Below are 115,343 nucleotides of genomic sequence, written 5' to 3'. Positions count from 1 at the left end.
TTTCGGCAACACGCGCTTCGATTTGGGCAGCGTCGCCGAAGCCGTCGATAATGGTGGTGTTTTCTTTACCGATTTCGATGCGTTTGGCTTGACCCAAGTCTTCCAAAGTTGCTTTTTCCAAAGACAGGCCGACTTCTTCGGAAATCACCACGCCGCCGGTCAGGATGGCGATGTCTTGCAACATGGCTTTGCGGCGGTCGCCGAAGCCTGGAGCTTTAACGGCAACGGTTTTCAGAATACCGCGGATGTTGTTCACCACCAAAGTCGCCAAGGCTTCGCCTTCTACGTCTTCAGCGATAATCAAGAGCGGACGGCTGGCTTTGGCCACTTGTTCCAAAACAGGCAACAAGTCGCGGATGTTGCTGATTTTTTTGTCGAACAACAATACAAACGGATTGTCCAAAGCAGCGATTTGTTTTTCAGCATCGTTGATAAAGTAAGGGGACAGGTAGCCGCGGTCGAACTGCATACCTTCAACGACATCCAATTCGTTTTCCAAAGATTTGCCGTCTTCAACGGTAATCACGCCTTCTTTGCCGACTTTTTCCATCGCTTCGGCAATAATCGCACCGACTTGTTCGTCAGAGTTGGCTGAAATAGAGCCGACTTGGGCGATTTCTTTAGAAGTATCGCAAGGTTTAGCAATATTTTTTAGCTCGTCAACCAAAGCCGCAACGGCTTTGTCGATACCGCGTTTCAGGTCGGTCGGATTCATGCCGGCGGTCACATATTTCATGCCTTCGGCAACGATGGATTGTGCCAATACGGTTGCAGTAGTGGTACCGTCGCCGGCTACGTCGTTGGTTTTGGACGCAACTTCTTTCACCATTTGCGCGCCCATGTTTTCGAATTTGTCTTTCAATTCGATTTCTTTTGCAACAGACACACCGTCTTTAGTGATGTGCGGGCCGCCGAAAGCGCGGTCGAGTACCACGTTGCGGCCTTTAGGGCCCAAAGTTACGCGTACGGCGTTTGCCAATACATTGACGCCGTTTACCATTTTTTGGCGAACTTCATTGCCGAATTGTACGTCTTTTGCTGCCATTTAAATTCTCCAAATCAATATTAAAAATCTGTTCGAGGCCGTCTGAAAACTTCATGTTTGATTCAGACGGCCTTTTGGTTCTGAAACTTAATTCAACAATTATTCAACGATACCGAAGATGTCTTCTTCACGCATTACCAACAGCTCTTCGCCGTCGGCTTTTACAGTTTGGCCGCTGTATTTGCCGAAGATCACTTTGTCGCCGACTTTGACATCCAGCGGACGGCGCTCACCGTCTTTACCGATTTTGCCCGCACCCACGGCGATTACTTCGCCCATGTCGGGTTTTTCAGCAGCCGCACCCGGCAAAACGATGCCGGAGGCAGTTTTTTCTTCAGCTTCTAAGCGTTTGACGACTACGCGGTCGTGTAAAGGGCGGATGGTCATGTCTTAATGCTCCGATAAATAAATAGATTGAAAACAATTGTCTGTCGGACATGACAGACACGGTTTGCTTGAAAATAGCGGCACACTTAGTAGAAAGCCTGCCGTAATAGCGGGTAGATTTGGGTTGTTTGCGACAAATTCAAGGGAAAAAGTAAAAATTTCTATGCAGTCTTTCCAAATATTTTCATACGCAAAAATGTTCGAGTACATATTTTTCAGACGGCCTGATATACCAACTGCAAAGTTCGTTTAAAAACAACCCACTTCCTTAACAAATTCAATACAACTCTTTACAACTGTTTCTTTTATATGCATTATTATAAATGATGATTATTCTTAATTGCATATTTTAAAGATAATTTCTCTTTATTTGCTTTTATTTTTTTATTACTGTCATTTTATTAAGGACATTTCTCAATGAATACGCCCCTGTTTCGACTGAGCCTGCTGTCACTGACACTGGCAGCCGGTTTTGCCCATGCAGAAAATGAAGCCAAAGACAATGTTGTGCTTGATACCGTTACCGTCAAAGGTCAGGCCACAAGCGCCACACATCGCGTAACGACAAAACGTATGGAAGAAACGACTTCCACTGATTTAAAAGACGTATTGTTCAACGAGCCTTCTATCAGTTTCGGCGGCGGCAACGGTCAGTCGCAATGGGTAACCATCCGAGGCATGGGACAAGACCAAATAGACTATAAAGTTGACGATACTTACACTGACAGCCAGATTTTCCACCACAACGGCCGCTTTATGCTTGACCCCGCATTGGTAAAAGTCGTTGCCGTGCAAAAAGGTACGGGTTCGGCCTCCGCAGGCATCGGCGCAACCAGCGGCGCGATTGTTGCCGAAACGGTTGAAGCCAAAGATTTGCTGAGAGAGGGTCAAAACGTCGGTTTCAAAGTCAATGCCGGTATCAGCAGCAATAAAGGCTATTCACGCGGTGCAAGCGTTTATGGTCAGGCAGGTGGTTTTGACGCTTTGGTTTCAGGTAATTTCGTACGCGACAAAGAATACACAGCAGGCAAAGGCTACCGTAATCTGCTCGGAAGCGATAAGGTTTTAAACAGTGGATTGGGTTCACGCGGCTTGTTGGGCAAAATCGGCTATCGTTTTAACGAAGACAACCGCATTGAATTAAGCCACCGCCAAGAAAAACAATATGGAGAACGCGCCCTGCGCGAAGAGTTCGATTTCTCACAAGTCTTCCAAACCGACCGCCGCACGGGTCAATACGTTTTGGATGCCAACGGCAACCGCATTCCGAATACCGCCAACAACGCGCCGCGTTACCGCACGCTGACCCAAGACACCACCAACTTGGAATTCAAAGGCGGAAACTTGGGCTTTATCGACAAAATCAAAGCCAATGTTTACCGTTTGAATACCAAACGTGACGAAGCCCCCAATCCAAATTTTGAATTGGACGGCGAAGTACGGACATACGGAGCCAATCTGAATCTCGACAGCCGTCTATTTGACCGCCATACCTTGAAATACGGAGTAAACTGGCGCACTCAAAAAAGCAGCTCAAAAGGAGAAAACAGCGAGAAGAAAAGCGATGCCGGCGTATATGTAGAAGGTATTTGGGATTTCTCTCCAGTTACACTGACCACAGGTTTGCGCTATGACCGTTGGAAAATGAAAACCAGCAGTAATACAGAAAATTCAGACGGCAACCTCAATCCAAGCATTGGTTTAGTTTATGACATTACCCCTGATTTTTCCATCAACACCAGCCTGAACTATGCAACCCGCAGCCCCCGCCTGTACGAAGCAGCTTTAGCAAACAACAGGCCGATTGTTTCATCGCCTGATTTGAAAGCAGAACGCTCGCGAAATGCAGAAATCGGCTTTAACTACCACTGGAATTCTGCCCTGACGCTCTCCGGCAGCTATTTCCATCAGCAAATCAAAGATGTACAGGCCATCCGTCAAGAAGGGCGAAACTACGTCTGGTATAACGGCGGCAAGCTGAAAAACAGAGGTTACGAACTGAACGCCGCCTACCGTTGGAAAGGTCTGACTGCACGTGCAGGCGTAGCTTACAGCAGACCGAAGCTGAACGGCGATACCGCCGACATCGTGACAACCGCCATCCCGATGGGACGTACATGGACGACAGGTCTGTCTTACCAATTCGACAATCCGAACCTGGAAATCGGCTGGCGCGGACGTTATGTCCAAAATGCAGGCTATGCGCCGACCTCGCGCGGCTCTGACGTGGCTCTGAATGTCGTCCGTGCAGGCTACGGTGTCAACGATATCTTCGCCAACTGGAAACCGACAGGCAAAGACGACTTAAACGTCAACTTCTCCGTCAACAATGTCTTTGATAAAAACTACAAGCCGCACAGCCAGCGCGCAGGTGCCAATTCTCTGCCTGAACCAGGCCGCGATGTCCGCTTGAGCGTAAACTACCGCTTCTAAGCAATCAGCTTGAAAAAGCCGTCTGAAAACAAAAGTTTTCAGACGGCATCTGGCTTTATAGTCCGATACAAGTTATCATTTCGATTTACTTTATTCCCGACCACGGAGAAACCCTATGTTACGTTTGACCGCTTTAGCCGTATGCTGCACCCTTGCTTTGGGTGCGTGTTCACCGAAAGATTCTGCTTCCAACCAAGCCCAAACTGCTTCCGCTTCTGCCGCCCAAACCGAAGGCGCAAGCCTGACCGTCAAAACGGCGCGCGGCGATGCGAAAGTGCCGCAAAATCCTGAACGCATCGCTGTTTACGATTTGGGCATGCTCGATACTTTAAACAAATTGGGGGTGAAAACCGGTTTGTCCATCGACAAAAACCTGCTGCCTTATTTGGACGAATATTTCAAAACGACCAAACCCGCTGGTACGCTGTTTGAGCCGGATTACGAAGCACTCAACGCTTACAAGCCGCAGCTCATCATCATCGGCAGCCGTGCAGCCAAGGCGTTTGACAAGTTGAACGAGATTGCGCCGACCATCGAAATGACCGCCGAAACCGCCAATCTGAAAGAAAGTTCCAAAGAGCGCATCGACGCGTTGGCGCAAATCTTCGGCAAACAGGCCGAAGCGGACAAGCTGAAAGCGGAAATCGACGCTTCGTTTGACGCGGCGAAAACCGCGGCACAAGGCAAAGGCAAGGGTTTGGTGGTATTGGTCAACGGCGGCAAGATGTCGGCTTTCGGCCCTTCTTCACGTTTGGGCGGTTGGCTGCACAAAGACATCGGCGTTCCCGCTGTCGATGAATCGATTAAAGAAGGCAGCCACGGCCAGCCTATCAGCTTTGAATACTTGAAAGAGAAAAATCCTGATTGGTTGTTCGTCCTTGACCGCGGCGCGGCCATCGGCGAAGAAGGCCAGGCGGCAAAAGATGTGTTGAACAATCCGCTGGTTGCCGAAACGACCGCCTGGAAAAAAGGACAGGTGGTTTACCTTGTTCCTGAAACTTATTTGGCGGCCGGCGGCGCGCAAGAATTGCTGAACGCTTCCAAACAGGTTGCCGACGCATTCAACGCGGCGAAATAGTTGTTCCGGCGGGCGGCAACGCTCACCCTTCCGTTTCACGGCATCCGGACGGCCTTTGCCCAAGCTGTATTTTGGTCATCAGGCCGTCTGAAACGGGCATTCTTGCCCGTTTGCTTCGTTATCTTTGAAAACGATACAACTATAAAATAATGCCTTTGTTTCTTTTACGACCTTATCGTTTATGTTTCACAAGCCCTTTTATTTGAACCTTATCAACGGCATCGCGCTTCTGATATTGTTTGCCGTCAGCCTGTCGGTCGGGGTCGCCCAATTCGACTGGTCCGCCCTGTTTTCGCTCTCCGACAGCCAACAGGTTATGTTCATCAGCCGCCTGCCGCGCACGTTTGCGATTGTGCTGACGGGCGCATCGATGGCCGTGGCCGGCATGATTATGCAGATTTTGATGCGCAACCGTTTTGTCGAGCCGTCGATGGTGGGCGCAAGCCAAAGCGCGGCTTTGGGTTTGCTGTTGATGTCCTTGCTGTTGCCGGCTGCGCCGCTGCTGGCAAAAATGTCGGTTGCTGCCGTTGCCGCGTTGATCGGGATGTTGGTCTTTATGCTGCTGATCCGCCGCCTGCCGCCGACCGCACAACTGATGGTGCCTTTGGTCGGGATTATTTTCGGCGGCGTGATTGAGGCGGTGGCCACCTTTATCGCGTATCAAAACGAAATGCTGCAAATGCTGGGCGTGTGGCAGCAGGGCGATTTTTCCGGCGTGTTGCTCGGGCGGTATGAGCTGTTGTGGGCAACGGGGGTTTTGGCTTTGTTTGCCTATTTAATTGCCGACCAGCTGACGATTTTGGGTTTGGGCGAAACGGTGAGCGTGAACTTGGGGCTGAACCGGACGGCGATTCTGTGGTCGGGGCTGATTATTGTGGCGCTGATTACGTCTTTGGTGGTCGTAACGGTCGGCAATATTCCGTTTATCGGCTTGGTCGTGCCGAACATCATCAGCCGCCTGATGGGCGACAAGCTGCGCCAAAGCCTGCCGGCGGTGGCCTTGCTGGGCGCGTCTTTAGTGTTGCTGTGCGACATTGTCGGACGCGTGATTGTGTTTCCGTTTGAAATTCCTGTATCGACTGTTTTCGGAGTCATGGGTACAGTGTTGTTTTTGTGGCTTTTATTAAGGAAACCTGCTCATGCCGTCTGAAAAAAATATCGATTTTATGGCAGGAAGCAGCCGTCCGTTGTGGGTGGCTTTTGCGCTGTTGCTGGTTTCCTGCGCCCTGTTTATGACGCTCAATGTCAAAGGCGATTGGGACTTTGTTTTAAACCTGCGCCTGACCAAACTTGCCGCGCTGCTGATGGTCGCCTATGCGGTCGGTGTGTCTACGCAACTCTTCCAAACGCTGACCAACAACCCGATTCTGACCCCTTCGATTTTGGGTTTCGATTCGCTGTATGTGTTTTTGCAGACCTTGCTGGTGTTTACGCTCGGCGGCGTGGGCTATTCTTCCCTGCCGTTGACGGGCAAATTCGGCTTTGAGCTGGTCATCATGATGGGCGGCTCGTTGCTGCTGTTTTACACGCTCATCAAACAGGGCGGACGCGATTTGTCGCGCATGATTTTAATCGGCGTGATTTTCGGGATTTTGTTCCGCAGCCTGTCGTCTCTGCTTTCGCGCATGATTGACCCCGAAGAATTTACCGCCGCGCAGGCGAATATGTTTGCCACCTTCAATACCGTCCACTCGGAATTGTTGGGCATCGGCGCAGTCGTGTTGCTCATCAGCGCCGCCGTAATCTGGCGCGAACGCCACCGCCTCGACGTTTACTTGCTCGGCCGCAATCAGGCCATCAATTTGGGCATCAACTACTCGCGCAATACCTTATGGTTGCTGCTCTGGATCGCCGCGCTGGTTGCGACTGCCACCGCCGTTGTCGGCCCGGTGAGCTTTTTCGGCCTGCTGGTTGCCGCGCTGGCCAACCATTTTTCCCCATCGGTGAAACATTCCGTCCGTCTGCCCATGACTTTTTGTGTCGGCGGCATCCTGTTGGTCGGCGGGCAAACCATCTTCGAACACTTCCTCGGCATGCAGGCCGTATTGAGCGTGGTCGTCGAATTTGCAGGTGGCTTGGTATTTTTATATTTAGTGTTGAAAAAGAAATAAATTAAACGTGCCCAAACAGCTTCAGGCCGTCTGAAACCCGTGTTAAAAAATATTTAACCATTGAAATGAAACTAAATTTCTGACACGTACTCATAGTAAACATCACTAAATTTACTAAAATTACAAAAAATGAGTACGACATTAAAATACCGTCCCGACTTAGACGGCATCCGGGCTTTGGCCGTCTTGGCCGTTATTATTTTCCACATCGACGCCGCTTGGCTGCCCGGCGGCTTTCTCGGCGTGGATATGTTTTTCGTTTTGTCCGGCTATCTGATTACCACCATCATCAGCCGCGAAATGCAAAACGGCAGTTTTTCGTTTTTAGAATTCTACAAACGCCGCGCCAAGCGTATTTTGCCCGTTTTCGCCTGCGTATTGCTGTGTACGAGTTTGGCCGCCGCAATCTTTTTCTTGTCGTTTGACCTGCACCAATACGTCAAATCGGCAGTGTTTGCGTTGCTGTTTTCGGCCAACCTGTTTTTTGCACGGCGCGGCGGCTATTTTGATGCCGACGCGGCGGAAAAACCTTTGCAACACATTTGGTCTTTATCGCTGGAAGAGCAGTTTTACTTTGTTTTTCCGGTTTTGCTGATTGCCTTTTTCCGCTTCAGCAAAGGACGCAGCATCCGCCAATTCATTCTTTTACTGATTGTATTGAGCCTGCTGTCCGTCTTTTTGCCCACCTTCGGCATGGACCCTTATTTCCTGCCTTATGTGCGCGCATACGAGCTGCTGATCGGCGCACTTTTCGCCTTTATTTCGCCCTCGCAAAACAACGACCGCTTCAGCACGCCTTTGGTCGGCTGGGCGATGATGGCGGTGATTGCCGCCATGCTACTGCTTCCTTACGGCGTGTTGCCCGGTGAAGGCAATATCGAACGATTGCTGTGCTGTACGGCGGTCGGCGGCTTGATTTACTCGGGCAAAACCCTGCAGACGCAAAACGGCTTCAATACCGCCAAACTGTTGAGCCTCAAGCCTGTTGTGTTTATCGGTTTGATTTCCTATTCGCTGTATTTGTGGCATTGGGTGGTCTTGGCTGTTATGCGCTATGTTTACATGGACAATGCTTTACCGATGTCCGCGATTGTATTGGCCGTCGTACTGATGTCCGGCTTGTCCATTTTGTCCTATTACTTCGTCGAAACACCGGCGCGACGGATAAAGAATTTCACCACCCAAAAATTCATCGGGGTAATCGCCGCCTATTTCGCCCTGCTGATTCCTGCCGCCGGCTACCTGCTGACGGCCAAACCGGCCGCATACGAGGCAAACCTATATACGGTTGACGAAAGTAAAATCTGCGCGGATACCTTGACCAAAACCGACTGCGCCGTCGGCGCGGAAAACCAAAGCAGTAAAGTCCTGCTGATGGGCGACTCCCACGCCGCCCACCTGACGCCCTTTATCGATATGGTGGGCAAACAGGAAGGCTTTGCCGCCGACGTCATCTCGTCCAACAGCTGCGGCGTTGCCTTCGGCTTTATGTTGCCGCAAAGCGACCGCCGTGCCGACCGTTGCAACTCTTACAACCGCTTTATCGCACAAAAGATCGAAAACTATCCGGTGGTCTTTATCTCGCAACGTTGGTTCCTGCATACCGCCAAGCCCGGTTTTACGGAGCATTTCGGCAAAATGCTCGACACCCTGATTCAACAGGGCAAGCAGGTTTACGTCTTTGCCGACACGCCGATGAACGCGCAACTGCCCCTGCGCCATTATTACCTGAAACAACGCCTCGGCCTCGACATGCAATACGTTTCCGAGCATAAAAAAGCCGAAATCGCTCGCTCCGCCGAAGCCGACAAAACCATAGAAAACATTGTCAAACAGCGGCCTGCCGTGCATTGGGTCAACATCATGGGTCCGATTCCGGCAGATAAAACCATAGACGGCCTGCCGATATATTTCGACACCAACCACCTCAACACCCACGGTGCGACAAAACTGGCCGAAAAATTTATACAGGACAAACAAATACTCTTAAAATAACATCCATGCACAAGGCCGTCTGAATATTTCAGACGGCCCGGGCAAACCCGCAAAGGACAACCCTCATGACACAAGAACATTTCCCATCATTCTTCAACCAAGCCCCGACCATCACCGTCCAAGACGCATTGGCCAACTTCCTCGGTGCAGCCGAAAACGGCATCCTCACTTACCACTACGCCGATGCCGTACGCCTGTGCGGCCACTCCTGCCCGACCGTCGCCGGTGCCTACCTGATGGTCATCAAAGGCCTGAAAGCCCTTTACGGCGAAGAGCTGCCGCAACGTGGCGACATCGAAGCCTTCATGCAGGGCGAGCGTGACGAAGGCACAACCGGCGTTACCGCTTCCGTCGTCCAACTCCTTACCGGCGCGGCACCCGAAACCGGCTTTGGCGGCGTAGGTCCTGCCGGACGCTTTGCCCGCCGCCATTTATTGTTCTTTGGTGCAGGCGAAATCAACGGCACACTCGCACTCCGCCGCCGCGATACCGGCAAAACCGTTGCCGTCAGCCTCAACGCCGCACTCCAACCCTTCGCACCGCAAATGCGCGACATCATGCCCAAAGCCGTCAGCGGCAGCGCAAGTGCCGACGAACTCAAACAATTCGGCGAGCTTTGGCAAGAACGCGTCCGCGCCTTCCTGATCGATCAAGCCGATAATCCCGAATTTGTGACCGTCAGCGAAATCTAACCACTCCATACAGAAATAAAATTCAGACGGCCTCACGCTGAAAGGCCGTCTGAAACCCCAAGTTTTCCATACTCGAATCCGCCTATGATTACCATCCGCAACGTCAGCCACACCATCGGCAGCAACCCCATCCTCAACGACGTCAGCCTCGACATCCCCGAAGGCGGCATCACCGCGCTAATCGGCCCGAACGGCGCAGGCAAGTCCACCCTCCTCTCCTTTATGGCGCGCCTACAGCCCTTGGTACACGGCGACATCAGCTACGCAGGCAAAGACATCAAAACCACGCCCACCGCCGAACTCGCCCGCACGCTCTCCATCCTCACCCAAGAAAACAGCATCATGAGCCGCATTACCGTGCGCGACCTGCTCATGTTCGGCCGCTATCCCTACCACCAAGGCAGGCCGTCTGAAACGGATAAAACCATCGTCGAAGAAGCACTCGCCGAGTTCCACCTGCAAGGCTTTGCCGACCGCTACCTGACCGAGCTTTCCGGCGGCCAACGCCAACGCGCCATGATTGCCATGGTGTTCTGCCAGCGCACCGACTACGTTTTACTGGACGAGCCACTGAACAACCTCGACATGTATCATGCCCGCTCCCTCATGCAAATCCTGCGCCGGCTGACCGACGAACACAAACGCACCACCGTCGTCGTCCTACACGACATCAACCAGGCCGCCGCCTACGCCGACCACGTTGTCGCCATGAAAAACGGCCAAGTCGCCATGCAGGGTGCGCCCAACGACATTTTCACCGCCGAAAACATCAAATCCCTATTCGATATGGACGTCAACGTCCTCGATTACGAAGGCAAAAAACTGGTTATCCACCACGTTTGAATCCAATAAAAAAGGCCGTCTGAAACCCGATTCTCCACGTTTCAGACGGCCTTTGCCTATTCAAAAAATTTATTTTTTATCGTACAAACCGCGCACCACGCGACCGATCGCGGCAATGCCTTTTTCCAGCGTTTCCGCGTCCTGCGCAATACTCATGCGGATGCACTCGTGCGCGTGCGGATAATCTTGCGTATCGATGCCGACAAAGAAATGCTCGCCCGGAATAATCAGCGTACCTTCAGCCTTGAGCATTTCGTACAAGGTTTGCGACGAAACCGGCAGGTTTTCAAACCAAAGCCACAAGAAAATCGCACCTTCGGGCTTATGGATTTTCAATGGATACGCACCCAATTCGCGTTTGAGCAGGGAAACCGCCGTTTGCGCCTGCCGACGGTAAAACGGCTGAATCACTTGGTCGGCCAACTGTTTCAGACGGCCGTCGTTTAACAGCGGCGCCGCAATCGCCGCGCCGAAACGGGTTGGCGACAGGTTCACAATCGCATTCAAACTGCTGACGGCTTTGACCACTTCCGGCGCGGCGACAATAATGCCGGTACGCACGCCGGGCAGGCCGATTTTAGAAAGGCTGAAGCAGAGGATGATGTTTTCGTGCCAGTTGAGCGTCACATCGCTGTAAATAATATTCGGGAACGGCATTCCATAAGCGTTGTCGATAATCAGCGGAATCCCGTGTTCCTGCGCCAAAGCGTCCAGCCGCGCCATTTCGCCGTCGGTCAGCACGTTGCCGGTCGGGTTGGTCGGGCGAGAACAGCAAATTGCGCCGACTTTGCCTTCTTTCAGTTCGTGCAGGCTTTCCAGCGCGTCAAAGTCCACGCGGTATTTGAAAAAGCCCGCTTCGCCTTCGTGTTCGACATTTTCGATTTTCGGTTTTACCGAAATAAAATGCTGCCCCTCGACATGCACGTCGGCATAACCTATATATTCAGGCGCAAGCGGCAACAAAATGGCTTTTTCAGCCGTTTGACCGTCTGAAAGATTGAATTTGCCGCCGAACAGGTTGAACAAATAGAAAAACGCGTTTTGCGAACCATTGGTCAACGCGATATTGTCCGCCGTCAGGTTCCAGCCGTATTCACGGTTGAGAAACTCAGTCAAAGCCGCAATCAGCGCCGCATCTCCCTGCGGATTGGAATAATTGCCGATATTCTCAACAGCGTGTTCCGCTGCCAGTTTAGAAAACACATCGGCGAACACCGCATTGACTTCAGCAATCTTCGCCGGATTGCCGCCGCCAAGCATATTGACGGGCTTGTCACTTTTGAGCGCGTCGCCCAAATCGTCCATCAACTGCAAAATACCGCTGTGTTGTGTGAATTTTTCGCCGAATGCTGAAAACTGCATGGAAACTCCGTTGCTGGGTGTGTAAAAACAATAAACCGCTATTATAAGAACAAAGACCGCCTGAAAACCAGTTATCCTGATTTTTCAGACGGCCTATTTGACGGAATAGTGGCTTGATACAACCTTATTGGTCTACAGGTATTATTTCTTCCTGCCAAAAATCAGTGATATCACCGACAAGATCAAGAAACCAGCAAATAAAATTTTGGCTATGCCTGCCGCACTACCTGCAATACCACCGAAACCTAATACAGCTGCAATAATAGCGATTATAAAGAAAACGATCGAATAATGAAGCATGATTTTTTCCTTTCGGTTTAACATAAAAACGGTCGAGGGGGATACGACCGTTTATTATGAAATTCAACGGTCTTAGCTGTTCAACCAATCATCAATTTCTTTTTCAGCTTCATCTTTAGTGCGACCGTAACGCTCTTGGAGCTTACCAGCCAACTGATCGCGCTTGCCTTCGATAATGTCCAAATCGTCGTTTGTCAATTCGCCCCATTTTTCTTTGGCTTTACCTTTAAGTTGCTCCCATTTTCCTTTGATAATATCTTCATTCATGGTTATACCATCCTATCTTATTGATTAATATTTAACTCACGGATAAAACCGCTTGCATTTAACCTTACTTGATAATTTATTAATTTTCAAGCAAAGATAATACTGATTTTTTAATCAATCAACCAATATCTTATTAATCTCTCAATTAATCAATAAGTTATACAAAACCGTTAAATTTTGAAAATATTAAGATATTATTGATTACCGCCTTTTAAGTGTATTCTTTAAATCAATCAACCTCACTATAAAAAACAGGCCGTCTGAAAACCAGTTATCCTGATTTTTCAGACGGCCTTTTACTATTCAATCTTTCCTTAACGGCCAAAATTATCTCGACGTTCGCGCCAGTCTTGGCGGATGGATCCGCTTTTACCGACCGGAGTATCTTGTTCGACTTCCCAAATAAAATTCGTTCCGCCGCCAATCGGATGTGAGCCGCGCAAACCGATGTGGCTGCCTTGGTCAGCAACGGCGGTTCGGCTGTATGTTTGACCACCGAAACGGGTTTGCGAGGTTTCGATGCCGCTTTTGATGCTGCCGTAAAGCTGTACGTCGGCATGTGCGGCGAGCGCGGCGGTGGAAAGTGCGGCAGTGAGGAGAAGTTTCAAGTTCATGGTTTATCCTTTTTTGGAGAGGAATTGTGTGACGATTGTATCGGCCTTGTGCGTAAACAAGTTACAATTCTTGCAAAATCTGACAGGAGTTTTGATGATGCGCTCTTTACGCGCCGCCGCTGTGCAAATGGTGTCGTCCACCAACCCCGAAACCAATATTGCCACCATGAAGCGCCTTGTCCGCGAGGCGGCCGAACAAGAGGCGGATTGGGTGTTGCTGCCCGAATATTGGCCGCTGATGGGCAAAAATGATACGGACAAGCTGGCATTTGCCGAGCCTTTGGACGATGGAAGCGTTGGCGAAACCTGCCACACCCGTTTTCAGACGGCCTTAAGCGAAACGGCAAGGGAATGCGGCGTGGTGTTGTTTGGCGGCACGGTTCCATTGCAAAGCCCAAACGCTGGCAAGGTGATGAACACGATGCTGGTGTATGACCGCGACGGCAGCCGAATCGGGCTTTACCACAAAATGCACCTTTTCGGCTTTTCCGGTTTGGGCGAACGCTACGCTGAAGCCGATACGATACTGGCGGGAAGCGATGTGCCGAATTTAAGCGTGGACGATGTTCCGCTGGCGGCCGGCGTCTGCTACGATTTGCGCTTTCCTGAGTTTTTCCGCGCCCAGCAGCCGTTTGATGTTTTGCTGTTGCCTGCCGCGTTTACCTACACGACCGGCAAGGCGCATTGGGAATTGCTGCTGCGCGCCCGTGCGGTGGAAAACCAATGCTACGTCATCGCGTCGGCACAAGGCGGACTACATGAAAGCGGCCGCCGCACATTCGGCCACAGTATGATTATCGATCCTTGGGGCGATGTGTTGGCGACGTTGCCGGAAGGCGAAGGCGTGATTTGTGCCGATTTGGATACCGCGCGACTGCAAAGCGTGCGCACGCGCCTGCCTGCCCTGAAACACCGATTACTTTAAACACGCACTATGTCCCAGTTCCAACCCACACGCATTCTCGGCATCGACCCCGGCAGCCGCGTGACCGGCTTCGGCGTGATTGATGTCCACGGCCGCGAGCATCATTATGTTGCTTCCGGCTGTATCAAAACGCCGACCGGCGCGTCGCTTTCCGAACGCATCGCCGTGATTGTCCGCCATATCGATGAAATCATCCGCCACTATCAGCCGCATCAGGCGGCCATCGAGCAAGTGTTCGTCAACGTCAACCCGGCCGCGACTTTGATGCTCGGTCAGGTGCGCGGTGCCGCGATTGCCGCTTTGGTCATGCACGATTTGCCCGTGTTTGAATACACCGCGCTTCAGGTCAAGCAGGCGGTGGTTGGCAAGGGTAAGGCCGCCAAAGAGCAGGTGCAGCATATGGTGGTCCAAATGCTTGCACTTTCAGGTACGCCGCAAGCCGATGCCGCCGACGGACTCGCCGTCGCCCTCACCCACGCCCTGCGCAATCACGGATTGGCTTCGCAACTCAACCCCGACGGCTTGCAGGTCAAGCGCGGCCGTTTTCAATGGTAGGCCGACATTCAGGCCGTCTGAAATATGTTCCAGCCCGTTTTCAGACGGCCTTTCGGTTATAATAGCCCTTTGCCCACATACAGCGAGCCTTCATGAAAGCCGCCTTCCTTTTTCTCTACCTCATCCGCCTGCTGCCTTTTTGCGTGTTGCACAAGATTGCCGACGCGATCGGTATTCTCGCCTATTACGCAGTCAAACCGCGCCGCAAAGTCGGCGAGGTCAACCTCAAAAAATGCTTTCCCGAGCTGAACGACAGCCAGCGCACCGCCCTGCTCAAACGCCATTTCCAACACATGGCCAAGCTGATGCTCGAATACGGCCTCTACTGGTACGCGCCTGCGGACAAGCTGCGCTCGTTGGTACGCTATCAAGACAAACACCATCTCGACGAAGCCCTCGCCGCCGGCGAAAAAGTCATCATCCTCTATCCGCACTTTACCGCATTTGAAATGGCGGTTTACACGCTCAATCAGGATGTGCCACTGACCAGCATGTATTCGCACCAAAAAAGCAAAGCCCTAGACGAGCAGATCCTGAAAGGCCGCCACCGCTACAACAATGTTTTCCTGATCGGCCGCACAGAAGGCCTGCGCGCCATCATCAAACACCTGCGCAAAAGCGATGCACCCTTTCTTTATCTGCCCGACCAAGACTTCGGCCGCAACGATTCCATTTTCGTCAATTTCTTCGGCATTCAGACGGCCACGATTACCGGCCTCAGCCGTATCGCCGGCATGACCAAAGCCAAAATCATTCCCGCCATTCCCACGCGCGAAGCCGACAATACCGTAACCCTGCGCTTCTATCCGGCTTGGGACAATTTCCCGACCGAAGATGTCGAAGCCGATACCCAGCGCATGAACGACTTCATCGAAGAGCGGGTACGCGAGCATCCCGAACAATATTTCTGGCTGCACAAACGCTTCAAAACCCGTCCCGAAGGCGAAAGCAGCTTTTATTGACTACATTGAATTACAATTTGAATATGCAAAAAGCGGCAAAATCCTTCTTTCGCCGCTTTTTCATTTTAATTGAATCAAACCGAAACTTATGTTTTATTTTAAATAATCAAATAATATTCCGCTTTAAATGCTTTAAAAACAACTTTTTTCATCGTGATTGAAACTTTCAAACAACCCTATATTTTTTCTCAAATGAAAAACATCAGGCCCAATACACTTTTTTCATTTACATATTAAATTTAATTTCTTTTAAAAACAATATATTGCAAAATAGTTCATCTAAAAAAATACATTTTAATCATTCAAAATATGAAATAAAATTAAATTAAAATTTAAAAAAAATAAAATAAATATCTAACTTTTGAACAATTATGAAATATAATTGCAAAAATATGACAAGACCTGAAATTTATACCAAAACAAGCCTTCAGAAAAAAATACTTGGCAAACTGTAAAAATTCGCGTAAATTTCACTACATCAAATTACAAAACATTCAGACGGCCTCGCCGGTTTTAGATACTTTTGTAAGCAATTTTCTGATATTGCAAGAAATTGCGGTATTTTAGAGGATTTCGGTGCAATGCCCGAAATCAAAGTTTACCGATGCAGAGTTGAGCTGCATCTGTAAAGCCGCAGGTGAAAGCCTGTATTGTTTGTGAAGCGTAAATCTCTGATTTGAGGTATTGGGGCAATCCTGTGGGGGATTGCCTCTTTTTTTATCTGCGCCGTCATGCCACAATGACATCATTCCTTATCCAACCCGATCACGCCATGACTCCGATACTCGCCTTCGACATTGAAACCATTCCCGACGTAAACGGCATCCGCCAGCTTTACGATTTGCCTGCCGATTTGCCCGACAACGAAGTCGTCCTGTTTGCCCAACAGCAACGCCGCGCCAAAACCGGCAGCGACTTTATGCAACACCATCTGCACCAAGTCGTCGCCATCTCCTGCTGTATGCGCTGGGGGCAAGACAAAATCCGCGTCAGCACCATCGGAGATCCCGAAGACAGCGAAGAAGTCATGATTGCCAAGTTCTTCGAGGTCATCGAAAACTATACGCCGCAACTCGTCAGCTGGAACGGCGGCGGTTTCGACCTGCCCGTCCTCCACTACCGCGCCCTGATACACGGCATCAGCGCCGCCCGCTATTGGGACATGGGTGACGGCGATTTTGGCGACAGCCGCGACTTTAAGTGGAACAACTACATCAGCCGCTACCACACCCGCCATTGCGACCTGATGGATTTGCTCGCCCTCTACCAACCGCGTGCCAGCGTGCCTTTGGACGATATGGCCAAACTCTGCGGCTTCCCCGGCAAACTGGGCATGGACGGCAGCAAGGTTTGGGACGCTTATCATGCAGGCCGTCTGAAAGACATCCGCGACTATTGCGAAACCGATGCCGCCAATACCTACCTGATGTATATGCGCTTTCGCATGATGAGCGGCGCGCTCGATGCCGACGAATACGAAGTCGAAATCAAACGCATCAAACATTATCTGGCTGCACAAGCCGAAGAAAAACAACACTGGGCGGAGTTCGTCGCTGCTTGGCGTTAAACCAGGCCGTCTGAACAGATAAACCAGAAAACCAAAAGGGCGTGATTGACACGCCCTTTTTTAATTCCGACAAACCATGCCCACTAAGCAGGCAAACGCCCCAGCGTGACCCTGTCCAATCCAGCCAAATCCTGTTCGGTTGCCACTTCGGCAAAACCGTTCTCCAGCATAATATTCCGCACCGCTTCGCCTTGGTCATAGCCGTGTTCAAACAGCAGCCAGCCGTTGGCTTTCAGGTATTTTGGGGCTTCTTGGGTAATATGGCGGATATGGCTGAGGCCGTCTGAAAAGTCGGTCAACGCGTTTTGCGGTTCAAACCTCAAATCGCCTTGCGACAAATGTTCATCGCCGTCCTCGATGTACGGCGGATTGGAAACAATCACATCGTATCGGCCTTCAGACGGCCTGTCGGTATCAAACCACGAACCCTGCGCAAACTCGACTTTTGCGCCCAATTCGGCCGCATTTTGACGGGCAGTATCCAAAGCACCAACGCTGATGTCGGATGCGCGAACATCGGCATCAACGCGTTCAAGTGCGACGGTCACGGCAATGGCGCCGCTGCCCGTCCCCAAGTCCCACACACGGCCTTGCGGCGGCAAGTGTTTGAGTACGGCTTCCACCAAATGCTCGGTTTCAGGACGGGGAATCAGCACATGGGGATTGACGGCAAAGCATCGTCCGTAAAACTCGCGTTCGCCCAACAGATAGGCCATCGGCTCGCCTTTCAGACGGCGTTGTGCCAAAGCCTCCAAGGTTTGCAGGGCGGATTCTGCCAAATCGTCCGTACCGCGTGTCACCAGCTGCGCACGCGTATAACCCAGCGCATATTGCAACAACATCCGCGCTTCATTTTTGGGCAGTGCCGATTGGCGCAACCATTCATCAAGCGTCATTTTTCGTCCCATCTGCCATCATTGTGGCTTTTCTTTCCTTATTCTTTCCGACAAACGTGCCGATGGTGGCAACCGCAAATGCGGCATACCACAAATAAAATCCGGCGCCGTAGCGCACGATATCCGATGTATTCCCTGCTTCATCGACGTGTACGGCTTTCACACTGAAGGCCACCAGCGCCAAGCCCCAAAGTGCCGCATGGACAGGCACGACCTTCTTCCGCAACGCCAGCAAAACAATGGCCCCCAACCAAACATAATTGGCATAGGCCGCACAATATCTTATATCCAAAGAAGCAAATATCGATCCCAAAATCAAAACGGTCAAACCCTTCATGCTTTCATGATTGCCCAAATAAAATGCAACATTGGACAAAGACGCTATCCACAGGGCAACCGACACCAGCAACATCACTATGGGAAAACTTGATTTCCGATTCTGTTCCTGCATGGTTTCATCCTAATGTAAAAGGCCGTCTGAAAACCTTTCAGACGGCCTGCCGTTCAAATTTCACTACCGCCGACGGTCAGTCCGGCATCAATCCTCAGGGTCGGTTGTCCTACGCCGACAGGAACGCTCTGCCCTTCTTTGCCGCAGACGCCGATGCCGCTGTCGAGCGTGGAGTCATTGCCTATCATGGAAACGTGTTTCAACACTTCGGGGCCGTTGCCGATGATGGTCGCGCCTTTGACAGGATATTGCAGCTTGCCGCCTTCCACCCACCACGCTTCGGATGCGCTGAACACGAATTTGCCGCTGGTAATGTCCACTTGTCCGCCGCCAAAGTTGACGGCGTAAATGCCCTTGTCAATGGACGCGATGATTTCTTCCGGCTCATAGCCGCCGTTTTCCATAAAGGTATTGGTCATGCGCGGCATAGGCGCAGAAGCGTAACTTTCGCGGCGGCCGTTGCCGGTCGATTGCGTACCCATCAGGCGGGCGTTGGTTTCGTCCTGCATATAGCCGACCAAAATCCCGTCTTCGATCAATACAGTGCGGCGAGTTTCGTTGCCTTCGTCGTCGATATTGAGCGAACCGCGTCTGTCGGCAATATCTCCTTGGTCAACGACAGTAACGCCTTTGGCGGCCACACGCTCGCCGATTCTGCCGGAGAAAACGCTGGTTTCTTTGCGGTTGAAATCGCCTTCCAAACCATGTCCAACCGCTTCGTGCAACAACACGCCCGGCCAGCCGTTGCCCAAAACGACGGTCATCTCGCCGGCAGGCGCAGGACGGGACTCAAGATTGGTCAGGGCTTGTTTGACGGCGGCATCGACAAACCGACAAACCAAGTTTTCATCGAAATACGCCAAATCATAACGCCCGCCGCCGCCCGCGCTGCCCTGCTCGCGACGCTCGCCCTGCTTGGCAATGACGGTAACGTTCATGCGCACCATCGGGCGGATATCGGCAGCGTGTTTGCCGTCCAGACGGGCGATGTACACCATGTCGTATTCGCAGGTCAAACCGGCCATCACTTGCACGATACGCGGATCGGCGGCTTTGGCCAGCGTTTCAACTTTGTTCAACAGCGCAACTTTGGCAGCGGAATCAAGGCTAGAAATAGGGTCAATCGCCATGTGGACAGGCTTGCCGTAGGCAGGTGTCGGTACTTTGACGCTGGCTTCGCCGCCGGCCGCACCAATCACGCGAACTGCTTTGGCAGAGCGGTTGATCGAATCGATACACAGGCTGTCGGCGTAGGCAAAAGCAGTTTTATCGCCCGAAACGGCACGCACGCCCACGCCCTGATCGATTTGGAAGCTGCCCGATTTGACGATGCCTTCTTCCAAATGCCAGCTTTCATAGGCAGTGCGCTGACAATAGATGTCGGCATAATCGACATGGTTAGCACCGATAATGCTCAGGCTTTGGGCAAGCAAATCGGGGGAAAGATGGTTGGCTTCGAGCAAATCTCGCTGTACGGCGGCGTAGGTTTGTTGCATAATTTTTCAGACGGCCCGACAAGCAGGCAAAGTTAATTTGGCCTTGATTATACGGTATTTTATATGGCTTTGGATATGTTGATTGCTTGGGTTTATGAGTGATTGAAACAAATCAAAAGGCCGTCTGAAATATAGGAATATAGGGTTGAAATGTTTGCCTTACCCTATTTCAACCAGCCTGTTTGTTTGACGTTCAGACGGCCTTTTCAATCATGGCAAAGCCAATACCGCAATTTAATTTCCATAAAAAACAAAATATTACAGCAAAACCCCTTATTTTTTCAATTTTGCTATTGATAATAGTTATTATTAGCGTATAATCAAACTCACTCGGAAGACGTCCTAATCCGAGCCATTAAACGACAGATTTTATCCCCCTCTTCCCCATTATCTCTTGATACTCGGAGTGCGCATATACGAAACATACCTGTTCCCCTTTATATCAGATACTCAAAACCGAAAAACATGAAACCCACTGCCGATACAGTGGGTTTCGTGTTTTGTGTCGCTTGGTTTATCAGGCTTGGGACTACTGGTCAGGCCGTCTGAAACCGAATAGGCTTAATTATCGGCAGGTTTTCATGTTCAACTTGCCATAACGGCCGACAATGTTTCTGATGTCTTGGGCATCGCGCTCGTCGACCGCCATAAAGACCACGGTCATGCGTGCTACGCTCAAACCGGTATCGGGTGCGCTTCTGTCTTCCTGTTCGACAATACGCGCGCCGCCGAAACCTGCGCTGGACAAGCGTGAAATCAAAACTTGGGCGGAAGAACGGCTGCGTGTTACGTCAACGCTGATTTCGCCGTTGTGAATGCTGCCGCTAAAACCGCGGCTGCCCAAGGCATCAAGCTGGGCGGAAGTGTCGCCGTCGGCAGGCAAGACTACGCGGAAGGTTTTGGAAGAAGTTTCGCCACCGGATGCGCCGTTGCGTTTTTCGATACTGCGGCTGGCCGCATGAGGCCATTTGCCCAACAGGCCTTTGATGCGGTGGTAATCGTCTTCATCCATCACCACGGTGGCGCTGCTGGTACACAAGCGTTCCACTCCGGCCGCGCCCATCTCTTCTTCAGCGGCACGGCGCTCTTGCGCTTCTTTCTCGCGGCGCATTTTTTCTTTTTTCTCTTTCAACTGCTGCGCTTCTTGCTTTTTACGCAAGGCTTCCGCTTCTTCGGATTCAGGTTCTGCCATAATCAGGCCGTCTGATTCGACCACCACCCAATCGGGTTGCGATGCCTGCTGCGGCTCGGCTTTAGGCGCGTCCAAAGAAGATGGGCGCAATAATTCGTGAGTACCGCCTTCCAAGGCAGATTCGGGTTTGGCGGTTTTATGTTGTGTCCGATAGGCAACCATGCTGCCAAAAACAATGATGTTGAGTGCGACCAAGACCGCAAACAGCCATTTCATGATGCGTTTTCCTTTTTATTGTCCGTTGCGATGGGCAATCCAATGCAAGAGCCCGTGAATCACGAGATTATCGACGATTTTCACTTGATTGTCATGAACGAATGACTCCGGCAGCGCCTGCACGACTCTGGCCGCGCCGCCGCCTGTGATAATAATATCGACCGATTTGCCCTCGCCCGTTTTGTCTTTCAGACGGCCATGCATCATCATCAACGCGCCGCAAACGGCATCCATCATGCCGCTGGCAATGGCGTTCGGCGTTGTGGTTGGGAACGGATATACCTTGCCGATGGGACGGTTAAGGTTGGCGGTTTTGAGCGCCATCGCCTCTTTCATCAAGTGAAAACCGGGCATGATGGTGCCGCCGAGATAATGATTGTCTTCCGTCAGCGCGTCGGTGGTTACGGCTGTGCCGCAGCTGACGACGATGCAGGCGTTTTGCGTAAAGCGGCGGCTGCCCAGCGCATTAAACCAACGGTCGGAGCCATGTTCTTCAGGGCGGCGGTAATGGTTGCGGATACCCAAAGCCTGCGGCATGGAGGACAGCCATTCGACCGGACGGGTTAATTGTTCTTCCACCATCGCTTTTTTGACCGAACCGCACACGGCGCAACCGACAATCTTCACATCATCATCGGCAAATTGCAGCCATTCTTCGCCCAGCTGGGCCAAATCACGATACGGCGCGCGGCCGACTTCGGAAAATGTGCCGTTCTCTACCCACGCCCATTTCAACTGACTGTTGCCGCCGTCCAGCAGCAAAAAGCGTTCCGGCTTGGCGACGGCAGGTTGCGCCGGACGGTTATCCGGACGCAAGCTGATCTCGCCGCTGACAATGGTTTTCTCGCCATTGTCGGTCAACAAACGCAACGCGCCTTGCGCATCCACGCCTTTGACTACGCCTTCATGAACAATGCGCCCTTCTTGAAGCAGCAATACCGGCCTGCCTGTGTCGCGGTTAGCGGCATCGTATTCGCCGATACATGACGCAAATCCGTTTTGCGCGTATTCGTTCAACAGCGCATCGAGTTGCGCCAATACCGCATTCAATAAGGTTTTGACACTTACACCCTGCTTAGAGGCCGTCTGAAACAAGGCCTGCACGGAAGTGGCGTTTTCAACTTCTTTCGGCAATACAAAATTGATGCCGATGCCGATGACGGCGACAGTCTTATTCTCTACCCGCGCCGTTTCAATCAAAATACCGGCCAATTTATCGTTGGCCACGACCAAATCGTTCGGCCACTTGATATTTACGTCCAAACCGATATCGGCAAGCGCACGGCGGCAGGCCAATGCCACCACCAATGCCAGCGAACCCAGCTCATACTGCGGCTTGTCAAATGCCCAGCCCAAGCTGAACATCAGACATTCGCCCTGTCGGTTGACCCAACTCCGCCCTTGCCGTCCGCGTCCTTTGGTTTGGAAATGCGCCACGCACAAGGCCTTATGCGCCAAATCTGCCGACTGGCGCGCCAATGCCATAATTTCGTCGTTACTGGACGAACATTCGTGTTTCAACTGCACACGAAAACCCTGTTGTCCGGCTATTTGTTGCAGAGATTCTTCGGCAAACACAGCCAAAGGGCGCACCAAACGCCATTGCCCGTCATGCTGGCGCAGCAAACCGCGGATATGGCCCGGCATCTGCTGCCAGAATCCGTTTAATTGTTGCGGCTTCATCCCAACCACACGCGCCAACTGAGAAACGTGTTGCGGCAGGCCGTCTGAAAGCGCGGCGAGCAAGGCCCAATGGCGGCTGTTTAAATCCGTCATTCGCCTCCTCCGGCTTCGCGGATTTTCGCCAAAGTCTTGGTGGTCGAAGTCTGGTGTAAAAACGGAATCGAAAATACTTTGCCGCCACGCGCAAACGTCTCGGCCGCACCGACAATCTTATCCACAGGCCAGTCGCCGCCTTTAATCAACACATCGGGTTTGACCATTTCAATCAGCGCGGCCGGCGTATCGTCATCAAACCATGTGACCAAATCCACGCTCGTCAATGCCGCTGTCACTGCCGCGCGGTTTTCCAAAGGATTAATCGGACGGTCGTCCCCTTTGCCCTGACGGCGCACCGAAGCATCGGTATTCAACGCCAGCACCAAAGCCGCACCGGCCGATCGCGCCTGCGCCAGATACGTTACATGGCCCCTATGGAGAATATCGAAACAGCCGTTGGTAAACACCAGCGGACGGGGCAATGCCGCCAAACGCTCCGCCAGCTTTTCGGGCGGACAAATTTTGGATTCAAATTCTGGAGCTGGCCATTCGGACATGATGCGGTTCCTTTGGAAATAAAACAGAAAATAATCGGGGTATTATAAAGGATAACGGCGAAACCCTATAAAAAGATACCGAACGGTACAATATTCGGGCTTGACTGCGTATTCATTGATATTTGATAACACAGCAAATGCCATTTTTGCCGATGCCATGATGAAACGGTTTGATAAATACTTTTTTGAAACCCAATTAAATCTGAAGTAAAATTCGGGTATAAACGGAAAAAAGCCTGCATACAATATGCAGGCTTTCATCTGGGGTGGCTGATGGGGCTCGAACCCACGACAACTGGAATCACAATCCAGGGCTCTACCAACTGAGCTACAGCCACCGTAAAAATTGGCACGCCCGACAGGAATCGAACCTGTAACCCCCGACTTAGAAGGTCGGTGCTCTATCCGGTTGAGCTACGGGCGCTCATGCCGATTCGTGCTAAGAATTTTGTGGTCGGGGCGGTGGGATTCGAACTCACGACCCTCTGCTCCCAAAGCAGATGCGCTAACCGGGCTGCGCTACGCCCCGACTGAAGACCTGAACTATACAGACCCTTTTCAGCTCGGTCAACATCCACTCTGCTTTATTTTTTCATTTTTTTGTTATCTTATTATTTTTAATCGTTATTTATTTTTATGTTTCGCAATCAGGGCCACTCTTTTGTGTCAGGCCGTCTGAAAAATGCGATAATTTAAACGCAATATTTATCCCTATTGAGGAGGAAAAATCATGGCTGCACAACTTATAGACGGAAAAAAAATCTCCCAGCAACGCATCGAGGCGGTCGCGCAGGCGGTAAAAGCGCGTCAGGAAAAAGGTTTACACACGCCTTGCTTGGCGGTGGTATTGGTTGGCGACGACCCTGCCAGCGCGGTTTATGTACGCAATAAAAAACTGACCTGCCAAAAAAGCGGCATCGAATCGCGCTCTTACGAGCTGCCGTCTGAAACCACGCAAGACGATTTGCTGAAACTGGTGGACGAATTGAACGGCGATCCTGCCGTCGACGGTATTTTGGTGCAACTACCGCTGCCGGCACACATCGACAGCCAAGCGGTTTTGGAGCGTATCGAGCCGCATAAAGATGTGGACGGCTTCCACCCTTACAACGTCGGTCGCCTGGTCGTCAAAATGCCGCTGATGCGCCCTTGCACACCCAAAGGCGTGATGACTTTGTTGGAAGCCTACGGCATCGACCCGAAAGGCAAAAAAGCGGTCGTCGTCGGCGCGTCCAATATTGTCGGCCGCCCGCAGGCGTTGGAATTGCTGCTATCCCGCGCGACGGTAACCATCTGCCACAGCGCTACGCAAAACCTTGCCGATGAAGTTGCCACCGCAGATATTTTGGTAGTCGGCGTAGGCATTCCGAATTTCGTTAAAGGCGAATGGGTCAAACCCGGAGCTGTCGTTATCGATGTGGGCATCAACCGCTTGGACGACGGCAGCCTGTGCGGCGACGTGGAGTTTGATGTCGCCAAAGAACGCGCATCCATGATTACGCCCGTTCCCGGCGGTGTCGGCCCGATGACGATTGCTACTTTGTTGGAAAACACGGTACACGCGGCCTCATTGCACGATTAATCGCTGTCATTAAGTTAGGCCGTCTGAACATGATTTTTCAGACGGTCTGACCTACTTTTTTGCTTTTTACCTTATTGGCTTCACATGTCCTTACTCTCTTCCCACTCCGACAACCCGACTTTCCGCAACGCTTCCTATATCCTGATGGGCTTGGCCTTGCTGATTGTCTTGCACTACCATTTTCTGCCGCTGCTGCTGTCGGTTATCCTGACCTATATCTTTATTACGCGTACCAACGGCGTCATCCTCAAACTCCGCCGCCGTGTTTTACCGCGCAACACGCGGCTGCATAAATCGCTCAATGCGCACAATATCAACCTGATTTCCACCACGCTGACGCTGGCCATCGTATTCAGCATCATCACGATGATGTCTTTGGGCATTTACCACCTGATACACGGCGGCCATGTCGGCTTTATGCTGGCCAAGCTGGCGGCGATTTTAGAAGACACCAAAAACAGCCAAGACCTGCCTGCGGCCATTCTCAATATGCTGCCCAACAATATGGCCGAAATCAAAGCCTCGGCAATCAAGCTGATTGAAGAATACCGTGCCGCGCTGACCCGTATCAGTAAAAACAGCATCACGTCCTTCGTGTACATCCTCATCGGCATCATCATCGGCGCCATGCTCAGTTTCCACCGCCTGGAAATGCGCAAAAACCGCCATAAAATGCCGCTGTTTAAAGCCGAATTGATGCGGCGCATCGTCAATTTTGAAACCAGCTTTGAACGCGTATTCCTCGCCCAAGTCAAAATCTCACTGATCGACACCTTCCTGACCGGCCTCTACCTTTACTTGGTTTTACCGCTGTTCGGCGTTGAGCTGCCGTTTAAAATGACCGTCCTGATCGTCGCCTTTATCGTCGGCCTGATTCCGGTGGCGGGCAACCTGATTTCCAACACCATCATCATTATTTTGAGCCTCGGCGCATCGCTTTACGTCGCACTCGCCTCGCTGGTTTTCCTTGTTATCATCCATAAGCTCGAATATTTCCTCAACGCCAAAATCATCGGCTCGGAAATCGAATCCAGCGCGTGGGAATTGCTGGTGGCGATGGTCGTCTTTGAACGCATTTTCGGCATCGGCGGCATCATCGTCGCGCCGGTTTATTACGCCTACCTGAAAAACGAATTGAAACTGCGAAAATTGATTTAATCAGTTGCATTTATACACATCAAAGGCCGTCTGAAAACGACAATCGGGTTTTCAGACGGCCTTTGCTTTACCTTTTCTTACACTTTACGGCATAATGGCAGCCACGCATTTCTAGAAGAAAGATAAACAATGTCAACCAAAACCCCTTCCCTATTCGGCGGCGCGATGATTATCGCCGGTACGATTATCGGCGCAGGCATGCTTGCCAACCCGACCGCCACGTCCGGCGTATGGTTTGCCGGCTCGCTGGTCGTGTTGCTGTACACCTGGTTTTCCATGCTCTCCAGCGGTCTGATGATTTTGGAAGTCAACACCCATTATCCGCACGGAGCCAGCTTCGACACCATGGTCAAAGACCTGCTCGGCCCGGCTTGGAACGTCATCAACGGCGTTGCCGTCGCTTTCGTTTTATACCTGCTCACTTACGCCTACATCTTCGTCGGCGGCGACCTGACCGCCAAAGGCATCAGCAGCGCGGTAGGCGGCGAAATCTCGCTCACCGTCGGCCAACTCGTCTTCTTCGGCATTCTCGCCTTTTGCGTTTGGGCATCCGCTCGCTTGGTTGACCGTTTCACCAGCATCCTCATCGGCGGCATGGTATTGACCTTTATTTGGGCAACCGGCGGCCTGATTGCCGATGCCAAAATGCCTGTTTTATTTGACACCCAAGCCCCTGCCGGCACCAGCTACTGGATTTATGTCGCTACCGCCCTGCCCGTTTGCCTTGCCTCATTCGGTTTCCACGGCAACGTTTCCAGCCTGCTCAAATACTTTAAAGGCGACGCGCCCAAAGTGGCCAAATCCCTATGGGCAGGAACGCTGATTGCGCTTGTGATTTACATCCTCTGGCAAATCGCCATCCAAGGCAACCTGCCGCGCAGCGAGTTCGCACCGGTTATCGCCGCAGAAGGACAAGTTTCCGTCCTGATCGAAACGCTGTCCAAGTTCGCCCAAACCGGCAATATGGACAAAGTGTTGACCCTGTTCTCCTACATGGCGATTGCAACATCCTTCCTCGGCGTAACGCTCGGCCTGTTCGACTACATCGCCGACATCTTCAAATGGAACGACAGCATCTCCGGCCGTACCAAAACCGCCGCGCTGACCTTCCTGCCGCCTTTGATTTCCTGCCTGCTCTTCCCTACCGGCTTCGTTACCGCCATCGGCTACGTCGGCCTGGCCGCAACCATCTGGACAGGCATCATCCCCGCCATGCTGCTCTACCGCTCACGCCATAAATTCGGCGTCGGTAAAAACTACAAAGTTTACGGCGGATTCTGGCTGATGGTTTGGGTCTTCCTCTTCGGCATCATTAATATTGCCGCCCAAATACTGAGCCAAATGGAACTCGTTCCCGTATTTAAAGGTTAAATTCCCTTAAGGCCGTCTGAAACACCCTCTTTCAGACGGCCTAATTCATTATTTTCCGCTACAATACCCCCTTTCCCCCAACGAACACCGTCCATGTACGACAATATCCGTTTCCATCTCGACGAAGACTACCCCGACCAGCTCCCGCCCGAAAACGCCGCCACCCACATCGGCATGTACTGGCAGTGGGCGGCGCAGGCAGGCCTCGTCAACCCCGTCTGGCAAACCGCCCCCGAAACCGCAGCCGACTTCGCCGCCATGACCTCGGGCAAAATCAGCGGACGGCACTTCCTGCTCAAACACATGGACGGCGCATTGACGGCGGACGACTTTACCGAACTCGGCCAACGGTTTACCGAGTTCTACTACACCGACGAAGAAGACGGCTACGGCGCATTTATGGAAGACTACGTCCTCGCCCTCGACACTCCCTCGCTCGGCGGCTTCTACCACGTCAAAAACACCCCGGAAACCTTCGTCAAACTGACACCCGTTTTTCAGACGGCCTTTGAAAAATGGAAAAGCAGTTTGAAAGCAGAAAAATAAGAGCCCACACCATGAAACTCATCATCCTCGACCGCGACGGCGTCATCAACCAAGACCGCGACGATTTCGTCAAATCCGTTGACGAATGGATTCCCATCGAAGGCAGCATGGATGCCATCGCCTTTTTAACGCAGGCAGGCTACACCATCGCCGTGGCCACCAACCAATCCGGTATCGGCCGCAAATACTTTACCGTGCAAGACCTAACCGAAATGCACGCGAAAATGCACCGCCTTGCCGTTCAAGCAGGCGGTACCATCGACGGCATTTGGTTTTGCCCGCACACTGCCGCCGACAACTGCGAATGCCGCAAACCCAAGCCCGGCATGATTATCGACATCATCGAACGCTTCAAGGCCAATGCCGCCGAAACCTGGCTGGTCGGCGACAGCCTGCGCGACCTGCAAGCCATTGATGCTGCAGGCGGCAAATCCGCGCTTGTCCTGACCGGCAAAGGCAAAAAAACGCTGGCCAAACACGAGCAAGAACTGCCTGAACACACCCAAGTCTTCGACAACCTGCTCGCTTTCTCGCAATACATCATGCGTGAAAACACACAAATCGAAGAAGCCGCGCAAGCCATCCTATAAACGACAAGGCCGTCTGAAAACTGCCGACAACGGCGTTCAGACGGCTTTCAAACGACAGACTTTTCCCCGATATGCTGATTATCCGCAACCTGATTTACTGGTTCATCCTTTCCTCCAGCATTATTTTGCTGTTCCCCTTTATGCTGCTTGCCCTGCCCTTCCAAGGCGGCGCACACAAAATGGCGCAAATTTGGGTGCGCATCCTCAACTGGTCGCTCAAGCACATCATCGGTTTGAACTACACCTTAAGCGGCGCGGAAAACATTCCCGACCACCCAGCCATCATCTGCGCCAAACACCAAAGCGGCTGGGAAACCCTCGCCCTGCAAGAGATTTTTCCACCGCAAGTGTATGTTGCCAAACGTGAACTTTTCAAAATCCCTTTCTTCGGCTGGGGCTTGAAGCTGGTTAAAACCATCGGCATCGACCGCAGCAACAGCCGCGAAGCCAACAAACAACTCTTAGAACAAGGCCTTGCGCGTAAAAACGAAGGCTATTGGATTACCATTTTCCCCGAAGGCACACGCCTGCCGCCCGGTGAAAAAGGCCGCTACAAGCTCGGCGGCGCGCGCATGGCAAAAATGTTTGAGATGGACATCGTCCCCGTCGCGCTCAACAGCGGCGAGTTTTGGCCGCGAAATTCCTTCCTCAAATACCCCGGCACGGTCAGCGTTATCATCGGCAAACCCATTGCCTACGGCAGTGGCAACGAAGCCGAACTCATGACCCAATGCGAGCAATGGATCGAAAGCCAACAGCCCCTGATTACCGGACAAGGTCCGTTCGCGCCACAAACCAAATAAATTATTCCATCGGGTGGGCCGCTATGCCCGCCCCTTTCCCTCAAACACCATGCCCCGCCTCCATACCCACACCCTTTCAGACGGCCTGACCATTCATATCCAGCTCAAACGCAGTGCCAAGAAAAACCTCATCTTGCGCCCTGTTTCCGCCGATACCGTCAGCATCAATATCCCGCCGTTTGTTACCCAACGCAACTTTACCCAATGGCTGAACGACAACGAGGCCATCCTGCGCCGCACCCTAAACAAAACACCGGCCCGACAAACACCTACCGACACACTTCCCAAATGGATTTGGTATCAAGGCGTTCAGACGGCCTTGTCCGTCCACACTGCAAACCACATCCAAATCAGGCCGTCTGAAATCCTATTGCCCGAAAAAGAAACCGCCACCCAACTTACCCATTTGCGCCACTTCCTGCACGAGCGTGCGCGCGAGTATCTGCTGCCGCGCCTCGAAGGCCATATCCGAACCACCCACCTGACCCCGAGCGCCATTTCCCTTTCCAACGCCAAAACCTTCTGGGGCGTTTGCCGCCACACCACCGGCATCCGCCTCAACTGGCGGCTCATCGGCGCACCCGAATATGTCGCCGACTACGTCTGCCTGCATGAACTCGCCCACCTGCGCCATCCCAACCACAGCCCTGCGTTTTGGGCTCTGACCCACTCGCTCACGCCGCATGTCGACCAAGCCGAACAATGGCTGAAGGCGCACGGCAGCGAATTGTTCAGCCTCGGTTAAGTCTTATCCGGCAGCATTTTTTTGCAAGCAAACACCAGCCCAAAGCAAAGAATCAACGCCCTCCAAACAAATCATGTAGCCGCGCGTAAAATCAAGTTTATCCGCTTGCCTCCCCTCATACCTGCCGATAAGATGATGTCGTTCTCAAAACCCTTTTCAGAAAGGAAAACCGATGACCAAAGCAAAATCGTTACTGGCCACCGGCATTTTGGCTCTTTTCTCCGCCACGGCATTCGCCTCCCCGTTGCCTTCCGAAATCTACCGTCCGGATGGCGCGCACACCATCAAAGCCGATCATCAAGGCGACGGCGAATTTGAATACGAAGCCGAACTTTCCGGCCAACGCAATTCCATTCCTTCCTTGGCCAAAAAAGTGATCGCCCACGCGCGCAGCAAAGGTTTCCATGTGGTTGAGTCTGAAATCAAACACGACGATGCCGATCTGAAATTCAAACGCGGCAAACAAGAGCTGGACGTTTCCATCGAAGACAAAGGCCAAGGCCGTATCGAATACAAAGCCGATTTGGACTTGGATAAAAACTAAATCCGACTCGCAAACAAAGGCCGTCTGAAATCCCATCGGGTTTCAGACGGCCTTTTGTCGTCTTTATCAGATAAAATGGCACTCGGTTTGCAAAATTTCCGACTCAAAACATTGTACAATCTGCCCACTTATACCGATAACATCCCAAACATTGCCATGAAAAAACGTCTGCTCCTCCTCGCCATCCTTCCCCTTTCCCTTCACGCCGCCGATGTACCGCCTGATGTGAAACCCGAGCTTCAAGTCAACACTGCCGAACCCCAACAACCCGAAGCGCACAACATCACTGCCGAGCAGACAAACAGGCCGTCTGAAAAAATCATCAACGTTGATGCCGATACCCTGCTTGCCAATACCGAATTACTGGCACGCGCCATGTATTCCGCCGTCGTCGCCCACAATATCCCTGGCATCAAAGCCGTTTTACCCATTTACGAACAATGGCCAGAACACGACCGCGCCATGGCGCGCTATGCCAAAGGTTTGCTTGCCCAATCCGAAGGGCGCGCCGCCGAAGCCGTCGGCCATTACCGCCGCTTTATCGCCGAGCAGCCCGATGCCTCCGCCGTCCGCTGGCAGCTTGCAACCGCTTTGTTTGAAGACAAACAAAACGAAGCTGCGGCTGACCAATTCGACAAACTACAAACCGAATCCCTCCCTCCTGCCTTGCAAGAACGCATCGAAACCTACCGCAAAGCCCTGCGCGAACGCGACTCATGGCAATTCAACGCCGGCTTGAACATCACACGCGAACAAAACATCAACCAAGCCCCCGGCCAACGCCGCCTAGGCAACCACCTGAGCGATGAACAATGCCGCGCCGTGCGCCTTGCCTATCCCGACGACGACTGCTTCCGAGGCTGGACATTCCCCGAACCCATCGATGCCACCGCCATCCATTACCAAATCGGTGCAGAAAAAAAATGGTCGCTGCCACGCGGCTTCTATGCCACGGCAGGCGCAGACCATTACGGCAAAATCTACCCCAAACACACCAACTACAACGACCTCACCACACGCTTCTCGGCAGGCCTCGGCTATGCCGACCAGCGCAGTGATATCGGCATTACCCCGTTCCACGAACGCCGCTTCTACGGCAATGACCCCTACACCTACACCAACGGCGCACGCCTCCACTACAACCATTGGTGGCAACCCAAGCTGCAAACCCTCAGCGCATTTGAAGCAGGCCGTCTGAAAAACAGCCGCCGCGAGCATTCCAACAATACCAGCCAGCTGCTCAGCAATTCCATCGTGTACTACCGCAACGCGCGCCAATACTGGGTGGCCGGTATCGACCTCTACCGCGAACACAACCGCGACGACAAAGGCGACAGCTTCAACCGCTACGCCCTGCGCACCACATGGGGACAAGAATGGCCCAAAGGCCTCTCCACCGTCCTACGCCTCAGCGCCGCCCAACGCCGTTACCAAGCCCCCGGCTTCTTCAGCAACGAACAAAACCGCCGCGACAAAGAAGCCTCCGCCTCCCTAAGCGTATGGCACCGCGCCCTCCATTTCAAAGGCATCACCCCGCGCCTGACCATTGCCCACAACAAAACATGGAGCAACGACAAGTTCTACGAATACGGCAAAACCAAAATGTTTGTCGAATTGAGCAAAACGTTCTGACAAGTAGAATCAATCTGTAAATAAAGCAAAAATGCCTGTCCTGCATACTGATTTACAAGGCAGATTCAAACTTTTACAGATACCGGATAAATAGATTTTTTAAGGCATAATGCCTCATTAAATTCATATTTATCAAATAGATGAAATTTAAGCCGATATTACTTTACAACGTAACGTACAACACTACATAACGCTACAAAAAAATCAGGCCGTCTGAAACCCGACTTGGCGTTTCAGACGGCCTGAGTATTCGTTATCATATCCGCTTACCTCTTCAGAAAGTATGATGATGAACGCCCTAAACAAAACCCTCTTATCCGTTTCTGTCGCGCTGGGATTGAGCGCCTGCGCTTCCGTCAAAACCGCAGACACCTACGACCTAGACTTCTCCAAACAAAAATACACCGAACAAAGCATCGAAGTGAACGGTCAGGCCATCAAATTCCGCGCTTACGAAGGCGTGGTTTACGTCCGCAATCCTGTCGATACCCGTTACGAAATCATCAATATTTATGTACCCGAAGCCTATTACAACGGCGGCGAGATAGACGGTTTCAACGCCGAAACCGCACCGATTTTCCTGCCCAACCAAATCGGCGGCTATATGCCGGCCGAACCGGGCAAACCTGCTTTAGAAGGCAAACGCGGCGAGCCTGAAGACGGCCAAAAATCGCCTAACGCCGCCCTGGTTGCCCTCTCCAAAGGCTACGTCGTCGCATCCCCTGGCGCACGCGGCCGAACAGAGCCCACCGGTAAAGCACCTGCCGCCATTGTCGATTTGAAAGCCGCCGTCCGTTACCTGAAAGCCAACGACAAAGTCATGCCCGGCGATGCCGAAAAAATCATTTCCAACGGCACAAGCGCAGGCGGCGCGATGTCCGCCCTCTTAGGCGCAACAGCCGACCAAAAAGATTACGAAAACCACCTCAAAGCCTTAGGTGCGGCAGACAGCAGCGACAAAGTTTTCTCCGTATCCGCATACTGCCCGATTACCGATTTGGACCATGCCGATATGGCTTACGAATGGCAGTTCAACGGTATCAACGACTACAAAAAAATGAACATTTCCATGCTCGACTACCGCGTCAAACGCGAGCTGGTCGCAGGCACACTGACCGATGACGAGAAAAAACTGTCCAACCTCCTCAAACCCCTATACCCTGCATACCTCAACAGCCTGAACCTGAAATCCCCCGAAGGCAAACCCCTGACGTTGGACGCCCAAGGTAACGGCAGCTTTAAAAACCATATTGCCGGTTTACTTGCCAAATCCGCACAAGCCCAGCTTGATGCAGGCAAAGACCTGAGCGACCGCACTTGGCTGACCGTCCGCAAAGGCAAAGTTGTCTCCGTCGATTTCGATGCCTACGCCAAAGCCGCCGGCCGCCAAAAAACACCGCCGGCCTTTGACGGCGTAGATTTAAGCACAGGCGAAAACCAACTCTTCGGCACCAATACCGTCGATAAACGCCACTTTACCGCGTTCTCCATGCAACACAACACCGCCGCCAACGCCGAAATCGCGGACGAAGAAACCGTCAAAATCATGAACCCGCTCAACTACATCGGCAAACCGGGCGTGAACCTGCCGCAAAACTGGCGCATCCGCGTCGGCACCATCGACCGCGACACCTCACTGGCAGTCTCCACCGTCTTGGCCGCCAAACTGCAAAATAACGGCCAAACCGTCGACTACGCCCTGCCTTGGGATGTCGGCCACGGCGGCGATTATGACTTAGACGAACTGTTTGCCTGGATGAAACAGGTCAGCAATTCTGCAAAATAATTGTTCGCAACATAGATTGAGATGAGATTTTGTATCCCGTTTTAATTGGAAAAATGGCGGATTTGACACTATTGAAACACCTGTTTGTGCCAGAAAAGGGACACTAATACCTAATTATTAGGCATCTGGGATGCCTGAGGAGAAGAAGAGGGGGGATTTAAAGCTAAAACAGCCGAAACCCTATGTTTGAGTTTCAGCCATCGTGAAAATAGTAAAGAAAACTATTTTAAAAATGTCTAAGGCTGTCTGAAATCTAACTTAAGGTTTCAGACAGCCTGTTATTATAAAGACAATGTTTCTAGATACACATCGGCCAACAAGAGCGACATCCTGTTAATACTATTGCTATAGCACCATATAATAAGCCAACCTTAAATATATTTTTTCTACGATATTTATGGTTCATTTTTGTCTCTTTCATAAGCTTTAAAGCTAATAAATTTGGTAAGTTTCTATTCATTAAAATCTGATCAAATTCGTTTTTTCAATGTTGGCAATATTGCATCCCAAGCCGTTAAAGCCTCCTTTTCACTTAATGGGGAACCGGCAGAATTGTTATCACTGGTACCGAAAGTCATCTTAAATCTCACACTGCCATCATCTTTTTCCCAAATAAATAGATATCGTTTCCCCTGCAACTTAACAAGTTTCTCACTACCAGACATGCCATTGATGTTCCGGCTTCCCTGGCGAATCGTGCTATATTTTGCCCATGACATAAGTCTGCCCATCACACTATTTTTCTTAACAAGATCTCGTTTCAATAAAGGTTTATCATCTTCATCCAAGAATCCACCTGTTGTCAGTTCGGCATAAACATCTTTATAGTCTTTAATTTTGATTCCCGCACTCCCAAAAAACGGCTCAGTTCCCTTATCAGCAATAAATCCCTCTTTTAAACAAACACCCTGTTGTAGCGGAATTTCACTTTCATTACGATCTCTCAATTTATCAAAAAAATCATTTCGTATATGCCTAATAGCTTCGTCAACTTTACTTTTTTCCAACTGCTTAAGATTTGAGGGTGCTTTACCATTAACAGGCATAATGCGCACAAAAGCTCTAATAGAATAGGCATCGTTCTTACCTAGCTTGAAACTAAAATCAACATTATAAAGCATTCCATTTACCTGAGTTAATAATGGGCTATCCCATGAAGCAGAAGCCTGTGTCACAGAAACTATTGCTTTGTTGGGAATAATAGTGCGGTACTCTATAAAACGATCACTTCCATTATATCCTTTTTCTTTAACCTCTAATGCGGATTCTACTTCCAGATTCCAATAATCTGGTCGCACTCTTATCTGCCAACCATTGTATTTAAGCCAGCCAGTCCCACTTATACGGTTAGATGGTAAGTCAATTTGGTAACGCCCACTGCAAAATGGCTGCGCGGTCCAATATGCAGATGTATTTTTAGCAAAATCCATAGCTATTTTTCCTTTTGTTGAATAACTTTGAGACGGTTGGCTACATGAAGATAATGTAACACTAATAAAAGCAATACCTATGAGTCTGAGAACTTTAGCCTTCGCCATTACTATCCCTTCCTTGCTGTAAATTCAAGGATACTAAATAAAGCGGAACTTCTGCTAGCACTTTTCTTCTCTCCATATGAGCCTTGATGGTCGTAACCATTTTCTATAAAGATTCGCCCATCCACTTTACCTTCTGGAGCACAACCTGAATCAGTAGGAACCGTTCCATCGCCGTTATCTTCAGCCTTACTCAACTGGAAAGATAATTGCCGTCCACTCGGCAACTCTACTGTAATTTTACCGGTATACATATCCTCAGTTTTTAAAAGCTTGGCCTGCCTCAAATCTTCCTCTCTAACATCATGTAACGAACTATCGCACAGCCAACTGATGCTGCCCCAAGCCTTATACTTTTCATCGTTGCCATATGCGATATTGGTTTTCCCAGGCAAATAAAAGCCCATATGTTTTTTTTGGAAGTTTGCAACCGATCCCATTATCCTTTTAAATCGCTCGGCATCACTCATTTCTTGTAATTCCATAATTGGTGACACTATCCCCCCTGGATTGATACGTGGATCTGCCTCTTCCCATTGGTTTTTTTTATCATTCAGTTTAGCTTTTTGATACTGTAACTGACCATTATGATACAACTTTGGTAATAGACTATACCATGCATCTGAATTCTGCATTAAATCCTCCGTACTGAAACTAAACTTTATTGTTTTAGGGGTAGCCTTTTCAGCAACTTTTAGCCATTGATTGGTATTATCCGATAACACTTTATAGTCTATCCATGGCATTAATTCCAATGCCCCAATTGAATTTAATAAGACTGGTGTAACACGTTCAGCTGAGTATCCAAAAATAGGAGAAGCGATAGTCGTCACTATATTTTCCCCACCAAATCCGGCTTTTAAGCGCTTATAAAATGCGGGAGCACCCGTAGCAGGCATAACATTATGATAAATACCAGATAGCGAACTACCACCTTGCTCCTTTGCATAAGCCCGCCCAACCAACCCCCCCATAGAGTGAGTAAGAACAATCACTTCATTACATTTAGAATCTGTTTGTTGACATTCTTTTAAGATTTTTTTAATACGGCTATTTAAATCACTGAAACCATACTTTTTATTTATCCCTTTTTCACTTTTCGCTTCAAAATATTCAATACTATCATTAGAATAACCGTTTCCTGATTGTTGATTATCTCTTAACCAGTTGTAACCACAAGCATAAACACGGAATTCACAATCTGCCGCATTCTGCAACCATCGTGCTAATTGTTCAGTATTTTCTAATGAGCCATTCTCATCACCTTTTGCAACTATAGACTGCCTACTTCCACTTTGAAACAAAGGTAATAATTTTTTCCATACCTCATTCTTCTCTATAACTTGTTTATATTCTTCTAATGTTTTACAAGCAGGAATATCATTTAGTGTATCCTCAAGAAAGACCAAAAAAGGAACATAACTGCCTTGATAAACTGTCCCCCAGCCACGCATTCTCGCTTCTTGGGCAATTTTTTGAGCCTCTGTCAATGACTCTCCCTCTTGAAATGGCTCTTTCGCAGAATTTTTCTCCTGAGCAACATCTCCTTCATGATCGTTATCAGGACTGGACATAGCAATTTTTCGATCGGTATAAACCATTCTTTTAGGTAATGGCCTGATTTTATTTGATTCCCAATCAACAAATGCAACATCAGGATTGATCTCTCTTCTACGTTCTTCTTTAGTACGAAAAAGACCAAAAATTAAAGCTGATAGTATTTCTAAGGCTGATGAAGGTGGTTGCCATGAGTCATCTACCTCGGCGTTCGCCAACTCTTTTTCATCAGACAACAAAACTGGAGTCTCTTGACCACTCCAAACATCACGGTATTTTAAATTACTGCCCATGATTCCTGGAACAAATAAGATAGGGACAACTCTATCTTTGATTCTGACTTCACAGCGCTGTGTATCCGAACTTTCTGTTAAATACGTATGAGTTATAGGTCTCCCTTGTTTATCTAATTGTATTTTTAATTGCTTTGCAGGCTCATTATTCATTAGAATTTTTCTCCGGTAAAATTGTTAATGTAATCTTTTCCACTCTAGCATCATTACGCTGAATACCAGTACTACCATTCGCATCAGTTATTCCTTGAATTTTAGTACCATCTGAACGTGTCAGAATAAAACGGCGGTTAGCTATTGGTTTTCCTGAAGGCGTTTTAATCAGAATTTCTTGATCAAATTTTGATTTAGGCATTTCATTAAACATTTGACTTAAGCTTTGTGGTCCATTCACCACCATCGGCGCCCTCACCCGCACCACCTTCGGACTCCCGATCTCGACTTCCCCGTTGCTCAGTTTGATATACGCCCCTTTGCAGGTAATCAGAATCTCCTCCTTCGCCGCAATAGTAATTTTTCCTGCACTGCTGGTTAACGTTGCGTCCTTTAAGGCATTCAGCTGCAATTCGTCATTCTGTGCCTGCACTTCCACTTTGCCCTGATTGGCCTGCATCTTGATGCCGCTGCTTTGCGCAAACAGGTTAACGCTCTCTGCCGCATGGGCGGTCAGGCTTTGGCCGGCGGTAATGTCGGTATGGTTGCCGCTGACCAGGTGGATGTTTTCATTGGCGGTGTGAAGTTGGCTTTGTTCTGTTGCGGTGGCAATGCCGGCGGGAGCGGTTTGGATTAAACCGGCCTCTTTCAGGTCTTTAAGGGCGTCTTTCAGACGGCCTCTTTGGGTTTCTTCATCGGTGTTGTGGTTGTTGGCGGTTTGGGCGGCTTTGTTCAGGCTTTTGGCCAGGGAGAGTGCCTGTTCGAGTTGGGAGATGGCATCGTCCATATCCAGCACTTTGCCGTTGGCATCCTGGTTTTGTGCGCTGACGAGTATGCCCTTGCCGGCCCGTACCGCGCCCCAACCGTCGGTTCTGAGTTCGAAGCCTTCGCCATTCTCTCCGCGTTTGTTGCGGTTTGAGTCGACGATGTGGCCGAGGTTGAGTTGGGATTTCTGATAGTCGGTGGCGAGTTTGATGTGTTCCTGTCCCTGCAGGTCTTCCATCCTGAGTTTGTTGTTCGCCCAGGTACGGATGACGTTTCTTGTGTTCCAGTCTGCAGGAATGTGGTCGGTATGGGCACTGTCGTGCATGACGCCGGAGATATACGGACGGTCGGGATTACCCTGTACGAAGGACAGCATCACTTCGGTGCCTTCGTGTAAGGGGAAGTGGATGCCGTATTCGGGACCGGCATAGGGTTTGGCCAGTCGGACGGGACGGCTTTCCCCGCCCGGACTCCATTCGTCCAAATCAAACGGTAATTTGACGCGGTAACGGCCCATATCGTCTATATAGGCGTAGGTGCAGTTCTCAGCCGCGGTTACCCGTGCCGGTAAGGTACCGTCGATATGCGGACGCGGGGTGATGCGTTCGGGACGGTAGGCGAGTTGGGCGGGGATGGTGGTAAAGGTATGGCTGTAGGCGGTATCTCGGCTGCCGCTGTGTTCCATGGAAAGTACCAGCCAGCCGTCGGGTGCTTCTGGGAAGGAGACATCGGTTTGGAACACCTTCATCGGCGTCATAGAGACGACGTTGCCGCTACCGTTGGCGATGGTTTGGCGGCAGAGGTTGGCTTCGTTCAACAGGGTCGTCTGAACTTGGGCTTCGTCGGTTGTTTTGGGATGAAGGCCCCAGTGTTGCTGTTTGCCCAATAAGACGGTATTGTCGGCAGATTCTTCGGACTGTTTGTTGTCGGTTTCGGCAAAGAGGTCGGTATCGGCGGTACGGTAGTTATAGTCGGCCGTGCGTATGCCTTCGACGATGGGGTTGTGGCGGATGCTTAAGTTAAAGAGTGCTTCGGTACCGACACTCTCCAATCCGGCATGGGGTCGGTAGGAAACGGGTAAGCCTTGACTGCGCAAGTAGTGTTCGGGACTGTCGCCGAAGACGACTACGTCACCATGTTGTTCATGCTGTTCGAAGGCATACCAGATGCCTTCTTCTTCACACAGACGGTTGATAAAGTCGAAGTCGCTTTCGAGATATTGGGTGACATACTCGCGTACGGTGTAGTTGCGGCTCTTTTGGAAACGGTAGTCGACACCGGAGAAGCCGTGATGTTTGAAGACGGCGGCAACGATGTCGGGGACGGTTTGGTATTGGAACAGCCGGGAAGTCTGGAAATGTTTTAAAGCCGCGAAGCGCGGCTCTAAAACAAAGCGGTAAACGGTTTCATCCTTGGATACGGACAGTTTTTCGCATGAGGTGATGATGCCCTGCCATTGCTTCGCCGGCGGGTCGTCTGAAGCAGACCCGAATGCCCCGGCCACTTCTGACAGTAAACCTTCCTGCGGACGAATCTCAAATGCTGCGCGTTGGTTGAGGTAGGAAGACAGAGGCAGCGAGGAGTCGGTGGAGGTAGCGGTGATTTCAACACTGTAAGCGGTATTGACTGCTTCGGATGCGACGAAAGAACGAACAGAGAGGGATGGGGAGAAACGGGCGAAGGTGAGGTGGTAGGATTGGCGGGCGGTCATGACGAGACAATTTTAGAATGACAATGAATTTGATATATTAACTTGGATTATGCTGATGGTAAAGCGAATGGGATAAATGGAAAAAAGGCCGTCTGAAAGGCACCCGACCCATCGGCTCCCCTCCAAACGGCCTTTAATCCGCCTTATTCAAACAAAACGTCTATGCCCTCTTCCCCAACTTCCAAGCTCGCTCGCTCCGGCATATGACCCGCCGTCTGCTGCCATTGTAAAAAACTTTGGGCTATCGCCGGCATCACCTGACGGTTCAGCAGGTGGTCGATGTTGCGCGCACCGCTGTCGCCGGTCGTACAGGAATCGGCCAGCAGCGCTGCAAAGTCCTCACTGTAACTGAGACGTGTTTGATGGGCTTCATACAGCCGGTCTGCAATTTTATCCAACTTCAATCTGACGATTTGGGCCAATGCTTCTTTTTCCAACGGACGGTAAGGAACGACCTGCATACGCGCCAACAATGCGGCTTGGAAGTGGTCTGTCAGTATCGGACGGATGGCTTCCACCAGTTCTTCCAAGCTGTATTCTGGTGCTTCTTCGGCTTCGGCAGGGCTGTCTGAAACTTCAGTGTGCTCAGACGGGGTTTCCGGCATTTGTGCAGAAAGTTCTACTTCGGTATCGGCGATCTGTTCTTGTCCGTTTGCTTCTTGGTTTTCTTCTGTTGCGGCTTCTTCTGCCTCTTCTGGCTCTTGCGGTTTCAGCAACTGGGTCAGTTCGTTTGCGCCCAAGTTCGAAGTCATCAGGATAACGGTGTTTTTGAAGTCGATTTCCCGGCCTTCGCCGTCACGCATCATGCCTTTGTCGAAGACTTGGTAGAAGAGGTTGAGGATGTCTTTATGGGCTTTTTCGACTTCGTCCAGCAATACGACGCTGTATGGTTTTTGACGTACGGCTTCGGTCAATACACCGCCTTCACCGTAGCCGACATAACCCGGAGGCGAGCCTTTAAGTTGGGAAACGGTGTGTGCCTCGCGGTATTCGGACAGGTTGATGGTAATCAGTGATTTTTCGCCGCCAAAGAGTGCGTCTGCCAATGCCAGGGCGGTTTCTGTTTTGCCGACACCGGATGGGCCGCTCAACAGGAATACGCCCAACGGGGAGTCGTTGGTTTTCAGGCCGGCTTTGGCAGCCCTTAAACTTTGCGCAATCGCATGGATGGCTTCGCTTTGTCCGACTACGCGTTGCTCAAGCAGGCTTTCGAGCTGCAGCAGGTTGGCCAGTTCGTCTTTGAGTACGCTGCCTGCGGGCACGCCTGTCCAGTCGGCGATAATGTCGGCAATCACGGTTTCATCGACGCTGGTAAAAATCAGCGGTTTGCCTGTGACGACGGCATCCAGCTGTTGCTGTTTCTCGGTCAGGCTTTGTTGTGCGGCTTCCCGCTCTTCGGAAGTCAATTCTGTATTTTTGGCGGCTTCCATTAAGGATTGTATTTCGTCCGCCAATTGTTTTTCTTCCTGATAGCGGCGGTTCATTTCTTCGCGCTGTTCGTTCAGTTGGGCAATTTCCTGCTCGACTTGTCGGATGTTTTCTTCTTGCGATGCGTTCAGACGGCCCAGTTGTTTGTCGGCATCCAATGCTTCCAATTCCCGTTGCAGCGAGGAGGCCTGTGCCTCCATCAAGCCGAAGATATGGGGAACGGTATCCAAGCTCATGCGGACGCGGGCGGCGGCCGTATCCAACAAGTCTACGGCTTTGTCGGGCAGTTGGCGGCCGGTAATGTATTTTCTGGAGAGTTGCACGGCTGCGATGACTGCGGAATCCTGAATATGGACTTTATGGTAGGCGGCATAACGCTGTTTCAAGCCGCGCAGCATGGTGAAGGCGGATTCGTCATCGGGCTCTTCTACTTTGACCATTTGGAAACGGCGCTCCAATGCGGCATCTTTTTCAAAATATTGTTTGTATTCGCTCCAGGTTGTGGCGGCAATGGTGCGCAATTCGCCTCGTGCCAAGGCCGGTTTTAAGAGGTTGGCGGCATCTGCGCCACCGGCGCTGTTGCCGGCGCCGATTAAGGTATGCGCTTCGTCAATGAACAATAAGATGGGTTCTTCGGAATTTTGAACGGCTTCAATTACGTTACGCAGGCGTTGTTCGAATTCGCCTTTAACGCCCGCACCTGCCTGCAGCAGGCCTAAATCCAGGACCAATACCTGTGTGTTTTCTAATATTTTAGGCACTTCGCCTGAGGCGATTTTCAAGGCTAGGCCCTCTACCAGTGCGGTTTTACCGACGCCCGGCTCGCCGACCAAAATCGGATTGTTTTTACGGCGGCGCGATAAAATATCCATCATTTGGCGGATTTCTGTTTCGCGGCCAAATACGGGGTCGATGCCGCCTTGGGCTGCTTTTTCAGTCAGGTTGACGGTAAAGCGCGCCAATGCATCGTTTTGTCCGGTTGCTTTAACCGGTTGTGGTTTGGATTCAGCCTGAGTGCCTTCCTGGCCTTCTTCGGCAGAAGTTTGGGCAAACGTATTGTTGGTGCCTTCGATTGAGACTTCATCCAACCATGTTTTCAGACGGCCTATTTGGGTTTCCGTCAGACTCAACAGCGGCCATGCATCCTGCGTCATCAGACGGTAAGGGGATTTCAACAATGCCTGATACAGATAAGCGGAACGGATTTCCGATGCGCCTTCGTCACTTGCCAGCAGCCATGCGTCTGACAATAGGCTGACCAGTGATTTGGACAGTGAAGGATTACCGCGGACATTGCGCGGCAGTTTATCCATCGTGTCCAGCAAAGGGTTCCAGATGTTTTCCGAATCAATTTCGTAACGTCTCAATAAGGCGCCGACATCGCCATCCCCTAATTCCAATAGTTTGATAAACAAATGGTCAACCGTAATTTCGGCATGACCCCGTGTTTGACATAAACCGGCGGCGGCTTCCATTGCCTGTTGGCAATGCGTATTCAGACGACGTAATAATAAGGCTTGATCATGTGCAGACATTTGATATCCCTGATGTAAAAATGTGTTATAAAAAAGTGCTACCTTTATCAGGCAGCACTTTATGTGGATGATTAAGCGCGGCTTTCGTTCCAGCTGTCGGAATGAATGATGTTGCCGTCTTTATAAGTCCAAGTGATTTTTTCGTAGCGCAATTCAACGCGTTCCAAGTGGTTGTAACGCTCGCGTGCAGGGTCTTTGATGTTGTGCATTACAGGACCTACTGCGACAACTTTAACGTTGTCCAGTTTGGTATTGAAGTACTCTTTCTCTTGACCGGATGCATCAATTTGATACCACTTGATTTCTACTTCTTTTAAAGTTTGGCCAGTGGTTACGGCTTTGTACAAGTATGGAGAAGACGCATCGTATTCTTTGTACAATACGATAGGTTCATGAACGCGGGTACCTGTCAGTTTGCCGGTATTGGCATCTGTAGGAATGCGGACATTGTGTTGGAACTCAACGATCTCAACACTGTCTTCACGGCCGTTAACGTCAACGGAACCTTTAATAGCGGAACCGCCATCGTCTTTCAGCCACATATAAGCAGGAATTGCCATATTTTTACTCCTTAGTTTTATTAAAAACGCTTTAAGTTTTAAGGCTTAAAGCAACTTGTGCTGCATTGAATTACTGTGTTGCCGAGGGAATAAGGATAATCTCAACCCTGCGGTTCTTGGCCTTACCGTCTTCTGTCTGATTGTCTGCAATCGGTTTGGTATCACCCAAACCTTTGACCTCAAACCGACCCTCCGGAACATTAGAAGAAATCACCAACCAGTCTTTGACGGATTGGGCCCGTTTTTCTGACAACTGCTGATTGGAAACAGGATTTCCGACATTATCGGTATGGCCTTCAACTAAAATGCGGGTATCAGGATGTGATTCGATTGCCTTCAATACGCCAATCAATGCTTTATTGGCATTATTTTTTAATTCAAACTGGCCGGTTTCAAAGAGTGCCAAACTATCCAGGGTAAGAACCACCGGCTCCGGCTTTTTGACAGGCCCGGGCGCTTTAGGAACTTCGGCAGGGATTAAGGCTTTTAATTTGGGGATATAGGCCTGCGCACGATACAGTCCCAAGCCCAAATATGCAGGAACACCGTAATCACGGTATCCTTCAAGCAATTTCAAGTCCTGCTTCAACAGCCCTATTTTTTTAGCCTGTTCGGCTTTATCCGTTTCCATACGGAAGTCCGCTATATGCGTGCCGATTTGTTCCAACAAACGGCTGTTATTGACAGTTGAAAACGACGCGGCCAGAAAAAAACCGGCAACACCAATGAATAATACCTTAAAAATCATATCTGAAATATGATTTCTATGATAAACGGCATATTTATCCAGATATTCGGATAGGATGTATCTTACCGAACCATGTTGAACGCTTTTTGCCGTCGGAATAAGACCATCTGTATTTTTTACCAGATAAGCTGCCCATTCAGATGTATTTTGAAAATTTCCACAATCGGCAAGGCTTAAACTGCATATGTCCACATACTCCCATCCGCTATCTGTATTTTTTAAGAATTTTTCTTCTAAAAAATTCAGCGCCTCCATCAGATAAACATATTGATGGCTATACTGGGCATTGCTGTCATGCAGAAATTTAAGGGACAGGGCGTTTTTCAGGTTCTTTAAGAATTCGTTTATCTGCAGACGGTTGTGTTCTTTCTTATTGATGATAGAAAAAACGGAATGACTGTTTTTTCTATCAAACAAAAAAGACACCGGCGTTTGAATCAACCAGTGCACCGGGATAGTCAAACCTGTGCTCTTCTGCAGAAAAAGTATATTACGCAACCATGTGCGCAAAGTGGTCGCAATATCGGTATTTTCCGCCGGGGAAAGCCACAGCTCCAGACTCACAGAAACATACTTATGGGCTGTATTTTCAAGCAAATTGGAAACGACCGGATGCAGATTTTCCGAACCCGACATATTGATATAGACGGTTTCATTTACCCTCTCTACCAACTTTCTCGGCACAGAAGAGTCATGCAGACGAATGGTATAGCAACCCAAATCTCCGTTGGAATCCAATTCTTCTGTGATTTTCTTCCAAAAATCCGTATTGATTTGTTCGCGTTTTTTCTTTAGATAAAAACGCCAATAATAAAAGGCCACCCCAACGGACAATGCCCAAGCACAGCCTTTGATTATCCAACCTGCCTGCCAATATACTGCGAACACATACAGTAAAACGAGCTCAAAAACAGCCAGGGTCGCCAGAACCGAAATTTTCCGATAAGTCATTATATAAACACTTGAAATTACAATGCTTGTATTTGTTCAACCAAACCATCTAGATAATATCTAAATGCAAAGTATGCAACCGCCGCTACAACAATGCTTCCCACAAGCAGCCAGGCAGGACGGAGGCTGAATGCTTTTTTCAGCGGCGTTCCCTTTTGATCTATATAAAACAACTTACCGTCTTCCGATACGGCATTGCTTGGGAAGGCAGGTGTGATTTTTTTCAACTGTTCCTGTGCGGTGTGCAATGCATCTTCATCCAAAACATATCGGCCCCTGAACCCCAAATTAATCACACTCAGATAGGTTTCCGCCACCAAGGGGCTGGCATCCTTGTGGTTTTTACACAAAGATTCGATTCGGTCACACAGGATATCCCCTGCATTATATGATTGGAAAAAACAAACCTGCATAGGGTTTCTTTCCCATACTTCCCTGTCGTTACCTTTCAGCGTGCGCAGTGCAACTTCATCCAAAAGGGCGCATTGTGCATATGAAACTTCTTCAATATCCGCTTCTTTCCATCCAAGCTCGGCTAATTTTGCCTTTAAATCTTGAATCAGATTTTTGCAATGAGCATACCATGATTCGGAATGGTCAGGTGTAAAGCCGGCAGATAATGCGGATACCGCCAAAGCAGTATCTCTCAAAACGGTTCTAATCAAGGGTTGGTTATTCATATTAAATACTCACTACTGCAAATAGGCTTAAATGTAAATCAGAAATAGAGGCCGGAACATAAATGCTGCATACTTGGGACTGCATCATCCTATCAAACGCGACATGCCGTTTATCCAACCTAAAATACACATTGTCCATTCTAAAAGGCAGGCCCGGCGGAGTCTGATGAAGGTGATGTAAAGGTACGCCGACCACTGCCGTATTAATTACACGCTCCACATCATCGGGTGCACCGATTTTGCTGACCAAAGGCAGCTGTTTTTGCAATTCCAAGAAGTCGACGGAGTCGGAATGGGCGGAAAGATAAAACTCTGCATCAGCATTGATTCGGTCATCAAATATCTGGGCGCGCCAATGCGTCGATTTCAGATGCTCCAGTGACAATTCGATAACAGGGGAAGGAATAACCTCATCCAGCAAATCACGGATTTTTTGTTCCAAACGGTTGAATGTTCCAAACAAATCAAAGTGATCATATGAGTCTATTTCTTTAACGGACTCGTTGGCTCTAAAGGTATACAGCATACCCAGCAGGCGTACCAAAAGTTTATAAAACTCTTCCGGATGCTTCTGCGGGTAGTCATTCAGGTGCTTCAATTCCGGATAAATGGTATTTAAGCCATGCAGAAACCAAAACAGCATCGAATCGGAAACTGAAAAATCAACGACACTTTCGCTCCGAGAGCGGCGGCGGGCAGACAAATTCTCTATACGGGATAATACCATCAATGTGATGCGGTTAAGACAAGAGAATAAAGTTTCCGATCCTGTTATGGATAACAATGGCGGGATATAGTTTTTAGCCCAAACGAAAGCGCCCGTCTCATCTTTCTCTATTGCACCGATAGGACAGGTAATATAGTCGTCATTTTGTTCAAAATCGAAACGAATGGTGAGATTCAACCCTTCCACCGCAAACTCTGTTTCTTCGGTAGAGAAAATATCCTCCACCTTCTCAAAGCTCTTAACAAAGCGCTTGGGCGTATCTTTGGTTTCATCCTCATCTACCAAGTTTGAAACATGTGCCTGATAGACTGGCAGTGCCAACAATACAACATTTCGTTGCTGTAAAGACAGGCCTTCAATATTACGCACATTGACGTGGCGTCCGCCGGCCTGCAAATCAATTAAGGTGCCATCCGGCAAGCATGCTTGAAGTGTATCTAATTTGATTTTTCCAACTTCTAATGCCTGACGGTCAAATTCACATTGAAAACAGCCCCATCTAAAATCCCCCATCATTCTCATTAACAGGGCATGCATATGATTATTGAATTTGTCTTGTTGTTGAAAATGTTGAGGCGATAGGAGTACCCCCTCTTCCCATAACGGCTTGTGAAATTTCACTGAAAAACCTTTTTCCGGTAAATTTGAATACAATAGACAAGCTATCTGTCTAACATTTATACTAACCAATCAGGATATTTCCTGACCCCATACCTTGCATTTTATTTGAAAAAATGACATAAGTGTCACTTAATCTATCAAAAAAGGATAAATTTCATCGTGAGCAAAAGTTTTCAAAACGAAGTTCCGCCTTCCCGTATCAATATTAAATTGGACTTGCATACCGGCGGCGCACAAAAAAAGGTTGAGTTGCCGCTTAAGCTTTTAGTAACCGGCGATTACAGCAACGGCCAAGATAAACGCGATCTTGCCGAAAAAGAAAAAGTCAATATTAACAAAAACAACTTTGATTCAGTATTATCCGATTTCAATCCTAAAGCCAATCTGACCGTCAAAAACACACTCTCTCCTGCCGGCGGCGAGATGAATGTGAATTTGGATTTCAAATCCATGCGCGACTTCCATCCGGAGCAAATTGCCCAGAATGTGCCGGAATTGCGTGCCTTGCTAGCTATGCGCAACCTGCTTCGCGATTTGAAATCCAACTTATTGGACGACTCTGCTTTCCGTCGCGAATTGGAAGCCATTCTGCGTGACGAAAACCTGTCTGCCGAACTGCGCGACCGTCTTGAAAAAATCGCACCTATCAATAATAAGTAACATCAAAGGCCGTCTGAAATACCCGTAAGGATTCAAATATGCAAAAAAGCCAAAAGGCCCAAGCCCAAACTACAGTTATCGAACAAGAAAACACAAACAGTGTTTATGAAGATCTGTGTAAAAAAATCAATCTGAATGCCGTTGACTCCGTCATCGATATCGAGCAATTCCAAAGTGCCGAGAAAATGTCGGAAGCCTCTGCCGACGAGCGTATTGCCGCAGCCGTCAGCGTCTTCATGAAAATGATCCAAGACTCTTCCCAAAAAGTGGAGCGCCTGGACAAAAGCCTGCTCGATTACCACATTGCCCGTATCGATGAACAACTCAGCCGTCAACTGGATGAAATCCTCCATAACGAAGAATTTCAAAAAATCGAATCCGCATGGCGCGGTTTGAAATTCTTGGTCGACCGAACCGACTTCCGTCACAATGTCAAAATTGAAATTCTTGATGTTTCCAAAGAAGATTTGATTCAAGACTTTGAAGATGCGCCTGAAATCGTGCAAAGCGGACTGTACCGCCACACTTACAGCAACGAATACGACACCCCGGGCGGCGAACCTATCGGCGCCGTGATTTCAAACTACGAATTTGACCGCAGCCCTCAAGATATGGCTTTGCTGCGCAATATCTCGCGTGTTTCCGCTTCTGCACACATGCCATTTATCGGCTCGGTCGGCGCTTCTTTCTTCGGCAAAGAAAGCATGGAGGAAGTGGCCGCCATCCAAGACTTGGCCAACTATATGGACCGTGCCGAATACATCAAATGGAAAAGCTTCCGCGAAACAGACGATGCACGCTATATCGGCTTGACCCTTCCTCGCTTCCTTGCCCGTCTGCCGTACGGCAGCGACACCGTGCCTGTCCGCAGCTTCAATTACGAAGAACAGGTAAAAGGTACGGAGCATAACCGCTATTTGTGGGCAAATGCATCATTTGCCTTTGCCGCCAATATGGTGCGCAGCTTCATCAATAACGGTTGGTGCGTCCAAATTCGCGGCCCACAGGCCGGCGGCTTGATTGAAGATTTGCCTATTCACATGTACGACCTGGGTACCGGCAATCAAATGAAAATCCCGACAGAAGTCCTGATCCCGGAAACCCGCGAATTCGAATTTGCCAACTTGGGCTTTGTTCCGCTGTCTTTCTATAAAAACCGCGATTACGCCTGCTTCTTCTCCGCCAACTCGACTCAGAAACCCGCGTTGTATGAGACCAAGGAAGCAACCGCAAACAGCCGCATCAACGCCCGTTTGCCTTACGTCTTCCTGCTCTCCCGCCTGGCGCACTACCTCAAACTGATCCAGCGTGAAAACATCGGTACCACCAAAGACCGTCGCATGCTTGAATTGGAACTGAATAATTGGATCAATACCCTGGTAACGGAAATGACCGACCCGAGCGACGAGCTGCAGGCAACACATCCGTTAAGAGAGGCAAAAGTATTGGTGGAAGATATCGAGGACAACCCGGGTTTCTTCAAAGTCCGCCTGTTTGCCCGCCCGCACTTCCAAATCGAAGGCCTGGATGTCAACTTGTCATTGGTATCTCAAATGCCTAAAGAAAAGAAATAAGCAATTAGGTAAACTTGAAAAATCCTCTTTCCAAAAAGGAAAGAGGATTTTTTTAATCACTCCCAACACTGGGCAAACTACTAATCAAAGCACATCCGCATGCAGTCTTGCAACCATCAACAGCAACTGCTTTACCTTCAAACATCATATACTGACTGCCTTCAATAATCGGATTGTCGCCATGACCGGTTATAGGGCAACTAACCAAATCGCCAACTAGTGCCGCAGGTTTTCCTTCAATAGTCATTTGGGAAGATGCTTGAATGACCATACCACCATGCGTAGTAGAATCACCCAATCTAATAATACCCTTCATTTTTACATTCCTTTGCCGTCAAAATTCCTATAAACCAGATTGTAGATCTCAGACATTACCATAAGCCTGAATCAAACGCCCCATATAAAAACCATTATCCGTATTCCAACCAAATAACTGATTTTTCTGCTCAGTATTTTCAACAGCCAAACCTAACATGAGCAATTGATTTTCCGAAGCAAGAGGTCCCATAAAAAGCCCAGGATTATGTCTTAAAATACTATTTCTGTCGTAATGCCAGTCCCCTCCTGCTGCCTTAATACCATCCATATATTGCTGGATTTCCTCATGTGAGGAAGCAAACCATACTGCATCAACTGCTTCACCATGTAATCCATAATCCACATATTTTTTCAATAACTGTGGTTGTTTTCCATCATCCAGCGTAATAGGTCGTTGTACCCATGCACGAACTGGTAGATTATTCTGTTTAGCCAAATGCAGAGAGGAAAAAACTATCCAGGTTACTGTTTCAGTAAATTCTAAATCATCTACATCTGGATTTAACCAAGCCGACAAAACAGCATGGATACCTTCCGGTTCGGATTTCTCAAACCAATTATCGATAAATCCACTCATATCCTGTAGAGGCATTATGGTCAGATCCAAGTTTTCTATACCAATAGTTTCCGACATATTGATTAGCTTATTTTGCCAGGCTTCATAAATATCGTTGTCAGGAGTATGGATATGTACGGTCAATTTTTTTGAAAACTCAGCCAAAGATCTCATTCTTTCTTCTAATTGCCACACCGCTGTTTCATGACATAATGGTCGTTCAAAGTTATCTTCTTCATCAATAAAAGCAATACAATCAAATCTCTCATTACCTTTAGTTTCAGCAATTACATCATTCAGTGCAATTTCAGACGGCAGAGCTACATAAGCGTCTATTACTGCAACTCTCTTACCAGCCCACTCTGTCCACTTTCTACGAATATTGTCTTTTTCTTTCTGCCATGCCTCCATAGCGGCATAACGATGGACTGAAGAAATATAGCGGTAAGAAAGTGCTGCAAACCATATAACAGGAAAGACCAACGAATAAATTGCATACTTTTTCAGCAATAAAATCCATAGCAATGAACAGCAACATGCAAATGCCAAAGTAGCGGCCCACATCCATGGTTTTCCCCACTTATTTTTGACTTCTGGAACTAATGTTGCGGGAACTTCAGGAATATTCCATTGCATTTTAAATAGCCTTATACTCAAAAAATCAATTATATATAAAAATAATCATATTGGTTAAACATTAGCACATAGATTCTTAATATTATCTATGTAACTATCTAACCATTTATTAATTAAACGTTTAATATAGAACTATACAGGCTCTTCTAAAAAATTTTCACATCCTATATACAAGCCCATTTAACCATAAGCTTAATTATATTCAATATATCAAACTTATTCTAAGCTTCAAAAAACTTCCAAGTAAAAAGTTTAACCAGCTATTTAATAAAATACGGCATTTTAAACTGAAAATGTTATCCTCAACCTAAAATACTTATACTCTAAGATGGGTAAGTTTCTCCTAACTTTATTCCGATCCAAACAATAAGTTCTCTTTAATATTCCTAATTTTATCGCGTAACACAGCTGCTTCTTCAAACTGCAAATCCCTAGCTGCCTGCTGCATGGCTTTTTCCAGTTTGGCAATTTCTTTCAAGGCATCTTCTTCATTGTGGATTTCGCCGACTTTAACCTTGTTTTTACCTTTCAGACGACCTTTGCCGCTGTCTTCTTCGTGGTACACGCCGTCGATGATGTCTTTAACCTGTTTTTTAATCTGCTGCGGAACGATGCCGTGTTCTTCGTTAAATTTAATCTGTTTTTCGCGGCGGCGTTCGGTTTCGTCGATGGCGGCTTTCATGGAGTCGGTAATTTTATCGGCGTACAGGATGGCGACGCCGTTCACGTTGCGCGCGGCGCGGCCTATGGTTTGAATCAGGCTGCGGTGCGAGCGCAGGAAGCCTTCTTTGTCGGCGTCGAGAATGGCGACGAGGGAGACTTCGGGGATGTCCAAGCCTTCGCGCAAGAGGTTGATGCCGACGAGTACGTCAAATAGTCCGAGCCGCAAATCTCTAATAATTTCAACGCGCTCTACGGTGTCGATGTCGCTGTGCAGGTAGCGCACTTTGATGCCGAGTTCGCTGTAATAGTCGGTGAGTTGCTCCGCCATGCGTTTGGTGAGGGTGGTAACGAGTACGCGTTCGCCTTTTTGGATGCGGTCGTTGATTTCGCTCATTAAGTCGTCAACTTGGGTGGCGACGGGGCGGATGATGATTTTGGGGTCGACCAGCCCTGTGGGGCGGACGACTTGTTCGACCACTTGTCCGGCGTGTTCTTCTTCGTATTTGGCGGGAGTGGCGGAAACGAAGACGGTTTGCGGCATGACTTTTTCAAATTCGTGGAATTTGAGCGGTCGGTTGTCGCGGGCGGAAGGCAGGCGGAAGCCGTAGTCCACGAGGTTTTGCTTGCGCGATGCGTCGCCTTTGTACATGCCTCCGATTTGGGTAACGGTAACGTGGCTTTCGTCAATGAACATGATGGCGTTGTCGGGCAGATAGTCCATCAGCGTGGGCGGCGGTTCACCTTCTTTTTTTCCGGAGAAGTGGCGGGAGTAGTTTTCGATGCCTTTGCAGAAACCCATTTCGTAGAGCATTTCGAGGTCGAAGCGGGTGCGCTGTTCGATGCGTTGTTGTTCGACGGGGCGTTGTTCGCGGGCGAAGAATTCAATGCGTTCGCGCAGTTCTTCTTTGATGGATTCGCAGGCGCGCAAGACGGTGTCGCGTGGGGTAACGTAGTGGCTGGACGGGAAGACGGTGTAGCGGCCGACGCGCTGGATAAGGCTGCCTGAAAGCGGGTCGAACATATCGAGACGGTCGATTTCGTCGTCGAACAAGCTGATGCGCAAGGCGTTTTCGGAGCTTTCGGCGGGGTACACGTCGATCACGTCGCCGCGTACGCGGAAGCTGCCGCGTTTGAAGTCCAAATCGCCGCGTTCGTATTGCATGGAAACGAGCGTAGCGATGATGTCGCGCTGCTCGATGGTGTCGCCTTCTTTGACGGACAACACCATTTGTTGATATTCGGTCGGGTCGCCGATACCGTAAATGGCGGACACGGTGGCAACGATAATCACGTCATCGCGCGTCATCAGGTTTTTGGTGGCGGAAAGGCGCATCTGCTCGATGTGTTCGTTGATCGCACTGTCTTTTTCGATGAACAAATCGCGGCTGGGCACATAGGCTTCGGGCTGGTAATAGTCGTAGTAGGAGACGAAATATTCCACCGCGTTTTCAGGGAAAAACTCGCGCATTTCGGCATAAAGCTGGGCAGCAAGGGTTTTGTTGTGCGCCATGATGATGGCGGGACGGCCGCTTTGGGCGATGACGTTCGCCATGGTGTAGGTTTTGCCCGAACCGGTTACGCCGAGCAGGGTTTGATAAGCAAGTCCGTCTGAAAGTCCTTCGAGCAAGCCAGCAATGGCAGTGGGCTGGTCACCGGCAGGAGGAAATGGCTGATGAAGTTTAAACGGAGAATTGGGATATTGGATGACTTCCATAAGACGGCCTGTTTTATGTTCAGGTAAAGAGAGGATTATAACAAAGTGCCGTCTGAAAATTGATAGTGTAGCAATCTGACAAGACTAAATATTTCATCTCCTTCCTTAGCTAACTGAGGTTGGTTGTGTTGGCAGGAACAATTAAACTCCCCTCTCCCCCAAAGACGTGCCTGTGCACGTCCTTTTTACTTTCTTATCTCCTTTCCACTCGATTGTCACCCCATAAAAGGCTTACACTCCGCATCATTGCCCCTAAATATCTCCTCGCCGTCCGTACAGCTTCCCTTACTCTTCATCTTCCCGCACACTACTGCTGTCAACGACTCGTTCAAACGCAATACCCTCGGTTCCGCCTCCCTGTCCAACGCCACCGCCTTCAAGGTAAACTTACCCTCCAGGATGCCCTTAGCCTGACCGCTCATCCTGATACAGAAACCGCCCGCCTCCTTCACCGGCAATTCCGGCCACTTCGTCGACGTCAGCTTAAAGCTGCCCTTTTTTGTGTAGAACTGCTCCATAAAGCGCGCATTTTCCAGCAGGGCGGCATGAGCCGCACGCAAGTTGGCCGAGCGGACTGACTCCCGATAGGCCGTAAAGGCCGCCGTTGCCAAGATCGAAACCAGCAGTATCACCACCAACAGCTGTATCAAAGAGTACCCCCTCTGCACAGTTGCTCCATTCCGTTTGCCAACAAATGTTTTTAAGTACATATCTTTAATTCCCTTTATCTTTTATATCCCTATCCAACAAGAGGCACCTTATCCGTTTATCCCTTTACCCAATATAAAGCCCCCAGTGGTCCAAGCTCTCATTGCCACCCCCAAACAAAGCCGCCCCGTGGCCCAACCGGCAAACGGTTCGGCCGCAGGGCGGCATATAGGCAGAGTCCGGCTTATTTTTTCACGGCAGGCTGTGCAGCCTTAGGCGCGGCAGAAGAAACCGTCGCCTCCGCCTTCAACTTGTTCAGCACCGCATCACCGATGCCCTTCACGTTTTTCAGCTCCTCCACCGATTTGAACGCACCGTTCTTCTGACGGTATTCCACAATCGCTTTCGCCTTAGCCGGGCCGATACCCGGCAATGCCTCCAGCTCGGCAGAAGAGGCCGTATTGACATTCACGGCAGCCAAAGAGAATGCCGTACACACGGCGGCAAAGACACCAAATAAAAATTTCTTCATCAGGGTTTTCCTATAACGTGTTGGATTGAATCAACCGGGCCGGCTGCAGGACGGTTTTACTTCCCCGCAGACACTGCCACACGACAGTAGAACACGGCCCTACTCCATATAAATGCATACGACATAATAACGCAAATACCGTTTAATTTCAAATATTCCAAACGGTTAACCGTAACTTTCGGTACTTTTGTGCAAGAATAACAACAGGGTAAATATTTCCGATTCCAATACCAAGATGCACGACTACTCCATAAACACCGGCACATCACTACCCCAATGTTTGGTCCCAACACCTGTTACCCCAATTCTGCCGCCAAACCGACAGAAACGACAGGCATGTAAAAAGCCCCCGACATCAGTCGGGGGCTTCGGAATGGGTGTTTGGCGGTGACCTACTTTCACATGGAAGAACCACACTATCATCGGCGCTGAGTCGTTTCACGGTCCTGTTCGGGATGGGAAGGCGTGGGACCAACTCGCTATGGCCGCCAAACTTAAACTGTTACAAATCGGTAAAGCCTTAATCAGTATAAATGGTGATGACTGAATCAGTCAGTAAGCTTTTATCTTTGAAGTTCTTCAAATGATAGAGTCAAGCCTCACGAGCAATTAGTATGGGTTAGCTTCACGCGTTACCGCGCTTCCACACCCCACCTATCAACGTCCTGGTCTCGAACGACTCTTTAGTGTGGTTAAACCACAAGGGAAGTCTCATCTTCAGGCGAGTTTCGCGCTTAGATGCTTTCAGCGCTTATCTCTTCCGAACTTAGCTACCCGGCTATGCAACTGGCGTTACAACCGGTACACCAGAGGTTCGTCCACTCCGGTCCTCTCGTACTAGGAGCAGCCCCCGTCAAACTTCCAACGCCCACTGCAGATAGGGACCAAACTGTCTCACGACGTTTTAAACCCAGCTCACGTACCACTTTAAATGGCGAACAGCCATACCCTTGGGACCGACTACAGCCCCAGGATGTGATGAGCCGACATCGAGGTGCCAAACTCCGCCGTCGATATGAACTCTTGGGCGGAATCAGCCTGTTATCCCCGGAGTACCTTTTATCCGTTGAGCGATGGCCCTTCCATACAGAACCACCGGATCACTATGTCCTGCTTTCGCACCTGCTCGACTTGTCGGTCTCGCAGTTAAGCTACCTTTTGCCATTGCACTATCAGTCCGATTTCCGACCGGACCTAGGTAACCTTCGAACTCCTCCGTTACTCTTTGGGAGGAGACCGCCCCAGTCAAACTGCCTACCATGCACGGTCCCCGACCCGGATTACGGGTCTGGGTTAGAACCTCAAAGACACCAGGGTGGTATTTCAAGGACGGCTCCACAGAGACTGGCGTCTCTGCTTCAAAGCCTCCCACCTATCCTACACAAGTGACTTCAAAGTCCAATGCAAAGCTACAGTAAAGGTTCACGGGGTCTTTCCGTCTAGCAGCGGGTAGATTGCATCTTCACAACCACTTCAACTTCGCTGAGTCTCGGGAGGAGACAGTGTGGCCATCGTTACGCCATTCGTGCGGGTCGGAACTTACCCGACAAGGAATTTCGCTACCTTAGGACCGTTATAGTTACGGCCGCCGTTTACTGGGGCTTCGATCCGATGCTTGCACATCTTCAATTAACCTTCCAGCACCGGGCAGGCGTCACACCCTATACGTCCACTTTCGTGTTAGCAGAGTGCTGTGTTTTTAATAAACAGTCGCAGCCACCTATTCTCTGCGACCCTCCAGGGCTTACGGAGCAAGTCCTTAACCTTAGAGGGCATACCTTCTCCCGAAGTTACGGTATCAATTTGCCGAGTTCCTTCTCCCGAGTTCTCTCAAGCGCCTTAGAATTCTCATCCTGCCCACCTGTGTCGGTTTGCGGTACGGTTCAATTCAAACTGAAGCTTAGTGGCTTTTCCTGGAAGCGTGGTATCGGTTACTTCATGTCCGTAGACACTCGTCGTCACTTCTCGGTGTTAAGAAGACCCGGATTTGCCTAAGTCTTCCACCTACCGGCTTAAACAAGCTATTCCAACAGCTTGCTAACCTAACCTTCTCCGTCCCCACATCGCATTTGAATCAAGTACAGGAATATTAACCTGTTTCCCATCGACTACGCATTTCTGCCTCGCCTTAGGGGCCGACTCACCCTACGCCGATGAACGTTGCGTAGGAAACCTTGGGCTTTCGGCGAGCGGGCTTTTCACCCGCTTTATCGCTACTCATGTCAACATTCGCACTTCTGATACCTCCAGCACACTTTACAATGCACCTTCATCGGCCTACAGAACGCTCCCCTACCATGCCAGTAAACTGGCATCCGCAGCTTCGGTTATAGATTTGAGCCCCGTTACATCTTCCGCGCAGGACGACTCGACCAGTGAGCTATTACGCTTTCTTTAAATGATGGCTGCTTCTAAGCCAACATCCTGGCTGTCTGGGCCTTCCCACTTCGTTTACCACTTAATCTATCATTTGGGACCTTAGCTGGCGGTCTGGGTTGTTTCCCTCTTGACAACGGACGTTAGCACCCGCTGTCTGTCTCCCGAGGAACCACTTGATGGTATTCTTAGTTTGCCATGGGTTGGTAAGTTGCAATAACCCCCTAGCCATAACAGTGCTTTACCCCCATCAGTGTCTTGCTCGAGGCACTACCTAAATAGTTTTCGGGGAGAACCAGCTATCTCCGAGTTTGTTTAGCCTTTCACCCCTATCCACAGCTCATCCCCGCATTTTGCAACATGCGTGGGTTCGGTCCTCCAGTACCTGTTACGGCACCTTCAACCTGGCCATGGATAGATCACTCGGTTTCGGGTCTACACCCAGCAACTGTTCGCCCTATTAAGACTCGGTTTCCCTACGCCTCCCCTATTCGGTTAAGCTCGCTACTGAATGTAAGTCGTTGACCCATTATACAAAAGGTACGCAGTCACACCACAAGGGTGCTCCCACTGTTTGTATGCATCAGGTTTCAGGTTCTATTTCACTCCCCTCCCGGGGTTCTTTTCGCCTTTCCCTCACGGTACTGGTTCACTATCGGTCGATGATGAGTATTTAGCCTTGGAGGATGGTCCCCCCATATTCAGACAGGATTTCACGTGTCCCGCCCTACTTTTCGTACGCTTAGTACCACTGTTGAGATTTCGAATACGGGACTATCACCCACTATGGTCAAGCTTCCCAGCTTGTTCTTCTATCTCGACAGTTATTACGTACAGGCTCCTCCGCGTTCGCTCGCCACTACTTGCGGAATCTCGGTTGATTTCTTTTCCTCCGGGTACTTAGATGGTTCAGTTCTCCGGGTTCGCTTCGCTTATCCTATGTATTCAGATAAGGATACCTCCTAAGAGGTGGGTTTCCCCATTCGGACATCGCGGGATCATAGCTTTATTGCCAGCTCCCCCACGCTTTTCGCAGGCTTACACGTCCTTCGTCGCCTATCATCGCCAAGGCATCCACCTGATGCACTTATTCACTTGACTCTATCATTTCAAGAACCTCTTTGACTTCGTTTGCCTACCCGTTGACTAGGGAAGCAAACTTGAAATTCCTACTTTGATAAAGCTTACTACTTTGTTGTGTCTTAATCCTGCCTTTTGTGTTTCAGGATTAAGTCGATACAATCATCACCCAAATACTGTGTTTGTTTTCTTTTCTCTTGCGAGAGATTTTTTATCCTTTGCAAAGAACAAAAAATCAAAACAAACTCATTGTCTTTGTTTGTTGATTTCGGCTTTCCAATTTGTTAAAGATTGATGCGTCGATATTTCACTTCGCAAATCAAAATAAGCTGCTAAGTATAGCAGGCTTCCTTTGATTTGTAAAGTTCTTGGTGGAGGCAAACGGGATCGAACCGATGACCCCCTGCTTGCAAAGCAGGTGCTCTACCAACTGAGCTATGCCCCCGTTCTTGGTGGGTCTGGGAGGACTTGAACCTCCGACCCCACGCTTATCAAGCGTGTGCTCTAACCAGCTGAGCTACAAACCCGGATTCTCTTCTTAAGCGAATCTTGTCTTCACTCAAGCTTTTCTCTTCCGCATCTTTTACAGTTTACCGATAAGTGTGAATGCATCAGACCTCTTCTTTCTCTAGAAAGGAGGTGATCCAGCCGCAGGTTCCCCTACGGCTACCTTGTTACGACTTCACCCCAGTCATGAAGCATACCGTGGTAAGCGGGCTCCTTGCGGTTACCCTACCTACTTCTGGTATCCCCCACTCCCATGGTGTGACGGGCGGTGTGTACAAGACCCGGGAACGTATTCACCGCAGTATGCTGACCTGCGATTACTAGCGATTCCGACTTCATGCACTCGAGTTGCAGAGTGCAATCCGGACTACGATCGGTTTTGTGAGATTGGCTCCACCTCGCGGCTTGGCTACCCTCTGTACCGACCATTGTATGACGTGTGAAGCCCTGGTCATAAGGGCCATGAGGACTTGACGTCATCCCCACCTTCCTCCGGCTTGTCACCGGCAGTCTCATTAGAGTGCCCAACTAAATGATGGCAACTAATGACAAGGGTTGCGCTCGTTGCGGGACTTAACCCAACATCTCACGACACGAGCTGACGACAGCCATGCAGCACCTGTGTTACGGTTCCCGAAGGCACTCCTCCGTCTCTGGAGGATTCCGTACATGTCAAGACCAGGTAAGGTTCTTCGCGTTGCATCGAATTAATCCACATCATCCACCGCTTGTGCGGGTCCCCGTCAATTCCTTTGAGTTTTAATCTTGCGACCGTACTCCCCAGGCGGTCAATTTCACGCGTTAGCTACGCTACTAAGCAATCAAGTTGCCCAACAGCTAATTGACATCGTTTAGGGCGTGGACTACCAGGGTATCTAATCCTGTTTGCTACCCACGCTTTCGAGCATGAACGTCAGTGTTATCCCAGGAGGCTGCCTTCGCCATCGGTATTCCTCCACATCTCTACGCATTTCACTGCTACACGTGGAATTCTACCTCCCTCTGACACACTCTAGTCACCCAGTTCAGAACGCAGTTCCCAGGTTGAGCCCGGGGATTTCACATCCTGCTTAAGTAACCGTCTGCGCTCGCTTTACGCCCAGTAATTCCGATTAACGCTCGCACCCTACGTATTACCGCGGCTGCTGGCACGTAGTTAGCCGGTGCTTATTCTTCAGGTACCGTCATCAGCTGTCGGTATTAGCAACAGCCTTTTCTTCCCTGACAAAAGTCCTTTACAACCCGAAGGCCTTCTTCAGACACGCGGCATGGCTGGATCAGGCTTGCGCCCATTGTCCAAAATTCCCCACTGCTGCCTCCCGTAGGAGTCTGGGCCGTGTCTCAGTCCCAGTGTGGCGGATCATCCTCTCAGACCCGCTACTGATCGTCGCCTTGGTAGGCCTTTACCCCACCAACTAGCTAATCAGATATCGGCCGCTCGAATAACGCAAGGCCCGAAGGTCCCCTGCTTTCCTCCTCAGAGAATATGCGGTATTAGCTAATCTTTCGATTAGTTATCCCCCATTACTCGGTACGTTCCGATATATTACTCACCCGTTCGCCACTCGCCACCCAAGAAGCAAGCTTCTCTGTGCTGCCGTCCGACTTGCATGTGTAAAGCATGCCGCCAGCGTTCAATCTGAGCCAGGATCAAACTCTTATGTTCAATCTCTAACTTATAACTTCTGGTCTGCTTCAAAGAAACCGACAGGACAATGTCTAAAACATTATCTTGTCTGTCTTTTAAACAGTGTGAGGCCTAATGCACTCACACTTATCGGTAATCTGTTTTTTAAAGAGCGAATCGAATTATACAGTACATTTAGCAAATGTCAACTAAAATTATCGAAAATTCTAACTAACTGTGTTATACTGTCTGCTTCGTTTTCTTCACCGCGTCAGCAGCGAAGAACCGAACTATACGCCTCCCAACAAAACCAGTCAACACCTTTCGCAAAATTATTTCTAGAAATTTAACCACCACCCTGTTTTAACAGGGTTTTTATTTTATAAAAAACTCCAGCAACCTTCCTACACAATCCATACATACAAAAAATACAAAACAAAGGCCGTCTGAAATGCTCTTTCAGACGGCCTTTGTTTATGTTTTCTATTTATCCAATACGTTGAAGGACAATTTCTAGGACAAATTTGCTGCCTACATAGGCAAAAATCAGACTGACAAATCCGACAATAGTCCAAACGGCGGCTTTTTTGCCGCGCCATGCGGTCATGCTGTGTTTCAGCAATAATGCACCATAAATCAGCCACGACATAATACTGAAGATGGTTTTATGCGTGAAGGTCATCGGCTTGCCGAAAACGGTTTCTGCAAAAAACGTACCGCTGATAACGGAATAGGTCAACAAAACGAAACCTGCCCACATGCCTTGGAACATAAGTTTTTCTAAACTCAATAATGGCGGCAAGAAGCTGACCAATGCGGAAAAACGGCGTTTGTGCAGATTGCGGTCGAGCAAAAGGATTAGGATGGCAAATAAGGTTACGATGCCAAACAGTCCGTATGCGAGCAATGATGATGCGATGTGCGACAGCGGCAATAAGTCTACGATTTGGCGACCTGAAAAATCACCCGGGAAAAGGAAACCCAACAATAAGGTTAATGCAGCACAGGGATACAATAAGAGTTGCACACCGCGCAGACAATAAAAGAAGCTGCCCAGACAGTACATCATCAGCATCAGCCAAACTATCAGACTGAGCGAATAACCAAAACCGGTAATCAATACCCTATCCTGCAATACAGGGAACATCAATGCTGCGCCATGTACCAATAATGCGCCGCTCAAAATCAAAAGCTCGGTTTTCAGCGGGTAAGACTTATTATTGTGCTTTTTATGTTGCAACCAGGAAAATGCGCCCAATCCGGCATACACCAGCATAAGGCAGATTAAGACAATCGGCATAAATATCTTTCTCACATAGACATGTGAACACTTGACAGACACCCGGCAGGGTTTCAGACGGCCTTGGTGTGCGTATTTGTGTTCTTGAAGCATAACTTCGGACTATCGTGTAAAATAATCCGAATTTTATTTTAACAAAGAATGCCCTGTATTGGGCAGCTATTCTCATTATCAAGGATAAGTATGTTAGACAACCTGACCAACCGCTTCAGCAAGGTACTTAAAAATATTCGCGGCCAATCAACGCTGACCGAAGACAATATTAAAGAAGCCTTGCGCGAGGTTCGTCTTGCCCTGCTGGAAGCCGACGTTGCATTACCCGTCGTTAAAGAATTCGTCAACACAGTCAAAGAACAGGCCCTTGGCCAAGAAGTCGTCGGCAGCCTGACGCCTGACCAAGCCTTTATCGGTGTGGTCAACCAAGCATTAGTCGAACTGATGGGCAAGGAAAACAAAACGCTGGATTTGTCGGTTTCACCGCCTGCCATCGTTTTAATGGCCGGTTTGCAGGGTGCCGGTAAGACAACAACCGTCGGCAAACTCGCCCGCCTGCTGAAAAACGATCAGAAGAAAAAAGTTTTGGTGGTATCTGCCGACGTTTACCGCCCTGCCGCGATTGAACAGCTGCGCCTGTTGGCCGAACAGGTCGGCGTGGACTTTTTCCCATCCGATACCAACCAAAAACCGGTTGAGATTGCAACTGCCGCCGTTGATTACGCCAAAAAACATTTTTACGATGTATTGATGGTCGATACCGCAGGCCGTTTGGCAATCGATGAAGAGATGATGAACGAAATCAAAGTGCTTCATGCGGCGGTCAATCCGGTTGAAACTTTGTTCGTTATCGATGCCATGCTGGGTCAGGATGCGGTGAACACTGCTCAGGCATTTAATGAAGCCCTGCCGCTGACCGGTGTCGTATTGACCAAGATGGACGGCGACTCGCGCGGCGGTGCGGCATTGTCCGTACGCCATGTGACCGGCAAACCGATTAAATTTATCGGTGTCGGCGAGAAAATCAACGGCCTCGAACCTTTCCACCCCGACCGTCTTGCCAGCCGTATCCTCGGCATGGGCGACGTATTGACCCTGATTGAAGACGTTCAAAAAGGTATTGATGAAGAAGCCGCCGCCAAAATGGCGAAAAAGCTGCAAAAAGGCAAAGGCTTCGACCTCAACGACTTTAGAGAACAAATTCAGCAGATGCGCAATATGGGCGGCTTGGAAAACCTGATGTCGAAAATGCCGGGCGAACTGGGCCAAATATCGAAACAAATCCCCGAAGGTACGGCTGAAAAAGCGATGGGCAAAGTAGAAGCCATCATCAACTCAATGACTCCAAAAGAACGCGCCAACCCTGCCCTGCTCAAAGCCAGCCGCAAACGCCGTATTGCAATGGGTGCGGGTACGACCGTGCAGGAAGTGAACAAATTGCTCAAACAGTTTGAACAAATGCAACAAATGATGAAGATGTTCAGCGGCAACGGTTTGGGCAAACTGATGCGATTGGCCAAAGGCATGAAGGGAATGAAAGGAATGTTCCCGGGTTTGTAAACTGATTTGACAGAAAACGCCGTCTGAAAAGTTTCAGACGGCGTTTTTATTTTTACTCTAGCAAGAATTACTATTCACATATAACTATGAAATCTATTCCTTTTAAGGATTTTCATAGCGTACCGATGCCTCTTCCAACATTTCCCATTGGCCACCACTACCATGGTAGGTTTCGGCACCAAGCCTGAAAACGGCATTGCAGTGCGTACATTGAAAATAATGTACCACGAAATCGTTCCAACCATATATGTCACGATTACCCTGAGAATCAGTATGGGTAATGTAACCGCTATTGGCAATGGTTTTAGCAAAATCAAGGCTGGGACCATAAACTTTGCCGTAGGCTGGGGTAATGTCGATGAGCGTGCCGTCTGCTAAACGATCAGAGGCTCGCAGTAACATTTGCGATAATTTTTTCGGAACCCTGATACGAACGGTAGGTCGCAGGTCAGAACAGTAATCACACATTGTTTGGATCTTTCAGCATAGTAAAGGAAAACGAAGTGGAAGGAGCGCGAAATCCTTGCTTATTCAATCCTCAACTTATTGCGGTTTTTTCTGCTCTTCGCGTACTTTGTCCACCAGTTGGTCAATCGTGGTCATGCCGGACTGCCAGTCTTTAAATTCGACTTGGTATTTGCCGCCGACGATCACGGTCGGTGTGCCGCTGATTTGGAATTTATTGGTCAATTCTTCCATTTGAGCCGCACGTGCTTGGCTTTCGGGCGCTTCAAATGCAGCCAATACTTTTTTGCCGTCAAACGCGGTTTGCTCAGACAACCATTTTTTCAGGGTATCGGTATCGGCCAAGTTGATTTTTTGGTTAACCATCGCATCGAAAATATGGCTGTTGGCTTTATCTGATTCACCGGCCATTTCCACTGCGGCCGCCAAACGTGCCAAAGGTTTCATTTCATCACCCCACACAACATGCTCCCGGCGCATATAGGTATCGTCTTTAAACGTTTTGATGTGCTCGCTCAAAACCGGCTCAAGATGGGCGCAATGCGGGCAGAAGTAGCCAAAGAATTCCAATACTTCGATTTTGCCGGCCTGCTGTTGCGGAATCAGATTGGACAATACGGTGTAATTGACACCTTCGGTCAATGGGGCTGGCGCTGCCGGAGCGGATGCGCTGCTTTGGGCGCTATCTGCCGGAACACTGGTTTCAGCCTGTTTGCCGCAAGCGGCCAATGCCAACAGGGTTAATGAAGTCAAAGCTAAGGTTTTCAGTTTCATAGGTATCTCTTTACATTCAAATCAATGTGCGGATTTTATGGCATTTTGTTGAAGGCGTGTTCAATTTGAGTGAAAAAATGTGTTTAGTTTTATTTCAGCCTTTATAAAGGCCGTCTGAAATATGGCTTAGATAATTAGCCTTATTTTCAGACGGCCTTTGCCTGATTTCATCAGAAACGGTAATTTACCCGAGCAGTATAGCCGCGCGGATTACCCGGCATAGAGTCCGAACGCCAATATTTTTGATTGAGTAGATTGGCCACGGCAAAGGTAACGTTAACATTTTTATGGTTCCAGCCGAGCATGGCATCAACTCGGGCAAAGCCTGGAAGCGTGGTAACTTCTTTATTTCTTGAGTCGTAGCCGTAGCGTTTGCCTGTACCGGTTACGCCGATTTCGCCGTAGAGGTTTTCAGTCGGGGTATAACGGAAAAACAGGTTGCCGGTAACGTTACTGGTGTTGTCCAAATGGATGCCAACGCGGTTGGGATTTTCCTTGTCTTCAACCACTTTCGCCTGCATCACGCCCAACGATCCGCGCAGGTAGAGTTTTTTGGGGATGATTTGTCCGATGGCGGACAACTCCACACCGCGCGAACGGTGTTTACCGCCGACTGCCCAAGTGTAGGGATCATTTTGCGCATCGGGGCGGTAGCGGATATTGAAGCGTTCGATTTGGTAGGCGGACAATGTGGTGCTGAGGCGTTCGTCCAGCCAGCTGCTTTTGACGCCGGTTTCGTATTGGCGGGTGTATTCGGGGTCGGCGTTGAACACGGCGGCAGACGAAGTGTCGATACTCAAATAGCCGCCGCGTCCGCCATAAGGCGCGAAGCCTTTGTTATATGAGGCGTAGAGCGTGTGAACGGGATTAATGTTCCACACTGCGCCGATGTTGGGGCTGAACGAATGGCCGCTGTATTGGCGGCTGCTACCGGTGAGTTTGTTTTCGGAATTAAAGGTGTACTTGTCGTAACGACCGCCGAGGACGAATTTCAAATCGGGTGTGGCGGAGAAGATGTTTTGCACGAAGATGCCGTAGGAGTCGGCTTTGTGGCGGTTTTGGGTGAGGACGGGTTGCAGCCTGCCCGAAGCCGGCCAGCTTGCGCGGTCGTAGGGGTTGATGGAGGCGGAAAAGGCGCGGCTGTAACCCAATGTCGGGTTGCGGTGTTCGCGGCTATAATCCATGCCTACGGTCAGATGGTTTTCAAAACGGCCGATGGTGTAGTCGCCGTTGAGCGTGAAATTGGACGACAGGGTTTTGTTGTCGGTCTGCTGCCAGGCGTAGTTGCGTTTGATTCGGCTGCCGTTTTCGCTGCCCGCATAGAAATGGTCGAAATCCTGCGCCGCCGTGCGGTGGGCGAGCTGCCATTGGGCGCGCCATTTGTCGTTGAAGGCGTATTCAAGGTCGGAACGCCAAACTTGCAGCTTGTCTTTGACAAAATCGTTCGGGTGGGCAAAACCCATGCGGTAAGGCAGTCCGAAGCGGTCGTACACGGACTTGGTCGGGCTGCGGTCGGGTGTGCGCTCCACATTGTCGTAGGTGTATTGCCCCGTCCATTTCAAGCCGTTGTCGAGTTTAACGGTAATGCTGGGCGAAACCATGACGTTTTTGCTGTCTATGCTGCTGCGGAACGAATTGGCGCGCCCGACTTCGCCGGTAAGACGGATGGCGACGTTTTTGTTCAGCACTTCGTTAATGTCCATATTCAGGCTGCGGTTTGCCCACGAGCCGTAAACCGCACCGATATTACGGCTTTGTTTGAAGTTGGCGTATTTGCTGACCATATTGATGACGCCGCCGCCGTTGGTGCGTCCATAAAGGACGGAAGACGGGCCTTTCAGGATTTCCACGCGCTCGATGTTGGCAGTGCTGCGGCGCACCTGGCCGCTTTCGCGTACGCCGTCGCGGTAAATATCGGATGCGTCGGCTTGGAAGCCGCGCAGGAAAATGCTTTCTCCGCGCATATCGTAGGCAGCATCGATGCCGGCATTGCCTTCGAGAATGGAACTCAAATCGTTCGTGCCGTAATTTTTGTTTTTCTGGATATTGAGCGTATCGACGGTTTGCGGCGTTTCTTTAATGAGCTGGCCGTTGCGGGTAACGGCGGCTTCGTCGTAGTTGATGTAGCCTTTGAGTACGCTGGTATCGGACTGTCCGACCACAGAAACGGTGGGCAGCGTGGCGGTGTAATGTTCACCATTGTCCTGCGTATCGGCGGCAGCAACAGGGAAGGAAGCGATAATCAGCGTGGGTAATAAAGCCAAATGAAATGGTATTTGCATTTTTATACTCAATTTAACGAAACAACCGAATTATATTGCCTCACAAAAGAAATGAGAATAATTTCTTTTAATTATATTTAACATGATATTTGTAAACAAAGGCCGTCTGAAATACATATCGGTTTCAGACGGCCTTTGTTTATTAATAGACACTTCAAACTACTTACTCAACAGCATTTCCTGCATCAGTTTCATGCCCCATTGCCAGCCGCCGAGTGCGCCGTTTAACCGGCCGGAATGCGGCGATTGAAGCAGGCGTGCATGCCAGCGGTCGGCATGTTCTTGCGCCCAATCGCGTGGCGTGCCGTTTGTTTCGGCGATAACCAGCGCTGTACGGCAAGGGCAGCGGACGCGTTGGAACGTATGGATTTCGTCTTCGGGAAAAGCTTCTGGACGCGGCGAGACCAAAATAATATTGGTCAGGCGTTTTTGCGTCATGATGTCGGCTTGGTACAGCCATGCCAAAAATGCGGACACGCCTGCACCATGAGCCACGACGGCAATATTTCTGCTGACGATATGGTTGAAGGCCGTCTGAATGGCGTGTTGCCATTCGGAAATGGTTTGCCGACTATCGGCTTCGGCAGTTTGAACAATCGGATAGCTGACCGCCCAGCGGTCTATCCACATTTCCGCTTCATCCGCATCGCGTATCAGAAACAGTGCCATTTCTTCGAGTTCGAAGCTCTGCATTTCAGACGGCCTATTTGAGCAAGTCGTTGAGTGTAAATGCAATCAGCAATGCGGCTGGCACGCTGAGGATGGCACAAGTCGCCAGACAAAGTACGATGTTGGCAACCAGCCGCCAGCCCTTCCAAGCAAAGCATTTGGCCGCAATCAGCAGGCAAGGCAGTGAAAACAGCAGCCACACCAACGCCCACGTCGGATTGGCCTTGGTCGGTGCAACCCAGCCGGACATCCGCGCCAGCATAAACACCGCCCACACCAGCATAGGCAATACAAATGCCGCCATGACCCACGCCGCGCCTACGCCGGTTTTGCCGTTTATATTCCAATCATATTTACCAAAAACCTTATTCGGCAACATAGTCATACTCCACAACTAAAGGGGCGTGATCCGAGAATTTTTCGTCTTTATAAACATGTGCGGAAACGGCTTTTGCAGCCAACTCCGGCGTAACCATCTGATAATCGATACGCCACCCGACATCTTTCACATACGCTTGTCCGCGGTTGCTCCACCAGGTATAGCCCGGCACATCGGGATAAAGTGTGCGCCACATATCTGTCCAACCGAGCTTGTGGATGACTTTGCCTATCCATTCGCGCTCTTCAGGCAAGAAGCCCGAATTTTTCTGATTGCCCTTCCAGTTTTTCAAGTCGATGTTTTGGTGGGCAATATTCCAGTCGCCGCAGACGACGATGTCGCGTCCTTCGTTCTTCATGGCTTCGAGCATGGGATAGAACGCGTCCAAAAAGCGGTATTTCACTTGTTGGCGCTCTTCCGCGCTGCTGCCGCTGGGCAGATACAGCGAAATTACCGACAACTTGCCGAAATCGCAACGGACAAAACGGCCTTCTCTGTCAAATTCTTCAATGCCCATGCCGATTTGCACATTGTCAGGTTTGCGTTTGCTGTACACCGCCACGCCGCTGTAACCGCGCTTTTCCGCGCAATGCCAGTAGCCGTGCATACCGTGCGGATTCTTCATATCGTCCGACAGGTCAGCCTCTTGAGCTTTCAGTTCCTGCACACAGACGATGTCGGCACCGGAAGCGGCGATGTATTCATAAAAACCTTTTTTATAGGCGGAACGGATGCCGTTGACGTTGGCAGAGATGATTTTCAACATAAGATTTAAGTAATTTTTAAAAACGGATAATAAGATTGAAGTTTTTCAGACGGCCTGCAAGTCATAAACAAATACTTTGGAATTGCGGCCGTTGGCATTGTATTCCTGCCGGCGTTCGGCAGGCAGGTCATCGGCTGAGGCCGTCTGAAAGCCCCGTTCGACAAACCATTCGCCCGTGTGCGTGGATAAGGCGAAGAGCGTTTTGATATTTAAGGCGCGTGCTTTTTGAAACAGATGTTCCAACAGCAATTCGCCGTAGCCGCCATCACGCGCTTCGGGCGACACCACCAGGCAGGCCAATTCGCCGCAGTCCGGTTCGGAAAAGGTTTTCAACGCCACGCAGCCGTAAATGTTTTGATCGTGTTCCAATACGGAAAAACTGGAAATATGGTTTTCCAAATACTCGCGGCTACGGTGTAACAAGATGCCTTGTTCCGCCAACGGACGGATTAAGGCGATGATGTGCGGAATGTCGTCGCTGCGTGCCTGACGGATGGCAACAAACGGCTCGCGTGCAATAGATGTACCGCTGCCCTCGCGGGTAAACAGCTCGCGCAGCAGGCTGCCGTCTTCACGGCCGTTGAGAATCTGCACCCGCGATACGCCGTTTTCCAACGCGCCTACCGCCGCATGCAGCAAATCGGCCGGTGCATCGGGATTGTCGTGTATCAATTCCTGCACTTCGCCGACAGACAAAGTATTGGCCAACGAGCCGTCGGCACGACGAATACCGGCTTCTTCGGTCAAGAAAACCAGTTTCTCCGCCTGCAAAGCCATGGCCACTTCCTGCGCGGTTTCGCACATACTCAGATTGAAGGTTTTGCCGCTGTACGAATGCCCCAAAGGACTGATAAGCACCACCGCGCCGCCATCCAAACGCAAACGGATTTCTTCCGCGTCAATTTTACGGACGGTACCGGTATAGCCCATGTCCACGCCGTCGATAACGCCCAACGGGCGGGCGGTAATAAAGTTGCCGCACGCAATGACCGGCGGCTTGCTCCGTTGCTGCGCAGATACGCTGCTGAACAAAGCTGCTTCGACATCGCTGCGGATAATTCCCGCCACCTGCTTCACTTCCATTAAAGTCGCTTCATCGGTAATCCGTCGGCTGCCGCTGTATTTCGGAACAAAATCCCGACCCGAAGCCAATTTGTCGAGCAAATGCCGCGAACCGTGCACCAAGACCAAACGCAAGCCCAAGCTGGCCAACAGGTTCAAATCTGCGGCCAAACGAATCAAGGTTTCGCCTTCCAACAGGCTGTCGGTCACGCCGACCACCATGGTTTTTCCGCGCAAATATTGGATATAGGGCGCGGCCTCGCGAAAGCTGGCGACAAAATGGACGATAGCACTCATAGCAGGGCAAGATAAAAGAGTTGCATAATCAAAACCGTCAGCGCAATCAGCGATGCCAACGTCCAGTTAAAACCGTCCTTGCGCGTTTTAACCGCCGCCTGCTCTTCCGCCTTAGGCTCTTCCTTGAGCGCGCTGTTGAGCAAATCGGAAATTTCTTTGCGCGAGAGTTTGGAATGCTTGAGGATTTGCGCGCCGATGTTATGCACGAGGCGCACATCCGTTACCGCCACAGGCAGATGAGCCGGATCGGCCGGCAGGTTGCCCGACAGATAATCCTTGGCCTTAAACATCCCCGAACAACGCGTGCAGACCACGAAACCCTGCGCTACGTTCAACTGGGCATCTTTCACCCAATGCGGCGTTTTACAATGAGGACAAGAACAAGCAGGCATGAGTATTTTCCGTAAGTGTATTGAATCAAAAATATATTTTAGCTAGTGCTTCAGGCCGTCTGAAACAGTTTTCAGACGACCTGAGCATAATGTTATGGTTTAAACTGCGCCGTAACGTTCACGATAGGCTTTGACCGGCTCGAAGAAGCCGCCAAATTCGGCATTGTTTTGCAAGAGCGTGAACAAGTCGTTCAGGTTGGCAATTGAAACCACCGGCAGGCCGTATTGTTTTTCCACTTCCTGAACCGCCGACAATTCGCCCGTGCCTTTTTCCATGCGGTCGAGCGCAATGGCCACTGCGGCAGGCGTTGCACCTTCGGCCTCAATCAGTTTGACCGACTCGCGCACGGATGTGCCGGCGGAAATCACATCATCGATAATCAGCACACGGCCTTTCAAAGGCGCGCCCACCAACACGCCGCCCTCGCCGTGGTCTTTGGCTTCTTTGCGGTTGTAGGCAAACGGTACGTTTACGCCTTTTTCCGCCAACATCATCGCTGTTGCCGCCGCCAAAATAATGCCTTTATAGGCTGGGCCGAACAGCATATCGAACTTCACGCCGCTGGCAATAATGGCTTCGGCGTAAAACTTCGCCAGCTGCAAAGTCGATGCGCCGTCATTGAACAAACCGGCATTGAAAAAATAAGGCGACTGACGGCCGGCCTTAGTTGTAAATTCGCCGAATTTCAACACGTTTTGTGCCAAAGCGAATTTGAGGAAGTCTTGACGGAAATCGGACATTTGGGTTCTCCCGAAAGATGTTGATTTATCAAAGAAACGATTATAAAGGATTCATGCGGAAAAATCAGGCCGTCTGAAAGCAGGTTCAACCCCGCTTTAAACCGACTTGCCCTATTCTCTTTCAAACCGACAAAGCGGCATTACCTTCTTATCCCTGCAATCAAAACGGATTATTCCCGATGATAAGGATGGTTGTGCAAAATCGAAACGGCACGATAAAGCTGCTCGGTCAGCAAAACGCGCACCATGCCGTGCGGCAAGGTCAGGCTGGAAAGGCGCATCATCATGTTTGCCTGCTGCTTCAATCGGTCGGTCATGCCGTCTGCACCGCCGATAATAAAGCAGACGTGTTCGCCGTTTTGCTGCCAGCTTTTTAAATGTTGCGCCAATTCGACCGAAGTCGGCGCTTTGCCACGCTCGTCCAATACCACCAAAAACGCGCCCTGCGGTATGGCTTCCAGCAGGCGTTTTTCTTCAGCCGCCATGCCCTGAGCCGCATTCACACCCGCGCCGCGTTTCTCTGGTTTGATTTCTTTCAGCGCATAATTGACATCGCGCCCGAAGCGTTTGGCGTACTCGCCGACGGCCTCATCGACCCAACGCGGCATTTTCGTGCCGACAGCCAAGACGGTGATATTCATGGAGTATCCTTTGTTATCGAATTGTCGGTTGGGCATTATGGTCAAGCAAGTTCTCAACCTTTTCAAACCATGAGCCAATGCCCACGCAACCGACTGAAAATAAAAGGCCGTCTGAAAGCCGAATGTATCCCGTTCGGCTGTTTCAGACGGCCTTTCAATGATTAGCAGTGAACCAGCGTACCTTCGTTTTCGCCGGTTACCACGCGTTTGAGTGAGCCTTCTTTGGCAATGCCGAAGACCACGATATTGAGTTTGCGTTCGCGGCAGAGGGCGAAGGCGGTGGCATCCATCACTTTGAGGTTTTTCAACAAGGCTTCGTCAAAAGTAATGGTTTCATAGCGTGTTGCAGATGGGTCTTTTTTCGGGTCTGCGGTATAAACGCCGTCAACATTGGTGGCTTTGAGCATCACATCGCAGTTCATTTCCGCACCGCGCAATGCAGCGGCAGTGTCGGTCGTGAAGAACGGATTACCGGTACCGGCGGCGAAAATCACGACTTTGCCTTCTTCCAAATATTGAATGGCTTTAGGACGGGCGTAAGTTTCAGCGATTTGCTGCATAGACAGTGCGGATTGGACACGCGCTTTGATGCCCAAGGTTTCAAATGCGTCTTTGAGTGCCAAGGCGTTCATCACGGTTGCCATCATGCCCATGTAGTCGGCAGTGGCGCGGTCCATGCTGCCTGCTTGTGCAGATACGCCGCGGAAAATGTTACCGCCGCCGACAACGATACCGACTTGCACGCCCATTCTCACGATTTCGGCAATTTCGCCGACAGTTTGAACGATGGTATCGTGATTGATGCCGAATGGATCAGAGCCCATCAGGGATTCGCCGGAGAGTTTCAGTAATACGCGTTTGTATTTGATTTGCTGTGTCATGGGATACCTTGCTTTCTTGAATGTCGTCGGTCGGGGGTCGGGCCGTCTGAATTTTCAAACGGTCGGAATATTAATGATAGGGTGTGTCGGTTTATTATTGTTTTGGTTTTCAGACGGCCTTTATATTCGGTCGTCTTAAATTAGGTACCGTAAACGGTTTTCTCAAAAAAAAGCACCCTGATTCGTTTGGAATCTAGGTGCTTTCTTTTTCATAAGTGCCTTACACTTTAGCAGCGGCAGCAACTTCGGCCGCGTAGTCAACAACGGCTTTCTCGATACCGTCGCCTACTTTGTAGCGTACGAAGCTGATTACTTCAGTGCCGTTTTCTTTGGCGAATTGGGCAACAGTTTGGTCAGGGTTCATCACGAATGCTTGGCCGTTCAGAGTGATTTCAGCCAAGAATTTGCGGATACGGCCTTCAACCATTTTAGCGGCGATTTCGGCAGGTTTGCCGGAAGCAATGGCTTGCTCGGTGTAGATGTGGCGTTCTTTTTCGATGGTTTCATCATCCACTTCGGCTTCGGATACGCATTGAGGTTTGGCGGCAACGATGTGCATACCGATTTTGCGTGCTACATCTTCAGAGCCTTTGTACTCAACCAATACGCCTTCGGTAGCCAAAGCACCGTGGATGTAGGCAACCAGTTGGTTGGCAGTGTCGATCACTTGGAAGCGGCGAACAGACATGTTCTCGCCCAATTTAGCGATGATGGCTTTGCGTTCTGCTTCAACCAGTTCGCTCAGTTCTTCAACGGTAGCCGGTTTTTTCTCAGCAGCAGTTTTCGCAACGAAGTTGGCAAATTCTACGAAGCCGGCGTCTTTGGCAACGAAGTCGGTTTCGCAGTTTACTTCAACCAATGCGCCGACATTGCCGTTGATCGCGTAAGCCAATACGCCTTCGGCAGCAGTACGGCCAGCCAGTTTACCGGCTTTCGCACCAGATTTAATACGCAGGATTTCTTCGGCTTTGTCGAAGTTGCCTTCAGCTTCAACCAAGGCTTTTTTGCATTCCATCATGCCCAGGCCGGTAGCGGCGCGCAGGTCGGCAACCATTTTTGCAGTAATTTCTGCCATTTTGAATCTCCTAGATTTTTGGGAACACGGCCATCGCCGTGTTTGGAAATAGTGGCCGTCTGAAACGGATTTCAGAACGGGATTTGAGAAAAGGGGCATAACGCCCCTCTTCTGTGTACCGAATTACTCGGCAGCAGCTTCTTGGGCAGCAGCTACAGTTTCTTGCAGCGCTTGGTTTTTGCCTTCCAAAACTGCGTCAGCGATGCCGCGGCAGTACAGGCGGATAGCTTTAGCGGAGTCATCGTTACCAGGGATAACGTATTTCACGCCGTCAGGGCTATTGTTGGTATCGACTACGGCGATAACAGGGATGCCCAATTTTTCAGCTTCAACCAGAGTACCTTTTTGGTAGCCGGTATCGATAACGAAAATCGCGTCAGGCAGGCCTTTCATGTTTTTGATACCGCCCAAAGAACGTTCCAGTTTTTCAACGTCGCGTTGCATTTCCAGAATTTCTTTTTTGTTGAAACCGCCTTCAGCAGCGTTTTCCAGGGCAGCAGTTTTTTCTTCCAGGCGTTTGATGGATTGCTTAACGGTTTTGTAGTTGGTCAGCATACCGCCCAACCAACGGTGATCAACGAAAGGCATACCGGCACGGGTAGCTTCTTCGCGGATGATGTCGCGGGCTTGGCGTTTGGTACCTACGAACAATACTGTACCTTTGTTGGCAACCAGACGGCGTACGGCTTCTTGCGCCTCTTGGAACATCGGCAGGGTTTTTTCCAAGTTTACGATATGGATTTTGTTGCGCGCACCGAAAATGTACTGAGCCATTTTCGGGTTCCAGAAACGGGTTTGGTGACCGAAGTGAACACCGGCTTCAATCATCTGACGCATAGTAATTTGAGACATGTTATTTCCTTGAAAGGGTTAAAGAGCACACATTCAATCGCATAGAACTTGATAGGCGGCGCCTATTGTCAAGCACCCTTCGGCGAAAGTGGGCATAAGTTTTAAAAAAAATAAAAGCGTGTTTCCGAAATGGAAAACTGACGGATTATAGCGGATAAGAGGCCGTCTGAAAAGGGATTTTATACCTTCCCGTCCTGTTTTTCATCTGCCTGTACCGCCTTTTGGCGGGCCGCTTCAAACTCCGCCTGCTCCTGCCGTTTCATCAGGCGGTTGCGGCGGCGGATGGTCACGACAAAGACCGTGAACACAGTGGGCAACACTGCCCAAAAAACCAAATAAATCAACGCGCGCGCAATACTCGGCTGCGCGGCGGAAAACATCACGGCAACAAAAAGATAGCCGATGGCGACAATGTGCCACATCGTGTGCGTCCTGTTTGAATGTTAACAAAATCGTTATAATCGCAACATTCTACCGCAATCCCGAAAGGCCGTCTGAAAATGAGGAACCCCGAAAAATCGGCACTACGCAAACAGTTCCGCCGATCACGCGCCCAAATGAGCGCTGACGAACGGAACGCCGCCACCGAAACCATCAACCGCCTGCTCAAGCCCTACATCAAAAAAGGACGGAAAATCGGCGTGTATTGGCCGATGGGCAAGGAATTGCGATTGGACGGCTTTGTCCGTGCCGCACAAAAACGCGGCGCAAAACTCTACCTGCCCTATATCGAACCGCACACGCGGCGGATGTGGTTCACACCCTACCCTGCCGACGGCGCCAAACAAGAACGCAAACGCGGCCACGCCAAATTGCACGTCCCCCAATTCACCGGCAAAAAAATCCGCGTCCACCAACTCAGCCTATTGCTGGTCCCCATCGTCGGCATCGACAAACGCGGCTACCGCCTCGGACAGGCCGGCGGCTATTACGACGCCACCCTCTCCGCCACGAAATACCGCCTGCAAACCCAAACCCTAGGCGTAGGCTTCGGCTGCCAACTGACCGACACCCTACCGACCGAACCCCACGACCTGCCGCTGGACGGGTTTGTATCGGAGTCGGGCGTGCTGATGTTCAAACATCATTAATCAATAGCTTTCAGAAGACCTCAGAGATGCCGTCCGTTAAGACACTATAAAAGGTCGTCTGAAAACTCAAACTATCAAATACAAAGGAAACCTCCATGACTGATTTCTCATCCACTCCCGTTTTATCCTTCGACCGCGTCCGTCTCGAACCTTTAACAACGGCACACGAAGCCGGTTTGCGCGAAGCAGTTTGCGACGGCGAAGTTTGGAAGCTGAACGTAACCACCGCGCCCGAACCCCACCAAGTAGCTGACTATATCCGCACCGCCATACAAACCCGCCTCGCCTTTGCCGTCATCGACGAAGACACGGGAAAAATTGTCGGCTCAACTTCGCTTTACCACATCGACCCCGCCATCCCACGCCTCTACATCGGTTTCACATGGTATGCCCTGTCGGCACAGCGCACGCACATCAATACCGCCTGCAAAATCATGTTGCTCGACTACGTTTTCGACACTTTAAACTGCCGTTGCGTCTGCTGGCAGACCGACAACCTCAATACCGCCTCCCAACACGCCATCGAACGCTTGGGTGCACACCAAGACGGCATCTTGCGCTGCCACAAGCTGCGGAAAGACGGCAGCGTGCGCGATACGGTTGAATACAGCCTGCTGCGTGAGGAATGGCCGCAGGCAAGGGTAAAACTGCTCGAAAAAGCGGCAGCTTATGACGCGTCCTGAAAAAACGTTTTCTTCTTCATTTTTTCATCAGAATACGCCCATCTTGCTGACAATCCGAACTCTTTAAAAAATTAATGAAATAAGGTGCAACACCATCAATCCCCTGATAAATAAAGGCCGTCTGAAAGTTTCAGACGGCCTTTATTCGGATTAAACCTTACTTGGCATCTTTAAACCCGCGTTTCAAATGCACCATCAGCAACGCCACCGCCGCAGGTGTGACGCCGGAAATTCGGCTGGCTTGTCCGACGGTTTCGGGTTTGTGCTGATTGAGCTTTTGCTGCACTTCTGCCGACAAACCTTTGACTTTGCTGTAATCGATATCGTCGGGCAGCTTTAAGGTTTCGATGTCACGGCGGCTGTCGATTTCTTCGTTTTGGCGGTCGATATAGCCTTGGTATTTGACTTGGATTTCGACTTGTTCGACCACGCTGTCGGCAAGTGCGGTTTCAGGTTGTGCACCGGGCAGGGTCATCAGTGCGGCGTAGTCGAGGTTCGGGCGGCGCAGGAGGTCGTGCAGGTTGGCCTCGCGGCTGAGTTTCTGGCCGAATACGCGCAGCTGCTCTTCTTCGGCGAGTTTTTGCGGCGTGTACCACGTTGTTTTCAAACGTTGGATTTCGCGTTCGATGGCTTCGCGTTTTTCGTTGAACATGCGCCATTGCTCTTCACTCACTAAGCCGATTTTGTAGCCGTCTTCGGTCAGGCGCATATCGACGTTGTCTTCCCTGAGTTGCAGGCGGTATTCGGCGCGGCTGGTGAACATGCGGTAGGGTTCGTTCACGCCTTTGGTGATGAGGTCGTCCACCAATACGCCGAGATAGGCTTGTTCGCGGCGCAGCAGGAGCGGGTCTTGTTCGCGGACGTATTGCACGGCGTTCGCGCCTGCGAACAGGCCTTGTGCGGCGGCTTCTTCGTAGCCCGTTGTGCCGTTGATTTGGCCGGCGAAGAAGAGGCCTTGGATGGTTTTGGTTTCGAGGCTGGCTTTGAGGTTGCGCGGGTCGAAGTAGTCGTATTCGATGGCGTAGCCGGGGCGCAGGATATGGGCGTTTTCGAGACCTTTCATACTGCGCACGAGGGCGATTTGGATGTCGAATGGCAGGCTGGTGGAGATACCGTTAGGATAGTATTCGTGCGTGGTCAGGCCTTCGGGTTCGAGGAAAATCTGGTGGCTGTCTTTGTCGGCGAAGCGGTTGATTTTGTCTTCGATAGACGGGCAATAACGCGGACCCACGCCTTCGATTTTGCCGGTAAACATCGGGCTGCGGTCGAAGCCTGAGCGGATGATGTCGTGGGTTTGCGTGTTGGTATGCGTAATCCAGCAGGACACTTGGCGCGGGTGCATATCGGCGCTGCCGCGTACGGACATTACGGGAACGGGTGTGTCGCCGGGCTGTTCGGTCAGTTGGGAAAAATCAATCGTGCGTCCGTCGATACGCGGCGGCGTACCGGTTTTCAGACGGCCTTGCGGCAGCTTCAATTCGCGCAAACGGCCGCCCAAGGATTTGGCGGCGGGATCGCCGGCGCGGCCGCCTTCGTAGTTTTCCAAACCGATGTGGATTTTGCCGGACAAAAACGTGCCCGCGGTCAGCACGACGGCGCGTGCTTTAAACTCCACGCCCATCGCGGTAACCACGCCGCTGATGCGTTCGCCGTCGAGCGTTACGTCTTCGACGGCTTGTTGGAAAAGCTCCAGATTTTCTTGGTTTTCCAGCATTTCGCGGATGGCGGCTTTGTACAGGATGCGGTCGGCCTGCGCGCGTGTGGCACGAACCGCCGCGCCTTTGCTGGCGTTCAGACGGCGGAACTGGATGCCGGATTTGTCGGTGGCCAACGCCATCGCGCCGCCCAATGCGTCGAGTTCGCGCACGAGGTGGCCTTTGCCGATACCGCCGATGGAAGGGTTGCACGACATTTGGCCGAGGGTTTCGATGTTGTGTGAGAGCAGCAGGGTTTGCGCACCCATGCGTGCGGCGGCAAGCGCGGCTTCGGTACCGGCATGGCCGCCGCCGACGACAATCACGTCGTAGGTTTTGGGGTAAATCATGTAAGTCATTTTTATGTGTTCTGTAAAGGTTTCAGACGGCCTTTTGTTGATCAGGCCGTCTGAAAAGTGGAATCAAATCTTAAAAAACCAAGCTTAGAAGGTATAGCCTGTTTCCAATTCGTCATCGCCGACCAATTCGACCAGCAACGCATAAAGCGGCGCCAAATCGTTGTAACGGCGGGATACGCGGCGCAAATAGTTCAAGAAGCGCGGGATTTCAGGGCGGTATTTATCTTTGCCGTCGCGGTAGTACAGGCGGGCAAAAATACCGGCCACTTTCAAATGGCGTTGTACGCCCATCCATTCAAACCAGCGGTAGAACTCGTCAAACTCGGCAGGCACGGGCAACTCGGCAGCGCGTGCTTTTTCCCAGTAACGGATGACCAAGTCCAATACAAATTCTTCTTCCCATTCGATAAACGCATCGCGCAGCAGCGACACCAAATCATAGGAAATCGGGCCGTAAAGCGCGTCTTGGAAGTCCAACACGCCCGGGCGGCCTTTTGCCAGCATCAGGTTGCGGACGATAAAGTCGCGGTGGACATACACTTTGGGCTGCGCCAACAGGGGCGGCAGCAGCGTATCGACGGTTTGCTGCCACAACTGGCGTTGCTTGAAGGTCAGCTCGCGGCCCAATTCTTTGGCCACAAACCATTCGGGGAACAAGTTAATCTCGCGCAGCATGACTTCGCGGTCGTATTCCGGCAGTTTGCCGGGTTGGCTGGCTTTTTGCAGCTCGATCAGTTCGTCGATGGCTTCGAGCAGCAGGGCTTTGTGGGCGGTTTCGCTGTTTTCCTGATTCATGGCGGTCAGGAATGTGGTGTTGCCCAAATCGTTCAACACCATAAAGCCCAACGCTTCATCCACATGAAGCACTTGCGGCACATTAACCATATTAAACAGTTTTTGCACTTTCAAATAAGGCGCAACACTCATCTTCTCAGGAGGCGCGTCCATACAGATGACGGTTTGGCCGTCTGAAAACGTCGCACGGAAATAACGGCGGAAGTCGGCATCGGCTGCCGCAAAGCTCAATTCAAACGGCTGGTTCGGGTAAACAGACTCCAGCCAGTTTTGTAATTCGGTTTGTCGTTGCATAGCGGTATCGCAGAATTTCAGGTTACAATAACCGCTATTCTAACTGGCAAACCGATTTAAGGGGCGATTTTGGCTCGTTTATTTTCACTCAAACCCTTGGTACTCGCCTTAATTATGGGCTTTGGCGCAACAGCCGTGCGCGCGGAAGATGCTTCTGTTCCGCAGGCGGAAGACTATACCCCTGCCCACGCCGCCGAATCCAAACCGGCAAAAACCGGCCAAAGCGAAGCCGATCCGCTTTCTTTGGGCAGCACTTGCCTGTTTTGCGACCACGAAGATGCCAAGCCGGCCGAAACCGCCGAAATCAAACGCAGCGGCGAACCTGCCCTGCCTGCCGATTACACCCGCATCAACGCCGATAAAATAGAAGGCCAGACCCAAGTCGGCGTCCGTGCCGAAGGCGACGTCATTGTCGAGCGCAATGCCGATGTTCTCAACGCCGATTGGGCGCAATACGACCAAGCCGCCGATACCGTTACCGCCGGCGACCGCTTTACCCTGTATCAAAACGGTTCGACCGTATCCGGCGACCAATTGGTTTACAACCTCAAAAACCAAACTGGTTCCGGCACTGCCGTGCGCCTCAATACCGAGCAAGGCGGCCGCCGCCTTCAAAGTGTCAGCGAAAAAGCCGAACTCAAAGGCAAAGGCCTCTACAAACTCATCAATACCAAATTCAACACCTGTTCGCCCGGCGATGCCAGCTGGTATATCCAAGCGCAAAGCATCGAAGCCGATGAATCGACAGGCATCGGCGTGGCCAAACACGCTTCGCTGGTATTCGGCGGCGTACCCGTCCTCTACACGCCTTGGGCAGACTTCCCCATCAACGGCAACCGCAAAAGCGGCCTGCTCGTTCCGACCATTGCCACCGGTTCAGACGGCCTTGAGCTGAGCCTGCCCTACTACTTCAACCTTGCGCCGAATTTGGATGCCACCATCCGCCCGGGCATCATCAGTAAACGCGGCGTGCAATTGGGCGGCCAAGTGCGTTATCTGCAACCAAATTACAGCGGCGAAGTCGATGGCGACTGGATGCCCAACGACCAAAAAAGCGTCCACAACAACCGCTACCAGTTCAAATGGAAACACCAGCAGCAGCTGAACAGCAAAATCAGCGGCGGCATCAACTACAACCAAGTTTCCGACGACGATTACTACCGCGACTTCTACGGCCGTGAAGACATCGCACGCAACGTCAACCTCGACCGTCAGGCATGGCTCAATTACAGCGACAAATTGTTGGGCGGCAGCTTTGACGGCTCGTTGCGCGTACAAAAATACCAAACGCTGGCCAACCAAGACGGCTATAAAGACGAACCTTATGCCATCATGCCCCGTCTGACCGGCCGTTGGCAAAGCCATCTCGGCAAAGCGCAACTCAACGTGTTCGGCCAATTTACCCGTTTTGACCACGATACCAAGCAAGACGGCAGCCGCGTGGTACTCTACCCGAGCGTCAAATGGGACTTCCACAACCAATGGGGCTACATCCGGCCTAAAGTCGGCGTACACGCCACTTATTACAGCCTCAACAGCTTCAACGGCCAAAGCAGCCGCAATGTCAGCCGCGTCCTGCCGATCATCAACGTCGACAGCGGCCTGACTTTCGAGCGCAGGGCCCGTCTATTCGGCGGAGAATACCTGCAAACGCTCGAACCGCGCCTGTTTTACAACTACATTCCGACCAAGTCCCAAAACGACCTGCCCAATTTCGACAGCTCCGAAAACAGCTTTACCTATTCGCAGCTGTTCCGCGAAAACCTGTATTCCGGCAACGACCGCATCAATTCGGCCAACAGCCTGACGCTGGCCACACAAAGCCGCATCCTCAACCCCAACACCGGTGCGGAACTCTTCCGTGCAGGTATCGGCCAGAAGTTTTACTTCAAAAACGACAACGTCCTGCCTGACGGCAGCGTCAGCCGTTATCCACGCAGCCAATCCGACTGGGTAGCCTTTGCACACGGCAACATTACCCCGAGCATCCGCATCGACTTGGACATCCACTACAACCAAAACCAAAGCCGTGCCGAAAGCTACGCCGCAGGGATTGCCTACAACCCCGAACCTGGCAAAGTCTTAAGCGCGCGCTATAAATACGGACGCAACGAGCGCATCTATCTGCAAGCCAACGGCGACTATTTCTACGACAGGCTCAGCCAAATCGACCTTGCCGCCCAATGGCCATTGAGTAAAAACCTGTACGCCGTTGCCCGTTACAACTACGAAATCGAAGCCAAAAAACCGCTGGAAATGCTCATCGGTGCAGAATACAAAAGCAACTGCGGCTGCTGGATCGCAAGCTTGGTCGGCCAACGATATGTTACCGGCGAAAACAGCCACAAAAACGCCGTATTCTTCAACCTCCAACTCAAAGACTTGAGCAATATCGGCAACAACCCATTCGAAAAACTCCGCTTAGCCATCCCCGGTTACAGCAAAACCAACGAGGTAGTCAAACAATGAACTTCAAACCCCTGATTCTCGTCGCCGCACTCACTCTCGCAGTAGGCGCACACGCCGCTCCTAAAGCCAAAGCAGGCAAAGCGCGCGCAGCCAAAGTAGCTGCCGTCAGCGCCACCACCATGCCTGCCGTACAAAGCGGTGTACATCTTTCAGACGGCATTGCCGCGGTTGTCGACAACGAAGTCATTACCCACCGCCAAGTAGCACAAGCCGTAGCGCAAGCGCGTCAAACCATGCCTAAAGGTACACAAATGGACGCCAACGAGCTGCGCCAACAGGTTTTGGCACAAATGATCAACCAATCCCTGATCCTCCAAGCAGGCAAACGCCGCAACATCCAAGCGACCGATAGCGAAATCGAAGCCGTTATCGCGCACAACCCCAACATCAAAAACCCATCTGCCGCCGTCCGTCAAGACATCGCCGACAGCATTATTGTTGAAAAAGTGCGCCAACAGGCCATCATGCAAAACAGCCGCGTCAGCGACTCCGAAGTAGCACGCTACATCGAGCAGGCCAAACAACAAGGCATCACCCTGCCCGAAGCCGACCCTGTGCGCCAATATCATGCCCAACACATCCTCATTAAAGCCGACAACGATAACGCCGCTGTCGGAGCAGAAAGCACCATCCGCAAAATCTACTCACAAGCCCGCAGCGGCGAAGATTTCGGCGGTTTGGCACGCCAATACTCTCAAGACAGCAGCGCCGGCAATGGCGGCGATTTGGGCTGGTTTGCCGACGGCATGATGGTTGCCCCATTTGAAGAAGCCGTCCACAAACTCAAACCCGGCCAAATCAGCGCCCCTGTCCGCACCCAATTCGGCTGGCACATCATCAAGCTGAACGACGTCCGCGAAGCAGGTACGCCTGAAGAGCGCCAACAAAACGCCGTCCGCCAATACCTGTCCCAACAAAAAGCGCAACAGGCGACCACCAACCTCCTGCGCGAACTGCACAGCAGCTCCTACGTTGACGTACGCTAATCGCGCGTATTGTTAAAAAGGCAGAAATCCGTACAATAAGGCCGTCTGAAATCCATTGTTCAGACGGCCTTTTCTCCTTTTCCTCACGCAACCCATTGATTAAAGCACCCCATCATGCCCATCCGTCCCAACTGGCAAACCGCCACCCTGCTGCAAGCCGAAGAAACCGCCCTGACTTCCGCCCATACCGGCCGCACCTACCGTATTCAAGCCGCTGCACTCGGCAAGCGTCCGGCAGGCGGCTATCCCGTGCTGTATATTCTTGACGGTGATGCCTTTTTCCCCGCCATCCTTAATATGGCGCAATCCCTGCTCATCAACCCCATCACCAAAAGCCATGCCGCCTGCCTGATTGTCGGCATCGGCTACACCGGCGGCACCATCCGCGACTTAAGCCAACGCGCCCTCGACTACACGCCGCCGCTGCCCGACAACGCGCCCGAATCCGAACGCAAACAATACGGCCAAGCCGACCGCTTCAGCCGCTTTATCGATGACGAACTCTCCGCCCTGCTCGACAGCAAATACCGCATCGATGCCCAAAACCAAGCCGTCTTCGGCCATTCATTCGGCGCACTGTACGGCCTCTATTCCCTGTTCACCCGCCCCGAACGATTCCGCCATTATTTACTGGTTTCGCCGTCTATCTGGTGGCAAGACCGCCGCGTACTCGATTGGCTGCCCGACACTTTGCCGCAAGGAATCGGCATCCGCCTCAGCGCAGGCGAACATGAGGGCAGAAACAACCGCCCCGACCAAACCAGCCGCGGCATGGTCGCACAAGCCAAAATCCTTGCCGGCACTTTGCACCACCTCGGCGCAGATGTCCGCTTTACCCTCTACCCCAACGCCAATCACGGCAACGCCCCGTTTTACGCCCTGACCGACTGTATCGAATATTTGCGCAGCGCATGGCAGCGTTAAAACAGGTTTGTCAAACATTGAGGCCGTCTGAAACGCAAACTTAGAAGCGTATTGAACCTATTGGATCGATCTAAAATCCAATTATAAAAAGGCCGAGACCTTTGCAATAACATAGGTTGAGACCTTTGCAAAGGTCTCGGGGCATGAAAAAGGGAGAGGCTACCTGAAAAATAGATTTTCAGGTAGCCTCAAACCGGTTTGGCATGCATCCGAAACGGAAAATTTGAGCGGTTACATACCTTGGGTTGGTGGCAGTGTTATTTCAACTTGGCTGCCAATTTGTCGAATTTTTGTTTGATGTCGGCCTTGAAGGCTTCCACTTTCTCTTTGCGCTCGGCTTTGCGCTGTTTTTTCCAAGCTTCGTGTGCCTGACGTGCCACTTCTTCCTGCGCTTCTATTGCTGCCAATACGTCCTGTTGGGCAACGGCTGCATCTTGTCGGAGAATAACGGTTTTGAAACGGTGGAAGAAAGCATCCAATACAGCTTCGTTGGATTCTTGCGCCAAAATAATGATCGCAGTACTGCCGTTATCCAGTTTTTTGGCTGTATTTTCTAGCAACGCCCCCTCTTCCAATGTTTGGGCAGTACCTGCATCACTGCCGATGAGTGCGCCAGTAGCTCCACCCAACAGAACACCGATAGGACCGCCGAGAATGCCGACCAGTGAACCAATGAGGCCGCCCGTCCATGTGCCTTCGACCGTATTGGCGGTAAAGTCGGTGCTTTCTGCTGGGATAATCAGGTCATTTTCCTTTTTAACCAAAACGGCTTGTGCCACCAAAGTATCTGTTGTCTGCGAGTAAGCTTTCAATTCAGAAAAGGCTTGATAAGCTTCGCTGGAGATGTTGAATAAGGCAACGATGATGTTTTGTTTCATAAGTCCACTCCCGTAGATTGAAAGATTTAAGAACATACTAGTTGTATGCAGTGTCATTATAAATTGCAAGGGGGGGGGGAAGCAATGCGGCAAACAAAACTTTGCCTATATAAAGCCTGTAGAACCGGCAAACGGATAACGAACAATACCCAGCCTTGCCTGTAGGAAATCGTCGCATCGTTCACACCACAGGTTGAGAGAAATAAGCCTGCAAGACCTCAAGCGTCGTCTGAAATCCGTTTCCACTCCAACGCTAAATCGTACAAGGCTTTTTTGCTTTCGCCGGTAATCTTGGCGGCAAGCTCGGCGGCCTGTTTGGTCGGCAACTCAGCCGCAAGGATTTTCATGGTGTTTTGCGCCGCCTCGGGCAAATCACTGTGTTTCTCTTTCACAGCAGGGTGCAACACCAGCACCATTTCTCCACGCGTTTGGTTGCTGTCGTTTTTAAGGGCGGCTTGGATTTCGGCAACCGTGCCGCTGAGGAAGGTTTCAAACGTTTTGGTGATTTCGCGCGCCAAAGTCAAACGGCGTTCGGGGAACTGCGCGGCCATATCCGCAAGGCTTGCTTCGATACGGTGCGGCGTTTCAAACATCACAATCGGGAAATCGGCTTCCGCCCATTTGGCCAGCAGCTTTTGGCGTTCGCCGGCCTTAGGCGGCAGGAAACCATTGAAGTAAAAATCGGATTCTGTCACACCGGCCACGCTCAACGCCCCCATGACCGCACTTGCGCCAACCACAGGCACCACTTTAAATCCGGCTTCGCGCACGCGGGCGGCAAGTTTCGCACCCGGATCGCAAACCGCAGGCGTACCCGCATCCGAAACTTGGGCAACGCTCAGGCCGTCTGAAAGATAGGCGATAATTTTGTCGGCCATTTGCTGCTCGTTGTGTTCGCGCACGCTCACGAGTTTGCCCTGAATGCCGTACGCACTCAAAAGCTGGGCGGTAACACGGGTGTCCTCGGCGCAGATAATGTCGGCCTTTTGCAGCACAGCCAGCGCGCGCAGCGTTATGTCGGCTAAATTGCCGATGGGTGTGGCGACAACGTATAATGTCTGTTTTTCGATGCTGTCGACGGCTTTTTGCAGGTGTTTTGTGTACATAGATTCAAGGCCGTCTGAAACGGCGTCTCTTTAAAAACAATGATTATATAACGGGTAAACTTTTCATGCGCTTAAACCACAAACAGGGGGCGGCGGCCGAAGATGCGGCGCTGGCATTCCTGCTGGGCAAAGGCTGCTCGCTGCTGGCGCGGAACTGGCATTGCGCCTACGGCGAAATCGATTTAATCGTCGAAAACGGCGGTACGATTGTGTTTGTTGAAGTAAAATACCGCAAAAACCGAGGTTTCGGTGGTGCCGCATACAGCATCTCGCCGTCCAAATTATTGAAATTGCAACGAAGTGTAGAGTATTATCTGCAAAAGCACGGGTTAAACCATGCGCCCTGCCGCCTGGATGCGGTACTGATTGAGGGCGACGGCCAACCCGAATGGATTCAAAATATTACAGGTTAACCTCATGACAACATTACAAGAACGCGTTTCCGCACATTTTGCCGAGAGCATCCGCGCCAAGCAGGAAGCCGAAAAAGTATTGGTCGAGCCGACTGCACAGGCCGCCGAGCTGATGCTGCAATGCCTGATGAACGACGGCAAAATCCTGGCCTGCGGCAACGGCGGTTCGGCCGCTGACGCGCAGCACTTCGCCGCAGAAATGACCGGCCGTTTTGAAAAAGAACGCATGGAATTGGCCGCTGTCGCGCTGACGACAGATACTTCCGCCCTGACCGCCATCGGCAACGACTACGGTTTCGACCATGTATTCAGCAAACAAGTGCGCGCGCTCGGACGTGCCGGCGACGTATTGGTCGGCATCTCCACCTCCGGCAATTCCGCCAACGTCATCGAAGCCATCAAAGCGGCACACGAGCGCGACATGCACGTCATCGCCATGACCGGCCGCGACGGCGGAAAAATCGCCGCCATGCTCAAAGACACCGACGTTTTGCTCAACGTCCCTTATCCGCGCACTGCCCGCATTCAGGAAAACCATATTTTGCTGATTCACGCCATGTGCGACTGCATTGACTCCGTCCTGCTTGAAGGCATGTAACCCTTTCTTTTCAGACGGCCCATCCCTTAAAGGCCGTCTGAACACCCAACCGTCCATACCCAAGGAAAAGGATATGAAGAATATCAAACGCTACGCCCTCCCCGTTCTGACTGCGACCCTCTTAAGCCTGAGTCTGAGCGGCTGCGTCGGCGCACTGATCGGCGGTGCAGCCGTCGGCACCAAATCCGCCGTCGACCGCCGCACCACCGGCGCGCAAACCGACGACAACGTTATGGCACTGCGCGTCGAAACCACCGCACGCTCCTACCTGCGCCAAAACAACCAAGTCCAAGGCTACAAGCCCAAACTGAACGTTGTCGGCTACAACCGCCACCTGCTCCTGCTCGGCCAAGTGGCTACCGAAGGCGAAAAACAATTTGTTGAACGCATTGCCCGTTCCGAACAAGCCGCAGAAGGCGTGTACAACTACATCACCGTTGCCTCACAAGCGCGTTCGCTCGGCGACGTGACCAACGATACTTGGGGTACATCCAAAGTCCGCGCCACCCTGTTGGGCCTCAGCCCGGCCACCCAAGCACGCGTCAAAATCGTGACTTACGGCAACGTGACCTATGTGATGGGCATCCTCACGCCTGACGAGCAAGCCCGCGTGACCCAAAAAGTCAGCACGACCGTCGGCGTACAAAAAGTCGTGACCCTCTATCAAAACTACGTTGCCAACTGATTCACAGGCAACCCGGGGCCGTCTGAACATTCAGACGGCCATTCCTCCAACGATTACCCGCCCCATCATGTCCAAGAATAATAAAACCCCTTTCCAACTTAAGCCCAAACACCTAATCCGCGCTTTATTCCTTGTCAGCTTTATCGCCGTCGCAGCCCTTGTTGCCGGCGTATTCAGCACCCTAAACTCCGGTAAAACCGACGTACCCGAAAAAAGCCCTGCCGAACAAACCGACACACGCATTGAAGTTTGGCACCCTAACGGCACTGTCGAACCTGAAACCGTTCAGCCTACCAAAGACAGCGACGCAAAAACCGCCTCCGGCAACCCGATTGTTCCCCAAACCGAAAAAAGCGACAACGCCGAAGAAGGTGCAAAAAACGACCGCCCCACTACACACCGCAGCAAACGCACAGAAAACAAACGCGCTGAAGCCGACAAATCAGAAAACACACAATCCGACAACAGCAATTCTGCCGCTCCAAACACACCTCAAGCAGACAGCCAGCCGGTAGCAAACAAAGCCGCAGACAGCAAACCTGCCGCACAAGCGGTAGAAAACAAACCGGCAAAAGCCAAAGCCCCCGAGTCCAAACCGACTCCGAAAGCCGAACCTGAGGCCAAACCACAAACCAAACCGCGCAATAAAGACAATCTCGACAACCTGTTTTAAACAGACGGCACACCCGTCCCGTTCAGACGACCCCGATGCCGTCTGAAACAAGAAGGAAACCTCATGGACAAAGTCATCATCAAAACCCCCGAAGAAATCGAAAAAATGCGCGAACTCGGCCGCTTAGTCGCCGAAGCCCTCGATTACATCGGCCAATTCGTCAAACCCGGCGTAACCACCAACGAAATCGACAAACTCGTTTACGACTACCACGTCAACGTTCAAGGCGGTTATCCAGCCCCCCTCAACTACGGCAACCCGCCCTACCCAAAATCCTGCTGCACTTCCGTCAACCACGTTATCTGCCACGGCATTCCCGACGACAAGCCGCTGAAAGAAGGCGACATCGTCAACATCGACCTGACCATTAAAAAAGACGGTTTCCACGGTGACTCCAGCCGTATGTTTACCGTCGGCAAAGTCTCCCCGATTGCCCAACGCCTGATCGACGTGACCCACGCCTCCATGATGGCGGGTATCGAAGCGGTCAAACCCGGCGCCACCCTCGGCGATGTCGGCTATGCCTGCCAACAGGTTGCCGAAAATGCCGGCTACTCCGTAGTACAAGAATTCTGCGGACACGGCATCGGCCGCGGTTTCCACGAAGCGCCGCAAGTGGTCCACTACGGCCGCAAAGGTGAGGGCCTCGTCCTCAAACCGGGCATGATTTTCACCATCGAGCCGATGATCAACCAAGGCAAACGCCACCTGCGCATCCTGAACGACGGTTGGACAGTGGTCACCAAAGACCGTTCCCTCTCCGCCCAATGGGAACACGAAGTCTTGGTTACCGAAACCGGCTACGAAATCCTCACCATCAGCCCTGCCACCGGCAAGCCTTAAACTTGAAAAATTTTCAGGCCGTCTAAAAATACAGATTCAGACGGCCTGAAATTTATCCGTTTTCTCGACCCGTCAAACCGAATAAAAGCTCAAAATTAAGTTTTTACCCATAATGAATTGTTTAGTTATGTAAAAATTTGCCCACGCCATATTTAAGATAATCGCATAATTTAATGATTTATATGCCAAAAATTATACGAAATAATGAATTAAGAAATATTTACACAAATTATGGCAAACAGCGGCAAACTTCTTTCGAATATACTGTCTAATTATCTAGATCAGTCATTTGCAATACGCCCACATATCACCCCAAAAGCCTACAGGAAAAGGGATGCCGGCATTCTTGCAGACCCATTTTTATGCCTAGAGGCATGCAACAAATACCACAATAAGGAAGATTCATGAAATCGTTCGAAAAAATTGAAAACATCCGCGATATCCGTAAAAAACTCGGCCTGAACCAAATGGACTTCTGGAGCCGCATCGGTGTGACTCAATCCGGTGGTTCCCGTTACGAATCCGGCCGCAATATGCCTAAACCTGTACGCGAATTGCTGCGTTTGGTACACATCGAGCGCGTCGATTTGGCTAAAGTAAACCGTGACGACTTGGCCGTTGCGTCCTTGCTGAAAAACCGCGACCCTGAGTTGTACGCTTCTCTGAAAAAAGAAGCCAAAGCCGACAACAAAGGCAAATAATCAAGCCATTCAAAAGGCCGTCTGAAACTTGTTTTCAGACGGCCTTTTTACTTTCTACACTCTAAGGACATGTCGCATACATGTCCTTTTTCATTTACGGCTGATACTGCTTGAAATAGTCCAACACTGTTTGTGGCAGCCATTGCAGATTCAGACGGCCCCGATCGCGGCTGACAAAGCCGACATGACCGCCGTATGCCGGTTGCAGCAGCGTAACGGCCGAGGACACGTCCCGCCCGGTCGGCAGGGCTTCCGGCGGCAGGAAGGGGTCGTTGACGGCATTGAGCAGCAGCAACGGCGTATCCACGCCTTTCAAGAACGGTTTGCAGGAATTGCGGCGATAGTAATCGTGGCGGTCGGCAAAACCGTGAAGCGGCGCGGTAAAGCGGTCGTCAAAATCGCCAAGCGTTTTGCAGTTTTGCCGGCTCAAGGCCGTCTGAAACTGAGGAATCGCTCGGGCTTTCGGCAGCAGCGAATTCAAAAAATAGCGCGTGTAAATCAGTCGTGTCATGCCCTGATCAAAACGCGTACCGGCCGCCACGGCATCAACCGGTGCGGAAATGACGGCAGAAGCACGCGGAACGGCATTGCTGCCCTGCTCGCCCAAATACTTGGCCAAGGCATTGCCCCCCAAAGAAACGCCGACGGCGTAAATGGTTGAATAGCGTCGGGCCAGCGTGTTGAGCATAAAGGCGATTTCGGGCGTATCGCCGAGGTGGTAGAACACGGGCGCGGTGTTTGCGATGCCGCCACAACTGCGGAAATGGGCGACCACGCCGTTCCAACCGCGCTGCTGCACGGCTTTCATCAACTCGACCGCGTAATGGCTCTCGCTGCTGCCTTCCAGTCCGTGGAACAAAACCACCAGCGGCGCATCGGGGTCGGCGCTGTCGACAAAATCGTAGGCAACTTGGGTTTTGCCGGTGCTGTCGGGCAGAAGCTCGCGGCGGTAGTCGGGCGCCTTGCCTTGCAGCAACTTGGCAAACAGGGTGTCGGCGTGGCCGTTTCTGAGCCAATAAGGCGTGTTGGGGGAACGTGTATTCATAATTATTTCTTCTATTTTTCAGACGGCCTGAAGATGAGCATATACACCAGCAAGGCAGTCAGCGTGCCGTTTGTCCAGCCTGCCCAAACATCGGTGGGATAATGCACGCCCAAATAAATGCGCGAAAACCCGGTCAACAGGGCAAAGGCAATACCGGCCACCCAAGCGGCGCGGCGGTAGCGTGTGCGGCGGCAAAGCAATATCAATATGACGGCAATGGCGGCGGAAAACGTGCTGTGGCCGCTGGGAAAGGAAAAATTGCTTTCTTCAATCAGGCGAGGCCAAAGCAGCGGGCGTTCGCGGGCAAACCATACCTTCACAATCAACATGTTCAAAGTCGGCACCAATGCAGCCAACACGCAAAACAGTGCTTCGCGCTTCTTATCGGCGAAATACAGGGCTGCGGCGACTGCGCCGATCAGCGGCACGGCAATCGCGGTTTTGCCCAGATAGTGCAACACAGTGGCAATCGGGTCAAACCATGTTCCCGCGTGGGCATGGACGGCGTGCATCAGCGGCGGCTCAAAAGCAAAGCCGCCATATTGCGCCAGCCAAATGCCGATGATGAGGGTCGGCGGCAAAAACAGCAAAGAGGCAAAAATCAGTGCGCGTCTGGATTGGGCTGGGGATAAGTGCATTATTCCACCGTTTCTTTCAAAGTCGCGCCAATCGCCTGCAAACCCTGCAACGCATCTTCCCACGCCGCATCCAACAAGCGGCAGGCCTCGCCTTCCGCTTTGATGCCGAACTCGATATGCGGCGGAGTATAACGGCCGTCTGAATCGGTACGGCCCACGGTGGGCAGACTGTACGAACGGATACCAGCGTAGGTGCGCTCAAGATGTTCCATAATCGGCGTAATGCGCGATTCGGGTTGGTCGAACACATACACGCTGCGGCTGCCGCGTTCGGTTTGGTTGAAGCGGTCGGCGTAATAAGTTTCCAATACCCATTCGGCCATCGGGTGCGCCATCACCGGGAAACCGGGGAAGAAATAATGCTCGCGGATGGAAAATCCGGCGATGTTGTTAAACGGATTGGGCACCAATTCTGCGCCTTCGGGAAAATCCGCCATCTTCAGGCGTTGGGCGTGTTCCGGCGAATCGAGCGGTTCGCCGCGTTTCTGGGTCACGCCTTCGATAAACTTGGCGGCTTCAGGATGGCGGACGACAGGCAAATCCAAAGCAGCCGCTGCGGCTTGGCGCGTGTGGTCGTCAGGCGTAGAACCGATACCGCCGGTAACGAAAGTCGGCAGGCCATCTGAAAAACTGCGGCGCAGTTGTTTGACCAACAAATCGGGTTCATCAGGCAGATATTGCACCTGATTGAGCTTCAGCCCGTGCGATTCCAATAAAGATTTAAAAAAGGCGAAATGCTTGTCTTGACGGCTGCCGTGCAGGATTTCGTCGCCGATGATAATAAGGTTAAAAGCGTTCATGATGAGGTTTCTTTAATACGGCCCTCCGAACATTCAGACGGCCTAATTGCTGACAATGTATTCCATTTATAAGATAATGGTTTCAACTTTTCAAGTCTGGAGGAATCCCAATGAGCCAAAACCATACCATTTTACAAAATCTCCCCATCGGTCAAAAAGTCGGCATCGCCTTCTCCGGCGGTCTTGATACCTCTGCCGCACTACTGTGGATGAAACTCAAAGGCGCGCTGCCTTACGCCTACACCGCCAACCTCGGCCAACCTGACGAAGACGATTACAACGCCATTCCTAAAAAAGCGATGGAATACGGCGCAGAAAACGCCCGCCTGATCGACTGCCGCGCGCAGTTGGCACACGAAGGCATCGCCGCCATCCAATGCGGCGCGTTTCATGTTTCCACCGGCGGCATCGCCTATTTCAACACCACGCCTCTGGGCCGCGCCGTGACCGGCACCATGCTCGTTTCCGCCATGAAAGAAGACGATGTTAACATCTGGGGCGACGGCAGCACCTACAAAGGCAACGACATCGAGCGTTTCTACCGCTACGGCCTATTGACCAATCCCGCGTTGAAAATCTACAAACCTTGGCTCGACCAACAATTTATCGACGAACTCGGCGGCCGTCATGAAATGAGCGAATTTCTGATTGCCAACGGCTTCAACTACAAAATGTCGGTTGAAAAAGCCTACTCTACCGACTCCAACATGCTGGGTGCCACCCACGAAGCGAAAGACTTGGAATTCCTCAACAGCGGCATCAAAATCGTTAAGCCCATCATGGGCGTTGCCTTCTGGGACGAAAGCGTCGAAGTCAAACCCGAAGAAGTCAGCGTACGCTTTGAAGAAGGCGTACCGGTTGCATTAAACGGCAAAGAATACGCCGCCCCCGTCGAACTCTTCCTCGAAGCCAACCGCATCGGCGGCCGTCACGGCTTGGGCATGAGCGACCAAATCGAAAACCGCATCATCGAAGCCAAATCACGCGGCATCTACGAAGCCCCGGGCATGGCATTGTTCCACATCGCCTACGAGCGTTTGGTGACTGGCATCCACAACGAGGACACCATCGAACAATACCGCATCAACGGCCTGCGCCTCGGCCGCCTGCTCTACCAAGGCCGCTGGTTTGACAGCCAAGCCCTCATGTTGCGCGAAACCGCCCAACGCTGGGTCGCCAAAGCTATCACCGGCGAAGTCACTCTCGAGCTGCGCCGCGGCAACGACTACTCGATTCTGAACACCGAATCGCCTAACCTGACCTACCAACCGGAACGCCTGAGCATGGAAAAAGTCGAAGACGCAGCGTTCACACCGCTCGACCGCATAGGCCAACTGACCATGCGCAACCTCGACATCACCGACACCCGCGCCAAACTGGGTATTTACTCGCAAAGCGGCTTGTTGTCGCTGGGCGAAGGTTCCGTATTACCGCAGTTGAATAATAAGGAGTAGAATGAGGGGGCTTTAAAGCCCCCTTATTTTTAAAGGAATAAAATGAAAGAATATAAAGCCGTCATTTATCAAGAGAACCTGCTTTCCAGTTTGGTTTTCGGCAGCGCCAAAATCAATCCGGTCAAATTCAGCGACTTCCTCAACAGCCACGCTTCACAAGGATGGAAGGTCGTTACCATGGAAAAAGACCAGCGCCGCATGCTGCTGTTTTTCGTGCGTGAAGCTTACGTCGTCATTTTGGAAAAAGAACGTGTTTAAACTCGGCGTCTATGCCTGTCTCGGATTGTTCGTCAGCTGGGTGTTGCTCTTAATTTTGCAACTTTGGTTTTCCTTCATCGATGCCGATTTGTTTCTCAAAATCACCCTGACCATGGCGGGTCTTTTCATTATCATTTTGGCCAGCTTACTGGTCATCAGCCAGTATTTTTCCGAAAAGAAAATGAAGGACGACGGATTTATCAACTGATACTGCTTCGGGAAGCACCATGTATGCTTTATCCGAAACCTTGACGCAAAATCCTTGTTTAATAGACAAGGCCGTCTGAAATGTAAGTTTCAGACGGCCTGATTACCCTCCTCAAAGCTACTGAATACCATGAAATTCTTTTCCCACTTTTATCTTGAAAACCATATGTATTTCAACGACTACTTGAAATACGTCCTGATTTTCGCCGCCCTCGTCGTCCTCCTGCTCGCCGTATCGCAATACCTGCGCCACCGCATGGACACCAAATACCGCGACCTGAGCATAATTGCGCTGCTGTTGCTTATCCTCATCTGCGGCACGCAATATCTTTCATACAGCGAGCGTCAAAACTTTGCCGCCGATACTTCGCGCATGGTGGGTTTTCTCAATGCCTTGATTGAAAACCAAAAAGTTGAAAAACAAGATATCATCGTCAACAGCACGCGCCTGTTCAACGGCATGATTATCGGCATCAAAAACCAATACTACGAAGTACATTTCAATCAAGACTTCTCCGCCTACACGCTGACGCCCATCAATTTGGTCAACAACAATATCGAACTCATCGATAAAGAATAACAGGATACACACATGGAAGCATACTCCCTGCTCGCCCTCAAACTACTGATGGGTATTTTAGGTTTGATTTTGCAAATCAACCTCTTAGGTAAAGGTAACCTCGCGCCGACCTCCGCCATGGACCAAGTGCAAAACTATGTACTCGGCGGCATCATCGGCGGCGTGATTTACAGCGACAGCGTCGGCCTGTTGCAATTTTTCCTCGTGCTGATTTTGTGGACGCTGTTGGTCTTGAGCCTGAAATTCATCAAAAACCACAACCGCTGGGTCAAATCCGTAATTGACGGCAAATCCGTCTGGGTTATCGTCAACGGCAAAATCCAAACCGATGAATGTATGAAAAACGGCATCAGCGCACACGACCTCATGTTCAAACTCCGCGCCGCCGGCATCTACGAAATCTCTGCCGTCAAACGTGCCGTGATGGAACAAAACGGCCAGCTCGCCGTCATTAAGTACGGCGACGAAAGCCTGCGCTATCCACTGATTACAGACGGCCAAGTTGACCCCGACATCCTCGAAATCATTAAGCGTGATGAAGAATGGCTGCAACAGGAACTCGAGCGCCTCCACCTTGAAGCCTCGCAAGTCTATATCGGCGAATACATAGACGGAAAATTGGTGGCACACCGTTATCCTTCTTGATTTGAAAATAGCAGGCCGTCTGAAACCTTGATTTCAGACGGCCTTTTTGTATTCAGCCCAAACACTGATTTTTTAATCGCGATATTCAAACCTTGCACCCAAAAATTGAGCCAGCGCAGAGACGTGGGAATGTCGGGGATCTTTGACGGCGGTCAGCAACAGGATATTGCCGTGTTGCCGCTCCAAATCCAGCAGCCGCTTGATGGCGGCCTGCTCGGCATCGCCTTGCAGCTCTTCATGATAACGGCTGACAAAACTGTCAAAATTATCAGCCGGATTTTCGTGATACCAGCGGCGCAGGTTTGCACTGGGCGTAATGTCTTTCAGCCAGAGCGCCGTAGCGAAAACTTCTTTATGGACACCGCGCGGATAGAGGCGGTCGATAAAGACGGCGGTTTGTTTAGAATCGGGTTGATAGGCGTAAATGCGCTGTACGGTAAACATTTTTTCTCGTCTCCAATGGATTCAGGCCGTCTGAAAATTCAGACGGCCTGATGTTTTTTAGGGTTTAAAACAGTTTTTTGACTTCGACTTCGATGTCGTCGGCACGCATAAAGGTTTCGCCGATCAGGAAAGTATACACGTCGTGGCTGCGCATGAAATCGACGTCTTCTTTGTTGCGGATGCCACTTTCGGTTACAACGGTTTTGCCGTTCAATTCGGGCAAGAGGTCGAGGGTTTGTTGCAGGGTCACTTCAAACGTACGCAGGTTGCGGTTGTTGACGCCCCACAACGGCGTGGTCATGTTGCGGCATTTTTCCAGCTCGGACGCATCGTGCAATTCTAACAATACAGTCATGCCCAATTCGTGGGCAACGGCTTCAAAACGCTCAAGCTGCCCGGCTTCCAATGCGGCGGCAATCAGAAGAACCGCATCCGCACCCCACGCGCGCGCCTGATAGATTTGGTATTCGTCGATGATAAAGTCTTTACGCAAGACCGGCAGCACCACGGCCGCACGCACCTGTTTCAAATACTCGGGCGAGCCTTGGAAATAAGGTTCGTCCGTCAACACGGACAAACAGGCCGCGCCGGCTTTTTCATAGGCAACGGCGATTTCGGCAGGATGAAAATCAGGACGGATCAGGCCTTTGCTCGGGCTGGCTTTTTTGACTTCGGCAATAATGGCAGGTAGATTCTGCGCGTGTTTTTCACGGATCGAGCCGATAAAGCTGCGAACCGGCGCAGCAGCCTGCGCTTGGGCTTTGATGTCTTCCAAGGAAACGGCGGCTTTTTGGGCGGCCACTTCTTCTGCTTTGGTGGCAAGGATTTTGTTGAGAATATCGGTCATGGCGTTTTTCTATTGGGGCTGATTTTCGGGTTTGAATCGTGCAACATGCTGCTGCAGATTAGATTTCAGACGGCCTGAATGCCGCTATTTTAATGGTTTGAAAAAAGGCGGGCAAGAATGCCCGCCTTTGTGTCTGCTTCAATTTAGTGATGAATGCCCAAAACGGACGCGTTGTGGCTGATGATTTCGTCCGCCAAAGTCGGATTGTCGTTCAGCTTGATACCGTAGCCGGGCACCAATTCTTTCAGACGGCCTGACCATGATTCGGCATGATCTGGGAAGCATTGGTTGATCAGCTTAATCATCAAAGGTACGGCGGTTGATGCGCCTGGGGACGCGCCCAGCAATGCGGCCAGCGAGCCGTCGGCATGAGCGACGATTTCGGTACCAAATTGGAGTACGCCGCCTTTTTTCGGGTCTTTTTTGATGATTTGTACGCGTTGACCGGCGGTAATCAGTTCCCAATCGTCAGGATTGGCTTCCGGATAATACTCTAAGAGCGAAGTGAAGCGTTCTTCTTTGGTTTTACGCAATTCGCCCAAGAGGTATTTGGTCAGCGGCATATTAGCCCAACCGGCGCGGAGCATAGGATAGAGGTTGTCCATGTGGATGGACATCGGCAAATCCATGAGCGAGCCTTGTTTGAGGAAGTTGGGGCGGAAGCCTGCATACGGACCGAACATCAAATGGCGTTGGCCGTCCACGTTGCGAGTATCCAAATGCGGAACGGACATAGGGGGCGCGCCGACGGAGGCTTGGCCGTACACTTTGGCGTTGTGTTGCGCGGCCGTTTCAGGATTGCTGTTGCGGAAGAAGAGGCCGGAAACCGGAAAGCCGCCGTAGCCTTTGCCTTCGGGGATACCAGATTTTTGCAGCAGGGTCAGTGCGCCGCCGCCTGCGCCGAGGAAGACGAAACGGGTGCGGAGTGTCAACGGGTCGTCATCGTCTTTGGTGCTGCTGGTTTTCAGCACCCACGCGCCGTCCGATTCGCGGTTGAGGTCGTCGACATGACGGTTGAATTTGATTTTTACGCCTTTGTCGCTCAAGTATTTGACCATCTGGCGGGTCAGGCTGCCGAAATCGACGTCTGTGCCTTCGGCGGAGTAGTTAGCAGCGATGGATTGGTTTTCATCACGGCCGTTGACAACCAGCGGCGCCCATTCGGCAATTTTGGCACGGTCAGTAGAAAACTCCATTTTTTCAAAGAGTTTTTGGTTTTTGAACACGTCGAAACGTTTTTGCAGATAACTGCAATGGTCGGCGTTCATCACCAGCGACATATGGGGGACGGAATTGATGAAAGTGCGGTCGGTCAGTTTGCCCTCTTCGACCAAAGTCGCCCAAAATTGGCGGCTGATATGGAATTGTTCGGCAATATTGAGGGCGCGGGTCGGATCGATCGTGCCGTCGGCAGTCAGGGGCGCATAGTTCAATTCACACAGCGCAGAGTGTCCCGTACCGGCATTGTTCCATGCATTTGATGATTCCAACGCTACATCTTCCAAGCGTTCGATCAGGGTGATTTCCCAAGATGGTTCGAGTTCTTTGAGCAATACGCCCAAAGTGGCGCTCATAATGCCGCCGCCTACTAATACGACATCGGTTGCTTCAGCCATGGTTTTACTCCTACTAAAGTCAGGCATGGTTTGCCTTGTGGTTATCTATCATTATAAACAACTGATTTCAGAGGAATTGCTTTGTTTTTGTAGTGTGTGAAACTTTTGTTGCCTGCTGAGTTTCCGAGCGTAAATAGCGGGAGGCAGTTTCGGTTTGGGTTCCAGATTTCAGGTCTTTATAATATGTTATTGAGAATTTAGTAGATTTTACGGAGAAATGCAAAGATTTTCTGTTCGGTTCATATAAAAATAAGAGATTAGGCCGTCTGAAAACGTTTTCTTAACCTTTATCTACCAACGTTTGCCAAGAAAAAAGAATTTTTCATTTCTTTTTTAATTGACCGTTTTTGTCAGCAATTTCAGCGCTAACAAACGTGAATCAACCGCCAATCTGCTATCATTTCAACTTATCCCACAACAAGGCAAACCGCCATGTATCTGACACAAGAAAAGCCCTACCGCCCCCTATTGGTCGCACTGATATTCCTCACCCTGCCGCTGGCGATGATATTGCACAATATCGTGCAAATCGCCTTTTCAGACGGCCAAGGCCTGCTGGTCACAGTCAAAGACGGTGCATGGGCATGGCAAAGCGGTTGGCAGGACTCCGTCGCATGGTTCGTCTGCGGTATGTTTGCCTTCCTCAACCTGCCGATTGCCGGCGGACTGACCAAGCTGGCGTATAAAAAAATGATGCGCCGGCATTCGCGTTACGCCATCTTCCTTGCCGGTGTTGCAGCGTGTGCCTCGGCGGCGGCAGGCTTGATTTTTGAAGCCATCTTAGGTAATGCCGCATTGGCAGGTATGCGCGGACAAGGCGTGTTCTACTACACCCTCTCCGTATGGATCATCGCCATGCTGACCCTGCCCAAACAACTCACGCGCGCGCCGGAGCAGCCTATCGTCTTTCACAAAATGAAACGTTGATTCAACAGACGCAAACATTTTCAGACGGCATGCTTTCCGTTACCATTACATCCAACGCGTTTTAACCAATAAGGAATAACAAATGAATCAGGCGCAACAGCTCCGCGACGGCATACAGGCACTGGGTTTGGACATCGACGGAGCCAAACAAGCCAAACTGCTAGACTATGCCGCCCTGCTGCAAAAGTGGAACAAAACCTACAACCTGACCGCCCTGCGCGATCCCGCCCAAACCGTCAGCCATCATCTGCTCGACAGCCTGACCCTCTTGCCCTACATCGAACACGCCCAAACCATGCTCGACGTCGGCTCCGGCGGCGGACAGCCCGGCATACCCACCGCCATCTGCCATCCCGACCTTGACATCACCCTCCTCGATGCCAACACCAAAAAAACCGCCTTTCTGCAACAAGCCGTCATCGAACTCGGCCTAAAAAACGTCCGCGTCATCAGCGGCCGCGTAGAAGCCGCCGCCGACTGCCGCGCCGACGTCATCACCAGCCGCGCCTTTGCCGAACTCGCCGACTTCGTCAACTGGACCGAGCACCTCCTCAAAGACGGCGGCTACTGGGCTGCCATGAAAGGCGTATATCCGCAAGAAGAAATCGACAAACTGCCCGAAAGCGTCGCCGTCGAAAAAGTCGAAGCATTGAACGTCCCCCAACTCAATGCCGAACGCCATATCGTCATCATCCGCAAAAAGGCCGTCTGAAAACAACCCAAGCATACCGAATAACGGTACAATCCAGCCATCCACACTTAACACGACAGCAAAGCACATGAGCGCACAAATCCTCGCCGTCGCCAACCAAAAAGGCGGAGTCGGCAAAACCACCACCACCGTCAACCTAGCCGCCTCCCTGGCCTCCAAAGGCCGCCGCGTCCTCGTCGTCGACCTCGACCCCCAAGGCAACGCCACCACAGGCAGCGGCATCAACAAAGCCACCATCGAAAACGGCGTTTACCAAGTCGTCCTCGGCGAAACCGACATCCCCAACGCCGTCGTCCGCAGTAAAGAAGGCGGCTACGACGTATTGGGCGCCAACCGCACACTGGCCGGCGCAGAAGTCGAACTCGTCCAAGAAATCGCACGCGAAATCCGCCTCAAAAACGCCCTGCAGCTCGTTGCCGACAACTATGACTACGTCCTCATCGACTGTCCTCCGTCCCTGACCCTGCTCACCCTCAACGGCCTTGTCGCCGCCAACGGCGTCATCGTCCCCATGCTTTGCGAATACTACGCCCTCGAAGGCATCTCCGACTTAGTGGCCACCGTCCGCAAAATCCGCCAAGCCATCAACCCCGACCTCGACGTAACCGGCATCGTCCGCACCATGTACGACAGCCGCAGCCGCCTCGTCGTCGAAGTCAGCGAACAGCTCAAACAACACTTCGGCAACCTGCTCTTCGATACCGTCATCCCCCGCAACATCCGCCTCGCCGAAGCCCCCAGCCACGGCCTCCCCGCCCTCGCCTACGACGCTCACGCCAAAGGCACCCAGGCTTATCTCGACTTGGCCGATGAACTGATTGCACGGTTGGAAAAATAAACAGAAATATGAATATAAAAAGGCCGTCTGAAAGTTGGGAAATACTTTCAGACGGCCTTTGAGCGGTTGGAGGCAGGCTCCAGCTTGCCTCAGGATAAAACGTAGGTAGCTACTTTAACTTATTTTCCATCATCCCAACTATTCAAAAAATCCGCAATAATATCGCCATGGCAAGCATAGGGCTTGCAATGACATCCTAATCTTTTCCCTGCAAGCTGATATGTGTCAGATCTTTTTAAATTAGTTGGTAAATTATCATGATTAAAGCCATATTCAAATTTTCTAATTACATCTTCTCTAGATAATTGATTTTCATCATCTCCAATTTGAAAATCATACATTGAATATGGATTACTCCAATTTGGAGAGTTTTTTCGATTGGGCAATCTACCTATATATTCATATTGTTCTTTTGAATATTGTTGGTAATCATCCTTATCAATATTAATCACCCTTGTAATCGGAATTTTAATCCACCTTAATGGAATATTGTTCGCTTTTAGCCATTCCAGTTCAGTAGAAAACTCCTCACCATCATCAAAGACAATGGCGTGTGTTATTGGTTCTTCTTGTATATTTTCAATTTTACGATGGGCAAATCGCTTATTCTCCTGACAATATTCTGTGATGAATTTCCGGTAATCTTCTAAATAGACTAATTCACCGTTATTTTGATTTTGCAATATTCTATCAAGTTTACGATTAAATTTAGAAGTTACATTAAATAACTTAGGATATAGAATAAGAAATTTATTCATGATCAATACAGATGTTTTATTGATAAATTTAAATCGGTATGTTGATTTAAATATTCTACCACTAATCTTCTATGGCAGTGATGTGGTTCATGCTCGCTACAAAGTAAGCATGAGTTTGCTAATAATTCAGGCTTGACAAAGCGTTCAATATTCCTTTTTGCCATTAAGTTCAAGAATAAATCTTCGTATTTCTCCCATGGCATATCTCCTTTTTTATAAGGTTTTAGAATATTATCTGTAGGAGCCCAATCAGGAATATGCAGATATTCAGCATGACAAATTTCTTTAAGAAAAAATTTCAAGTCATCTTTTTTTGCATATCCAGCAAGTTGTGAGACATTATTTAATCGGACATCAATCAATTTTTCGATATTATTTTTTCTTAAAAAATTAAAAAAAGTTTCTGCACTTTTTTTAGTAAATCCAATAGTATATAAATTTAAACTCATGATATGATCTTTATTACTCTAAGCTGTAAACTGCAGCAATTAATTTATAGTGTAGCCCTTTATATAACTCTCCTAAACTTATGCAAAATATTCCCGAACTATAACTTATAGGGCATTCGTTTGGAGTAGGACCTCCTGACCCTGTTACGGGGAAGTCATATTGATATCCGTTATAACTAAAGGTTGCTCGAATACGAGTTCGAGTACCATTTGAATCAGTATTTGGATTTATATAAAAACTAATATTATTCACACTGAGAAGATATAAAGATGAGTTTGCATCTATCGCTTCCTGGTGGGTCAGAGCATAGTTAGAACCCCAAATATCTGAAGGAGCATCTAAATAATTATTTAGATCTACATTTTCATTATATAGCTGAATCCATTGTGTATTATCAATTTGATAATTTTCTGGTTGGTAATCATTTGGGGCGTGTTGAGAAAAATTTATTCTAACTTTCCTTAAAGTTTGACATCTCCACGGGGCACAAGTTGCTCCTTTATAAGTCAACCTAGCTTGGTCTTCTGTGATTGCCCCGTTAGTTTCATTATTATCGGAGACTGGGCGAATCCAATTGCCAGTCCTCATTTCTTTGCCTGCAATACAATAGTCACCATGTTTCCATGATTTAGCTAAAATTAAAATATCTTTAGTAATAGTCATAATTTACATTTTCCCAATTTTTATATTAACTAAATCATATTCCAAATTTTTATTATTGTAAATTTCTTTTAAATAAATTATTTTCTATTTTCTTTCTCCCACTCCTTCAACAACCTCTTCACTGACACCGGATACGGCGTCTTCAACTCCTGCGCAAACAGCGACACTCTCAATTCTTCAATCATCCATTTAAACGCGGCGAGGTCGTCTGAAACGGGTTGTCCTTGTTTCACCAAACCGTCGGTTTTTTCCTGCCACATTTGTTCCAGCTCTTGGATATCGGCTTCGCGGGCTGCGTCGCGGGCGGGGTTGCTGCTGTATTTTTCAAGGCGCAGGGTCATGGCTTTGAGGTAGATGGGGAGGCGCGGCCATTGTGCCCATGGGGTATGGCTGGCGAAGCCGGCGGCAAGCAGGGCTTGCAGGCGTTGGCGTATGAGGTGGGTGAGCGGGTGTTTGCCGAGTTTGCCGTTGAGTTCGGCGTAGGCGGCTGCGGTTTCCTGCAAGTAGCGGCTGAGGGCTTCTTTCACGGCGGGCAGGCGGCTGCGGGCGCGTTTGATTTGTTCTTTGAAGGCTTTTTCGTTGCGTGGCAGCTCGTCTTCTCCGATAAAGGCGCGGTCGCAGACGGCTTGGGTGAGGTCGTCGCGCAAGGTGTCGGCGTTGATGTGCTTGAGCAGCATGGCGGCTTGGGTGAAGCCTTGGATGCCTTTGTTCAAATCTTTTACCTGCTCTTTTAATTGCAGTTTCATCAATTCGATTACGCCTTGACGGTGTGCCTGTTCGGCGGCTTCGGTGGTGTCGAACAGGCGCAGGGCGATGCGGCCGTCTTTTTCTTTTTGCAGGCCGAGATAGCCGGTAAGCTGTTGTTTGCCGCGGGCAAATTTGATGGATTCGGGCAGTGTGCCGATGTCCCATGCGGTAACGTTGTCGCGCTCGAATTCTTGGGTGTTGTCGCGGAAGGTGACGGCGGCGGCTTGGCCGAGCTGTTGTTGCAATTCGTGCAGTTTGCGGCCGCCGGCAAGCTCTTGTCCGCCGTCGTCGATAATGCGCAGATTCAGATAGCAGTGTTCGGGCAATTCTTGCGCCGCCCATGCGTCTTGGTCGATTTGCTCGAGAATCCGCATATCGCCGGCGCTTTTGGCGATAAAGTGCGCCAACTGGGGAATGATGGCCGCTTGGCGGTCGGGATTGCTTTCGAGGAATTTGGTGATGAAATCGGGTACGGGCACACAAATGCGACGGATTTGCTTCGGCAGGGCTTTAATCAGCAGCTGGATTTTTTCGCGCAACATACCGGGCACCAGCCATTCGAGCGACGGCGCGTGCAGGCGGTTGAGGACGGTCAGCGGCACGGTCATGGTCACACCGTCGAGCGGATGGTGCGGCTCGAAGCGGTAGGAAAGTTTGAACTTGCCGTCTGCGGTTTGCCAGAATTTTGGGAACTGCTCTTCGGTAATGTGCGCGGCGGCGTGTTGCATCAAATCGTCGCGGCTGAGGAACAGCAGGCGCGGATTGTCGCGCTCGGCGGTTTTGAGCCAGGCTTCAAAGGTACGGATATCAGCAAGGGGCAATGGTTTCAGACGGCCTTTGCCTTTTGCGGCATGCTGATTGGTCTTGTTGTCTGATCCGTTTTGTTCGGCATTTTTATCTGACAGGTTTTGTCCGCCCTCTTCACTTCCCCAAACGCCGCCTTTCGCATCTTTCCACACCAGCTCGGGCAGGCGTTCGTTATAAAACGCAAACAGGGCTTCGTCATCGACCAATACATCTTGCTTGCGCGATTTGTGTTCGAGTTCGGTGATTTCTTTAATCAGCTTTTTATTGTGTGCAAAAAAGGCCGTCTGAAGATTGCTTTCCTGCGCCACCAATGCGCCGCGGATAAAGATTTCGCGCGCTTCTTCGGGCGCAACTTTGCCGTAAGACACGAGGCGGCGCAGCAATACGGTCAGGCCGTAAAGCGTCACGCGTTCGCTGGCGACGACTTCACCGCGTTTTTGTTCCCAGTGCGGCTCGAAATAATGATAGCGGACGAGGTGCGGCGCTTCCTGCTCTATCCATTCGGGCTGAATAACGGCGACGTCGCGCGCGTAAAGGCGCGTGGTTTCAACCAATTCTGCCGCCATCACCCATTTGGGTTTGGCTTTGAACAGGGCAGAGGCAGGAAACAGGTGGAAACGGCTGCCGCGCGCGCCGGTATAGTCGTTGCCGTCGGGTGATTTCATGCCGACGTTGGCGATAAGGCCGGTCAGCAGGGCACGGTGGATTTGTTCGTAGCCGGCTTCTTTTGCGGCGCGGATTTGGGCGCGGTGTTGCTTCTTGTCCAGTTGTTTTTGTTTGAGTTTGGCCGCCAAATCTTGATCGCCTTGGCTTTCAGACGGCCTTAATTGTTCTTGGGTAGGAGGTTGTCTAAACGCGGCTTCCTTGGTGGTCAAACCCATTTCAATCGCAGTTTGAGCAAGCTGGTGGTGCAGCTCGCGCCATTCGCGCATACGCAGGTGCGACAGAAAATATTGACGACACCACTGCACCAGCTGCTTGTTGGACAAACCTTTGTCGCGCTCGCGCTGGAAGCTGTCCCAAATATTCAAATAGGCAAGAAAGTCGGATTGCTTGTCGGTAAAGCGTTCGTGCGCCTTGGCGGCGGCATCGCGTGCTTCCAGCGGCCGCTCGCGCGGGTCTTGAATCGACAGCGCGGACGCAATCACCAATATTTCCGCCATGCAGTCGTGTTTCTTTGCCGCCAGCAAAATGCGCGCGATTTTCGGGTCGATGGGCAGGCGCGCCATTTGTTCGCCGAGCTTGGTCAGGCGGTATGTTTGTATGGTTTTATCTTGCATAATAAATAAACTGGTATATATACCTGAAATATTTATCAATCAATTTGTATATATTATTATCATTAGTCAAGTAAACCTTTGCAACAATAATGATAAATATACATAAACTACTCTCGTTTTTTAAAAAACTAAATATTACCTAATGCATAGTTTACCTAGTTTACCCGATCCTACCTTATGTGTAGTTTGTAGATACTGAATTAAATCATCATGCTGTTTCTGAATATGCTTTTTTACCATCTTATATTTTTTATCAAATTGAGAAGCATGGTTTAATAGACCAATCAGATGATTAGTTAATTGTCTTAAAGTATCTTCTTCCATTTTGGATTTACCATTTTTTATTTCAGCATAAATTTGATTAAATTCTGCTAATTTATTATGTAACTTTAAATAAAATCGATTAGGAGGAATAGGACTGTCACCAACTCTATTAATAATCAAACCTGTAATTTCTTTATGAGAATTAGCCTGATATAGGCGTGTTTTCTTTTTATTCATGGCATGGCCATGCTCTGACATTATTTGTGCGACTTGTTGACAAAAACCAGCAGGGATTTTTGCACCCGAAAATGTAATATCGTCAACATAAACTGTCATTACCAAATGATGTTCTTGAGCAAGTTGGTTTAACTGCTCAAACATATCTGAATTTGCCCAAAAGGCTAGAATCATACTAAGCTGGCTACCAGTTGGTAACTTTCCTTCTAGTGTACATAATTCTGCTAAAATATTAGCAACCTTATGGCTACATTGCATTTTATTTCTAAAAAACTTAAAAACAATAGCTTGAGTTGTAGCCGAATAAAACTCCGAAATATCCGTTTTGAATGTTTCATAGTAAACCGAATGCACGCGAGCATTATCCACGTAAGATAAACCTTTTACGCCAGAATAAAGATACCTAGGCTTTTTTATACGCACCAAGAATTGAGCTAAACGAGAGTGAAGCCCTTTTAATTCATAACAAGGTGTATGACACACTCTTCCCCCTATCTCGAACATATTATAATAAAAAATTTTATTATTAATGATTGAGAAAATCTCATCTGTTGTACACAAAATCAAAAATAATGCTTTTTCATATCTAATCTTAAATAGTGGGCTATTAAACCATTCGTATGATTTATAGTGGCTTAATTTTGGTTTGAACAAACGCTCTCTCGTATTTACATATACTTTTAATTTTGCCAATTGATAATACCCCTTCTAATGTGCATAATTCTGCTAAAATATTAGCCAATTTATAACTACATTGCATTATATTTTTAAGAAATTAAAAAACGATAGTTTTAGTCGTGAACAAATCCTCTTCTTACCTATATATAATGGTTCACAGTTTAAACTGATATCAAAATAATACCCCTAAAAAAAGGCAGCCTGAACGGCTGCCGCTCTGGAAAAGCGTCCTTCTCCAGCGCGGGAAATACCTAACAATTTTCAATTGCCCAAACCTAATGTATTTACAGCCCTATTCATCAATAGTGGATTAAGCGCTATCTCCAACAATGATTTCTCACCAAATAGAACCAATAAAAGTTTGAATATTTCCCTATTTCTAATTGTAAAAAGACAATAATCAAGCGAAGCGGCAGATACATGCCTTTCTATTAGGGCAATAGCCCCAAGCAAATATTTTGCTTAAAATATATTGTGAGACTTATTAATATACATCTCTTTCATTTTAGCTAAAATTTAAACTTATCGCAAGATAAATAATATAATTTGTCTTTATTAACCTTCACGACGCTTATTGCGGATAAACATATTCCGCCTTACCGTCGCGAATGTTCAAGCTGCCTGCATCGCCCGTAATCAGATTGCCCGTTACCGAGCCTTCGCTACAACCTGAAACCTTCATATCGTAGCCCAGCGTGTGAATCAGGAATGTTGAAAGCTGCTGATGGAAGGCAATCTCGCAAGGTGCAAAAGCCTGGTTGGCAGCCTGTTGCACGGCCTTATCCGGGCTGTACAACACCAGCGGCACGAGATAGCTGTCGGGCTGCACCGTGCCTTGATTGTAGGTATCCTGGCGCACATACTGGCCATGATCGGAGGTATAGGCAAACAGCCAGTTGCCGTCAGGCTGCTTTTGCAGTTGCTCGAATACGGTTTGAATCATTTGGTCGGTTTTGTGGATGGTGTTGTCGTACTTATCCACAATATTGGCGTCGCCGAATACTTTATCTTGAGGCTGCAACAATGCGCCGTATGGGACGTGCGAACCGCGTTGGTGCAACACAATAAAATGCTTGCCCTGCTGCAAATTGATTTTGTCAAACAGCGGCAGCAGTTTCTCATCAGGCATATTGTCGCCGTTGCCGTAGCCAAGCTGCGTCGGCTGAATCAGATGGTCTATCCATTTCTTACCGATTAAGTTCAAAATCGCCATCTCGTTTTCAGCCTGCGCGCTGTAAAAATACGTTTCATAGCCCTGCTCTTTGGCAAGGCGGAACATATTGGTATCGCCGCTGCTGATTTGCTCATAGCCGTTGGCATGCGGTATGGCATTGAAAAAGCTGGGCAGGGACACAGCCGTCATCAAAGCGGCGGAATAGCTTTGTTTCACAATCGGCTTAAAGTCGGCTTGCGACAGCTGGGTTAAAAACGGTGAAGTTTCACGCCCGTAGCCAAACAATTTCAAATGCGCCGCGCTTTCGCTTTCGCCCATAATCAGGACGATATTTTGAACACTGCCCTGCCCGATTTTGCTTGGCGCTGGCTGTTTGAACACAGGAATCTTGCTTAAATCAAACAACTGATACGGCAATACGCGCCCGACAAAATAGCCGAAGCTAAAATAATTGGCTTTGATGCGGCTGTATGTCGGCTTGGGCGAAATACCGTGTTCCTGCGTCGTACTGAATGAACGTCCAAAAATTAGCAACATCGCCGCAGCGAACAATATATCGGCGGCAAAATGCGTCTTACGGCGGAACTTGGCAAGGCTGCAAAACAGCACGACTTCCGCCACGCCCCACAACGCAGGCAGCCACAACTTATCCAACATCGACGCGCCCGCGCTTCCGACTTCAGTAACCTCTTTCAGCATCAGCCAATAATTGATGCCCGTCATCCAACTTTGATAAACCGCATAATGCACATTATTGGCAATAATGCTGAACGCAAAAAACACCGCAATCAACAAACGCGTCGCCTTATAACGCGCAAACAGATACAACGCAGCAATCACAAATATCAGCGCAAACGTTTCCGCCATTTTCGCAGCCGGTAAGGTTTCAATTCCGAATACAAAGCGATAGGCAATTTCGCTAGCGGTAAGTAAAGACGAATATAAAACAAGCGTGAAGAAAGATTTTTTCATCATTAATATTTCACAATAAAAAATTTACCAATTGAGTTTTAAAACCCAATATTTCCTTTTTAATAGTTTTTAGTTTCTCAATGATTTAGGCCGTCTGAAAATGAAACATGGCCTGCCTTTTGATTAAGAAAGATTTTATTTTCAGACGGCCTCTACCGCGCCCAACTCCAGCAATACCTGAAAACCGTCATTGATATACCGCGAATCGGGCATTTCTAAAAATGGAATAATACCAACAAAATGCGCGCAATTTTCGGGTCGATAGGCAGGTGCGCCATTTGTTCGCCGAGGCGGGTCAGGCGATAGCGGGGTTGGATTGGCGTTAGTATTGAAAGTTTTTTGCTTCGCAAAAGCTCGTTTTTAAACGGCATATTGGTATTTTTGATGGAGAGCATTTTATATTTCGCATGGTGTTTGTGGGATGTACTCCATGTACACCGTATTTTATGAGATGGATTGATAATTTAGAATTTAGAAGCATAAAGTTAGCTTAGGAATTTCTCCATGCTACATCATATCCATTACTATTTTTCAAACAACATTTAATTATCAAACAAATCTTCTTGCTTGGGCGGATATTTATCTGTATCTGGCGTTTTAATTATTTTATCTATCAAGTCAATCAAATCATTTGTATAATTTAGTCCCGTGTCCTTTCCCTTGTATTGTGTTTTAATAAAATATTTGTCAACCTCAGCCTTCTCTAAGCTGGAGTGAGGTTCATATTTCTTTTCGTTTTTGACGATGATATTGTTTTTTATTAGAAACTGGTGTAAATCCTTTACGCTAGTAAAATCTTTTATTCCTTCTTTTTGAAAATATTCAAGAATTTCAGAAGTAGTATAGCCAACATTTTCTCGGTAAATAAATTCTATTTCAGGAATAATGCACTTATCTTTCGGTAAGAATCGTTGTTCCTTACTTAAATAAACAACTATTTTTTTATTCAATTTTAATGCACGAATAATATTGGTAAAACTGCCTTTGCTTTTACCGTCCCATATGATCAAGCTGTAATCGCTATCTTCTGACATTTGTTTATCTTTAAATTGTTGCCGTTCGCGTTCTTTTTTCACATCATCAGAAACATTAATTGTTTCTATTCTAAATTTACGAGAAGAAATATTTCTTGGTTCTGGGTAAATAGAATAGACAGTAATGTTATCGTAATCTTTATCTTTAAAGAAATTCTGTATTAAACAATCAATACCAGAAGCATCTCCAACCAATACCTGCATATTTTTCTCCATGATTTTTTCTAATCTCTTACAGACTTCTTGAGGTAAGCTCTTAATCGCAATAGAACCTGAAATAAAAACTTTTTCATTCATTATTTATTCACTCGTGTTTTAGTCAAAGTAACAACATAAACATTTTGTACACCTGCGTCTCGATACAACACGGACGCTATTTCATTGAGTGTTGACCCTGATCTGAATAAGTCATCAATAAGCAACACTTTCTTGTTTCTATACAAATTACTGTCGGTAATTTCAAAAGCACCCGATAGAGCTTCACATCTTTCATATGGTTTTTGTATGCTTTTTAGTTCGGTCGTATTTTTTATTTTTTTAATAAAATTAAAATCTATAGGCTTATGAATCTGTTCTGCTACGCCTTGTGCAATTTCATAAACAGGCTGTCTTTCTCTTTGTTTAGAAGCGGGAATAGGCAAAATCACATGTAAATAGGGCAGCACTAATCGAGTTTTCAAAAATAAAGTCATTTGTTCAATCAAAAACGATAGCTGCTCAAAATTATTATGGTATTTTAACTGATTTAATGCATAACCTAATTTGGTATAGTGATTTTCAAAATGCCCGTTTGGCAACATGATGCTGGATATTGTATGTAAGTCCAAAGCCCATCCTGCTTTCCAACTCCCATTTAATAGTTCACAATCCCCATTTTTATAATCATGAAGACTAGTTGGTTCATTTTCATCTTGGGTATTGATATCGATTACATCAAGCATCTTATGATCAAAATCAAATGATCGTCTTCTAGACATTTTTAACTCCCCTTAAAAAATAACTAAAAAAATAATTTTAGCTCAAGAAACTAAAGAAAAGGAAATATTTGATTTATTTCTAAGTCATTTCCCTATTTTCAGACGGCCTCCACCGCCCCCAATTCCAGCAATACCTGAAAACCGTCATTGATATACCGCGAATCGGGCATTTCTAAAAATGGAAATGCGGCTACGTCGCCCAAGTTCAGCGATGCCATGCGCAGGATGACGGCGGCGAGGTTACTGCGGACGATTTCTGGGTCGGTAAATTCGGGGCGGCTGTTGAAATCTTCTTCTGAAAACAGTCGGATACATACGCCTGCGGAGACGCGGCCGCAGCGGCCAGAGCGTTGGCGTGCGGCGGCTTGGGAGATTTTTTCGACATGAAGCTGCTCCACTTTCGCCCGTGCGGAATAGCGTTTGACGCGTGCGAGGCCGGTGTCGATGACGTATTTGATGCCCGGCACGGTGAGCGAGGTTTCGGCGACGTTGGTTGCCAGCACGATGCGGCGTTTTGCGCCTGAAGGGTGGAAGATTTTATGCTGTTCGGCGTGCGACAGGCGTGCGAACAGGGGCAGGATTTCGTCGTTGCGGCGCAGCGTGGATTTGCGCAGGGCTTCGGCGGCTTCGCGGATTTCGCGTTCGCCCGGTAGGAACACCAAAATATCGCCTTCGCCGTAGCGCGCCAATTCGTCTGCCGCATCGACAATTGCGTCGGTCAGCTCCACTTCCGCGTCGTCTTCGTCTTTGCTGGTCAACGGTCGGTAGAGGATTTCAACGGGATAGGTACGCCCGCTCACTTCTAAAACGGGCGCGCCGTTGAAGTGTTGGGAGAAGCGCTCTGCGTCTATCGTTGCCGAGGTGATGATGACTTTCAAATCGGGGCGGCGCGGCAGAAGTTGTTTCAAATAGCCCAAAAGGAAGTCGATGTTCAGGCTGCGTTCGTGCGCTTCGTCGATGATAATCGTGTCGTAGGCGGTGAGATAACGGTCGGTCTGGGTTTCCGCCAACAGGATGCCGTCGGTCATCAGCTTAACGCAGGCATCGCGCGAGGTGTGGTCGGTGAAGCGCACCTTATAGCCGACCGCGCTGCCGATTTCCGATTTCAGCTCTTCGGCAATCCGCTCTGCTACGGAACGCGCGGCCAAACGGCGTGGCTGGGTATGCCCGATCAAGCCTGCCGCCCCACGCCCGAGTTCCAAACAAATCTTGGGCAACTGTGTGGTTTTGCCCGAACCGGTTTCGCCACAAATAATCGTTACCTGATTTTCGGCAATGGCTTTTTTGATTTCGTCGAGTTTTTCGTGAACAGGCAGTGTGTTGTCGAATTCGGGCTTGGGCAGTTTGGACAGGCGTTGCAGATAGAGGTCATGCGATTTTTTGTATTTTTCCTCAACCTTGGCCAAGCCGCCGTATTTATTGGGGTTTTTAAAGGCAGATCGCAGAAAATGGCGGTCTTTGGAGAGGGTTTGGGTGAAATCGGGTTGCGGCATGATGGTGCAATAAATTGAATATTGTGAAAAGAATGGAATTATAGCAAAAGGCCGTCTGAAACTTGCTTGCTTTCAAGTTTCAGACGGCCTTTGTATGGATAAACCGTTTTAGTCAGCGGCGTGCCAAGGTTTTTGCATACCGGCGTGGAAACTCGGTTTTTCTCCGCCCCACAAGGTGTCGATGTCGTAGAAGTCGCGCACAGCAGGGAGCATGACGTGGACAACGAGGTCGCCTGCATCGACGAGCGTCCATTCGCCGCTGTCGCCTTCGGTGCTGAGGATTTCGAAACCGGCTTCTTTCAAATCGACGGCAACGTTGTTCGCCAGTGCTTTGACTTGGCGTGTGCTGTCGCCGCTGGCAATAATCATGCGGGCGAACAGGGAGGTTTTGTCTTGGGTTTCCAAAACAGAGATGTCTTTAGCTTTGATGTCTTCAAGGGCGTTTACGGCCACTTCGACCATTTTTTGCAGGTCTTGCAATTCTTGTTCGTTCATTATTTTCCTAGTTGAAATGTTTTCAGACGGCATTATAGCTTATCTGCCTGAATAAACGCTATTTTTCATAGAGTTTGTGTTGGCGGATGTATTGGGCGACGGGTTGCGGCAGGCCGTCTGAATGGTGCGTTTTGGCGAGATCGGCGCGGATTTGAGTGGAGCTGGTGTTGTGCAGCGGCGCGTTGAGGATGCGGACGCTGCCGTTTTGCAGGGCTTCGCCGAGCCATGCGTGCAATTCGCGCGGGGTTTTGTTGAGGTTGTCGCCTTGGCGCATGGCGATGGCGATATGGGTCTGGCGCACGAGGGTTTGCCATTTTTTCCATGTGTGCAGCTGCATCAGGCTGTCGCTGCCCATCAGCCACCACAGTTGCGCGCCGGGAAATTGCTGGCGGAAGATTTGGACGGTGTCAAACGTATAAGTCGCGCCGTCGCGGACGATGTCGCAGTCGCTGGCGGCGAATTTCGGCTCGTCGGCGATGGCGAGTTCGACCATATTGAGGCGCTCTTGTGTCGGCGTGCGCGTGCTGTCTTTGTGGTACGGGTCGCCTGCCGGCAGGAAGACGACGAGATCCAAACCGATTTCGTCGGCGAAGGCGCGGGCGATGTGGAGGTGGCCGTTGTGGATGGGGTCAAACGTGCCGCCGAATAATCCGATGTTTTTCATTTCGTGGTGGTGTCTGCGTTAGATGTTTTGGCCGTCTGAAGCAGGCAGGCTGCCGTCAACAATCAGGTTGAGCTTGCCTGTGGTCGGATGGATGACCAGGCCGTGGATGGCGATGTTGTCGGGCATCAGCGGATGTTTGCGAATCAGCTCGACGGTATGGCGCACGCTGTCTTCGACGTTGTCAAAACCGGTCAGCCAGCCGTCCAAATCGATACCGGCATTGCGCAGGGTTTCGATGCGGTCGTCGGGGATATTGCTGTCGTGTACGCGTTGGAGGAACTCTTCGGCGTGCAATCCGCGCATACCGCAGTCGTGGTGGGCAATGACCATGATTTCTTTGACTTTGAGTTCAAATACGGCCACCAACAAACTGCGCATCACCGAACCCCAAGGGTGGGTCACCAGCGCACCGGCGTTTTTGATGAGCTTGGCGTCACCGTTTTTCAAGCCCAACGCATTGGGCAGCAGCTCGATAATGCGTGCGTCCATACAGGAAAGGATGGCCAGCTCGCGGCCGGGGTATTTGTTGGTGAAATATTTTTCGTATTCGCCCGTTTCGACGAAATGTTGGTTATAGGCGAGAATTTCGCTCAATTCGCTCATGATGTGCTCGTTTCGGATGGTTTACTCTATTATAGCGGTTTTCAGGGGGTATGGTTGTTTTGCAAATTCGCCGTAAACGGCTAAAATCGACGTATCTTTAGTTCTTTTGGAGGATGCGCCATGTCTCAGTCTTTCCGTTTTGAACAAGTATTCACACCCGATGTCCACGACGAATTGTGGGATTGGGCGCAAACCAGCTATGGCGCATCCGACGATTGGTGCATTCTGTATCTCAACGGCCTGCCTTTAGGCCGTCTGAACCCATTATGGCGCGAACGCCTCAGGCAAGATTGGACAGGCAGGCAGTCAACCCTTTCAGACGGCCTGAATTTGGAAACCGACAGCTGGGCAGAAATGGGCGACAGTTTGCAAACGCTGGCGCAACAATGGCGCGAATGCGGTTGGCTCAAGGGTTGGCGCGATGAAAAGTTCGACATCTGCGACCAGTCGGGCAAGCCTTTATGCGCACTCGAACGCGCCGCCTTCCGTCCGTTCGGCCTGATGAGTCAGGCAGTTCACTTGAACGGATTGGTCGAAACAGAAAACAGTCTGCGCTTTTGGATAGGCCGCCGCAGTCCGCACAAAGCCGTCGATCCAAACAAACTCGACAACCTGACCGGCGGCGGTATCAGCAGCGGCGAGAGGCCGTCTGAAGCCGTCTGCCGCGAAGGCGAAGAAGAAGCCGGCATTCCCGCTTCGTTAACACCCCATATCCGACCGACCGCCCAAATATATAGTTTGCGCCCCGTTAATCGCGGTGTCCACAACGAAATCCTGTATATCTTCGACATCGTCCTGCCCGAAGGCTTCCAACCCGCCAACCAAGACGGCGAAGTCGCCGGTTTTGAACTGATGGACATCCCCACCCTGCTCGATGCCATGCTGGGCGGACACATGATGCACGATGCCCAGCTGGTCACGATCGAAGCCTGCCGTCGATACGGCCTGATCGACCCCAAACATCCGCTGTCCGCATGGCTCGACAGCATCCGTTGCCGACCCCATTTTTAAAGGCCGTCTGAAACCATGTTGCAACTCAAAAACATCAACAAACGCTTCGGCAGCAAAACCGTTGCCCAAGACATCAACCTAAACGTCGAAGCAGGCGAAATCCTCGCCGTACTCGGCCGCTCCGGCTG

At 50.1% G+C, this 115,343-nt stretch carries 108 protein-coding genes, 5 tRNA genes and 3 rRNA genes (2 of these 116 only partly in view); 45 read left to right on the top strand and 71 right to left on the bottom strand.

Annotated features, from left to right (window positions below; genetic code table 11):
• Both groL and groES read right to left on the bottom strand, forming a co-directional pair.
• Window positions 1-1,045: the 5' portion of a chaperonin GroEL gene (gene groL, locus CYJ98_RS10530; protein ID WP_101756194.1), read on the bottom strand. It extends 590 nt beyond the left edge of the window; 1,045 of the gene's 1,635 nt are visible here — the first part of the coding sequence; its start codon is at window positions 1,043-1,045; the stop codon falls past the left edge of the window.
• A 99-nt stretch (window positions 1,046-1,144) separates the two neighbouring features.
• Complete coding sequence (gene groES / locus CYJ98_RS10525; RefSeq protein WP_003684150.1) at window positions 1,145-1,432, bottom strand: co-chaperone GroES; 288 nt, start codon at window positions 1,430-1,432, stop codon at window positions 1,145-1,147.
• 417 nt (window positions 1,433-1,849) lie between these two features.
• On the opposite strand from groES, the gene CYJ98_RS10520 reads away from it, so the two are divergent.
• The 7 genes from CYJ98_RS10520 to CYJ98_RS10490 all read left to right on the top strand — a co-directional run bounded on the left by CYJ98_RS10520 (window position 1,850) and on the right by CYJ98_RS10490 (window position 10,584).
• Window positions 1,850-3,865 carry a TonB-dependent receptor domain-containing protein gene (locus tag CYJ98_RS10520; RefSeq protein ID WP_101756195.1) on the top strand — a complete coding sequence of 672 codons (2,016 nt, stop codon included), beginning with the start codon at window positions 1,850-1,852 and terminating at the stop codon, window positions 3,863-3,865.
• A 115-nt stretch (window positions 3,866-3,980) separates the two neighbouring features.
• Complete coding sequence (locus CYJ98_RS10515; RefSeq protein WP_101756196.1) at window positions 3,981-4,943, top strand: siderophore ABC transporter substrate-binding protein; 963 nt, start codon at window positions 3,981-3,983, stop codon at window positions 4,941-4,943.
• Window positions 4,944-5,124: 181 nt separating this feature from the next.
• A complete protein-coding gene (locus tag CYJ98_RS10510) occupies window positions 5,125-6,093 on the top strand; it encodes an ABC transporter permease (RefSeq protein ID WP_036492655.1) in 969 nt (322 codons plus the stop codon).
• The gene (locus CYJ98_RS10505) at window positions 6,083-7,054 is read left to right on the top strand and encodes an iron chelate uptake ABC transporter family permease subunit (protein WP_101756197.1); all 972 of its coding nucleotides are present in this window, start codon (window positions 6,083-6,085) and stop codon (window positions 7,052-7,054) included. Before CYJ98_RS10510 ends, CYJ98_RS10505 begins: the two co-directional genes overlap by 11 nt.
• A gap of 129 nt (window positions 7,055-7,183) precedes the next feature.
• Window positions 7,184-9,049: an acyltransferase family protein gene (locus CYJ98_RS10500; protein ID WP_101756198.1), complete on the top strand. Its 1,866-nt coding sequence runs from the start codon at window positions 7,184-7,186 to the stop codon at window positions 9,047-9,049.
• Between the two features lie 65 nt (window positions 9,050-9,114).
• Window positions 9,115-9,741, top strand: a complete 627-nt coding sequence (locus CYJ98_RS10495; RefSeq protein WP_101756199.1) for an FmdE family protein — start codon at window positions 9,115-9,117, stop codon at window positions 9,739-9,741.
• 84 nt (window positions 9,742-9,825) lie between these two features.
• Window positions 9,826-10,584: an ABC transporter ATP-binding protein gene (locus tag CYJ98_RS10490; protein ID WP_101756200.1), complete on the top strand. Its 759-nt coding sequence runs from the start codon at window positions 9,826-9,828 to the stop codon at window positions 10,582-10,584.
• A 69-nt stretch (window positions 10,585-10,653) separates the two neighbouring features.
• Here CYJ98_RS10490 and CYJ98_RS10485 read toward each other — a convergent pair whose 3' ends face one another.
• From CYJ98_RS10485 to CYJ98_RS10470, 4 genes are all read right to left on the bottom strand, one after another.
• Complete coding sequence (locus tag CYJ98_RS10485; RefSeq protein ID WP_101756201.1) at window positions 10,654-11,946, bottom strand: valine--pyruvate transaminase; 1,293 nt, start codon at window positions 11,944-11,946, stop codon at window positions 10,654-10,656.
• Between the two features lie 141 nt (window positions 11,947-12,087).
• The gene (locus CYJ98_RS10480) at window positions 12,088-12,246 is read right to left on the bottom strand and encodes a DUF1328 domain-containing protein (RefSeq protein ID WP_039862543.1); all 159 of its coding nucleotides are present in this window, start codon (window positions 12,244-12,246) and stop codon (window positions 12,088-12,090) included.
• A gap of 72 nt (window positions 12,247-12,318) precedes the next feature.
• On the bottom strand, window positions 12,319-12,513 hold the full coding sequence (locus CYJ98_RS10475; RefSeq protein ID WP_049344333.1) for a CsbD family protein: 195 nt from the start codon (window positions 12,511-12,513) through the stop codon (window positions 12,319-12,321).
• A gap of 314 nt (window positions 12,514-12,827) precedes the next feature.
• On the bottom strand, window positions 12,828-13,127 hold the full coding sequence (locus CYJ98_RS10470) for a porin (protein ID WP_004520970.1): 300 nt from the start codon (window positions 13,125-13,127) through the stop codon (window positions 12,828-12,830).
• 94 nt (window positions 13,128-13,221) lie between these two features.
• Between CYJ98_RS10470 and CYJ98_RS10465 the strand changes: the two genes are divergently transcribed.
• The 4 genes from CYJ98_RS10465 (at window position 13,222) to CYJ98_RS10450 (ending at window position 17,136) form a co-directional block, all read left to right on the top strand.
• A complete protein-coding gene (locus CYJ98_RS10465) occupies window positions 13,222-14,052 on the top strand; it encodes a carbon-nitrogen hydrolase family protein (RefSeq protein ID WP_053088859.1) in 831 nt (276 codons plus the stop codon).
• 9 nt (window positions 14,053-14,061) lie between these two features.
• Window positions 14,062-14,607 (top strand): crossover junction endodeoxyribonuclease RuvC, encoded by a 546-nt coding sequence (gene ruvC / locus CYJ98_RS10460; protein ID WP_049344335.1) that lies wholly within the window; start codon window positions 14,062-14,064, stop codon window positions 14,605-14,607.
• Between the two features lie 92 nt (window positions 14,608-14,699).
• Window positions 14,700-15,569, top strand: a complete 870-nt coding sequence (locus CYJ98_RS10455; RefSeq protein WP_101756202.1) for a lipid A biosynthesis lauroyl acyltransferase — start codon at window positions 14,700-14,702, stop codon at window positions 15,567-15,569.
• A 772-nt stretch (window positions 15,570-16,341) separates the two neighbouring features.
• Window positions 16,342-17,136 (top strand): 3'-5' exonuclease, encoded by a 795-nt coding sequence (locus CYJ98_RS10450; protein ID WP_039863832.1) that lies wholly within the window; start codon window positions 16,342-16,344, stop codon window positions 17,134-17,136.
• A gap of 83 nt (window positions 17,137-17,219) precedes the next feature.
• Here the strand turns inward: CYJ98_RS10450 and prmC are convergent, their stop codons facing one another.
• The 9 genes from prmC to CYJ98_RS10405 all read right to left on the bottom strand — a co-directional run bounded on the left by prmC (window position 17,220) and on the right by CYJ98_RS10405 (window position 24,192).
• Complete coding sequence (gene prmC / locus CYJ98_RS10445; RefSeq protein ID WP_101756203.1) at window positions 17,220-18,032, bottom strand: peptide chain release factor N(5)-glutamine methyltransferase; 813 nt, start codon at window positions 18,030-18,032, stop codon at window positions 17,220-17,222.
• On the bottom strand, window positions 18,022-18,483 hold the full coding sequence (locus CYJ98_RS10440) for a hypothetical protein (protein WP_101756204.1): 462 nt from the start codon (window positions 18,481-18,483) through the stop codon (window positions 18,022-18,024). Before CYJ98_RS10440 ends, prmC begins: the two co-directional genes overlap by 11 nt.
• Window positions 18,484-18,536: 53 nt before the next feature.
• Window positions 18,537-19,979 (bottom strand): metalloprotease TldD, encoded by a 1,443-nt coding sequence (gene tldD, locus CYJ98_RS10435; RefSeq protein WP_101756205.1) that lies wholly within the window; start codon window positions 19,977-19,979, stop codon window positions 18,537-18,539.
• 565 nt (window positions 19,980-20,544) lie between these two features.
• Complete coding sequence (locus CYJ98_RS10430; protein WP_101756206.1) at window positions 20,545-21,387, bottom strand: cell division protein; 843 nt, start codon at window positions 21,385-21,387, stop codon at window positions 20,545-20,547.
• Window positions 21,388-21,402: 15 nt separating this feature from the next.
• Window positions 21,403-23,163 carry a bifunctional biotin--[acetyl-CoA-carboxylase] ligase/type III pantothenate kinase gene (locus CYJ98_RS10425; protein ID WP_101756207.1) on the bottom strand — a complete coding sequence of 587 codons (1,761 nt, stop codon included), beginning with the start codon at window positions 23,161-23,163 and terminating at the stop codon, window positions 21,403-21,405.
• Window positions 23,160-23,663 carry an adenylyltransferase/cytidyltransferase family protein gene (locus tag CYJ98_RS10420; protein WP_101756208.1) on the bottom strand — a complete coding sequence of 168 codons (504 nt, stop codon included), beginning with the start codon at window positions 23,661-23,663 and terminating at the stop codon, window positions 23,160-23,162. Before CYJ98_RS10420 ends, CYJ98_RS10425 begins: the two co-directional genes overlap by 4 nt.
• Before the next feature lie 262 nt (window positions 23,664-23,925).
• Window positions 23,926-24,001: transfer RNA gene (locus tag CYJ98_RS10415), tRNA-His, on the bottom strand.
• Window positions 24,002-24,010: 9 nt separating this feature from the next.
• Window positions 24,011-24,087, bottom strand: a tRNA-Arg gene (locus tag CYJ98_RS10410).
• Between the two features lie 27 nt (window positions 24,088-24,114).
• A tRNA-Pro gene (locus CYJ98_RS10405) sits at window positions 24,115-24,192 on the bottom strand.
• Window positions 24,193-24,393: 201 nt separating this feature from the next.
• On the opposite strand from CYJ98_RS10405, the gene folD reads away from it, so the two are divergent.
• The 10 genes from folD (at window position 24,394) to CYJ98_RS10355 (ending at window position 34,420) form a co-directional block, all read left to right on the top strand.
• Window positions 24,394-25,245 (top strand): bifunctional methylenetetrahydrofolate dehydrogenase/methenyltetrahydrofolate cyclohydrolase FolD, encoded by an 852-nt coding sequence (gene folD, locus CYJ98_RS10400; protein ID WP_101756209.1) that lies wholly within the window; start codon window positions 24,394-24,396, stop codon window positions 25,243-25,245.
• A gap of 84 nt (window positions 25,246-25,329) precedes the next feature.
• Window positions 25,330-26,403, top strand: coding sequence for an AI-2E family transporter (locus tag CYJ98_RS10395; protein ID WP_101756210.1), 1,074 nt, complete (start codon window positions 25,330-25,332; stop codon window positions 26,401-26,403).
• 129 nt (window positions 26,404-26,532) lie between these two features.
• Entirely contained in the window at window positions 26,533-27,774 is a 1,242-nt protein-coding gene (locus CYJ98_RS10390; RefSeq protein WP_101756211.1) for an aromatic amino acid transporter, read from the top strand.
• A gap of 93 nt (window positions 27,775-27,867) precedes the next feature.
• Window positions 27,868-28,320 (top strand): cell surface protein, encoded by a 453-nt coding sequence (locus CYJ98_RS10385; protein WP_101756212.1) that lies wholly within the window; start codon window positions 27,868-27,870, stop codon window positions 28,318-28,320.
• A gap of 11 nt (window positions 28,321-28,331) precedes the next feature.
• A complete protein-coding gene (gene gmhB / locus CYJ98_RS10380; protein ID WP_070584588.1) occupies window positions 28,332-28,910 on the top strand; it encodes a D-glycero-beta-D-manno-heptose 1,7-bisphosphate 7-phosphatase in 579 nt (192 codons plus the stop codon).
• A 71-nt stretch (window positions 28,911-28,981) separates the two neighbouring features.
• Window positions 28,982-29,713, top strand: coding sequence for a lysophospholipid acyltransferase family protein (locus CYJ98_RS10375; RefSeq protein ID WP_101756213.1), 732 nt, complete (start codon window positions 28,982-28,984; stop codon window positions 29,711-29,713).
• Between the two features lie 49 nt (window positions 29,714-29,762).
• Entirely contained in the window at window positions 29,763-30,458 is a 696-nt protein-coding gene (locus CYJ98_RS10370; protein ID WP_101756214.1) for a M48 family metallopeptidase, read from the top strand.
• A gap of 172 nt (window positions 30,459-30,630) precedes the next feature.
• Window positions 30,631-31,002 carry a hypothetical protein gene (locus CYJ98_RS10365; protein ID WP_004520945.1) on the top strand — a complete coding sequence of 124 codons (372 nt, stop codon included), beginning with the start codon at window positions 30,631-30,633 and terminating at the stop codon, window positions 31,000-31,002.
• A gap of 75 nt (window positions 31,003-31,077) precedes the next feature.
• Entirely contained in the window at window positions 31,078-32,634 is a 1,557-nt protein-coding gene (locus tag CYJ98_RS10360) for a surface lipoprotein assembly modifier (protein WP_101756215.1), read from the top strand.
• A 289-nt stretch (window positions 32,635-32,923) separates the two neighbouring features.
• A complete protein-coding gene (locus CYJ98_RS10355) occupies window positions 32,924-34,420 on the top strand; it encodes a subtype B tannase (protein ID WP_180947875.1) in 1,497 nt (498 codons plus the stop codon).
• Window positions 34,421-34,890: 470 nt separating this feature from the next.
• Here the strand turns inward: CYJ98_RS10355 and CYJ98_RS10350 are convergent, their stop codons facing one another.
• The 8 genes from CYJ98_RS10350 to tssK form a co-directional block, all read right to left on the bottom strand.
• Window positions 34,891-35,958 carry a T6SS immunity protein Tli4 family protein gene (locus tag CYJ98_RS10350; protein ID WP_101756217.1) on the bottom strand — a complete coding sequence of 356 codons (1,068 nt, stop codon included), beginning with the start codon at window positions 35,956-35,958 and terminating at the stop codon, window positions 34,891-34,893.
• A gap of 2 nt (window positions 35,959-35,960) precedes the next feature.
• Complete coding sequence (locus CYJ98_RS10345) at window positions 35,961-37,958, bottom strand: hypothetical protein (RefSeq protein ID WP_101756218.1); 1,998 nt, start codon at window positions 37,956-37,958, stop codon at window positions 35,961-35,963.
• The gene (locus tag CYJ98_RS10340) at window positions 37,951-40,434 is read right to left on the bottom strand and encodes a type VI secretion system Vgr family protein (RefSeq protein WP_317869975.1); all 2,484 of its coding nucleotides are present in this window, start codon (window positions 40,432-40,434) and stop codon (window positions 37,951-37,953) included. The genes CYJ98_RS10345 and CYJ98_RS10340 overlap by 8 nt, the downstream gene beginning before the upstream one ends.
• A gap of 143 nt (window positions 40,435-40,577) precedes the next feature.
• Window positions 40,578-43,397: a type VI secretion system ATPase TssH gene (gene tssH / locus CYJ98_RS10335; RefSeq protein ID WP_101756359.1), complete on the bottom strand. Its 2,820-nt coding sequence runs from the start codon at window positions 43,395-43,397 to the stop codon at window positions 40,578-40,580.
• Between the two features lie 71 nt (window positions 43,398-43,468).
• Window positions 43,469-43,957, bottom strand: a complete 489-nt coding sequence (locus CYJ98_RS10330; RefSeq protein ID WP_049332188.1) for an Hcp family type VI secretion system effector — start codon at window positions 43,955-43,957, stop codon at window positions 43,469-43,471.
• A gap of 70 nt (window positions 43,958-44,027) precedes the next feature.
• Window positions 44,028-45,656 carry an OmpA family protein gene (locus CYJ98_RS10325; RefSeq protein WP_101756360.1) on the bottom strand — a complete coding sequence of 543 codons (1,629 nt, stop codon included), beginning with the start codon at window positions 45,654-45,656 and terminating at the stop codon, window positions 44,028-44,030.
• Window positions 45,657-45,673: 17 nt separating this feature from the next.
• Window positions 45,674-46,336 carry a DotU family type IV/VI secretion system protein gene (locus CYJ98_RS10320; protein ID WP_101756361.1) on the bottom strand — a complete coding sequence of 221 codons (663 nt, stop codon included), beginning with the start codon at window positions 46,334-46,336 and terminating at the stop codon, window positions 45,674-45,676.
• A 1-nt stretch (window position 46,337) separates the two neighbouring features.
• Entirely contained in the window at window positions 46,338-47,684 is a 1,347-nt protein-coding gene (gene tssK / locus CYJ98_RS10315) for a type VI secretion system baseplate subunit TssK (protein WP_101756362.1), read from the bottom strand.
• Window positions 47,685-47,843: 159 nt separating this feature from the next.
• Between tssK and tssB the strand changes: the two genes are divergently transcribed.
• Both tssB and tssC read left to right on the top strand, forming a co-directional pair.
• Window positions 47,844-48,344 carry a type VI secretion system contractile sheath small subunit gene (gene tssB, locus CYJ98_RS10310; protein ID WP_049332195.1) on the top strand — a complete coding sequence of 167 codons (501 nt, stop codon included), beginning with the start codon at window positions 47,844-47,846 and terminating at the stop codon, window positions 48,342-48,344.
• 38 nt (window positions 48,345-48,382) lie between these two features.
• Window positions 48,383-49,918 (top strand): type VI secretion system contractile sheath large subunit, encoded by a 1,536-nt coding sequence (gene tssC / locus CYJ98_RS10305; RefSeq protein ID WP_101756363.1) that lies wholly within the window; start codon window positions 48,383-48,385, stop codon window positions 49,916-49,918.
• 52 nt (window positions 49,919-49,970) lie between these two features.
• Here tssC and CYJ98_RS10300 read toward each other — a convergent pair whose 3' ends face one another.
• From CYJ98_RS10300 to CYJ98_RS10250, 11 genes are all read right to left on the bottom strand, one after another.
• A complete protein-coding gene (locus tag CYJ98_RS10300; RefSeq protein ID WP_049332348.1) occupies window positions 49,971-50,234 on the bottom strand; it encodes a PAAR domain-containing protein in 264 nt (87 codons plus the stop codon).
• Window positions 50,235-50,282: 48 nt separating this feature from the next.
• Complete coding sequence (locus CYJ98_RS10295) at window positions 50,283-51,428, bottom strand: hypothetical protein (RefSeq protein WP_101756427.1); 1,146 nt, start codon at window positions 51,426-51,428, stop codon at window positions 50,283-50,285.
• 349 nt (window positions 51,429-51,777) lie between these two features.
• Complete coding sequence (uvrB, locus tag CYJ98_RS10290; RefSeq protein WP_101756426.1) at window positions 51,778-53,805, bottom strand: excinuclease ABC subunit UvrB; 2,028 nt, start codon at window positions 53,803-53,805, stop codon at window positions 51,778-51,780.
• A gap of 215 nt (window positions 53,806-54,020) precedes the next feature.
• Complete coding sequence (locus CYJ98_RS10285; RefSeq protein ID WP_199903543.1) at window positions 54,021-54,515, bottom strand: type IV pilin protein; 495 nt, start codon at window positions 54,513-54,515, stop codon at window positions 54,021-54,023.
• 182 nt (window positions 54,516-54,697) lie between these two features.
• Complete coding sequence (locus CYJ98_RS10280; RefSeq protein WP_004520163.1) at window positions 54,698-54,985, bottom strand: ComEA family DNA-binding protein; 288 nt, start codon at window positions 54,983-54,985, stop codon at window positions 54,698-54,700.
• Window positions 54,986-55,364: 379 nt separating this feature from the next.
• A 5S ribosomal RNA gene (rrf, locus tag CYJ98_RS10275) occupies window positions 55,365-55,478 on the bottom strand.
• A 95-nt stretch (window positions 55,479-55,573) separates the two neighbouring features.
• Window positions 55,574-58,462: ribosomal RNA gene (locus CYJ98_RS10270) — 23S ribosomal RNA — on the bottom strand.
• A 348-nt stretch (window positions 58,463-58,810) separates the two neighbouring features.
• Window positions 58,811-58,886, bottom strand: a tRNA-Ala gene (locus tag CYJ98_RS10265).
• Window positions 58,887-58,891: 5 nt separating this feature from the next.
• A tRNA-Ile gene (locus CYJ98_RS10260) sits at window positions 58,892-58,968 on the bottom strand.
• 105 nt (window positions 58,969-59,073) lie between these two features.
• Window positions 59,074-60,614: ribosomal RNA gene (locus CYJ98_RS10255) — 16S ribosomal RNA — on the bottom strand.
• The 16S, 23S and 5S rRNA genes sit together here with 2 tRNA genes alongside, the layout of an rRNA operon.
• Window positions 60,615-61,062: 448 nt before the next feature.
• Window positions 61,063-61,875 (bottom strand): cytochrome C assembly family protein, encoded by an 813-nt coding sequence (locus tag CYJ98_RS10250; protein WP_003684009.1) that lies wholly within the window; start codon window positions 61,873-61,875, stop codon window positions 61,063-61,065.
• A 183-nt stretch (window positions 61,876-62,058) separates the two neighbouring features.
• Between CYJ98_RS10250 and ffh the strand changes: the two genes are divergently transcribed.
• Window positions 62,059-63,429, top strand: coding sequence for a signal recognition particle protein (gene ffh / locus CYJ98_RS10245; RefSeq protein ID WP_101756341.1), 1,371 nt, complete (start codon window positions 62,059-62,061; stop codon window positions 63,427-63,429).
• Between the two features lie 102 nt (window positions 63,430-63,531).
• Here the strand turns inward: ffh and CYJ98_RS10240 are convergent, their stop codons facing one another.
• The 14 genes from CYJ98_RS10240 to CYJ98_RS10175 all read right to left on the bottom strand — a co-directional run bounded on the left by CYJ98_RS10240 (window position 63,532) and on the right by CYJ98_RS10175 (window position 75,127).
• On the bottom strand, window positions 63,532-63,831 hold the full coding sequence (locus tag CYJ98_RS10240; protein WP_083306197.1) for a hypothetical protein: 300 nt from the start codon (window positions 63,829-63,831) through the stop codon (window positions 63,532-63,534).
• A gap of 141 nt (window positions 63,832-63,972) precedes the next feature.
• A complete protein-coding gene (locus tag CYJ98_RS10235; protein ID WP_101756340.1) occupies window positions 63,973-64,668 on the bottom strand; it encodes a thiol:disulfide interchange protein DsbA/DsbL in 696 nt (231 codons plus the stop codon).
• 170 nt (window positions 64,669-64,838) lie between these two features.
• Window positions 64,839-66,950: a TonB-dependent receptor gene (locus CYJ98_RS10230; RefSeq protein ID WP_101756339.1), complete on the bottom strand. Its 2,112-nt coding sequence runs from the start codon at window positions 66,948-66,950 to the stop codon at window positions 64,839-64,841.
• A 159-nt stretch (window positions 66,951-67,109) separates the two neighbouring features.
• Window positions 67,110-67,643 carry an alpha/beta hydrolase gene (locus tag CYJ98_RS10225; RefSeq protein WP_101756338.1) on the bottom strand — a complete coding sequence of 178 codons (534 nt, stop codon included), beginning with the start codon at window positions 67,641-67,643 and terminating at the stop codon, window positions 67,110-67,112.
• 10 nt (window positions 67,644-67,653) lie between these two features.
• Window positions 67,654-67,998 carry a hypothetical protein gene (locus CYJ98_RS10220; RefSeq protein ID WP_101756337.1) on the bottom strand — a complete coding sequence of 115 codons (345 nt, stop codon included), beginning with the start codon at window positions 67,996-67,998 and terminating at the stop codon, window positions 67,654-67,656.
• Window positions 67,985-68,764: an exodeoxyribonuclease III gene (locus tag CYJ98_RS10215; RefSeq protein ID WP_070838804.1), complete on the bottom strand. Its 780-nt coding sequence runs from the start codon at window positions 68,762-68,764 to the stop codon at window positions 67,985-67,987. Before CYJ98_RS10215 ends, CYJ98_RS10220 begins: the two co-directional genes overlap by 14 nt.
• A gap of 45 nt (window positions 68,765-68,809) precedes the next feature.
• Window positions 68,810-70,123 carry an amino-acid N-acetyltransferase gene (argA, locus tag CYJ98_RS10210; protein ID WP_101756336.1) on the bottom strand — a complete coding sequence of 438 codons (1,314 nt, stop codon included), beginning with the start codon at window positions 70,121-70,123 and terminating at the stop codon, window positions 68,810-68,812.
• Complete coding sequence (locus CYJ98_RS10205; protein ID WP_039862294.1) at window positions 70,120-70,515, bottom strand: MJ0042-type zinc finger domain-containing protein; 396 nt, start codon at window positions 70,513-70,515, stop codon at window positions 70,120-70,122. The genes argA and CYJ98_RS10205 overlap by 4 nt, the downstream gene beginning before the upstream one ends.
• A gap of 99 nt (window positions 70,516-70,614) precedes the next feature.
• A complete protein-coding gene (pyrE, locus tag CYJ98_RS10200; RefSeq protein WP_003682682.1) occupies window positions 70,615-71,256 on the bottom strand; it encodes an orotate phosphoribosyltransferase in 642 nt (213 codons plus the stop codon).
• 170 nt (window positions 71,257-71,426) lie between these two features.
• Window positions 71,427-71,897 (bottom strand): 23S rRNA (pseudouridine(1915)-N(3))-methyltransferase RlmH, encoded by a 471-nt coding sequence (gene rlmH, locus CYJ98_RS10195; protein WP_036493712.1) that lies wholly within the window; start codon window positions 71,895-71,897, stop codon window positions 71,427-71,429.
• A 161-nt stretch (window positions 71,898-72,058) separates the two neighbouring features.
• On the bottom strand, window positions 72,059-72,778 hold the full coding sequence (gene pyrH, locus CYJ98_RS10190) for a UMP kinase (protein ID WP_003708812.1): 720 nt from the start codon (window positions 72,776-72,778) through the stop codon (window positions 72,059-72,061).
• Window positions 72,779-72,998: 220 nt separating this feature from the next.
• Window positions 72,999-73,853, bottom strand: a complete 855-nt coding sequence (gene tsf / locus CYJ98_RS10185; protein ID WP_101756334.1) for a translation elongation factor Ts — start codon at window positions 73,851-73,853, stop codon at window positions 72,999-73,001.
• Between the two features lie 123 nt (window positions 73,854-73,976).
• Window positions 73,977-74,705: a 30S ribosomal protein S2 gene (gene rpsB, locus CYJ98_RS10180; protein ID WP_002258397.1), complete on the bottom strand. Its 729-nt coding sequence runs from the start codon at window positions 74,703-74,705 to the stop codon at window positions 73,977-73,979.
• A gap of 179 nt (window positions 74,706-74,884) precedes the next feature.
• Entirely contained in the window at window positions 74,885-75,127 is a 243-nt protein-coding gene (locus CYJ98_RS10175) for a hypothetical protein (RefSeq protein ID WP_063076190.1), read from the bottom strand.
• A gap of 78 nt (window positions 75,128-75,205) precedes the next feature.
• Between CYJ98_RS10175 and CYJ98_RS10170 the strand changes: the two genes are divergently transcribed.
• Window positions 75,206-75,796 carry a 5-formyltetrahydrofolate cyclo-ligase gene (locus tag CYJ98_RS10170; protein WP_101756333.1) on the top strand — a complete coding sequence of 197 codons (591 nt, stop codon included), beginning with the start codon at window positions 75,206-75,208 and terminating at the stop codon, window positions 75,794-75,796.
• Window positions 75,797-75,891: 95 nt separating this feature from the next.
• Window positions 75,892-76,479 carry a GNAT family N-acetyltransferase gene (locus CYJ98_RS10165; protein WP_101756332.1) on the top strand — a complete coding sequence of 196 codons (588 nt, stop codon included), beginning with the start codon at window positions 75,892-75,894 and terminating at the stop codon, window positions 76,477-76,479.
• A gap of 157 nt (window positions 76,480-76,636) precedes the next feature.
• Here CYJ98_RS10165 and mnmG read toward each other — a convergent pair whose 3' ends face one another.
• Both mnmG and amgK read right to left on the bottom strand, forming a co-directional pair.
• Entirely contained in the window at window positions 76,637-78,532 is a 1,896-nt protein-coding gene (gene mnmG / locus CYJ98_RS10160; RefSeq protein ID WP_101756331.1) for a tRNA uridine-5-carboxymethylaminomethyl(34) synthesis enzyme MnmG, read from the bottom strand.
• An 84-nt stretch (window positions 78,533-78,616) separates the two neighbouring features.
• Window positions 78,617-79,621: an N-acetylmuramate/N-acetylglucosamine kinase AmgK gene (gene amgK, locus CYJ98_RS10155; protein WP_003749406.1), complete on the bottom strand. Its 1,005-nt coding sequence runs from the start codon at window positions 79,619-79,621 to the stop codon at window positions 78,617-78,619.
• Between the two features lie 69 nt (window positions 79,622-79,690).
• Here amgK and CYJ98_RS10150 point away from each other — a divergent pair, with 69 nt between their 5' ends.
• The 3 genes from CYJ98_RS10150 to CYJ98_RS10140 all read left to right on the top strand — a co-directional run bounded on the left by CYJ98_RS10150 (window position 79,691) and on the right by CYJ98_RS10140 (window position 84,000).
• Complete coding sequence (locus CYJ98_RS10150) at window positions 79,691-82,090, top strand: LPS-assembly protein LptD (RefSeq protein ID WP_349251561.1); 2,400 nt, start codon at window positions 79,691-79,693, stop codon at window positions 82,088-82,090.
• Complete coding sequence (locus CYJ98_RS10145) at window positions 82,087-83,076, top strand: peptidylprolyl isomerase (protein ID WP_101756329.1); 990 nt, start codon at window positions 82,087-82,089, stop codon at window positions 83,074-83,076. The genes CYJ98_RS10150 and CYJ98_RS10145 overlap by 4 nt, the downstream gene beginning before the upstream one ends.
• 114 nt (window positions 83,077-83,190) lie before the next feature.
• Entirely contained in the window at window positions 83,191-84,000 is an 810-nt protein-coding gene (locus CYJ98_RS10140) for an alpha/beta hydrolase (protein WP_101756328.1), read from the top strand.
• A 257-nt stretch (window positions 84,001-84,257) separates the two neighbouring features.
• On the opposite strand, the gene CYJ98_RS10135 is transcribed toward CYJ98_RS10140, so the two are convergent.
• Complete coding sequence (locus CYJ98_RS10135; RefSeq protein ID WP_101756327.1) at window positions 84,258-84,878, bottom strand: DUF1269 domain-containing protein; 621 nt, start codon at window positions 84,876-84,878, stop codon at window positions 84,258-84,260.
• A 218-nt stretch (window positions 84,879-85,096) separates the two neighbouring features.
• Complete coding sequence (gene rsmI / locus CYJ98_RS10130; protein WP_049336857.1) at window positions 85,097-85,984, bottom strand: 16S rRNA (cytidine(1402)-2'-O)-methyltransferase; 888 nt, start codon at window positions 85,982-85,984, stop codon at window positions 85,097-85,099.
• A 65-nt stretch (window positions 85,985-86,049) separates the two neighbouring features.
• On the opposite strand from rsmI, the gene CYJ98_RS10125 reads away from it, so the two are divergent.
• The 6 genes from CYJ98_RS10125 to CYJ98_RS10100 all read left to right on the top strand — a co-directional run bounded on the left by CYJ98_RS10125 (window position 86,050) and on the right by CYJ98_RS10100 (window position 89,897).
• The gene (locus CYJ98_RS10125; protein ID WP_101756326.1) at window positions 86,050-86,397 is read left to right on the top strand and encodes a YraN family protein; all 348 of its coding nucleotides are present in this window, start codon (window positions 86,050-86,052) and stop codon (window positions 86,395-86,397) included.
• A 4-nt stretch (window positions 86,398-86,401) separates the two neighbouring features.
• On the top strand, window positions 86,402-86,995 hold the full coding sequence (locus CYJ98_RS10120; protein ID WP_003749391.1) for a phosphoheptose isomerase: 594 nt from the start codon (window positions 86,402-86,404) through the stop codon (window positions 86,993-86,995).
• Between the two features lie 73 nt (window positions 86,996-87,068).
• A complete protein-coding gene (locus tag CYJ98_RS10115) occupies window positions 87,069-87,680 on the top strand; it encodes a BON domain-containing protein (protein ID WP_039862284.1) in 612 nt (203 codons plus the stop codon).
• A 67-nt stretch (window positions 87,681-87,747) separates the two neighbouring features.
• Window positions 87,748-88,353, top strand: a complete 606-nt coding sequence (locus CYJ98_RS10110) for a hypothetical protein (protein ID WP_101756325.1) — start codon at window positions 87,748-87,750, stop codon at window positions 88,351-88,353.
• A 63-nt stretch (window positions 88,354-88,416) separates the two neighbouring features.
• Window positions 88,417-89,196 carry a type I methionyl aminopeptidase gene (gene map, locus CYJ98_RS10105; RefSeq protein WP_101756324.1) on the top strand — a complete coding sequence of 260 codons (780 nt, stop codon included), beginning with the start codon at window positions 88,417-88,419 and terminating at the stop codon, window positions 89,194-89,196.
• 404 nt (window positions 89,197-89,600) lie between these two features.
• A complete protein-coding gene (locus tag CYJ98_RS10100; protein WP_003680641.1) occupies window positions 89,601-89,897 on the top strand; it encodes a helix-turn-helix domain-containing protein in 297 nt (98 codons plus the stop codon).
• A gap of 94 nt (window positions 89,898-89,991) precedes the next feature.
• Here the strand turns inward: CYJ98_RS10100 and CYJ98_RS10095 are convergent, their stop codons facing one another.
• The 3 genes from CYJ98_RS10095 to CYJ98_RS10085 are packed head-to-tail and all read right to left on the bottom strand — an operon-like array spanning window position 89,992 to window position 92,380.
• Window positions 89,992-90,942 carry a YheT family hydrolase gene (locus CYJ98_RS10095; RefSeq protein ID WP_101756323.1) on the bottom strand — a complete coding sequence of 317 codons (951 nt, stop codon included), beginning with the start codon at window positions 90,940-90,942 and terminating at the stop codon, window positions 89,992-89,994.
• An 11-nt stretch (window positions 90,943-90,953) separates the two neighbouring features.
• Complete coding sequence (locus CYJ98_RS10090; protein WP_101756322.1) at window positions 90,954-91,580, bottom strand: phosphatase PAP2 family protein; 627 nt, start codon at window positions 91,578-91,580, stop codon at window positions 90,954-90,956.
• Window positions 91,580-92,380: a competence/damage-inducible protein A gene (locus CYJ98_RS10085; protein ID WP_070590443.1), complete on the bottom strand. Its 801-nt coding sequence runs from the start codon at window positions 92,378-92,380 to the stop codon at window positions 91,580-91,582. The genes CYJ98_RS10090 and CYJ98_RS10085 overlap by 1 nt, the downstream gene beginning before the upstream one ends.
• Before the next feature lie 110 nt (window positions 92,381-92,490).
• On the opposite strand from CYJ98_RS10085, the gene argG reads away from it, so the two are divergent.
• The 5 genes from argG to CYJ98_RS10060 all read left to right on the top strand — a co-directional run bounded on the left by argG (window position 92,491) and on the right by CYJ98_RS10060 (window position 95,524).
• Complete coding sequence (gene argG / locus CYJ98_RS10080; protein WP_101756321.1) at window positions 92,491-93,834, top strand: argininosuccinate synthase; 1,344 nt, start codon at window positions 92,491-92,493, stop codon at window positions 93,832-93,834.
• 42 nt (window positions 93,835-93,876) lie between these two features.
• Window positions 93,877-94,092, top strand: coding sequence for a DUF4177 domain-containing protein (locus tag CYJ98_RS10075; protein WP_003749376.1), 216 nt, complete (start codon window positions 93,877-93,879; stop codon window positions 94,090-94,092).
• Window positions 94,085-94,300 (top strand): hypothetical protein, encoded by a 216-nt coding sequence (locus CYJ98_RS10070; RefSeq protein WP_101756320.1) that lies wholly within the window; start codon window positions 94,085-94,087, stop codon window positions 94,298-94,300. Before CYJ98_RS10075 ends, CYJ98_RS10070 begins: the two co-directional genes overlap by 8 nt.
• 129 nt (window positions 94,301-94,429) lie before the next feature.
• Window positions 94,430-94,879 carry a DUF3290 family protein gene (locus CYJ98_RS10065; RefSeq protein ID WP_049343729.1) on the top strand — a complete coding sequence of 150 codons (450 nt, stop codon included), beginning with the start codon at window positions 94,430-94,432 and terminating at the stop codon, window positions 94,877-94,879.
• 12 nt (window positions 94,880-94,891) lie between these two features.
• A complete protein-coding gene (locus CYJ98_RS10060) occupies window positions 94,892-95,524 on the top strand; it encodes a DUF421 domain-containing protein (RefSeq protein ID WP_101756319.1) in 633 nt (210 codons plus the stop codon).
• A 72-nt stretch (window positions 95,525-95,596) separates the two neighbouring features.
• Here CYJ98_RS10060 and CYJ98_RS10055 read toward each other — a convergent pair whose 3' ends face one another.
• The 3 genes from CYJ98_RS10055 to CYJ98_RS10045 all read right to left on the bottom strand — a co-directional run bounded on the left by CYJ98_RS10055 (window position 95,597) and on the right by CYJ98_RS10045 (window position 98,431).
• The gene (locus tag CYJ98_RS10055; protein WP_101756318.1) at window positions 95,597-95,968 is read right to left on the bottom strand and encodes a DUF488 domain-containing protein; all 372 of its coding nucleotides are present in this window, start codon (window positions 95,966-95,968) and stop codon (window positions 95,597-95,599) included.
• Window positions 95,969-96,032: 64 nt separating this feature from the next.
• Window positions 96,033-96,815, bottom strand: a complete 783-nt coding sequence (gene trpC, locus CYJ98_RS10050) for an indole-3-glycerol phosphate synthase TrpC (RefSeq protein WP_101756317.1) — start codon at window positions 96,813-96,815, stop codon at window positions 96,033-96,035.
• Window positions 96,816-96,958: 143 nt separating this feature from the next.
• On the bottom strand, window positions 96,959-98,431 hold the full coding sequence (locus tag CYJ98_RS10045) for a malate:quinone oxidoreductase (RefSeq protein ID WP_070814109.1): 1,473 nt from the start codon (window positions 98,429-98,431) through the stop codon (window positions 96,959-96,961).
• Between the two features lie 432 nt (window positions 98,432-98,863).
• Here CYJ98_RS10045 and CYJ98_RS10040 point away from each other — a divergent pair, with 432 nt between their 5' ends.
• The 3 genes from CYJ98_RS10040 (at window position 98,864) to CYJ98_RS10030 (ending at window position 100,908) form a co-directional block, all read left to right on the top strand.
• Entirely contained in the window at window positions 98,864-99,358 is a 495-nt protein-coding gene (locus tag CYJ98_RS10040; RefSeq protein ID WP_101756316.1) for a hypothetical protein, read from the top strand.
• A gap of 82 nt (window positions 99,359-99,440) precedes the next feature.
• The gene (gene rsmG / locus CYJ98_RS10035) at window positions 99,441-100,070 is read left to right on the top strand and encodes a 16S rRNA (guanine(527)-N(7))-methyltransferase RsmG (protein ID WP_049322459.1); all 630 of its coding nucleotides are present in this window, start codon (window positions 99,441-99,443) and stop codon (window positions 100,068-100,070) included.
• Window positions 100,071-100,137: 67 nt separating this feature from the next.
• Window positions 100,138-100,908: a ParA family protein gene (locus CYJ98_RS10030; protein ID WP_003681348.1), complete on the top strand. Its 771-nt coding sequence runs from the start codon at window positions 100,138-100,140 to the stop codon at window positions 100,906-100,908.
• Window positions 100,909-101,027: 119 nt separating this feature from the next.
• Here the strand turns inward: CYJ98_RS10030 and CYJ98_RS10025 are convergent, their stop codons facing one another.
• The 13 genes from CYJ98_RS10025 to CYJ98_RS09965 form a co-directional block, all read right to left on the bottom strand.
• Window positions 101,028-101,666, bottom strand: coding sequence for a DUF4326 domain-containing protein (locus CYJ98_RS10025; protein WP_101756315.1), 639 nt, complete (start codon window positions 101,664-101,666; stop codon window positions 101,028-101,030).
• A 2-nt stretch (window positions 101,667-101,668) separates the two neighbouring features.
• Window positions 101,669-102,115: a DUF488 family protein gene (locus CYJ98_RS10020; RefSeq protein ID WP_101756314.1), complete on the bottom strand. Its 447-nt coding sequence runs from the start codon at window positions 102,113-102,115 to the stop codon at window positions 101,669-101,671.
• A 13-nt stretch (window positions 102,116-102,128) separates the two neighbouring features.
• On the bottom strand, window positions 102,129-102,779 hold the full coding sequence (locus CYJ98_RS10015; protein WP_143485319.1) for a dual OB domain-containing protein: 651 nt from the start codon (window positions 102,777-102,779) through the stop codon (window positions 102,129-102,131).
• Window positions 102,780-102,856: 77 nt separating this feature from the next.
• The gene (locus CYJ98_RS10010) at window positions 102,857-105,613 is read right to left on the bottom strand and encodes a DUF3418 domain-containing protein (protein ID WP_101756313.1); all 2,757 of its coding nucleotides are present in this window, start codon (window positions 105,611-105,613) and stop codon (window positions 102,857-102,859) included.
• A gap of 135 nt (window positions 105,614-105,748) precedes the next feature.
• On the bottom strand, window positions 105,749-106,807 hold the full coding sequence (locus tag CYJ98_RS10005) for a reverse transcriptase family protein (protein ID WP_143485318.1): 1,059 nt from the start codon (window positions 106,805-106,807) through the stop codon (window positions 105,749-105,751).
• A gap of 556 nt (window positions 106,808-107,363) precedes the next feature.
• Window positions 107,364-108,941, bottom strand: a complete 1,578-nt coding sequence (lpt3, locus tag CYJ98_RS10000) for a lipooligosaccharide phosphoethanolamine transferase (RefSeq protein WP_101756312.1) — start codon at window positions 108,939-108,941, stop codon at window positions 107,364-107,366.
• Between the two features lie 212 nt (window positions 108,942-109,153).
• Window positions 109,154-109,333 (bottom strand): hypothetical protein, encoded by a 180-nt coding sequence (locus CYJ98_RS09995; RefSeq protein WP_049322454.1) that lies wholly within the window; start codon window positions 109,331-109,333, stop codon window positions 109,154-109,156.
• A gap of 147 nt (window positions 109,334-109,480) precedes the next feature.
• Window positions 109,481-110,269 carry a hypothetical protein gene (locus CYJ98_RS09990; protein ID WP_049322453.1) on the bottom strand — a complete coding sequence of 263 codons (789 nt, stop codon included), beginning with the start codon at window positions 110,267-110,269 and terminating at the stop codon, window positions 109,481-109,483.
• Entirely contained in the window at window positions 110,269-110,913 is a 645-nt protein-coding gene (locus CYJ98_RS09985; protein WP_160310274.1) for a ComF family protein, read from the bottom strand. Before CYJ98_RS09985 ends, CYJ98_RS09990 begins: the two co-directional genes overlap by 1 nt.
• A gap of 134 nt (window positions 110,914-111,047) precedes the next feature.
• Complete coding sequence (hrpA, locus tag CYJ98_RS09980; RefSeq protein WP_101756311.1) at window positions 111,048-112,442, bottom strand: ATP-dependent RNA helicase HrpA; 1,395 nt, start codon at window positions 112,440-112,442, stop codon at window positions 111,048-111,050.
• Between the two features lie 108 nt (window positions 112,443-112,550).
• Window positions 112,551-112,937, bottom strand: a complete 387-nt coding sequence (gene rsfS, locus CYJ98_RS09975; protein WP_002246503.1) for a ribosome silencing factor — start codon at window positions 112,935-112,937, stop codon at window positions 112,551-112,553.
• 58 nt (window positions 112,938-112,995) lie between these two features.
• Window positions 112,996-113,601, bottom strand: a complete 606-nt coding sequence (gene nadD / locus CYJ98_RS09970; protein WP_101756310.1) for a nicotinate-nucleotide adenylyltransferase — start codon at window positions 113,599-113,601, stop codon at window positions 112,996-112,998.
• Window positions 113,602-113,619: 18 nt separating this feature from the next.
• Window positions 113,620-114,204: a beta-class carbonic anhydrase gene (locus CYJ98_RS09965; protein WP_049322449.1), complete on the bottom strand. Its 585-nt coding sequence runs from the start codon at window positions 114,202-114,204 to the stop codon at window positions 113,620-113,622.
• 120 nt (window positions 114,205-114,324) lie between these two features.
• Here CYJ98_RS09965 and CYJ98_RS09960 point away from each other — a divergent pair, with 120 nt between their 5' ends.
• Window positions 114,325-115,215: an NUDIX hydrolase gene (locus tag CYJ98_RS09960; RefSeq protein ID WP_101756309.1), complete on the top strand. Its 891-nt coding sequence runs from the start codon at window positions 114,325-114,327 to the stop codon at window positions 115,213-115,215.
• 15 nt (window positions 115,216-115,230) lie between these two features.
• Window positions 115,231-115,343, top strand: the start of a protein-coding gene (locus CYJ98_RS09955) for an ABC transporter ATP-binding protein (RefSeq protein ID WP_101756308.1). The gene runs 829 nt beyond the window's last position; the window shows 113 of its 942 coding nt (coding positions 1-113); the start codon lies at window positions 115,231-115,233; the stop codon falls past the right edge of the window.

Origin of the sequence: Neisseria perflava (genome assembly GCF_002863305.2) — a bacterium.
GTDB lineage: Bacteria > Pseudomonadota > Gammaproteobacteria > Burkholderiales > Neisseriaceae > Neisseria > Neisseria perflava_A.
Note: the sequence above shows the minus strand (reverse complement) of the source record. Positions and strands in the feature narration are given on the sequence as shown.

Coding starts and splice junctions, on each gene's coding strand:
- CYJ98_RS10250 (WP_003684009.1), bottom strand. CDS start 61,875: ATGCCGATTGTCTTAATCTGCCTTATGCTGGTGTATGCCGGATTGGGC.
- CYJ98_RS10135 (WP_101756327.1), bottom strand. CDS start 84,878: ATGAAACAAAACATCATCGTTGCCTTATTCAACATCTCCAGCGAAGCT.
- CYJ98_RS10505 (WP_101756197.1), top strand. CDS start 6,083: ATGCCGTCTGAAAAAAATATCGATTTTATGGCAGGAAGCAGCCGTCCG.
- CYJ98_RS10030 (WP_003681348.1), top strand. CDS start 100,138: ATGAGCGCACAAATCCTCGCCGTCGCCAACCAAAAAGGCGGAGTCGGC.
- CYJ98_RS10450 (WP_039863832.1), top strand. CDS start 16,342: ATGACTCCGATACTCGCCTTCGACATTGAAACCATTCCCGACGTAAAC.
- CYJ98_RS10285 (WP_199903543.1), bottom strand. CDS start 54,515: ATGTACTTAAAAACATTTGTTGGCAAACGGAATGGAGCAACTGTGCAG.
- CYJ98_RS10370 (WP_101756214.1), top strand. CDS start 29,763: ATGCCCCGCCTCCATACCCACACCCTTTCAGACGGCCTGACCATTCAT.
- CYJ98_RS10075 (WP_003749376.1), top strand. CDS start 93,877: ATGAAAGAATATAAAGCCGTCATTTATCAAGAGAACCTGCTTTCCAGT.
- pyrH (WP_003708812.1), bottom strand. CDS start 72,778: ATGACACAGCAAATCAAATACAAACGCGTATTACTGAAACTCTCCGGC.
- CYJ98_RS09995 (WP_049322454.1), bottom strand. CDS start 109,333: ATGCTCTCCATCAAAAATACCAATATGCCGTTTAAAAACGAGCTTTTG.
- CYJ98_RS10230 (WP_101756339.1), bottom strand. CDS start 66,950: ATGCAAATACCATTTCATTTGGCTTTATTACCCACGCTGATTATCGCT.
- CYJ98_RS10235 (WP_101756340.1), bottom strand. CDS start 64,668: ATGAAACTGAAAACCTTAGCTTTGACTTCATTAACCCTGTTGGCATTG.
- CYJ98_RS10425 (WP_101756207.1), bottom strand. CDS start 23,163: ATGACGGATTTAAACAGCCGCCATTGGGCCTTGCTCGCCGCGCTTTCA.
- CYJ98_RS10320 (WP_101756361.1), bottom strand. CDS start 46,336: ATGAATAACCAACCCTTGATTAGAACCGTTTTGAGAGATACTGCTTTG.
- CYJ98_RS10325 (WP_101756360.1), bottom strand. CDS start 45,656: ATGACTTATCGGAAAATTTCGGTTCTGGCGACCCTGGCTGTTTTTGAG.
- folD (WP_101756209.1), top strand. CDS start 24,394: ATGGCTGCACAACTTATAGACGGAAAAAAAATCTCCCAGCAACGCATC.
- CYJ98_RS10515 (WP_101756196.1), top strand. CDS start 3,981: ATGTTACGTTTGACCGCTTTAGCCGTATGCTGCACCCTTGCTTTGGGT.
- CYJ98_RS10430 (WP_101756206.1), bottom strand. CDS start 21,387: ATGAAATGGCTGTTTGCGGTCTTGGTCGCACTCAACATCATTGTTTTT.
- CYJ98_RS10475 (WP_049344333.1), bottom strand. CDS start 12,513: ATGAATGAAGATATTATCAAAGGAAAATGGGAGCAACTTAAAGGTAAA.
- hrpA (WP_101756311.1), bottom strand. CDS start 112,442: ATGCCGCAACCCGATTTCACCCAAACCCTCTCCAAAGACCGCCATTTT.
- CYJ98_RS10395 (WP_101756210.1), top strand. CDS start 25,330: ATGTCCTTACTCTCTTCCCACTCCGACAACCCGACTTTCCGCAACGCT.
- CYJ98_RS10520 (WP_101756195.1), top strand. CDS start 1,850: ATGAATACGCCCCTGTTTCGACTGAGCCTGCTGTCACTGACACTGGCA.
- CYJ98_RS10225 (WP_101756338.1), bottom strand. CDS start 67,643: ATGCAGAGCTTCGAACTCGAAGAAATGGCACTGTTTCTGATACGCGAT.
- CYJ98_RS10340 (WP_317869975.1), bottom strand. CDS start 40,434: ATGACCGCCCGCCAATCCTACCACCTCACCTTCGCCCGTTTCTCCCCA.
- CYJ98_RS10440 (WP_101756204.1), bottom strand. CDS start 18,483: ATGCAGGAACAGAATCGGAAATCAAGTTTTCCCATAGTGATGTTGCTG.
- CYJ98_RS10040 (WP_101756316.1), top strand. CDS start 98,864: ATGTATCTGACACAAGAAAAGCCCTACCGCCCCCTATTGGTCGCACTG.
- CYJ98_RS10355 (WP_180947875.1), top strand. CDS start 32,924: ATGAACGCCCTAAACAAAACCCTCTTATCCGTTTCTGTCGCGCTGGGA.
- CYJ98_RS10420 (WP_101756208.1), bottom strand. CDS start 23,663: ATGTCCGAATGGCCAGCTCCAGAATTTGAATCCAAAATTTGTCCGCCC.
- mnmG (WP_101756331.1), bottom strand. CDS start 78,532: ATGACTTACATGATTTACCCCAAAACCTACGACGTGATTGTCGTCGGC.
- argA (WP_101756336.1), bottom strand. CDS start 70,123: ATGAGTGCTATCGTCCATTTTGTCGCCAGCTTTCGCGAGGCCGCGCCC.
- CYJ98_RS10345 (WP_101756218.1), bottom strand. CDS start 37,958: ATGAATAATGAGCCTGCAAAGCAATTAAAAATACAATTAGATAAACAA.
- CYJ98_RS10350 (WP_101756217.1), bottom strand. CDS start 35,958: ATGGCGAAGGCTAAAGTTCTCAGACTCATAGGTATTGCTTTTATTAGT.
- CYJ98_RS10500 (WP_101756198.1), top strand. CDS start 7,184: ATGAGTACGACATTAAAATACCGTCCCGACTTAGACGGCATCCGGGCT.
- CYJ98_RS10490 (WP_101756200.1), top strand. CDS start 9,826: ATGATTACCATCCGCAACGTCAGCCACACCATCGGCAGCAACCCCATC.
- CYJ98_RS09965 (WP_049322449.1), bottom strand. CDS start 114,204: ATGAGCGAATTGAGCGAAATTCTCGCCTATAACCAACATTTCGTCGAA.
- CYJ98_RS10175 (WP_063076190.1), bottom strand. CDS start 75,127: ATGTGGCACATTGTCGCCATCGGCTATCTTTTTGTTGCCGTGATGTTT.
- ffh (WP_101756341.1), top strand. CDS start 62,059: ATGTTAGACAACCTGACCAACCGCTTCAGCAAGGTACTTAAAAATATT.
- groES (WP_003684150.1), bottom strand. CDS start 1,432: ATGACCATCCGCCCTTTACACGACCGCGTAGTCGTCAAACGCTTAGAA.
- CYJ98_RS10465 (WP_053088859.1), top strand. CDS start 13,222: ATGATGCGCTCTTTACGCGCCGCCGCTGTGCAAATGGTGTCGTCCACC.
- CYJ98_RS10100 (WP_003680641.1), top strand. CDS start 89,601: ATGAAATCGTTCGAAAAAATTGAAAACATCCGCGATATCCGTAAAAAA.
- CYJ98_RS10055 (WP_101756318.1), bottom strand. CDS start 95,968: ATGTTTACCGTACAGCGCATTTACGCCTATCAACCCGATTCTAAACAA.
- CYJ98_RS10280 (WP_004520163.1), bottom strand. CDS start 54,985: ATGAAGAAATTTTTATTTGGTGTCTTTGCCGCCGTGTGTACGGCATTC.
- CYJ98_RS10295 (WP_101756427.1), bottom strand. CDS start 51,428: ATGCAATGGAATATTCCTGAAGTTCCCGCAACATTAGTTCCAGAAGTC.
- CYJ98_RS10220 (WP_101756337.1), bottom strand. CDS start 67,998: ATGTTGCCGAATAAGGTTTTTGGTAAATATGATTGGAATATAAACGGC.
- CYJ98_RS09990 (WP_049322453.1), bottom strand. CDS start 110,269: ATGAATGAAAAAGTTTTTATTTCAGGTTCTATTGCGATTAAGAGCTTA.
- CYJ98_RS10170 (WP_101756333.1), top strand. CDS start 75,206: ATGAGGAACCCCGAAAAATCGGCACTACGCAAACAGTTCCGCCGATCA.
- CYJ98_RS10385 (WP_101756212.1), top strand. CDS start 27,868: ATGTACGACAATATCCGTTTCCATCTCGACGAAGACTACCCCGACCAG.
- CYJ98_RS10145 (WP_101756329.1), top strand. CDS start 82,087: ATGAACTTCAAACCCCTGATTCTCGTCGCCGCACTCACTCTCGCAGTA.
- CYJ98_RS10095 (WP_101756323.1), bottom strand. CDS start 90,942: ATGAATACACGTTCCCCCAACACGCCTTATTGGCTCAGAAACGGCCAC.
- CYJ98_RS10240 (WP_083306197.1), bottom strand. CDS start 63,831: ATGTTACTGCGAGCCTCTGATCGTTTAGCAGACGGCACGCTCATCGAC.
- CYJ98_RS10125 (WP_101756326.1), top strand. CDS start 86,050: ATGCGCTTAAACCACAAACAGGGGGCGGCGGCCGAAGATGCGGCGCTG.
- CYJ98_RS10060 (WP_101756319.1), top strand. CDS start 94,892: ATGGAAGCATACTCCCTGCTCGCCCTCAAACTACTGATGGGTATTTTA.
- CYJ98_RS10300 (WP_049332348.1), bottom strand. CDS start 50,234: ATGAAGGGTATTATTAGATTGGGTGATTCTACTACGCATGGTGGTATG.
- tsf (WP_101756334.1), bottom strand. CDS start 73,853: ATGGCAGAAATTACTGCAAAAATGGTTGCCGACCTGCGCGCCGCTACC.
- CYJ98_RS10205 (WP_039862294.1), bottom strand. CDS start 70,515: ATGCCTGCTTGTTCTTGTCCTCATTGTAAAACGCCGCATTGGGTGAAA.
- CYJ98_RS10085 (WP_070590443.1), bottom strand. CDS start 92,380: ATGAACGCTTTTAACCTTATTATCATCGGCGACGAAATCCTGCACGGC.
- CYJ98_RS09960 (WP_101756309.1), top strand. CDS start 114,325: ATGTCTCAGTCTTTCCGTTTTGAACAAGTATTCACACCCGATGTCCAC.
- rsmG (WP_049322459.1), top strand. CDS start 99,441: ATGAATCAGGCGCAACAGCTCCGCGACGGCATACAGGCACTGGGTTTG.
- amgK (WP_003749406.1), bottom strand. CDS start 79,621: ATGCAACGACAAACCGAATTACAAAACTGGCTGGAGTCTGTTTACCCG.
- CYJ98_RS10110 (WP_101756325.1), top strand. CDS start 87,748: ATGTCCAAGAATAATAAAACCCCTTTCCAACTTAAGCCCAAACACCTA.
- CYJ98_RS10390 (WP_101756211.1), top strand. CDS start 26,533: ATGTCAACCAAAACCCCTTCCCTATTCGGCGGCGCGATGATTATCGCC.
- CYJ98_RS10140 (WP_101756328.1), top strand. CDS start 83,191: ATGCCCATCCGTCCCAACTGGCAAACCGCCACCCTGCTGCAAGCCGAA.
- CYJ98_RS10455 (WP_101756202.1), top strand. CDS start 14,700: ATGAAAGCCGCCTTCCTTTTTCTCTACCTCATCCGCCTGCTGCCTTTT.
- CYJ98_RS10115 (WP_039862284.1), top strand. CDS start 87,069: ATGAAGAATATCAAACGCTACGCCCTCCCCGTTCTGACTGCGACCCTC.
- ruvC (WP_049344335.1), top strand. CDS start 14,062: ATGTCCCAGTTCCAACCCACACGCATTCTCGGCATCGACCCCGGCAGC.
- CYJ98_RS10485 (WP_101756201.1), bottom strand. CDS start 11,946: ATGCAGTTTTCAGCATTCGGCGAAAAATTCACACAACACAGCGGTATT.
- CYJ98_RS10090 (WP_101756322.1), bottom strand. CDS start 91,580: ATGCACTTATCCCCAGCCCAATCCAGACGCGCACTGATTTTTGCCTCT.
- CYJ98_RS10025 (WP_101756315.1), bottom strand. CDS start 101,666: ATGAATAAATTTCTTATTCTATATCCTAAGTTATTTAATGTAACTTCT.
- CYJ98_RS10375 (WP_101756213.1), top strand. CDS start 28,982: ATGCTGATTATCCGCAACCTGATTTACTGGTTCATCCTTTCCTCCAGC.
- tssH (WP_101756359.1), bottom strand. CDS start 43,397: ATGTCTGCACATGATCAAGCCTTATTATTACGTCGTCTGAATACGCAT.
- rpsB (WP_002258397.1), bottom strand. CDS start 74,705: ATGTCTCAAATTACTATGCGTCAGATGATTGAAGCCGGTGTTCACTTC.
- CYJ98_RS09985 (WP_160310274.1), bottom strand. CDS start 110,913: ATGCTTGATGTAATCGATATCAATACCCAAGATGAAAATGAACCAACT.
- tssC (WP_101756363.1), top strand. CDS start 48,383: ATGCAAAAAAGCCAAAAGGCCCAAGCCCAAACTACAGTTATCGAACAA.
- CYJ98_RS10510 (WP_036492655.1), top strand. CDS start 5,125: ATGTTTCACAAGCCCTTTTATTTGAACCTTATCAACGGCATCGCGCTT.
- CYJ98_RS10015 (WP_143485319.1), bottom strand. CDS start 102,779: ATGACTATTACTAAAGATATTTTAATTTTAGCTAAATCATGGAAACAT.
- argG (WP_101756321.1), top strand. CDS start 92,491: ATGAGCCAAAACCATACCATTTTACAAAATCTCCCCATCGGTCAAAAA.
- rsfS (WP_002246503.1), bottom strand. CDS start 112,937: ATGAACGAACAAGAATTGCAAGACCTGCAAAAAATGGTCGAAGTGGCC.
- prmC (WP_101756203.1), bottom strand. CDS start 18,032: ATGACGCTTGATGAATGGTTGCGCCAATCGGCACTGCCCAAAAATGAA.
- map (WP_101756324.1), top strand. CDS start 88,417: ATGGACAAAGTCATCATCAAAACCCCCGAAGAAATCGAAAAAATGCGC.
- CYJ98_RS10495 (WP_101756199.1), top strand. CDS start 9,115: ATGACACAAGAACATTTCCCATCATTCTTCAACCAAGCCCCGACCATC.
- CYJ98_RS10365 (WP_004520945.1), top strand. CDS start 30,631: ATGACCAAAGCAAAATCGTTACTGGCCACCGGCATTTTGGCTCTTTTC.
- CYJ98_RS10020 (WP_101756314.1), bottom strand. CDS start 102,115: ATGAGTTTAAATTTATATACTATTGGATTTACTAAAAAAAGTGCAGAA.
- CYJ98_RS10470 (WP_004520970.1), bottom strand. CDS start 13,127: ATGAACTTGAAACTTCTCCTCACTGCCGCACTTTCCACCGCCGCGCTC.
- CYJ98_RS10120 (WP_003749391.1), top strand. CDS start 86,402: ATGACAACATTACAAGAACGCGTTTCCGCACATTTTGCCGAGAGCATC.
- tldD (WP_101756205.1), bottom strand. CDS start 19,979: ATGCAACAAACCTACGCCGCCGTACAGCGAGATTTGCTCGAAGCCAAC.
- rlmH (WP_036493712.1), bottom strand. CDS start 71,897: ATGAATATCACCGTCTTGGCTGTCGGCACGAAAATGCCGCGTTGGGTC.
- CYJ98_RS10045 (WP_070814109.1), bottom strand. CDS start 98,431: ATGGCTGAAGCAACCGATGTCGTATTAGTAGGCGGCGGCATTATGAGC.
- CYJ98_RS10480 (WP_039862543.1), bottom strand. CDS start 12,246: ATGCTTCATTATTCGATCGTTTTCTTTATAATCGCTATTATTGCAGCT.
- trpC (WP_101756317.1), bottom strand. CDS start 96,815: ATGACCGATATTCTCAACAAAATCCTTGCCACCAAAGCAGAAGAAGTG.
- lpt3 (WP_101756312.1), bottom strand. CDS start 108,941: ATGATGAAAAAATCTTTCTTCACGCTTGTTTTATATTCGTCTTTACTT.
- uvrB (WP_101756426.1), bottom strand. CDS start 53,805: ATGGAAGTCATCCAATATCCCAATTCTCCGTTTAAACTTCATCAGCCA.
- rsmI (WP_049336857.1), bottom strand. CDS start 85,984: ATGTACACAAAACACCTGCAAAAAGCCGTCGACAGCATCGAAAAACAG.
- CYJ98_RS10330 (WP_049332188.1), bottom strand. CDS start 43,957: ATGGCAATTCCTGCTTATATGTGGCTGAAAGACGATGGCGGTTCCGCT.
- CYJ98_RS10010 (WP_101756313.1), bottom strand. CDS start 105,613: ATGCAAGATAAAACCATACAAACATACCGCCTGACCAAGCTCGGCGAA.
- gmhB (WP_070584588.1), top strand. CDS start 28,332: ATGAAACTCATCATCCTCGACCGCGACGGCGTCATCAACCAAGACCGC.
- CYJ98_RS10215 (WP_070838804.1), bottom strand. CDS start 68,764: ATGTTGAAAATCATCTCTGCCAACGTCAACGGCATCCGTTCCGCCTAT.
- nadD (WP_101756310.1), bottom strand. CDS start 113,601: ATGAAAAACATCGGATTATTCGGCGGCACGTTTGACCCCATCCACAAC.
- CYJ98_RS10065 (WP_049343729.1), top strand. CDS start 94,430: ATGAAATTCTTTTCCCACTTTTATCTTGAAAACCATATGTATTTCAAC.
- CYJ98_RS10360 (WP_101756215.1), top strand. CDS start 31,078: ATGGCACTCGGTTTGCAAAATTTCCGACTCAAAACATTGTACAATCTG.
- pyrE (WP_003682682.1), bottom strand. CDS start 71,256: ATGTCCGATTTCCGTCAAGACTTCCTCAAATTCGCTTTGGCACAAAAC.
- CYJ98_RS10165 (WP_101756332.1), top strand. CDS start 75,892: ATGACTGATTTCTCATCCACTCCCGTTTTATCCTTCGACCGCGTCCGT.